This window comes from Mycobacterium sp. NPDC004974, from assembly GCF_053600815.1.
Map to the genome: position 1 here is coordinate 1 of NZ_JBSGAQ010000020.1, position 100,032 is coordinate 100,032.

The 100,032-nt window shown below is 65.3% G+C and carries 90 protein-coding genes; 57 read left to right on the forward strand and 33 right to left on the reverse strand.

Annotation, left to right across the window (positions count from 1 at the left end):
• From ACWEFV_RS30330 to ACWEFV_RS30355, 6 genes are all read left to right on the forward strand, one after another.
• The coding region (locus tag ACWEFV_RS30330; protein WP_450072973.1) for a hypothetical protein at positions 1-94 on the forward strand (94 nt) is incomplete at its 5' end.
• Between the two features lie 3 nt (positions 95-97).
• Complete coding sequence (gene hsaD / locus ACWEFV_RS30335; RefSeq protein ID WP_135458875.1) at positions 98-964, forward strand: 4,5:9,10-diseco-3-hydroxy-5,9,17-trioxoandrosta-1(10),2-diene-4-oate hydrolase; 867 nt, start codon at positions 98-100, stop codon at positions 962-964.
• Between the two features lie 3 nt (positions 965-967).
• Entirely contained in the window at positions 968-1,867 is a 900-nt protein-coding gene (gene hsaC, locus ACWEFV_RS30340; RefSeq protein WP_135458873.1) for an iron-dependent extradiol dioxygenase HsaC, read from the forward strand.
• Positions 1,867-2,436 carry a 3-hydroxy-9,10-secoandrosta-1,3,5(10)-triene-9,17-dione monooxygenase reductase subunit gene (gene hsaB, locus ACWEFV_RS30345; RefSeq protein ID WP_135458871.1) on the forward strand — a complete coding sequence of 190 codons (570 nt, stop codon included), beginning with the start codon at positions 1,867-1,869 and terminating at the stop codon, positions 2,434-2,436. The genes hsaC and hsaB overlap by 1 nt, the downstream gene beginning before the upstream one ends.
• 173 nt (positions 2,437-2,609) lie before the next feature.
• Positions 2,610-4,124 carry a hypothetical protein gene (locus ACWEFV_RS30350; RefSeq protein ID WP_450072914.1) on the forward strand — a complete coding sequence of 505 codons (1,515 nt, stop codon included), beginning with the start codon at positions 2,610-2,612 and terminating at the stop codon, positions 4,122-4,124.
• 151 nt (positions 4,125-4,275) lie between these two features.
• Positions 4,276-5,115, forward strand: coding sequence for a mycofactocin-coupled SDR family oxidoreductase (locus tag ACWEFV_RS30355; protein WP_450072915.1), 840 nt, complete (start codon positions 4,276-4,278; stop codon positions 5,113-5,115).
• Here ACWEFV_RS30355 and ACWEFV_RS30360 read toward each other — a convergent pair.
• Positions 5,108-5,701: a TetR/AcrR family transcriptional regulator gene (locus tag ACWEFV_RS30360; protein ID WP_135458865.1), complete on the reverse strand. Its 594-nt coding sequence runs from the start codon at positions 5,699-5,701 to the stop codon at positions 5,108-5,110. The genes ACWEFV_RS30355 and ACWEFV_RS30360 overlap by 8 nt on opposite strands.
• A 141-nt stretch (positions 5,702-5,842) precedes the next feature.
• Here ACWEFV_RS30360 and ACWEFV_RS30365 point away from each other — a divergent pair, with 141 nt between their 5' ends.
• Positions 5,843-6,079, forward strand: a complete 237-nt coding sequence (locus tag ACWEFV_RS30365) for a ferredoxin (RefSeq protein ID WP_450072916.1) — start codon at positions 5,843-5,845, stop codon at positions 6,077-6,079.
• A 3-nt stretch (positions 6,080-6,082) separates the two neighbouring features.
• The gene (locus ACWEFV_RS30370; RefSeq protein WP_450072917.1) at positions 6,083-7,366 is read left to right on the forward strand and encodes a cytochrome P450; all 1,284 of its coding nucleotides are present in this window, start codon (positions 6,083-6,085) and stop codon (positions 7,364-7,366) included.
• On the opposite strand, the gene ACWEFV_RS30375 is transcribed toward ACWEFV_RS30370, so the two are convergent.
• From ACWEFV_RS30375 to ACWEFV_RS30415, 9 genes are all read right to left on the reverse strand, one after another.
• Positions 7,347-8,585, reverse strand: coding sequence for an NAD(P)/FAD-dependent oxidoreductase (locus ACWEFV_RS30375; RefSeq protein ID WP_450072918.1), 1,239 nt, complete (start codon positions 8,583-8,585; stop codon positions 7,347-7,349). The genes ACWEFV_RS30370 and ACWEFV_RS30375 overlap by 20 nt on opposite strands.
• Positions 8,582-9,982 carry an FAD-dependent oxidoreductase gene (locus ACWEFV_RS30380; RefSeq protein ID WP_450072919.1) on the reverse strand — a complete coding sequence of 467 codons (1,401 nt, stop codon included), beginning with the start codon at positions 9,980-9,982 and terminating at the stop codon, positions 8,582-8,584. The genes ACWEFV_RS30375 and ACWEFV_RS30380 overlap by 4 nt, the downstream gene beginning before the upstream one ends.
• Positions 9,979-11,403 carry an FGGY family carbohydrate kinase gene (locus ACWEFV_RS30385; RefSeq protein WP_450072920.1) on the reverse strand — a complete coding sequence of 475 codons (1,425 nt, stop codon included), beginning with the start codon at positions 11,401-11,403 and terminating at the stop codon, positions 9,979-9,981. The genes ACWEFV_RS30380 and ACWEFV_RS30385 overlap by 4 nt, the downstream gene beginning before the upstream one ends.
• Entirely contained in the window at positions 11,400-12,923 is a 1,524-nt protein-coding gene (locus ACWEFV_RS30390; protein ID WP_450072921.1) for an amino acid permease, read from the reverse strand. The genes ACWEFV_RS30385 and ACWEFV_RS30390 overlap by 4 nt, the downstream gene beginning before the upstream one ends.
• Positions 12,924-13,009: 86 nt before the next feature.
• On the reverse strand, positions 13,010-13,789 hold the full coding sequence (locus ACWEFV_RS30395) for a DeoR/GlpR family DNA-binding transcription regulator (RefSeq protein ID WP_450072922.1): 780 nt from the start codon (positions 13,787-13,789) through the stop codon (positions 13,010-13,012).
• 84 nt (positions 13,790-13,873) lie between these two features.
• Positions 13,874-15,265 (reverse strand): aldehyde dehydrogenase family protein, encoded by a 1,392-nt coding sequence (locus tag ACWEFV_RS30400; RefSeq protein WP_450072923.1) that lies wholly within the window; start codon positions 15,263-15,265, stop codon positions 13,874-13,876.
• Positions 15,247-16,044, reverse strand: a complete 798-nt coding sequence (locus tag ACWEFV_RS30405) for a carboxymuconolactone decarboxylase family protein (RefSeq protein ID WP_450072924.1) — start codon at positions 16,042-16,044, stop codon at positions 15,247-15,249. Before ACWEFV_RS30405 ends, ACWEFV_RS30400 begins: the two co-directional genes overlap by 19 nt.
• Positions 16,041-16,841, reverse strand: a complete 801-nt coding sequence (locus ACWEFV_RS30410; protein ID WP_450072925.1) for a mycofactocin-coupled SDR family oxidoreductase — start codon at positions 16,839-16,841, stop codon at positions 16,041-16,043. The genes ACWEFV_RS30405 and ACWEFV_RS30410 overlap by 4 nt, the downstream gene beginning before the upstream one ends.
• Entirely contained in the window at positions 16,841-17,671 is an 831-nt protein-coding gene (locus tag ACWEFV_RS30415) for a mycofactocin-coupled SDR family oxidoreductase (protein ID WP_450072926.1), read from the reverse strand. The genes ACWEFV_RS30410 and ACWEFV_RS30415 overlap by 1 nt, the downstream gene beginning before the upstream one ends.
• An 85-nt stretch (positions 17,672-17,756) precedes the next feature.
• On the opposite strand from ACWEFV_RS30415, the gene ACWEFV_RS30420 reads away from it, so the two are divergent.
• Positions 17,757-18,317 (forward strand): TetR family transcriptional regulator, encoded by a 561-nt coding sequence (locus tag ACWEFV_RS30420; RefSeq protein WP_450072927.1) that lies wholly within the window; start codon positions 17,757-17,759, stop codon positions 18,315-18,317.
• On the opposite strand, the gene ACWEFV_RS30425 is transcribed toward ACWEFV_RS30420, so the two are convergent.
• Positions 18,314-19,084, reverse strand: a complete 771-nt coding sequence (locus ACWEFV_RS30425; RefSeq protein ID WP_450072974.1) for an alpha/beta fold hydrolase — start codon at positions 19,082-19,084, stop codon at positions 18,314-18,316. The two genes, ACWEFV_RS30420 and ACWEFV_RS30425, sit on opposite strands and share 4 nt — an antisense overlap.
• A 53-nt stretch (positions 19,085-19,137) precedes the next feature.
• The gene (locus ACWEFV_RS30430; protein WP_450072928.1) at positions 19,138-20,049 is read right to left on the reverse strand and encodes a LysR family transcriptional regulator; all 912 of its coding nucleotides are present in this window, start codon (positions 20,047-20,049) and stop codon (positions 19,138-19,140) included.
• A 116-nt stretch (positions 20,050-20,165) separates the two neighbouring features.
• Between ACWEFV_RS30430 and ACWEFV_RS30435 the strand changes: the two genes are divergently transcribed.
• The 5 genes from ACWEFV_RS30435 to ACWEFV_RS30455 all read left to right on the forward strand — a co-directional run bounded on the left by ACWEFV_RS30435 (position 20,166) and on the right by ACWEFV_RS30455 (position 27,185).
• A complete protein-coding gene (locus tag ACWEFV_RS30435; RefSeq protein ID WP_450072929.1) occupies positions 20,166-21,494 on the forward strand; it encodes an MFS transporter in 1,329 nt (442 codons plus the stop codon).
• Positions 21,491-22,237 carry a 3-hydroxybutyrate dehydrogenase gene (locus tag ACWEFV_RS30440; RefSeq protein WP_450072930.1) on the forward strand — a complete coding sequence of 249 codons (747 nt, stop codon included), beginning with the start codon at positions 21,491-21,493 and terminating at the stop codon, positions 22,235-22,237. The genes ACWEFV_RS30435 and ACWEFV_RS30440 overlap by 4 nt, the downstream gene beginning before the upstream one ends.
• Entirely contained in the window at positions 22,234-24,168 is a 1,935-nt protein-coding gene (locus ACWEFV_RS30445) for an acetoacetate--CoA ligase (RefSeq protein WP_450072931.1), read from the forward strand. The genes ACWEFV_RS30440 and ACWEFV_RS30445 overlap by 4 nt, the downstream gene beginning before the upstream one ends.
• Before the next feature lie 146 nt (positions 24,169-24,314).
• Positions 24,315-25,595, forward strand: coding sequence for an integrase core domain-containing protein (locus ACWEFV_RS30450; RefSeq protein WP_450072932.1), 1,281 nt, complete (start codon positions 24,315-24,317; stop codon positions 25,593-25,595).
• A gap of 96 nt (positions 25,596-25,691) precedes the next feature.
• Positions 25,692-27,185: an HNH endonuclease signature motif containing protein gene (locus tag ACWEFV_RS30455; protein ID WP_450072933.1), complete on the forward strand. Its 1,494-nt coding sequence runs from the start codon at positions 25,692-25,694 to the stop codon at positions 27,183-27,185.
• 10 nt (positions 27,186-27,195) lie between these two features.
• Here the strand turns inward: ACWEFV_RS30455 and ACWEFV_RS30460 are convergent, their stop codons facing one another.
• From ACWEFV_RS30460 to fadD3, 5 genes are read right to left on the reverse strand one after another with little or no spacing between them, the layout of a single operon-like run.
• The gene (locus tag ACWEFV_RS30460; RefSeq protein WP_450072934.1) at positions 27,196-28,353 is read right to left on the reverse strand and encodes a pyridoxal phosphate-dependent aminotransferase; all 1,158 of its coding nucleotides are present in this window, start codon (positions 28,351-28,353) and stop codon (positions 27,196-27,198) included.
• Positions 28,354-28,363: 10 nt separating this feature from the next.
• Positions 28,364-29,299, reverse strand: coding sequence for an acyl-CoA dehydrogenase IpdE2 (gene ipdE2 / locus ACWEFV_RS30465; RefSeq protein WP_450072935.1), 936 nt, complete (start codon positions 29,297-29,299; stop codon positions 28,364-28,366).
• Positions 29,296-30,252 carry an acyl-CoA dehydrogenase family protein gene (locus ACWEFV_RS30470; protein ID WP_135458808.1) on the reverse strand — a complete coding sequence of 319 codons (957 nt, stop codon included), beginning with the start codon at positions 30,250-30,252 and terminating at the stop codon, positions 29,296-29,298. Before ACWEFV_RS30470 ends, ipdE2 begins: the two co-directional genes overlap by 4 nt.
• The gene (locus ACWEFV_RS30475) at positions 30,249-31,379 is read right to left on the reverse strand and encodes an acyl-CoA dehydrogenase family protein (protein WP_450072936.1); all 1,131 of its coding nucleotides are present in this window, start codon (positions 31,377-31,379) and stop codon (positions 30,249-30,251) included. The genes ACWEFV_RS30470 and ACWEFV_RS30475 overlap by 4 nt, the downstream gene beginning before the upstream one ends.
• On the reverse strand, positions 31,370-32,923 hold the full coding sequence (gene fadD3, locus ACWEFV_RS30480) for a 3-((3aS,4S,7aS)-7a-methyl-1,5-dioxo-octahydro-1H-inden-4-yl)propanoate--CoA ligase FadD3 (RefSeq protein WP_135458803.1): 1,554 nt from the start codon (positions 32,921-32,923) through the stop codon (positions 31,370-31,372). Before fadD3 ends, ACWEFV_RS30475 begins: the two co-directional genes overlap by 10 nt.
• A 47-nt stretch (positions 32,924-32,970) precedes the next feature.
• Between fadD3 and ipdE1 the strand changes: the two genes are divergently transcribed.
• Both ipdE1 and ipdF read left to right on the forward strand, forming a co-directional pair.
• Complete coding sequence (gene ipdE1 / locus ACWEFV_RS30485; protein WP_450072937.1) at positions 32,971-34,119, forward strand: acyl-CoA dehydrogenase IpdE1; 1,149 nt, start codon at positions 32,971-32,973, stop codon at positions 34,117-34,119.
• A 2-nt stretch (positions 34,120-34,121) separates the two neighbouring features.
• Entirely contained in the window at positions 34,122-34,913 is a 792-nt protein-coding gene (gene ipdF, locus ACWEFV_RS30490) for a (5R,7aS)-5-hydroxy-7a-methyl-1-oxo-2,3,5,6,7,7a-hexahydro-1H-indene-carboxyl-CoA reductase (protein ID WP_135458799.1), read from the forward strand.
• Between the two features lie 38 nt (positions 34,914-34,951).
• Here ipdF and ACWEFV_RS30495 read toward each other — a convergent pair whose 3' ends face one another.
• Positions 34,952-35,803: a helix-turn-helix transcriptional regulator gene (locus ACWEFV_RS30495; RefSeq protein ID WP_450072975.1), complete on the reverse strand. Its 852-nt coding sequence runs from the start codon at positions 35,801-35,803 to the stop codon at positions 34,952-34,954.
• Between the two features lie 97 nt (positions 35,804-35,900).
• Between ACWEFV_RS30495 and ACWEFV_RS30500 the strand changes: the two genes are divergently transcribed.
• The 5 genes from ACWEFV_RS30500 to ACWEFV_RS30520 all read left to right on the forward strand — a co-directional run bounded on the left by ACWEFV_RS30500 (position 35,901) and on the right by ACWEFV_RS30520 (position 41,464).
• Positions 35,901-36,575 carry a DNA alkylation repair protein gene (locus tag ACWEFV_RS30500; protein ID WP_135458777.1) on the forward strand — a complete coding sequence of 225 codons (675 nt, stop codon included), beginning with the start codon at positions 35,901-35,903 and terminating at the stop codon, positions 36,573-36,575.
• A 38-nt stretch (positions 36,576-36,613) separates the two neighbouring features.
• Positions 36,614-37,216 (forward strand): TetR family transcriptional regulator KstR2, encoded by a 603-nt coding sequence (kstR2, locus tag ACWEFV_RS30505; protein ID WP_135458775.1) that lies wholly within the window; start codon positions 36,614-36,616, stop codon positions 37,214-37,216.
• Positions 37,217-37,233: 17 nt separating this feature from the next.
• Positions 37,234-38,382: a steroid 3-ketoacyl-CoA thiolase FadA6 gene (gene fadA6, locus ACWEFV_RS30510; RefSeq protein ID WP_135458773.1), complete on the forward strand. Its 1,149-nt coding sequence runs from the start codon at positions 37,234-37,236 to the stop codon at positions 38,380-38,382.
• 143 nt (positions 38,383-38,525) lie between these two features.
• On the forward strand, positions 38,526-40,829 hold the full coding sequence (locus ACWEFV_RS30515; protein WP_450072938.1) for an FdhF/YdeP family oxidoreductase: 2,304 nt from the start codon (positions 38,526-38,528) through the stop codon (positions 40,827-40,829).
• Entirely contained in the window at positions 40,829-41,464 is a 636-nt protein-coding gene (locus ACWEFV_RS30520) for a DUF1345 domain-containing protein (RefSeq protein ID WP_450072939.1), read from the forward strand. The genes ACWEFV_RS30515 and ACWEFV_RS30520 overlap by 1 nt, the downstream gene beginning before the upstream one ends.
• A gap of 17 nt (positions 41,465-41,481) precedes the next feature.
• Here the strand turns inward: ACWEFV_RS30520 and ACWEFV_RS30525 are convergent, their stop codons facing one another.
• The 5 genes from ACWEFV_RS30525 to echA20 form a co-directional block, all read right to left on the reverse strand.
• Positions 41,482-42,153 carry a class I SAM-dependent methyltransferase gene (locus tag ACWEFV_RS30525; protein ID WP_450072940.1) on the reverse strand — a complete coding sequence of 224 codons (672 nt, stop codon included), beginning with the start codon at positions 42,151-42,153 and terminating at the stop codon, positions 41,482-41,484.
• A 96-nt stretch (positions 42,154-42,249) separates the two neighbouring features.
• On the reverse strand, positions 42,250-43,320 hold the full coding sequence (ipdC, locus tag ACWEFV_RS30530) for a (3aS,4S,5R,7aS)-5-hydroxy-7a-methyl-1-oxo-octahydro-1H-indene-4-carboxyl-CoA dehydrogenase (RefSeq protein ID WP_135458766.1): 1,071 nt from the start codon (positions 43,318-43,320) through the stop codon (positions 42,250-42,252).
• A 3-nt stretch (positions 43,321-43,323) separates the two neighbouring features.
• Complete coding sequence (gene ipdB / locus ACWEFV_RS30535; RefSeq protein ID WP_450072941.1) at positions 43,324-44,073, reverse strand: cholesterol ring-cleaving hydrolase subunit IpdB; 750 nt, start codon at positions 44,071-44,073, stop codon at positions 43,324-43,326.
• Positions 44,070-44,957, reverse strand: a complete 888-nt coding sequence (gene ipdA, locus ACWEFV_RS30540; RefSeq protein ID WP_450072942.1) for a cholesterol ring-cleaving hydrolase subunit IpdA — start codon at positions 44,955-44,957, stop codon at positions 44,070-44,072. Before ipdA ends, ipdB begins: the two co-directional genes overlap by 4 nt.
• Positions 44,957-45,715 carry a (7aS)-7a-methyl-1,5-dioxo-2,3,5,6,7,7a-hexahydro-1H-indene-carboxyl-CoA hydrolase gene (gene echA20 / locus ACWEFV_RS30545; RefSeq protein WP_135458761.1) on the reverse strand — a complete coding sequence of 253 codons (759 nt, stop codon included), beginning with the start codon at positions 45,713-45,715 and terminating at the stop codon, positions 44,957-44,959. Before echA20 ends, ipdA begins: the two co-directional genes overlap by 1 nt.
• Positions 45,716-45,774: 59 nt before the next feature.
• Between echA20 and ACWEFV_RS30550 the strand changes: the two genes are divergently transcribed.
• Both ACWEFV_RS30550 and ACWEFV_RS30555 read left to right on the forward strand, forming a co-directional pair.
• The gene (locus tag ACWEFV_RS30550) at positions 45,775-46,554 is read left to right on the forward strand and encodes an SDR family oxidoreductase (protein WP_135458758.1); all 780 of its coding nucleotides are present in this window, start codon (positions 45,775-45,777) and stop codon (positions 46,552-46,554) included.
• Positions 46,555-46,566: 12 nt separating this feature from the next.
• Positions 46,567-47,472 carry an SDR family oxidoreductase gene (locus ACWEFV_RS30555; protein WP_029108221.1) on the forward strand — a complete coding sequence of 302 codons (906 nt, stop codon included), beginning with the start codon at positions 46,567-46,569 and terminating at the stop codon, positions 47,470-47,472.
• A gap of 150 nt (positions 47,473-47,622) precedes the next feature.
• Here the strand turns inward: ACWEFV_RS30555 and ACWEFV_RS30560 are convergent, their stop codons facing one another.
• The 5 genes from ACWEFV_RS30560 to ACWEFV_RS30580 all read right to left on the reverse strand — a co-directional run bounded on the left by ACWEFV_RS30560 (position 47,623) and on the right by ACWEFV_RS30580 (position 53,124).
• Positions 47,623-49,002 carry a histidine phosphatase family protein gene (locus ACWEFV_RS30560; RefSeq protein WP_450072943.1) on the reverse strand — a complete coding sequence of 460 codons (1,380 nt, stop codon included), beginning with the start codon at positions 49,000-49,002 and terminating at the stop codon, positions 47,623-47,625.
• Positions 49,003-49,480: 478 nt separating this feature from the next.
• Positions 49,481-50,908: a histidine phosphatase family protein gene (locus ACWEFV_RS30565; RefSeq protein WP_450072944.1), complete on the reverse strand. Its 1,428-nt coding sequence runs from the start codon at positions 50,906-50,908 to the stop codon at positions 49,481-49,483.
• 200 nt (positions 50,909-51,108) lie between these two features.
• Positions 51,109-51,588, reverse strand: a complete 480-nt coding sequence (locus ACWEFV_RS30570) for a nitroreductase family deazaflavin-dependent oxidoreductase (protein ID WP_450072945.1) — start codon at positions 51,586-51,588, stop codon at positions 51,109-51,111.
• 10 nt (positions 51,589-51,598) lie between these two features.
• A complete protein-coding gene (locus tag ACWEFV_RS30575) occupies positions 51,599-51,973 on the reverse strand; it encodes a hypothetical protein (RefSeq protein WP_450072946.1) in 375 nt (124 codons plus the stop codon).
• A complete protein-coding gene (locus ACWEFV_RS30580) occupies positions 51,973-53,124 on the reverse strand; it encodes a steroid 3-ketoacyl-CoA thiolase (protein WP_135458751.1) in 1,152 nt (383 codons plus the stop codon). The genes ACWEFV_RS30575 and ACWEFV_RS30580 overlap by 1 nt, the downstream gene beginning before the upstream one ends.
• Positions 53,125-53,291: 167 nt before the next feature.
• On the opposite strand from ACWEFV_RS30580, the gene ACWEFV_RS30585 reads away from it, so the two are divergent.
• The 9 genes from ACWEFV_RS30585 to ACWEFV_RS30625 all read left to right on the forward strand — a co-directional run bounded on the left by ACWEFV_RS30585 (position 53,292) and on the right by ACWEFV_RS30625 (position 62,762).
• Positions 53,292-54,542 carry a cytochrome P450 gene (locus ACWEFV_RS30585; RefSeq protein ID WP_135458749.1) on the forward strand — a complete coding sequence of 417 codons (1,251 nt, stop codon included), beginning with the start codon at positions 53,292-53,294 and terminating at the stop codon, positions 54,540-54,542.
• 35 nt (positions 54,543-54,577) lie between these two features.
• Positions 54,578-55,582 (forward strand): acyl-CoA dehydrogenase family protein, encoded by a 1,005-nt coding sequence (locus ACWEFV_RS30590; RefSeq protein ID WP_450072947.1) that lies wholly within the window; start codon positions 54,578-54,580, stop codon positions 55,580-55,582.
• Positions 55,582-56,745 (forward strand): acyl-CoA dehydrogenase FadE29, encoded by a 1,164-nt coding sequence (fadE29, locus tag ACWEFV_RS30595; RefSeq protein ID WP_135458745.1) that lies wholly within the window; start codon positions 55,582-55,584, stop codon positions 56,743-56,745. Before ACWEFV_RS30590 ends, fadE29 begins: the two co-directional genes overlap by 1 nt.
• Positions 56,746-56,760: 15 nt before the next feature.
• Positions 56,761-57,741, forward strand: a complete 981-nt coding sequence (locus ACWEFV_RS30600; protein WP_450072948.1) for a bifunctional MaoC family dehydratase N-terminal/OB-fold nucleic acid binding domain-containing protein — start codon at positions 56,761-56,763, stop codon at positions 57,739-57,741.
• On the forward strand, positions 57,738-58,145 hold the full coding sequence (locus ACWEFV_RS30605) for a MaoC family dehydratase (RefSeq protein ID WP_167858004.1): 408 nt from the start codon (positions 57,738-57,740) through the stop codon (positions 58,143-58,145). Before ACWEFV_RS30600 ends, ACWEFV_RS30605 begins: the two co-directional genes overlap by 4 nt.
• Positions 58,145-59,302 (forward strand): lipid-transfer protein, encoded by a 1,158-nt coding sequence (locus ACWEFV_RS30610; RefSeq protein ID WP_090518404.1) that lies wholly within the window; start codon positions 58,145-58,147, stop codon positions 59,300-59,302. Before ACWEFV_RS30605 ends, ACWEFV_RS30610 begins: the two co-directional genes overlap by 1 nt.
• Positions 59,303-59,385: 83 nt before the next feature.
• On the forward strand, positions 59,386-60,498 hold the full coding sequence (locus tag ACWEFV_RS30615) for a hypothetical protein (protein ID WP_135458739.1): 1,113 nt from the start codon (positions 59,386-59,388) through the stop codon (positions 60,496-60,498).
• 47 nt (positions 60,499-60,545) lie between these two features.
• Entirely contained in the window at positions 60,546-61,310 is a 765-nt protein-coding gene (locus ACWEFV_RS30620; protein WP_450072949.1) for a hypothetical protein, read from the forward strand.
• A gap of 603 nt (positions 61,311-61,913) precedes the next feature.
• Entirely contained in the window at positions 61,914-62,762 is an 849-nt protein-coding gene (locus ACWEFV_RS30625) for a LuxR C-terminal-related transcriptional regulator (RefSeq protein ID WP_450072950.1), read from the forward strand.
• Positions 62,763-62,798: 36 nt separating this feature from the next.
• Here the strand turns inward: ACWEFV_RS30625 and ACWEFV_RS30630 are convergent, their stop codons facing one another.
• Both ACWEFV_RS30630 and ACWEFV_RS30635 read right to left on the reverse strand, forming a co-directional pair.
• Entirely contained in the window at positions 62,799-63,536 is a 738-nt protein-coding gene (locus ACWEFV_RS30630; protein ID WP_450072951.1) for a GAF and ANTAR domain-containing protein, read from the reverse strand.
• A 57-nt stretch (positions 63,537-63,593) separates the two neighbouring features.
• Positions 63,594-64,238, reverse strand: a complete 645-nt coding sequence (locus ACWEFV_RS30635; protein ID WP_450072952.1) for an ANTAR domain-containing protein — start codon at positions 64,236-64,238, stop codon at positions 63,594-63,596.
• Between the two features lie 778 nt (positions 64,239-65,016).
• On the opposite strand from ACWEFV_RS30635, the gene ACWEFV_RS30640 reads away from it, so the two are divergent.
• From ACWEFV_RS30640 to ACWEFV_RS30730, 19 genes are all read left to right on the forward strand, one after another.
• Complete coding sequence (locus ACWEFV_RS30640) at positions 65,017-65,892, forward strand: LuxR C-terminal-related transcriptional regulator (RefSeq protein WP_450072953.1); 876 nt, start codon at positions 65,017-65,019, stop codon at positions 65,890-65,892.
• A 187-nt stretch (positions 65,893-66,079) separates the two neighbouring features.
• A complete protein-coding gene (glmS, locus tag ACWEFV_RS30645) occupies positions 66,080-67,816 on the forward strand; it encodes a glutamine--fructose-6-phosphate transaminase (isomerizing) (protein WP_450072954.1) in 1,737 nt (578 codons plus the stop codon).
• Positions 67,817-67,887: 71 nt separating this feature from the next.
• Positions 67,888-69,468: an AMP-binding protein gene (locus tag ACWEFV_RS30650; protein ID WP_450072955.1), complete on the forward strand. Its 1,581-nt coding sequence runs from the start codon at positions 67,888-67,890 to the stop codon at positions 69,466-69,468.
• On the forward strand, positions 69,465-69,686 hold the full coding sequence (locus ACWEFV_RS30655) for an acyl carrier protein (RefSeq protein ID WP_135458730.1): 222 nt from the start codon (positions 69,465-69,467) through the stop codon (positions 69,684-69,686). The genes ACWEFV_RS30650 and ACWEFV_RS30655 overlap by 4 nt, the downstream gene beginning before the upstream one ends.
• Positions 69,683-71,071 (forward strand): flavin monoamine oxidase family protein, encoded by a 1,389-nt coding sequence (locus tag ACWEFV_RS30660; protein ID WP_450072956.1) that lies wholly within the window; start codon positions 69,683-69,685, stop codon positions 71,069-71,071. The genes ACWEFV_RS30655 and ACWEFV_RS30660 overlap by 4 nt, the downstream gene beginning before the upstream one ends.
• Positions 71,068-72,513 carry a KamA family radical SAM protein gene (locus tag ACWEFV_RS30665; RefSeq protein ID WP_135458725.1) on the forward strand — a complete coding sequence of 482 codons (1,446 nt, stop codon included), beginning with the start codon at positions 71,068-71,070 and terminating at the stop codon, positions 72,511-72,513. The genes ACWEFV_RS30660 and ACWEFV_RS30665 overlap by 4 nt, the downstream gene beginning before the upstream one ends.
• Positions 72,514-72,675: 162 nt before the next feature.
• The gene (locus ACWEFV_RS30670) at positions 72,676-74,121 is read left to right on the forward strand and encodes a sugar transferase (RefSeq protein ID WP_167858192.1); all 1,446 of its coding nucleotides are present in this window, start codon (positions 72,676-72,678) and stop codon (positions 74,119-74,121) included.
• A gap of 8 nt (positions 74,122-74,129) precedes the next feature.
• On the forward strand, positions 74,130-75,416 hold the full coding sequence (locus ACWEFV_RS30675) for a glycosyltransferase (RefSeq protein ID WP_450072957.1): 1,287 nt from the start codon (positions 74,130-74,132) through the stop codon (positions 75,414-75,416).
• Positions 75,398-76,423, forward strand: coding sequence for a GDP-mannose 4,6-dehydratase (gene gmd / locus ACWEFV_RS30680; RefSeq protein WP_135458718.1), 1,026 nt, complete (start codon positions 75,398-75,400; stop codon positions 76,421-76,423). The genes ACWEFV_RS30675 and gmd overlap by 19 nt, the downstream gene beginning before the upstream one ends.
• A 16-nt stretch (positions 76,424-76,439) precedes the next feature.
• Positions 76,440-77,054: a putative colanic acid biosynthesis acetyltransferase gene (locus tag ACWEFV_RS30685; RefSeq protein ID WP_450072958.1), complete on the forward strand. Its 615-nt coding sequence runs from the start codon at positions 76,440-76,442 to the stop codon at positions 77,052-77,054.
• Positions 77,044-77,982, forward strand: a complete 939-nt coding sequence (locus tag ACWEFV_RS30690) for a GDP-L-fucose synthase family protein (RefSeq protein WP_135458713.1) — start codon at positions 77,044-77,046, stop codon at positions 77,980-77,982. Before ACWEFV_RS30685 ends, ACWEFV_RS30690 begins: the two co-directional genes overlap by 11 nt.
• A gap of 14 nt (positions 77,983-77,996) precedes the next feature.
• The gene (locus ACWEFV_RS30695; RefSeq protein ID WP_450072959.1) at positions 77,997-78,734 is read left to right on the forward strand and encodes an acyltransferase; all 738 of its coding nucleotides are present in this window, start codon (positions 77,997-77,999) and stop codon (positions 78,732-78,734) included.
• Complete coding sequence (locus ACWEFV_RS30700) at positions 78,731-79,870, forward strand: glycosyltransferase (protein ID WP_450072960.1); 1,140 nt, start codon at positions 78,731-78,733, stop codon at positions 79,868-79,870. The genes ACWEFV_RS30695 and ACWEFV_RS30700 overlap by 4 nt, the downstream gene beginning before the upstream one ends.
• A 1-nt stretch (position 79,871) precedes the next feature.
• Positions 79,872-80,645, forward strand: a complete 774-nt coding sequence (locus ACWEFV_RS30705) for a hypothetical protein (protein ID WP_450072961.1) — start codon at positions 79,872-79,874, stop codon at positions 80,643-80,645.
• Between the two features lie 5 nt (positions 80,646-80,650).
• Positions 80,651-83,500, forward strand: a complete 2,850-nt coding sequence (locus tag ACWEFV_RS30710; RefSeq protein WP_450072962.1) for a hypothetical protein — start codon at positions 80,651-80,653, stop codon at positions 83,498-83,500.
• A gap of 154 nt (positions 83,501-83,654) precedes the next feature.
• Positions 83,655-84,248, forward strand: coding sequence for an SGNH/GDSL hydrolase family protein (locus ACWEFV_RS30715; RefSeq protein ID WP_167858001.1), 594 nt, complete (start codon positions 83,655-83,657; stop codon positions 84,246-84,248).
• Positions 84,245-85,552, forward strand: coding sequence for a hypothetical protein (locus ACWEFV_RS30720; protein ID WP_450072963.1), 1,308 nt, complete (start codon positions 84,245-84,247; stop codon positions 85,550-85,552). Before ACWEFV_RS30715 ends, ACWEFV_RS30720 begins: the two co-directional genes overlap by 4 nt.
• A gap of 31 nt (positions 85,553-85,583) precedes the next feature.
• Positions 85,584-86,849, forward strand: coding sequence for a Wzz/FepE/Etk N-terminal domain-containing protein (locus ACWEFV_RS30725; RefSeq protein WP_450072964.1), 1,266 nt, complete (start codon positions 85,584-85,586; stop codon positions 86,847-86,849).
• A gap of 50 nt (positions 86,850-86,899) precedes the next feature.
• Positions 86,900-88,396, forward strand: coding sequence for an endo-1,3-alpha-glucanase family glycosylhydrolase (locus ACWEFV_RS30730; protein ID WP_450072965.1), 1,497 nt, complete (start codon positions 86,900-86,902; stop codon positions 88,394-88,396).
• A 22-nt stretch (positions 88,397-88,418) separates the two neighbouring features.
• On the opposite strand, the gene ACWEFV_RS30735 is transcribed toward ACWEFV_RS30730, so the two are convergent.
• On the reverse strand, positions 88,419-89,279 hold the full coding sequence (locus ACWEFV_RS30735) for a MaoC/PaaZ C-terminal domain-containing protein (protein ID WP_450072966.1): 861 nt from the start codon (positions 89,277-89,279) through the stop codon (positions 88,419-88,421).
• 1 nt (position 89,280) lies between these two features.
• Positions 89,281-90,966 (reverse strand): 3-oxosteroid 1-dehydrogenase, encoded by a 1,686-nt coding sequence (gene kstD, locus ACWEFV_RS30740; RefSeq protein ID WP_450072967.1) that lies wholly within the window; start codon positions 90,964-90,966, stop codon positions 89,281-89,283.
• 73 nt (positions 90,967-91,039) lie between these two features.
• Between kstD and ACWEFV_RS30745 the strand changes: the two genes are divergently transcribed.
• From ACWEFV_RS30745 to ACWEFV_RS30760, 4 genes are all read left to right on the forward strand, one after another.
• Complete coding sequence (locus ACWEFV_RS30745) at positions 91,040-91,825, forward strand: 2-keto-4-pentenoate hydratase (RefSeq protein ID WP_450072968.1); 786 nt, start codon at positions 91,040-91,042, stop codon at positions 91,823-91,825.
• A gap of 24 nt (positions 91,826-91,849) precedes the next feature.
• Positions 91,850-92,767, forward strand: coding sequence for an acetaldehyde dehydrogenase (acetylating) (locus ACWEFV_RS30750; RefSeq protein WP_450072969.1), 918 nt, complete (start codon positions 91,850-91,852; stop codon positions 92,765-92,767).
• Complete coding sequence (dmpG, locus tag ACWEFV_RS30755; RefSeq protein WP_450072970.1) at positions 92,764-93,816, forward strand: 4-hydroxy-2-oxovalerate aldolase; 1,053 nt, start codon at positions 92,764-92,766, stop codon at positions 93,814-93,816. Before ACWEFV_RS30750 ends, dmpG begins: the two co-directional genes overlap by 4 nt.
• A gap of 144 nt (positions 93,817-93,960) precedes the next feature.
• Positions 93,961-96,036, forward strand: coding sequence for a RecQ family ATP-dependent DNA helicase (locus ACWEFV_RS30760; protein WP_135458684.1), 2,076 nt, complete (start codon positions 93,961-93,963; stop codon positions 96,034-96,036).
• 439 nt (positions 96,037-96,475) lie between these two features.
• On the opposite strand, the gene ACWEFV_RS30765 is transcribed toward ACWEFV_RS30760, so the two are convergent.
• On the reverse strand, positions 96,476-96,979 hold the full coding sequence (locus ACWEFV_RS30765) for a DUF2505 domain-containing protein (protein WP_450072971.1): 504 nt from the start codon (positions 96,977-96,979) through the stop codon (positions 96,476-96,478).
• A gap of 202 nt (positions 96,980-97,181) precedes the next feature.
• On the opposite strand from ACWEFV_RS30765, the gene ACWEFV_RS30770 reads away from it, so the two are divergent.
• Positions 97,182-97,412: an MbtH family protein gene (locus ACWEFV_RS30770; RefSeq protein WP_135458681.1), complete on the forward strand. Its 231-nt coding sequence runs from the start codon at positions 97,182-97,184 to the stop codon at positions 97,410-97,412.
• Between the two features lie 47 nt (positions 97,413-97,459).
• Positions 97,460-100,032 (forward strand): non-ribosomal peptide synthetase (locus ACWEFV_RS30775; RefSeq protein ID WP_450072972.1); only part of this gene is annotated, 2,573 nt, incomplete at its 3' end.

The window sequence follows — 100,032 nt, forward strand, 5'->3', positions numbered from 1 at the left end:
CGGCCGGGTGCACGCCGCCAACGATCCCGAGCGTGCCTACCTGATCTTCGGCAACAACGAGTTCGGCCTGCCCCCGGCCGACACGATGGTCTGATACATGACCGCCACGCAGGAGATCACATTCGAATCCACCTCGCGGTACGCCCAGGTCAGAGATGACATGCGGCTGCACTACCACGAGGCCGGTGACCCGAACGCGCAGACGATCGTGCTGTTGCACGGCGGTGGTCCCGGCGCCTCGAGCTGGTCGAACTTCGGCCGCAACATCGCGGTGCTGGCCGAGCACTACCACGTGCTCGCGGTCGACCAGCCCGGCTACGGGCACTCCGACAAGCACACCGAGCACGAGCAGTACAACCGTTACAGCGCCAAGGCGCTGCTCGGGCTGTTCGACCACCTCGGTCTGCAGGGCCGGATCCCCCTGCTGGGCAACTCGCTCGGCGGCGGCACCGCGGTGCGGTTCGCGCTGGACTACCCGGACCGGGCGGGCAAGCTCATCCTGATGGGCCCCGGCGGGCTCAGCGTCAACCTGTTCGCGCCGGACCCGACCGAGGGCGTCAAGGCGCTCGCCAAGTTCAACTTCGAACCGACGCGCGAGAACCTCGAAACCTTCATCCGGATCATGGTGTTCGACCAGAAGCTGGTCACCCCTGAGCTGGTCGACGAGCGGTTCGCGATCGCCAGCACGCCGGAGTCGCTGGCCGCCACCCGGGCGATGGGTAAGTCGTTCGCCGGTGCGGACTTCGAGCTCGGCATGATGTGGCGCGAGGTGTACAAGCTGCGTCAGCCGGTGCTGCTGATCTGGGGCCGCGAGGACCGGGTCAATCCGCTCGACGGCGCACTGGTCGCGCTCAAGCAGATTCCGCGGGTACAGCTGCACGTCTTCGGGCAGTGTGGACACTGGGCTCAGGTCGAGAAGTTCGACGAGTTCAACAAACTCACCATCGATTTCCTTGGGGGTTAGCAGATGAGCATCAAGGCACTGGGCTACATGCGCATCGAGGCCACCGACGTGGCGGCATGGCGTCAGTTCGGCGTGAAAGTGCTCGGCATGGTTGAGGGCGAGGGGGCCATCCCCGACGCGCTCTACCTGCGGATGGACGACTTCGCGGCTCGCCTGGTGATCGTGCCCGGCGATCAGGACCGGCTGTTGATCTCCGGCTGGGAGGTCGCCGACGCACCCGCGCTGCAGAGTGTGCGGGAGAACCTGTCCAAGGCGGGAGTCGATTTCGTCGAGGGCACCAAGGATGAGATCCGCGAGCGCCGGGTCGAGGGCCTGATCCGGTTCTCCGACCCCGCCGGCAACGTGCTCGAGGCGTTCTACGGTGCGCAGTACCTGGGCCGCCGGTTCGTCAGTCCGTACGGCCACAAGTTCGTCACCGCTGAGCAGGGCCTCGGGCACGTGGTGCTGACCTGCAACGATGACGCGGCAGCACAGGCGTTCTACCAGGACGTGCTCGGCTTCAAGCTCCGCGACTCGATGCAGCTGCCCCCGCAGCTCGCGGGCCGCCCGGCCGACGGCGATCCGGTCTGGCTGCGCTTCTACGGCTGCAACCCGCGTCACCACGCGCTGGCCTTCATGCCGATGCCCAACCCGACGGGCATCGTGCACCTGATGGTCGAGGTGGAGAACTCCGACGACGTCGGCCTGTGCCTGGACCGCGCCAATCGCCGGAACGTGAAGATGTCGGCGACGCTGGGCCGGCACATCAACGACAAGATGCTGTCGTTCTACATGAAGACCCCGGGTGGGTTCGACATGGAATTCGGTTGTGAGGGACTGGAAGTCGAGGACGAGAGCTGGATCGCCCGCGAGAGCGTCGGCATCAGCCTCTGGGGCCACGACTTCTCCGTCGGATTCAAGTGATGACACAGGCTCAGCCGCTCGACCCACGCACGTTCCGAAATGTGCTCGGCCAGTTCTGCACTGGCGTCACGGTCATCACGACCCTGCACGACGACGTGCCGATCGGCTTTGCCTGCCAGTCGTTCGCCGCGTTGTCGCTGGACCCGCCGCTGGTGTTGTTCTGCCCCACCAAGCAGTCACGGGCGTGGCAGGCCATTGAAGCCAGCGGGAAGTTCTGCGTGAACATGCTGCACGAGAATCAGCAGCATGTGTCCGCGCAGTTCGGCTCCAAGGCTCCGGACAAGTTCGCCGGGATCGACTGGACGCCTTCGGAACTCGGTTCCCCGGTGATCGACGGGAGCCTCGCCCACATCGACTGCAACGTGCACTCCGTGCACGACGGCGGCGACCACTTCGTGGTGTTCGGTGCGGTGCACTCGTTGTCCGAGGTCCCCAAGCGCAAGCCTCGGCCGCTGCTGTTCTACCGCGGCGAGTACACCGGGATCGAGCCGGACAAGAACACCCCGGCGCAGTGGCGTGATGATCTGGAAGCGTTCCTCACGACCACCACGTCCGACACCTGGCTCTGACTTTTTGTCGTTGACACACTGGGCCCCCTCCTGACGGAGGGGGCCCAGTTTTGTGTTGCCGACCTATATTTACGCAGTGGGAAGTCAGGGTAGGCATACCTATTGATATTTAGGGAAACCTAAGCTAATTTTTGGTCGTTCCTCAGTCAACTATCAGCTTTCAGGGAGTTTTTGTGCCTCAACCTGCCCTCTCCTCCGGCGACACCGCAGCGGTGAGCCGGAAGGATCGGTTCCTTCTCGCCGGCGTCGCCATGGTGAGTGCCAGCGCTATCGCGGTGACCCCGGTTGCCCAGAACCCGACGATCATTCAGCAGGCCCAAACACTTGCCTACGATCTGACGGCGACGATGGACGCCACCGCGTCTCCGATCGATGTCTACGGGACCCTGTTCAGCAACACCTTCAGCAACCTCCAGCTGCTGGGATCCGCGGTCGCAGCCAATCCGGCACCGTTGCTGAATCAGGTGCTGGAGAACCAGCTGGGATACGCAGGGAAGTTCGGCGCGGCGTTCGAGGCCATCCCCACCAACCTGCAGAACTGGTACAACGGCCCCAACGGGCAGGAGCGGTTGGCGCAGGCGCAGGCCGCACTCGAGGCCGGAGACATCGGCGAGGCATACCGGTGGTTCAACCACTCCATGCTGTACGCGTTCCAGGGCGCCTTCGGTTCGCTGATCGCTCCCGGGTTCATCCTTTCGGGCATTCCGCGTGGCGAGACCGAGTACCTCGCCGGCATCCCGGAACAGATGGCGCAGAACTTCACGAATCTGATCGCCGCGACGCTCACCTCGAGTGTTGTCGTCAGCGCGGTGTTCCAGGGCGCCTTCGCGACGGTCAGCGGTCCGGTGTTCGAGCTCGCCCGCGTTGCCGAGGCGATCAGCACCAGCGTGGCCGCCGGAGATGTGCAGGGGGCCTTCAACGCCGTGGTCAACACGCCGGGGATCCTCGTCAACGCGGCGCTCAACGGATTCAAGTACTCCGACCCTGACCCCGAGACGGGTACCGGGGGTTACACCGAGTGGCCGGCGCTGCTCACGTTCGCCGACCCGGGCGAGCAGGGCGGCGCCCGGGTGGTCGCGGGCCTGCTGCAGAACCTGCTGGTGAACATCCCCAAGAGCCTCGCCGACGCGATCGACAACACCCCGGAGGTCGCCCCGACGTCGGCGCCGAAGGTCGCCGCGGCTCAGAAGGTCTCGGCGGAGCTGAGCGTTGTGCCCACGGAGGCATTGACCGAGTCGGCTGTCGATTCCGCGAAGGCCGAGGCCCCGGCACTCGAGTCCCCGAAGGCTGTGACCCCGAAGGTTGAGGCCCCGGCGCTCGAGTCCGCGAAGCCGGTGACCACGAAGGTCGAGTCCCCGGCGGTCGAGTCCGAGAAGGTTGAGGCGCCGGTCGCCAATGCCGTTCCGGCAGCGACGGATGCGGCTGCAGCCGAATCTGCCACCACGCCGGCGCCCGCCAAGTCGGTCAATGCCGACGACGCGGCCAAGCCCACGGGCAAGATCAAGGTCACGGACCGGATCAAGGCCAAGATCAGCGAGGCCAAGGAAGCCAAGGCGGCCAAGGCCAAGGAGGCCAAGGAAGCCAAGGCCAAGGCAAAGGAAGCCAAGGCCAAGGCAAAGGAAGCCAAGTCCGACAAGTCCAAGGGGTCCAGCGACTCCAGCGGAGGCTCGGGCTCCTCGTCCGAGTAGTCGGTGCAGTGTGTAGCTGGGCCCCACCTGTCAGGGTGGGGCCCAGTTTCGTATCTGCCCGATTCTGGGCAATTGATCAAAATTAGCATTGACAACCAGCTCGGTGAATGTCACGGTTTGATCGACTGATCAAATCACCGAGAGGATGGCCATGACAGGCAGAGTCGAGGGCAAGGTTGCCCTCGTTACCGGAGCGGCGCGCGGGCAGGGGCGCAGTCACGCGCTGCGATTGGCGCAAGAGGGTGCGGACATCATCGCTGTCGACGTGTGCCGGCCGGTAACCGACACCAGTGCGATCCCGGCATCAACTCCGGACGATCTGGCGGAGACGGCCGATCTGGTCAAGGGGCTCAACCGCCGCATCGTCACCGCTGAAGTCGATGTGCGCGATTTCGCGACGTTGTCGGCGGCTGTCGACAGCGGTGTCGAACAGCTGGGCCGGCTCGACATCGTGGTGGCCAACGCCGGTATCGGCAACGGTGGCGACACCCTGGACAAAACCAGGGAATCCGACTGGGACGACATGATCGGCGTCAACCTGTCCGGTGTCTGGAAGACCGTGAAAGCTGCTGTGCCGCATCTGCTTTCCGGCGGCCGGGGTGGTTCGGTCATTTTGACCAGCTCGGTCGGCGGGCTCAAGGCGTACCCGAACACCGGTCATTACATCGCGGCCAAGCACGGTGTGATCGGTCTGATGCGCAGCTTTGCGGTGGAGTTGGGCCAGCACTCGATCCGGGTGAATGCGGTGTGCCCGACGAATGTGAACACCCCGATGTTCATGAACGAGGGGACGATGAAGCTGTTCCGTCCTGACCTGGAGAACCCGGGTCCCGACGACATGGCCGTGGTGGCTCAGCTCATGCACGTGCTTCCGGTCGGCTGGGTGGAGCCCGTCGACATCAGCAATGCGGTGTTGTTCCTGGCCTCCGACGAGGCCCGCTACATCACCGGCCTGCCGGTCACGGTTGATGCGGGCAGCATGCTCAAGTAGTGGCCTGGTCGCTGCCGAACCGGCGCAGGAACCGCTCGACGAAGGCGCGGAACTCGGTGTGGCCCTCGGTCACGCCGACCGCCTCTTCGTTGCACAGGCTGCGGGCGGACTGGGTGAGCAACATCGACATCACCACGGGTGGGAACTCCTCCATGTCCACGCCGTGGGCACGCAGTACGCCGGCCATGGCGGCGGCCTCGATGTCGCGGACCCTCTCGGAGTAGGCCTTGAGTTCGACGCCGATCGCCTTGCGGTGATTGGCCAGCGCCATGAACTCGGTGTTGAGCCCGGTCACCCGCGAGTCGGAGTTGATCAGCCACAGTGCCCGCAGCGGATCGTCGGTGGTGATGGCCTCGCGTAGCCGGGCCAGGGCCGCGTCGGCGCCGCTGCGCAGCACCGCGATGTAGAGGTCGTCGAGGGTGTCGAAGTAGTAGTACACCAGCGCCGAACGCACGCCGGCGACGGCCGCGATCCGCCGGGTGGTGGCCGCTGCGTATCCCTCGTCGCGGATGACCTGGGCAGTTGCCTCGATCAGGCGCTTGCGGGTGCCGGCGTCCTTGTCCTTGGTCGATCGTGCCGCCGGCATCAGTGCCGCCTCCGAAAACCATTGCCCGACAACAGATGTTTGTGGTCGTGCGGGATCCTTGACCGCCGAAGGTCGGGGGTGGTAAGCATGAGCCATCCTAACGGTTTGATCGAGTGATCAAATTTGGAACTGAGGAAACGAATGTCCGAAGACATCAGCACGACCCGGGTCCGGGTGGACGCCGGACTGTGCGAGGGCCATGCGCTGTGCATCCAACTTGCCCCTGAGGTGTTCGACCTGTCTGACGACGAGGTGGCAGGCGCCGCCCCGGCGGACGGCCAGTGGGATCAAGTTACCTGGGACAACGTCAAATCCGCCGTCGACGCCTGCCCGCGCCAGGCGATCAGCCTGCTCAACACCAGCACGAAAGGCCAGTGAGCCATGACCGATCTCGCCTCCGTCGACTACTTCGCCGACCCGGCCGTGGCGCAGGATCCATACGAGTACTACGAGTACCTGCGCAGGAACGGGCCGGTGTTCGCCGAACCGCACCACGGTGTGGTCGCGGTGACCGGCTACCAAGAGGTCATGGCGGCCTTCAAGGACCATGCGTCGTTCTCGGCCGTGAACGCGATCGGCGGTCTGTTCCCGCCGCTGCCCTTCGAGCCCGACGGTGACGACATCAGCGAGCAGATCGAGGCGCACCGCCACCTGTTCCCGATCCACGAGCACATGGTCGTGATGGACCCGCCGCAGCACGAGCGGGCCCGCTCGCTGCTGAGCAGGCTGCTGACGCCGCGGCGGCTCAAGGAGAACGAGGACTACATGTGGCAGCTGGTCGACCGCCAGCTCGACCGGTTCATCGACAACCGAAAGTGCGAGTTCCTCTCCGAATACGCCAAACCCTTTGCCACCTCGGCGATCATCGACCTGCTGGGCGTTCCCGAGGAAGACCGCCCCGAATTCCTTGCCGCACTGGGCGCCGAGCGGCCGGAGGGCAACCGGGTCGGGGCGCTCGACGGTGAGCCCGTCGGACTCGACCCCCTGCAGTACCTGGACGACAAGTTCGCCGGCTATCTCGCCGAGCGCCGACGCGAGCCCCGTGGCGACGTGCTCTCCGGCATGGCCACCGCCACCTATCCCGACGGCTCGACCCCGGAGCTGCTGGAGGTGGTGAAGCCCGCCACGTTCCTGTTCGCCGCCGGCCAGGAGACCGTCACGAAGCTGCTCAGCGCCGCCGTGCAGACGTTGGGCGACCATCCGGAGTTTCAGCAGACCCTGCGCGAGAACCCGGACGGCATCCCGACTTTCATCGAGGAAGCGCTGCGGATGCACTCCCCGACGAAGGTCGACTTCCGGCTCGTCCGCAAGACCACCACCCTCGGTGGCGTACACCTGAAGGCCGGGACCATCGTGATGCTGTGCCTGGGCGCGGCCAACCGCGATCCCCGCAAGTTCGACGATCCGCACCAGTTCCGTCCGGATCGCAAAAATGTCCGTGAACACATCGCGTTCGGCCGGGGCATCCACACCTGCGCCGGGGCGCCGTTGGCCCGGGTCGAGGGCCAGATCACCGTCCGTCGCCTCCTGGACCGTATGCGGGACATCGGAATCGATGAATCCGCACACGGTCCGGCCGGACGACGGTCCTACACCTACGAGCCGACGTTCCTGCTGCGCGGCCTCACCGAACTCAACATCACCTTCACCCCAGCGAAAGGCTGACCGGTCCGCCGCGGTGATCAACCGCGTCGAGGATGCTCGACGGCACCCGGAACACCCGGCCCGGCGAGGCCGGCCAGGGCAGGGTCTTGCGTCCGATGACCTTTCCATCCTGGCGCGCAACCACTTTCGGGATGCGGACCAGGGTGTCCGTCCACAGCAGCAGCCGGTGCCGGGCGGGCGCGGGATCGCCGGGCCGCAGCAGGCCGGGCGCGACCCAGCGTAGCGGGGCTGCGGCCTCGATGCGGATCGCCTGCTCCGGGGTGGGCGCGCCGTCGAGGTAGCGACGCACCTGTGCGGCCACGTGACGGCCGTCGAGCGCGGCGATGTCGGCGGTATCCACCGGGTGCAGCAGATTGCCGATCGCGAACACCCCGTCGCGGCTGGTCCGTAACGCGGTGTCGACGACGGGCCCCAGGCTGCTCGGGTCCATGTCGAGCCCGGCGGACCGGGCCAGTTCGTGGTCGGGAATCCAGTCACCGGTGAAGACCACGGTGTCGCAGGCCACGATGCGTCGTTGCCCGGTCCGCGTGTTCTCGACCTCGATGCCCACGACGATGCCCTTGCCGATGATGCGGGCCACCCGGGTGGTGGTGGCCACCTCGACGCCCATCAGCGGGGTGCGGCCGGCGATGTTGAACATCGCGTAGGACTCGGGCGACGGGTATTCGGTTGTCATCAAGGCGGTTTCGCATCCCGCATGCTTGAGGGTGAGCACCGCCGAATAGCTGACCAGTTCGGCTCCGACGATGACGGCGCGCTTGCCCACGCTGCGGTGCTGCAGGTGCACGGTGTTCTGCAGCTGCCCGGTGGTGTAGATGCCGCCGGGCCGGTCACCGGGGATCATCCGGGCCGGGCGGGCCCGCTCGCGGGCGCCGGTGGCCAGGATGACCGCACGTGCGTCGAGGATTTCGCGGCCGGCGGGCGAGGTGAGCTCGAGCGACCTGTCGCCGGCCCAGCCGGTGACCATGGTGCTGGTACGGATCTCGGCCCCGGCTCCCACGGCCTCACGGACCAGGCGACGTGCGTAGGCCGGCCCGCCGATGAAGGTCTTCATGTCACGGATGCCGTAACCCGGATGGTCACTGTGTCGCGGAATGCCGCCGGCCTCGGATTCGCGTTCCAGCACAACCACCTTCAGACCCGATCCGCGGGCCAGCTCGGCGGCGGCGGTCAGGCCCGCGGGCCCACCGCCGATGATCGCGACGTCGTAGGTGCTCACTGGCTGTTCTCCTGAGATTCCCGTTCGAAGACCGACTGCACCTCGGCGCCGCAGAAGAATGCCTGGCAGCGGCCGTTCATCACGCGGGTGCGCCGTCGCAGGCCTTCCAGGGCCGCGGGTGGGATGACGGAATGGCAGGCATCGCGCAGCTCACCTTCGGTGACCCGTTCGCAGAAGCACACGATCCGGCCGTAGGCGGGGTCGGCGGCGATCTTCTCGGCCTGTTGATAGGGACGGGGGAATGCCTCGCCGAGGTTGGGCATCTGCGGCGGATCGGGCAGATCGTCGGTCGGGGTCAGCTCCAGGCCGGCCGAGACCAGTTGACCGCGAGCGTATTCCGCGATCGCCATGCCCGCGGTCAGGCCGGTGGACCGGATGCCGCCGACGAGAAGGTAGTGCTGCGCCGGATCGGCCTCGATCAGGTAGTCGCCGTGGTCGATCGCGGCCCGCAGCCCGGCGTAGGTCGCGGTGACCTCCTCGTCGAGCAACCGCGGCATCAGCGCGCGGCCCTTTTCCAGCAGGAACTCGAATCCGGTCTCCGAGGTCCCGGTCGCGGTGCGGTCGGTGAGGTCCTCCGAGGTGGGACCGAGCATCACGTTGCCGTAGATGGTGGGGCTGACCAGAACACCCTTGCCGCGTGATGTCGGCACCGGCAGCACGATCTTGTTGACCAACGGCCGGGCCAGCTTGTCGTAGACGATGAGTTCGCCGCGGCGTGGGGTGACGGTGAATCGTGAGAAGCCGAACAGGTTGTCGATGACGTCGGCGCCCAGCCCGGCCGCGTTGACCACCCATCGGGCACGCACGGTGCCGCCGGAGGTGTGCAGTGTGGTGCCCTCGGCGTCGGTTTCGACGCGCTCGACCCGGTGATTCGTCAGCAGGGTGGTGCCCCGGTTGACGGCATCGGTGGCCAGCGCCAGGTTGACCGTCCAGGTGCAGATGATCGACTCGTCGGGCACGGTGAGCCCGCCGAGTGCGCCCGGCCCCAGTTCGGGGACCGCGGCGTACACGGCCGCGGAATCGACCAGCTCGCACTGGTGATACCCGTTGGCCTCGGCCTTCTCCTTCAATCCCGGTAGGGCATCGAGCTGTTCGTCGTCCCAGGCCACCAGGATCGCCCCGGTGTGCTCGACGGGGATCCCGGTGTGCTTCGCGTAGTCGGACAGCAGTTGGTAGCCGCGGCTGACCATGGTGGATTCCAGCGTGCCGGGTTTGGCGTCGAATCCGGTGTGCAGGATCGCGGTGTTGGCCTTGCTGGTGCCGTCGCCGACGTCGTCGCGGGATTCGAGCAGGGCGACGGACAGTTGGTGTCCGGACAGCTCGCGCGCTATGGCCGAGCCGACGATGCCGGCTCCGATGACCACGACGTCGAAGCCGTCGGAGGTCGGGGTGTTCATGAATTCTCCTGGTGGTACGTGGTTTCGGCCAGCCGTCGCCAGGCCGAGCGGAATTCGGCGGCGCGCGCCGGGCTCCATCGGGGTTCATAGCTGGCCGACGGGGTCCAGTCGGTGACGACGTCAGACACCGACTTGTCGGGAGCCAGGCTGAGCCGGGCCAGCGCAGCGGCGCCCAACGCGGTGGCGTGCGCCGAGGGATACACATCGACGGGCACCTGCAGGATGTCGGCGCAGGCTTGCATCAGCACTCCTGACTGGGTGAGCCCGCCGTCGGCCCGCAGCCGGGTCAGAGGTGGTGCGTCGGCGTCGATCGCCGACACCAGCTCGGCGACCTGTGCGGCGATACCCTGCAGTACCGCCAGCACGATGTGCCCCCGTCCGGTGGACAGGGTCATGCCCGAGATCGTCGCGGTGGCTTGCGATTTCCACCATGGTGCGGCCAGACCGGCCAGGGCGGGCACGCACAGCACTCCGGCATTGTCGGCTTCGGCGATGTCGTCCATCTCCGCGGCCCCGCTGATCACGCCGAGCGAGGTGAGCCATTTGACGGCTGATGCCGCGGTGTAGACCTGGCCGTCGATGCAGAACGAGTCGATACCGCCGACCCGCCATGCCACCGAGGAGGTCAGGCCCGTGGTGGAACGCACCGGGATGGTCCCGGTGTTCGACAGCAGGAATGCACCGGTACCGAATGTGCACTTGGCCATGCCCGGTTCGAGGCACGCCTCGGCCAGCAGCGCGGCCTGCTGGTCCACCACGATGCCGCCGACCGGGATATCCGCGCCGAAAGCCGATGTGGTGCCGATGATCTCGTCGTTGGCGGCGATGCGGGGTAGACGTTCGCCGTCCAGGCCGAACAACGCGAGCAACTCGTGGCTCCAGTCCCGGGCGCCCAATTCCACGGCCGCCGAGCGGCTCGCTGTGGTGGCGTCGGTAACGAACTCGCCGGTGAGCTGGTGCAGCAGCCAGGTGTCGGACGTTGTTACGACGCCGGCGGTTTCGACGTTGCGGCGCAGCCAGGCCATCTTCGGCGCCGAGAAGTAGGGGTCGAGCACCAATCCGGTTCGGGCGGCGACCATGTCGGCATGCCCGCCGAGATCGGCACACAGGGCCTCGGCCCGGCGGTCCTGCCACACGATGGCCTGGGTCAGCGGCTTTCCGGTGCCGGGATCCCAGGCCAGTACGGTCTCGCCCTGGTTCGCCAGCGAAACCGCGTCGACAGGGCGGCCCGCCTGCTCGAGTGCGGCGCGTCCGGCGCCGAGCACGGACTCCAGCAGTTCTGCCGGGTCCTGCTCGACGCCGCCGCCGTCGAGGTAACGCGGGTGGACAGCGACCTCGGCAATGCCTACAACGCCATCTTGGGGATCGACAACGATCGCCTTGGTGCCCGAGGTGCCTTGGTCGATGGCCAGTACCGTCATTTCACGGCATCCTCGGTATCGCCTGCGACATGGTCCAGTTCGGCGTCGATCGAGGCCATCGCGGGCATCTTGAGCCCGTCCTTGCCGCGGGTGATCAGCAGGTAGCCGAGGTACACGGCACCGATGGCCACCATCACCAGCACGTACAGCCAGGGGTCCTTGAAGGACGCGTCGCGGAACAGGGAGAGGACGAACACCAGCCACACCACCGCGACAGCCAGGACCGGGATCTCCCAGCGGCCCAGTTTGAAGCCGGCGCTCGGGGGCAGCTTCTTGCGGGTAGCGATGTAGAGGGCGACGGTGATCGCGTAGATGGTGGCGGGGAGCAGCGTCGCGGCGGAGAACAGCTTGAACAGCGCGTCGGTGCTGGTGGAGAAGATTCCGAGGATCACGGCCGAGGTGGCTGCCATGAAGACGGTGGCGTTCGCCGGGGTGCGGAACCGCGGTGAAACCTTGTGCAGTACCTGCCATCCCGGGAAACGCTGATCCCGCGACATCGCCCAGACCAGACGCACACCGCTCATCAGGATCACCAGCCCGCAGGCGAAGATCGCGATTGCCACCAGCACGAGCAGCGCGGTGCCGACGAAGGAGCCCAGGATGTCGCGGATCACGTCGGCGATCGGAGTACCCGACTGGGCCAGCGTGGTCGGATCGTTGACAGCAGCGGTCACCACCAACAGGAACAGGAAGCCGAGCACGCCCGAGGCCAGCACGGCCTGCCACATTGCCCGGGGCACAACGATTTCGGGATTCTTGGTCTCTTCGGCGAGGTTGGCGGCCGACTCGAAACCGACGATGGTGAAGGCGCCGAGCAGGAAGCCGAGCATCCACGGGCCCACCGAGGTGGCAGTGCCGAAGCTCCAGTAACCCTCGGCCGGGATATCGCCGCGGGAGAACAGATTGCCGACCGAGAGCTTGTGCGCGATCACGCCGACGATGAACAGCAGGACCACCAGGGCGACCATCCCGATCAGCTCCGCGGTGACGGCGAAGTTGTTGACCCGCTCGGTCCACTTGGTCGACAGCCCGACCAGCAATGCCTGCAGCAGCAGCACTCCGGCGGTGATCAGGAATGAGGTCGCGGGGGTGCCGGTGAAATCGAACAGTGCGGGCACCACGGTGGCGGCGACGGTGTAGTCCACCGCGACCACCACGATCGCCAAGAAGGTGAAGGAGATCCAGCCGGTGATCCAGCCGAGGATGGGGTTGGCCAGCCGTGACACCCACTGGTAGGCGTAGCCGGTCACCGGGATGCGGGCGGCCAGCGAGCCGAGCAGCAGCGCCACCGCGACCTGTCCGACGATGACGAATGGCCACGTCCAGATGCCCATGGGGCCGGAGCTGTTGAGCACGCTGCCATAGGTGGTGAAGATTCCGGTGGCGATCGAGACGAACGCGAAGGCGACGGCGAACGAGGCGAACTTGCCGGTGCCACGTTCCAGGGTCTCGGTGTAGCCGTACGCCGAGACGTTTTCGGCGCCGCGTTTCGGGGTGGGCGGTGTGGAAGAATTGGGCATCGATCGGGCTTTCTGAGGGAATTTGACTGTTTCGCGAAAGTTGAGCTCGGTCCGCGGGCGACGCTGCAACGTCGCCCGCACCCGTTTCAGGCGCTTGCCGGACGCGCCGGCATGACCACACCTCCTGTCTCCGCGAAAGCCGCTGCAACGGCCGGGTCGGTGTTCTGGTCGGTGATCAGTCCGTTGACGGCGCTCAGATCGCACACCCGATAGGGCGCTACCTGTCCGAGCTTGGAGGAGTCGGCGAGGATGAAGCTGCGCGCGCTGTTGGCGATGATCGTGCGGCGCACGTCGATCTCGTCGAGATGAAAGTCGGTGAGCCCGGCCGCGGCGTCCACACCGCCGGAGCCGAGCAGGGCGATATCGGCGTAGACATCGTTGAAGAAGGACTTGGTGTGTGCGTTCGAGCAGGCCAGGTCACCGGCCCGGACCCGTCCGCCGGCCAGCAGCAGCTCGATTCCGGGGCGGTCGGCCAACTCCACCGCGACGGGCAGTGACGGGGTGATCACGGTGCCGGTGAACCCGCGGGGGATGGCATGGGCGACGGCGACGGCGGTGGTCCCGATGTCGATGATCACGGTCTGCCCGTTCTCGAGCAGGCCCGCCGCCACCCGGGCCAGCTGGGCTTTCGCCTGGTGGCGGATCATCGTGCGCTCGGAGTAGGAGGGCTCGATCGGGCGGTGATCGGCGACTGCAGCGGCGCCGCCGTGGACTCGGCGCAGGGCGCCGCGTTCTTCGAGAAAAGCCAGGTCGCGGCGGACGGTTTCGGCTGATACCCCGAGGCGGCGGACGAGTTCGTCCGTACTGATCGCCTGCTCTGTGCCTACCGCTTCGACGATCGCCTCATGACGCTCAACCGGCAGCACGGCTGACCGTCGATGTGGATTTCTGACCGTTCATGACGGTTATTGTGGAGTGTTGTCTGGCTCACGTCAACCGGAGCCGGGAAATCAGCGCACAGCGATCCGGATGTTCTTCACCTGCTGGAACTCGTGGAGGCCTTCGATACCGCCAGTACGGCCCGAGCCACTCTGCTTGTAGCCGCCGTACGGTCCCTGCGGCGAGATCTGGCTGAACTGGTTGATCCACACCGAACCGGACTCGAGTCGACGGGCCACTCGGTGCGCGCGGTTGAGATCCGTCGTCTGAACAAATGCGTTCAGGCCGTACGGGGTGTCGTTGGCGATCTGCACGGCCTCGTCCTCGTCGCGGAATCTCATCACCGAGACCACCGGCCCGAAGGTCTCCAGCTGCGCGAGTTCCGAGGCGTTGTCGACGCCGCCGAACACGGTCGGCTCGACGTAGTAGCCGTCGCCATCGATCCGCTTGCCGCCCAACAACAATTCGCCCGCCCCGCTGGACACGGCGGTATCGACGGCGGCCAGGATCCGCTCGGCGGCCGCCTGGCTGATCACCGGCCCGAACGTGGTCGCGGGATCCATCGGGTCACCGATGCGGGCCGCGCCGACGATGCCGAGGAACTTCTCGAGAAATTCGTCGTAGACCGCATCATGGACGAGTATCCGGCTCGCGCACGCGCAGCTCTGGCCTGATTGCATGAGCGGGCCCTGATGTGCCGACAGCGATGCGGCCAGGTCCAGGTCGGCATCGGCGAAGATGATGTTGGCTGATTTGCCGCCCAGCTCGGTCACCACCGGCGTCAGATTCGTTGCGGCAGCTTGCAGCACCTTGCGTGCGGTCACCCCACCGCCGGTGAAGGCGATCTTGCCGATACCTCGATGACGCACCAGGGCGTCGCCACCCTCGGCATCGGCTGGGACGACGGCCACCAGGCCCTCGGGCAATCCCGCCTCGACGCACAGCTCGCCGAAACGCAGCGCCGCGAACGGGGCGAGTTCCGAGGGTTTGAGGACGACGGCATTGCCGGCTGCCAGAGCCGGGGCGACACACGATCCGGTGACGACCAGGGCACCGTTCCACGGCGTGATGACGCCGACGACGCCGTACGGCTCGCGTTCGACGAGGTTGATGTCGAACGACCCGCTGACTGGAGTCGTCACCCCGTGCGGTTTGTCGGCGTAGCCCGCGAAATGTCGCAGGAAGCGTTCGAGGAGGACTGCGGTGCCCGCGAACGAGATCGGCACCGCGTAGTCGGCCACGTTGAGTTTCGCGAGCTCGTCGAGGTGCTCGTGCACGACGTCGGCCAGGTCGATCAGCAGGTCCCGGCGTCGGTCGGCGGTGAGCGAGACCCATTGCCGCTGCGCTTTGGTCGCCGCTTGCACCGCGTTGTCGATCTCGCTGGCACCGGCCAGCACTACGGTTCCGTTCGGTTGGCCGGTGGCCGGGTAGATGTGCTCGAAGATCACGCCTCGGCTTCCCATTCCTGCAACACCCGCTGCTTCTGTTCGCCGATCACCTGGTTGAGGTTGGCCGCCTTGGGCCATCCGTAGTAGGCCGCGAAATGCAGTGCCAGCTCATCCATTTCCTCGAACGAGACGTCGCGGCTCTTGAGCGCGGCATAGACGTGGCTCAGGATCGGCAGCGGCGCGTCCTGGAACGCCACGCATGCCACCGTCACCAGGCGGCGTTCCTTCATGCCCAGTCCGGGACGCAGCCACATCTCCCCGAACACGAAGTTGAGGATGCCTGCCCCGGAGTACGGGTTGTCGCGGGTCGGGGCGAACGGGATGCAGTTGATGTCCCGGAAAGACTGCTCCCCGCAGACCAGCCGCTCCTCCGGATCGCTCGGTGTGGTCAGCGGCAGGAGCGGATTCGGCTCGGGTGGTGTCAGCCCACGTTCGCGGTGGATTCGGTCCCACTGTTCGTCGACCATGATGTTGAACCGTGAGGCCTTGGGCCACCCGGCGTACACCGCGAAATGCAGGACGGTTTCCCGCATTTCGACGATGGAGACATCGCCGCTGTTGAGTGCGGCGTACACGTGGTCGCGCAACGGCCCGTCGGCATCGGCCGCAGCGACGCACGGCAGCGTGACGAATCGCCGATCCCGGCGGCTCAAGGCGGCCCGCGGCCATACCTCGGCGAACACGAAGTCGATGAGGTTGGCGGTCGCAGGAGAATCGTCCTCGGGGGCCGTGAACGTCATCACCTCGGCGAATTCGCGCCTGCCGCGCTCGGCCCGGGTGTCGGATGCGGTCATCGGATCGTCACCCCGGCGTCGATCTTGAACTCCAGGCCGGTGACGTGCCGGGCTTCGTCGGAGATCAGGAAAAGCACCGCATTGCTGATGTCCAGCGCCTCGGTCATCTGGATCGGCAGCGCATTCTGGAAGATCGGACCCAGGTCTTGACGAGTCTCGTGGAGCAGGGTGTGCAGGCTGTCCGGCCGCAACCCGGTGGCGACTCCGGTGGGATGCACGGTGTTGACCCGAACGTTCACCGCGGCAAGCTCATTGGCCAGGGCGCGGCTGAGGCCGACCACACCGTGTTTGGATGCCGTGTAGGGCGTGTGCAGCGGTGAGCCCTTGAGCCCCGCCACCGAACTGACATTGATCAGGCTGCCGCCGCGTTCCACCAGATGCGGCAGTGCGGCTGCGCAGGTGTTCCAGGTGCCGATCAGGTTCACGTCCACGACGGTGCGCCACTGCTCCGCGGTGGTGGTGTCCCAGGTGCCCGCGGTCAGAACCCCGGCGTTGGCAACCGAGGCCTCCAGACCGCCGAGCACTGCCACTCCCTCGGCGACCGCGGCGCTCAATGCCGCACCGTCGCGCACGTCGACCACATAGGTCAGTGCCTGACGGCCGAGTTCCCTGACCAGGCTGGCGGTTTCGTCGAGATCGTCGCGGGTGGCCAGGGGGTATTCCACCTCCGGCAGCGACTCGCAGATGTCGATGAGGATAAGGTCGGCGCCTTCCTCGGCGAGGCGTACGGCATGGCTTCGGCCCATGCCACGTGCTGCGCCGGTGATCAGCACGCGCTTGCCGGTGACCCGCCCCATCAGAGTTTGTTCGTGAAGCCGGCGTCGACGGGGAGGGTGACTCCGGTGACGTAGCGGGCAGCGTCGGACACCAGGTAGCTGATGGTCGCGCTGATGTCCTGCGGCTCCAGCAATGACACCGGCATCGGGTTCTGCAGATGTGGACCGCCGTCGGGGTAGTTCTCCAGGAACGCCGTCATCGCCGGGTTGACCGCCATCATGGTGTTGACCGCGGTGGGATGCACCGAGTTGACCCTGATGCTGTGTGGGGCAAGGGCATTGGACAGGGTGCGCATCAGCCCGACGATGCCGTGCTTGGATGCCGCGTAGCCTAGGCCTCCGCCCTGGAGCCCACCGAAGCCGCGCAGTCCGGCGGTCGAACTGGTGAAGACGATCGATCCACCGCGCCCGCCCTCGATCAAGTGGGGGATCGCGGCCTTGGCGGTGTGAAACGAGCCGACGAGGTTGACGTCGATCACGTCGTTCCACATATCGAGGTCTTCTTCGATGGTCAGCTCGCGGAAGGCCATCGTGGCGATACCCGCGTTGGCGAGCACGATGTCCAGGCGCCCGAACTGCTCGACGCCCGCGTCGAGTGCGGCTTTGAGCGCATGGAAATCGCGGACGTCGGCGACCGTGGCGACCATCTTGCCGCCGGCGGCCTCGACCAGGGCGACCGTCTCGTCGAGCTCCTGGCGGCTGGCCATCGGATAGCCGTTGGATGGGATATTGGCGCAGATGTCCACACCGATGATTGCCGCGCCTTCGCCGGCGAGTGTCACCGCATGGCTGCGGCCCTGGCCCCGGGCTACCCCGGTGATGAAGGCGACTTTTCCGTCCAGATTTCCCATTGATCCTCGCTTCGCCGAATGGCTGTAACCGTGTTACAGCGGTACGGTAACGTGGTTACTCTCCGGCGGCAAGGGTGTTCTCAAAGTGGCAGCTGAACGTGATCGGATCCTCGACATCGTCGTGGACCTCCTTGAGACCGAGGGCTATGAAGGGGTGCAACTGCGTGAGGTGGCACGCCGGGCCAAGACCTCACTGGCCACGATCTACAAGCGTTACGCGACGCGCGACGAGTTGATCCTGGCCGCGCTGGATTCCTGGATGGCCGAGAACCGGTACTCGGGAGTGGCCGGGCAGGTGCGTGAGTCGGAGGAGTCCCTCTACGAGGCGCTGATGCGGATGTTCCGCACCATCTTCGAGCCGTGGGAGAAGCACCCCGACATGCTCAGGGCATACTCGCGGGCCAGGGCGGCGCCGGGCGGGGACCGCCTGGTGCGCCGGGGCCTCGATATCGTCGTACCCACGGGTCGGTCCATCCTGACCGGGGTGGACGAGGCATTCGTCCACGATCTCGACACCATCGTGACCAGCCTGGTGTTCGGTCTGGTCGGCCGCTTCACCGCGGGCGAGATCGCCATCACCGAGATCCTGCCCAGCCTCGATCGGACCATCTACTGGCTCACGGCGGGGTATGAGGCTGCGCGCTAGCCGATGTGAGCGCCGATGAACTCCACGATGTCCGCGGCGACCTCGCGGTGGACGGACTCGTTGAGGATGTCGTGGCGACCACCGGCAAATTCCTTGAACTGCAGGGGTTCTATCTGTTCTGCGTATGCCTCGACCGCGCCGGCCGGGGCGATGACGTCGGCCGAACCGTGCAGGGCCAGGGTTGGCACCGTGAGTTTGGGCAGCTCGGAGCCGAACCGGTCCCAGGCCCGGTCCAGCTCGCGGGTGAGCGCGGCCCCGTCGGCGTCGACGAAGGCCAGCGGATCGTTCTCCAGGGCATCCAGGTAGAACGGATCGGACGACAGCCAGTTCGGGTCGAGGTCCAAATCGGTGTCCGCATCGAGCATTTCGGGGATCGGAACCAACGGGGCACCGGAGATGATGCCCGCCAGGTACCGGTCGGGTTGGCCGAGTAGCCGGAACAGGGTCACCACCGAGCCGAACGAATGCCCTTGTGCCACCAGCGGTATGCCGGGTGTCTCCTGCTCGGCGAGGGCGGTCAGTGCCTCGGCGAGTCCTGAGCTGTCCTCGATGCTGCCGAAGTCGCCCCGGGTGCCCGGGGTCAGGCCGTGCCCGAACTGGTCGACCGCCCACAGGTCGATGCCCGCGGCGTTGAGCGCGAAGCCGTACCGGTGGTAGACCCCGGTGTGTTCACCGAACCCGTGCAGGAAGACGACGGCTGCGCGGGGTTCGGATGCGGCCCAGTGCCGGTAGTAGGCCTGCCCGCGATCGTGCTCGATGAATGGCATACCGCTCACTGCAGCAATATCGGGGCCGGACCGCAAGGATTCTTCTCATCGGGTCAGCGAATGCCGAGCAGCACCTCGTGTTGGTCGGTCATCCGATCCTGGATCGCCTCGACCACGGCGGCCACCACCGGGCGGCGCAGCGTTTCAGCCCGGGCCACCAGCCAATAGCTCAACCGAACCGTCAGTTCTGCGGGCAGCACCCGCACCAGATCCTCGTGCCGGTCGGCCATGAAACACGGCAGCAGGCCCAGTCCGGCCGCGGCGCGGGTGGCCTCGACGTGGACGAACACGTTGGTGGACGTCACCGACTCGTGCATGGCCGGCGCAAAGCTGCTGGCCATGTCGAGATCGTCGACCTGCAGCATCGAATCGATGAAGTAGACCAACGGAAACCGGGCCAGACCGGCGATGTCGGAAGGGGTGCCGTGTTCGGCGAGATAGGAACGCGCACCGTACAGGCCCAGGCAGTAGTCACCGAGGCGGATCGCCTCGGCACGCCGGACCTGGGGTGCGCCCACGACGATCTCGAGGTCGAGGCTCGACCGCTGTTGGGAGGCGCGGCGGGTGGCGGTCACGATTTCGACGGTCAGGCGAGGGTGCCGACGTTGCACCTGGGCCGCCGCGGGCGCGGCGATGTAGGCGCTGAAGCCGTCGGTCGCCGAGATCCGGACCACGCCCTCGAGTTGCCGGGCGCCGGTGGTGCTCAACGTGGATACCGCGGACTCGACGGCCTCGGCGGCGGCGAGCGCCTCGCGGCCGAGGTCGGTGAGTTCCCATCCGCCACCGGCTCGGGTCAGTACCCGGCCCCCGATGGCCTGCTCGAGCGCGGCGATGCGCCGCGAGATCGTGGTGTGGTTGATGCCCAGCTCATCGGCCGCGGCGGTGTAGCGACCGGAGCGGCCGACGGCCAGCAGGACGAGTAGATCGTCCGCGCTGGGGCGGCCAGGCCTTTGCGCACCGTCCATCTCTGCATTTTTGCAGACTGACGGTGCGGTTTTACCCATTGCGGAGGGTTCGGCGTGCATGAATACTCACGAAAGCTGTCAGTCACATCACAGTCACGTCATGAGGAGAACCGCAGATGAGCGCGCCCAATGCGACCGGTCTGCGCCGCGTCGTCGCCGCCTCGATGGCTGGCACGGTGGTCGAGTGGTACGAGTTCTTCCTGTACGGAACCGCCGCCACGCTGGTGTTCAACAAGTTGTTCTTCCCGCAGGGTGGCAACGACCTTGACGCCATCATGGCGGCCTTCGCTACGTATGCCATCGGCTTCCTGGCCCGTCCGCTCGGCGGCATCGTGTTCGGCCACTACGGCGACAAGTTCGGCCGCAAGAAGCTGCTTCAGTTCAGCCTGATACTTGTCGGCCTGGCCACGTTCCTGATGGGCTGCCTGCCGACCTACGCGCAGATCGGCTACCTGGCGCCGATCCTGCTGGTGGTCCTGCGGTTCCTGCAGGGCTTCGCAGTGGGCGGCGAGTGGGGTGGTGCCGTGCTGCTCGTGGCCGAGCACAGCCCGAACCAGTCCCGCGGATTCTGGGCCAGCTGGCCGCAGGCCGGCGTGCCGGTGGGCAACATGCTGGCCACCGTGGTGCTGCTGCTACTCAACGGACTGCTCAGTGCCGACGCGTTCCTGTCCTGGGGTTGGCGCGTGGCGTTCTGGCTGTCGGCTGTGGTGGTGCTGATCGGCTACTACATCCGCACCAAGGTGACCGACGCTCCGATTTTCGTTGCGGCCCAACAGGAAGCCGAACAGATCAAGGCCAGCTCGTTCAGCGCGATCGAGGTGGTCAAGCGCTATCCGCGCGGGGTGTTCACCGCGATGGGTCTGCGCTTCGGCGAGAACATCATGTACTACCTGGTGGTCACGTTCTCGATCACCTATCTCAAGGAGCACGTGCATTCCGACACCAGCGACATCCTGTGGTGGCTGCTCATCGCCCACACGGTGCACCTCGCGGCCATCCCGACCGTCGGGGCCCTGTCGGACCGTTACGGGCGGAAGCCGGTGTACTTCCTCGGTGCCGTCGGCGCGGCCTGCTGGGGCTTCTTCGCCTACCCGATGATGGACAGCGGCCAGTATCTGCCGGTGATCGCGGCCATCACTCTGGGTCTGGTGATCCATGCTCTGATGTATGCGCCGCAGCCCGCGCTGATGTCCGAGATGTTCCCCACCCGGATGCGGTATTCCGGTGTCTCCCTCGGGTATCAGGTCACCTCGATCGCCGCCGGGTCGCTGGCGCCGATCATCGCGGTCTGGTTGTTGAAGACCTACGCCTCCTCGGTTCCGATCGCGGTGTACCTCGCGCTGGCCGCATTGGTGACGCTGATCGCGTTGGCGTTCACCCGCGAGACCAAGGGTGTCGACCTGGCCGACATCGATGCTGCTGACTTGGAACGGGCCGCGGCATGAGTGAGCTGGCCGGCCGTAGCGCCCTGGTCACCGGTGCTGCCAGCGGGATCGGTGCGGCCTGTGCGCGTGAGCTCGCGTCCCGCGGGGCCGTGGTCACGGTGGCCGACGTCGACGCGGTGGGAGCCGAGGCCGTCGCCGCTGAGATCGGCGGAAAGCCCTGGGCGGTGGACCTTCTCGATGTGTCGGCGCTGGAAACGCTGCAGCTGGACTGCGACATCCTGGTGAACAACGCCGGGGTGCAGAGCATCCATCCGATCCAGGATTTCCCGCCCGAGAAATTCCGGATGCTGCTGGCGTTGATGGTCGAGGTGCCGTTCCTGCTGATCCGCGCCGCCCTGCCGCACATGTACGCGCAGGGGTTCGGCCGCGTCGTGAACATCTCCTCGGTGCACGGTCTGCGCGCCTCGGAGTTCAAGTCCGGCTACGTCACCGCCAAGCATGCGCTGGAGGGGTTGTCGAAGGTGACCGCCCTGGAGGGCGGGCCGCACGGGGTGACCAGCAACTGCGTCAACCCCGGCTATGTGCGCACTCCGCTGGTCACCAAACAGATCGCCGATCAGGCCCGCATCCACGGCATTCCCGAGCCGGACGTGCTGGCCGAGGTGCTGCTCAAGGAGAGCGCGGTCAAGCAATTGGTCGAGCCGGAAGAGGTAGGCGCGTTGGTAGGTTGGCTGGCGTCGCCGAACGCCCGGATGGTGACCGGGGCGTCGTACACGATGGATGGTGGGTGGAGCGCAAGATGACCACAACGGAAGCTCAATGGGAACCGTCGCCGGAAGGCGTCGCGGCCGCTCGGGTCACGGACTTCGCCCGGTTCGTGGAATCCCGCGCCGGAATCAGCGCGCCTGACTACCAGAGCCTGTGGCAGTGGTCCGTCGATGATCCGACGGCGTTCTGGGGCGCGCTGTGGGATTACTTCGACCTCGGCGAGCGGCCGGAGCAGGTGCTCGTCGGCGATGCGATGCCGGGCGTGCGCTGGTTCCCCGGTGCCCGGCTCAACTACGTCGACCAGGTGGCCCGCCAGGCCCGGACCGATCGTCCGGCCATCCTCACCGTCGCCGAAGGCGGTGCAGTCACCGAGCTGTCCTGGGCTGAATTGTTGCGTCGTACCGCAGCTTTCGCGCACACCCTGCGGTCACTCGGTGTGCAGCCGGGGGACCGCGTGGTCGGCTACCTACCGAACATCGCCGAGGCCATCATCGCGTTCCTGGCGACCGCGAGCATCGGTGCGATCTGGAGTGCCTGCGGCCAGGACTACACCGCCAAGGCGGCCCTGGACCGGCTCGGCCAGTTGGAGCCGACCGTGCTGCTGACCGCCGACGGCTATCAATTCGGGGGCAAGTCGCACGACAAGAGCGCCGACATCGCCGCCGTGCGCGAGGGCCTGCCCACGTTGAAGGCCTCGGTGCTGGTGTCACGACTGGGTGCGGCCCGTGACGATTGGCTGGACTGGGAGTCCGCGACTGCCGGTAGGGCCGAATTGGTCACGACACCGGTCGATTTCGATCACCCGCTGTGGGTCCTGTACTCGTCGGGTACCACCGGGCTGCCCAAGGGGATCATGCACGGCCACGGCGGCGTGCTGCTCGAACACCTCAAAGCGGTGTCGCTGCAGTCCGACATCGGTCGTGACGACACCTTCTTCTGGTACACCAGCCCGAGCTGGATGATGTGGAACTTCCAGGTGGCCGGCCTGCTGGTCGGGGCCACCATCGTCTGTTACGAGGGCAGCCCTACCTACCCGACGGCCGACGCACTGTGGCACATCGCGGCCACCGTCCGTGCGACGGTCCTGGGCACCAGCCCCGGTTACGTGCTGGCCTGCGCGAAGGCCGGTGCGGTACCCCGTGAAGAGCACGACCTGTCGGCGCTGAGGACCGTGGGCATCACCGGATCGTCGCTGCCGCCATCGTCGGCGTTGTGGCTGCGCGACAACGTCGGCGAGCGGGTGCAGGTCGCCTCGATCAGCGGCGGCACCGACGTGGTGTCGGCGTTCATCGGCGGTGTGCCGACAGTGCCGGTGTGGCCGGGTGAGTTGTCGGCCCGCTACCTCGGGGCGGCAGTGGACGCCTGGGATGAATCCGGTAATCCCGTGCGCGGCGAGGTCGGTGAGCTGGTGATCACCAAGCCGCTGCCCTCGATGCCGATCGCGTTCTGGAACGACGCTGACGGATCCCGTTACCGCGACGCCTATTTCGAGATGTTCCCCGGAGTGTGGCGCCATGGTGACTGGATCACCATCACCGACCACGACAGCGTCGTCGTGCACGGCCGGTCGGACTCCACGCTGAACCGCAACGGCATCCGCATGGGCAGCGCCGACATCTACCAGTCGGTGGAGCGGTTGCCCGAGATCGCCGAGGCGCTGGTGATCGGGGCCGAACAGCCTGACGGCGGCTATTGGATGCCGTTGTTCGTGGTGCTGGCCGAGGGCGTCGAGCTCAATGATGCGGTGCGGGACAAGATTATTCAGACCATTCGTACCGAGGTGTCGCCACGGCATGTGCCCGACGACATCCTCGTCGCCCCGGGCATTCCGCACACCCGCACGGGCAAGAAGCTCGAGGTTCCGATCAAGAAGCTGTTCCAGGGTGCGGACGCGGCCAAGGTGGTCGAGCGCAGCGCGGTGGACAACCCGGATCTGCTGGATTGGTACGCGGCCGTCAAGCGGTAGGTGGTGTGGTCCGGTACCGGCACGTTCGATCTGTCCAAAGTTGTCGGTGTGTTATCTATCAGGACATCGGTGACAGTTCTACATCAGGACATCGGTGACGGTTCCGGTGGTCTTGGTGGTGACACTTCTGGCCCCAGGCTTTGGCGGTGGCCGTTAATGAACCCATCGATCCGCGTGTTCGCCTAGCCATCTCGCAGTGGCCTGATGATGCACCTCGCGGGGCGGTGTCGACGTTCTGCGCCGAGCACGGCATCTCTCGAAAGTCGTTCTACGCGTTGCGACACCGCGCCAAGACCGACGGACCGGCCGCGGTGCTCGAACCCAGGACCCGACGACCGAAGACGAGCCCATCGAAGCTGACCGACGACGTCAGGCAACAGGCGGTGGCGGTGCGTGCCGCCCTGGAGACCTCCGGCCTAGATCACGGGCCGATCAGCGTGCACGAGAAGATGCACGCGATGGACCTGCCACTGGTCCCGTCCACGGCGTCGCTGGCACGCATCTTCCGTGAGGCTGGCGTGGCTCGTCTTGAGCCGAAGAAAAAGCCCCGCTCGGCGTGGCGGCGGTTTGTGTATCCGACCCCGAATGCGTGTTGGCAACTGGATGCCACCGAGTACGTGCTCAGCGGCGGCCGTAAGTGCGTGATCTTTCAGCTCATCGATGACCACTCCCGCTACGCGGTCGCCTCCCACGTCGCCGCCGGCGAGACTGTCACGGCCGCGATCACGGTGGTGGACAAGGCTATTGCCGCCCACGGGGTACCTCAACGACTGCTGACAGACAACGGGCTCGCACTGAACCCGTCCCGGCGCGGAGTGGTCGGCCAACTCGTCGCCCACGTTGGCGCTCTGGGTGTGGAGGCGATCACCGGCAAGCCCTACAAGCCCACCACTCAGGGCAAGAATGAACGCTTCCACCAGACCCTGTTTCGCTACCTCGACAAACAGCCCCTCGCCGAGACACTCGACGAACTGCAAGCCCAGGTCGACGCGTTCGACCACATCTACAACACCGAGCGCCCCCACCAAGGGCTGCCGGGGCGCATCACACCCCTGATCGCATGGGAAGCGACGCCCAAGGCTGATCCACCCCGACCCAAACCTGACCGGCCCGTCTACGCGCGCGTCCCCAGCCGATACCAACGCCCTCGACCACAGCCACCCGCCGACCTGCCCGCCAACACGTGTGTGAGAACCGTGACCACCTCCGGCACCATCGGCCTGGACCGCGTGCACTACAAGGTCGACGTAGACCTTGCATTCCAGCAGGTCCTCGTTGTCAACACCGGCGACACCATCATCATCACCGACCTACACGGTGAGGTCCTCACCGAGCACACCCGACCCGCACCCGGCATCCGATACGTCGGCAACGGCCGACCTCCAGGAACCCGCCCAAGCAACCCACAACCGTCACCGAAGTCCTGATACACCAACCGTCACCCATGTCCTGATGCAGAACCGTCACCGATGTCCTGAGACATCACACCAAAGTTGTCGGTGGGTGGTGGCATACTCGAACGTATGTTCGATATCGATTCCGATGCGGAGCTGATCGACAGGATCAGTGCCGGTGCGCGGGCGGAGTCGGGGGCGATCGCGGGCCGGTTGGCCGCGATCGGGGCGTTGGACACTCTGCGGGAACGGGAGCTGGCCGAGTCCATTTTGTGGCGGACTGATCCGTTCGAGGAGGTCGCCGCGGAGGTGTCGGCGGCGTTGCGGATCAGTCGGGGTCGGGCCGGGACTCAGGTTCATCATGCTCGGGTGTTGCGGGACAAGCTGCCCCAGGTGGCGGCACGGTTCGCGGTTGGGGATATCGACTATCGGGTGGTGTGCACGATCATTGCCCGCACCGGCATCGTGGATCCTGCAGTGTGGGCCGGGTTGGATGCCGAACTGGCGGCGCGGGCACATCGGTGGATGCGGTTCTCGCAGCGGCAGTTGCGGGACCGGGTGGATCAGTGGATCGCCAAGCTGGATCCGAATGGGGTGCGGGTGCCCCCGGATGTGGCTGAGGAACGGTTCGTGCAGGTCGAGGCGGGCAGCCCCGGGATGGCATCGGTGTGGGCCAACCTGGATGCCGTCGACGGGGCAGCGTTGGATCAGCGTCTGGACGCGCTGGCGGCGACGGTGTGTGAGCATGATCCGCGGACCCGTGAGCAGCGTCGCGCGGATGCGGTGGGGCCGTTGGCTCGGTTGGAAGCCCAACTGCCGTGCCGGTGTGGTCGTGACGAGTGCCCGGCCGCGCAGAAGCGGGCGGCGGCCGATGCGGCGGTGGTTCATGTGCTGGCCGATCGGGCTACCGTCGATGGCACTTCGGATGATCCGGGATATCTACCGGGGCACGGGATCTTGCCCGCCGAGTCGGTGCGCGACCTCGCGGCCACCGCGAAACTCAAGCCACTGCACGTGCCCACCGGGCAGGCCAAGGCGGGAAAACCGGACGAGCCCGCCGAAGCCACCGAACAAACTCAACCCACCGACTCCGATGGGTCTGAGCCCGGGTATCGCCCGTCGGTGGCGCTCTCGGAGTTCATCCGCTGGCGCGATCTGACGTGCCGGTTCCCTGGCTGTGACGCCCCGGTCGAGCGCTGCGACATCGACCACACGATGCCCTACCCGCTGGGTCCGACGCATCCGTCGAACGCCAAGCTCTACTGCCGCGCCCACCACTTGGTCAAGACGTTCTGCGCGGGCTGGTCGGACCGTCAATTGCCCGATGGCACTGTCGAATTCACCGGGCCCACCGGGCACACCTACACCACTGAACCGCACGGCGCGGGGATGTTCCCGACGCTGGCGCAGCCGACCGGGGAGCTGAACCTCCCCGAACCGCCGGCCCACCACCCGAACCGGGGCGCGAGGATGCCGACCCGCCGCCAAACCCGCGAGCAGGACCGCCGAGACCGGATCAACGCCGAACGACGGCTACGCGCAGAACTCAACAACGACCTCGAAATCGAACGCCAATATCAGGCCTGGCTCGCCGAAGAATACGGACCACCCCCACCCTTCTGAGGGACGGGCGTCAGCCCAACCACGCACCGATCCGGCGCAGCGCCTCTTCGATATCGCTGGTCGGCCCGGCGAAGGACAGCCGGACATAGGAGCCGCCGCGCACGGTGTCGAAGTCGATCCCGGGCGCGATGGCGACTCCGGTGTCGGTCAAGAGCTTCGAGCACCAGGCCAAGGAGTCGTCGGTGTACTGGCTGACATCGGCGTACACATAGAAGGCGCCGTCGGTCGGGGCAAGCCGGTCGATGCCGATGCCGCGCAGCCCGTCCAGCAGCAGCGTGCGGTTGTCGCCGTAGTGCGAGAGCAGGCCGTCGGCCTCGGCCAGTGACTCCGGGGTGAACGCGGCGACCGCGGCATGCTGGGCCAGCGCGGGCGGGCAGATGGTGAAGTTGCCGGTGAGCCGGTCGACCGCGCGCTGCAGTCCGGTGGGCACCAGCAGCCAGCCCAGCCGCCACCCGGTCATCGCGAAGTACTTCGAGAAGCTGTTGACCACAACGGCATTGCGCGAGGTCTCCCACGCGCAGCTGGTCTCGGGCGCGCCGGGGTAGACCAGGCCGTGGTAGACCTCGTCGCTGATCAACCGCACACCGGAGTTGTCACACCACGTCGCGATGGCGGCCAACTCGGCGGGCGGAATGACGGTGCCGGTCGGGTTGGCCGGGCTGGCGACGATCACACCGGCCACCGGGGGATCGAGCGCCTCGAGCATCGCGACCGTCGGCTGGAACCGGGTCTCGGGGCCGCACGGGATCTCGACCACCTCACAGCCCAGCGCAGTGAGGATGTTCCGGTAACAGGGGTAGCCCGGGCTGGCGATCGCCACCCGATCGCCGGCGTCGAAACATGCCAGGAAGGTCAGCAGGAATCCGCCCGACGATCCGGTGGTGAGCACCACCTCGTCGACGCCGACCTCGACGCCGTACTTGCGGTACGACGCGGCGATCTCGGCGCGCAGCTCGGGGAGACCGAGCGCGACGGTGTAACCGAGCGAGCCCTGGTTCAGCGCGGCGACGGCGGCGTCGCGCACCGCCGTCGGTGCCCCGGCACTGGGCTGCCCGGCGGACAGGTTGACCAGGTCGCCGTGCGTGCGCTGGCGTTCGTCCGCGGCCAGCCACACATCCATGACGTGGAACGGCGGAATCCCGGCTCGCAGTGCGACGTGATCAGTCATGTCCTGGAGGCTAGAACACTTCGGCTTCGAGCCGGCGCAGCTGCTCGCGCGGCGGCCCCAGCAGCTGGGCGCTGCCGTGCGCCCGCTTGAAGTACAGCTGGATGTCGCTCTCCCAGGTGATGGCGATACCGCCGTGCAGCTGGACCGCCTCGGCGGCCACCGCCGACAGCGCCTCACTGGCGAAGTAGCGGGCCAGGGAAGCCGTGGTGGGCGACGGAGCGGCGATGGCGTCGTTGACGACGGCGCGCGCCGAGGACACCTTGACGTACAGGTCAGCCATCCGGTGCTTGAGGGCTTGGAAGCTGCCGATCGCACGTCCGAACTGCACCCGGTCCTTGGTGTAGGCGACCGTGAGGTCCAGGCAGCGTGACGCGGCACCGATCTGCTCGGCGGCCATCAGCAGGGCGGCGGTGTCGGCCAGGCCGGGATCGGCGCCGAGGACGACGGTGTCACCCGGGATCACCGCGGACAGCCGGCGGGTCAGATCCATGGTGGATTTCGGGGTGGCCGTGAACGTGGTCCAGCGGGTCAGGTTCTCCCCGTCGGCGGCGATGACGACATCGGCCACATCACCGTTGATGACGTAGTCGGCGTCGAACGCCACGGTGCCGATGGACGCGCCTTCGGCCAGCCCTTCGAGCGGCTCGTGATCGTCGACGGCCAGCAGGGCGATTTCAGCAAGCGTGGTGCCGAGCAACGGGGTCGGCACCAGGGCCTTGCCGAGCTCTTCGAGAACCACTGCGGCATCGGCGAGTTCGCCTCCGGCGCCGCCCAGTTCCTCCGGGACCACCAGAGCGGCAGCGCCGACCTGCTCACACAGCAGGCTCCACAGCTTCTCGTCGTAGCCGCGTTCGGATTCCATCGCCGCACGCACGGCCTCGGGGGAGGCGTGCTTGTCCACCAACGCGGCGACGGTTTCGCGCAGCAGTTGCCGTTCTTCACTCACGAGAGGACCTCCAGCAGTCGACGACGGTGCAGAGTGGGATCGCCCCAGGCGCTGCGCAATGCCTGTACGCGCAGCAGTGACAGGGACAGGTCGTGTTCCTGGGTGAACCCGATGGCCCCGTGGGTCTGCAGCGCAGAGCGGGCGGCCAGCAGCGCGGCGTCGGCGGCGGCCACCTTGGCGGCGCTGATGTCACGTGCGGTGTCGGGTGACCCCTCGGCCAGCGACAGTGCCGCGCCGTAGACCAGCGGCCGGGCCAGTTCGACGGCGATGAGCACGTCGGCCAGCTTGTGCTTGATGGCCTGGTACGAGCCGATGATTCGGCCGAACTGGGTGCGCTGCTTGGCGTATTCGACGGACTGGTCGAGCATGGCCTGCCCGGCGCCGACCAGTTGGGCGGCGGTCGCCAGGACACCGAACTCGTAGGCCCGCGCGGTGTCGGCGGACTGGGTGTCACCAGATGCCGTGACGTCGAACAGCTTTCGGGACGGGTCGACGGAATCGTGTGCAGCGCCGACGGTGGCGTCACCCACCTGACCGTCGGTGGCCAGCAGGGTCAGGCCTGCGACGTCGGCGTTGACGGCACGCGGCACCTGCGGAGGCATGGCGACGGTGGCGATCAGCTCGCCGGAGGCCAGTGCTCCCGCCCGCTCGTCATCGGCGAGCAGAATCGGTGCGACGGCGATGGATTCGGTCACCGGACCGGGTACGGCCCAGTAGCCCAATCGCTCCAGGGCGACGACGAGGTCGACCGGGTGGGCCTCGATGCCGTCGTACTTCTCGGGCACCAGCAGTGCGGTCACCCCGAGGTCGGTCAGCTGTGCCCACACCTTGCGGCCGGGTGCGGTGTCCCCGTCACCCCAGGCGCGCACGGCGGCCGGGACATCAGCGGCGCCGAGCGCCGCGTCGATGCTGGCCGCGAAGTCTCGCTGCTGTTCGTCAATCTCGAAGTTCACTTCGGCTCCCGGGGCAGGCCAAGAAGGCGCTCGGCAATGATGTTGCGCTGGATCTCGTTGGTGCCGGCGTAGATCGGGCCGCCCAGCGCGAACAGCAGACCTTCGGTCCAGTGATCAACCAACTCGGCGTCGGGACCCTGCAGGTCCAGTGCGGTCTGGTGCAGGGCGACGTCCAGGTCGGACCAGAACACCTTGGTCACCGAGGACTCGGCGCCCAGCTCACCGCCGTTGGCCAGCCGGGTGACGGTGCCGAAGGTGTGCAGCCGGTAGGCCTGGGCTTTGATCCAGGCGTCCGCGACGCGGTCGGTGAACACCGGATCGGGGTTCGACTTCCACTGCGCGACAAGCCGTTCGGCGGGGGCCATGAAGCGGGCCGGGCTGCGCAGCGACATGCCGCGCTCGTTGCTCGACGTGCTCATCGCCGCGCGCCAGCCCTCGTGCACGCCGCCGATCACATCGTTGTCCGGCACGAACACGTCGTCGAGGAAGATCTCGCCGAAACCGGTGTCTCCACCCAACTGGGCGATCGGGCGCACGGTGATCCCGGGCGCCGTGAGGTCGAACATGAAGTAGGTCAGGCCCTTGTGGCGCTGTGCCTCTGGGTCGGAGCGGAACAGGCCGAAGCCGCGCTCGCCGAACGGTGCGCGTGAGCTCCAGATCTTCTGTCCGTTGAGCTTCCAGCCGCCGTCGACCTTGGTGGCCGTCGAGCGCAGCGAGGCCAGGTCGCTGCCCGACTCGGGCTCGGACCAGGCCTGAGCCCAGATCTCCTCGCCACTGGCCATCTTCGGCAGCACGCGCTGGAGTTGCTCGTCGGTGCCGTGCGCGAACAGTGTCGGCGCCAGCATCGCGGTGCCGTTGGCGCTGGCCCGGCCGGGCGCGCCGGCGTGGAAGTACTCCTCCTCGAACACCACCCACTGCAGCAGGGTGGCGTCGCGGCCGCCGTACTCCTTGGGCCAGGCGATCACCGACAGTCCGGCGTCGAAGAGCACCTTGTCCCAGCGGCGGTGCTGTTCGAACCCCTCAAGGGTGTCGTACGACTTCGTCGGGAAGGACTCCCGGTTGGCCGTCAGGAAGTCGCGGACCTCGGCCCGGAAGGCCTCGGTCTCGTCGTCGAATGTCAGGTCCATTGCACCCCTTCTCGGGTCCCTCTGCTGCGCAGCACCGGTTTGATCACCTTGCCGCCCGGATTTCGCGGCAGCACATCCAAAAACTCAACTGATCGCGGCGCTTTGAAGTTCGCCAGATGCTCACGCGCGTAAGCGATCACGGCGGCCTCGTCGAGCGTCGTGCCGGGCTTGAGCACAACGTAGGCCTTGCCGACCTCACCGAGCCGTTCGTCGGGCACGCCGATCACCGCGGACTCGGCCACCCCGTCCAACCGGGCCAGAACCTGCTCGATCTCGGCCGGGTACACATTGAACCCGCCGCTGATGTACATGTCCTTGAGGCGGTCGGTGATGGTCAGGTTGCCGCGCGCGTCGAGCGTGCCGATATCGCCGGTGTGCAGCCAGCCGTCGGCGTCGATGGTCGCTGCGGTGGCCTCCGGGTCGTCGAGGTAGCCGAGCATGACGTTGGGTCCGCGCAGCAGCACCTCGCCCGAATCATCCAGGCGCAGTTCGAAATCGGCGATGGGACGGCCGCAGGTGGTGGCCACGGTGACGGCGTCGTCTTGCGCGCGGCACATGGTGCCGAATCCGGCCGCCTCGGTCAGCCCGTAGGCGGTCAGCACGATGTCGATGTCGAGTTCGGACTGCATCCGCTCGATCAGGACCACCGGGACGACGGCGGCGCCGGTCACCGAGAAGCGCAGCGAGGACAGGTCGTAGTCGGCGCGCGTGGGATGGTCCAGCAGGGTCTGGAAGATGGTCGGCGGGCCGGGCAGCACGGTAATACGCTGTTCGGCAATGGTTTTCAGCACCTGCTCGGGCTTGAATGTGAGCACCGGGTACAGCGTCGCGCCGGTCTGAAGGCAGGCTAGGATGCCGGCCTTGTAGCCGAAGTTGTGGAAGAACGGGTTGATGCACAGGTAGCGGTCGGAGCTGGTGACCTGCCCGCACTCGGCCCAGGCCGCCGATCCGTCGAGGGACTGCCGGTGCGCGCACCGCACACCCTTGCTGCGTCCTGTGGTGCCGGAGGTGAACAGGATGTCGGAGACGTCGTCGGGCTGCACCGCGGCGGCGCGTGCATCGACTCGATCCATGGCGGCAACGCCGCCCCCGCGGGCGACGAACTCGTCCCACGTTCCGTCCTGCTTCTCGATCGGCACCCGCACGATGTGGCGCAACGCGGGCAGCGCGTCGCGATCCAGTTCGGCGGCGCGGTCGGAGCCGAGGAACTCGCCCGAGGCGATCAACAGTGGAGCCTCGGTGCGGGCCAGGATGTCGGTGGCCTCGCTGGCGGTGTAGCGGGTGTTCAGCGGCACCATCTGCGCGCCGGCGTAGTGCGTGGCCAGGCAGGCCACCACCCAGTGCCAGGTGTTGGGCGACCAGATCGCCACCCGGTCGCCGGGTTCGACGCCGAGGTCGATCATGGCCGCGGCGGCCTGGCGTACGTGCGCGCGCAGTTCCGAATAGGTGAGGCGCTGATCGTCACTGACCAGGGCTTCATGGTCGGAAAACTGCACGGCAACCCGGTCCAGCACCGCTGGAACGGTGCGGCGATCGCTCGTCATCGATGCTCCCTTAACAAAGCAAGTGCTTGGTAGGTTAGCCTACAGGGGTGATAGAGGTCCAGGAGTTCCGGGCCGAGGTCCGGCAGTGGCTCGCAGACAATCTTGTAGGCGAATTCGCAGCGCTCAAGGGCCTGGGTGGACCGGGGCGTGAACACGAAGCCTTCGAAGAACGTCGGGCGTGGAATCAGCATCTGGCCGCGGCGGGATTGACCTGCCTCGGCTGGCCGGTGGAGCACGGCGGCCGTGGGCTGTCGGTCGCGCATCGCGTCGCCTTCTACGAGGAGTACGCCCGCGCGAACGCTCCCGACAAGGTCAACCACCTGGGCGAGGAACTGCTCGGGCCGACGCTCATCGAGTACGGCACCCCCGAACAGCAGCAGCGGTTCCTACCCAAGATCCTCGACGTCACCGAGCTGTGGAGCCAGGGCTACTCCGAGCCCAACGCCGGCAGTGACCTGGCCAACGTCGCGACGACGGCCGAGCTGGTCGGCGATGAGTGGGTCATCAACGGCCAGAAGGTGTGGACGTCGCTGGCCCACTGGGCGCAGTGGTGCTTCGTGGTGGCGCGCACGGAGAAGGGCTCCAAGCGGCACGCCGGACTGTCCTATCTGCTGGTGCCGCTGGATCAGCCGGGCGTCGAGATCCGCCCGATCATCCAGCTGACCGGAGACTCCGAGTTCAACGAGGTGTTCTTCGACGACGCCCGCACCGATGCCTCGCTCGTGGTCGGTCAGCCCGGCGACGGCTGGCGTGTGGCGATGGGCACGCTGACCTTCGAGCGCGGCGTGTCCACGCTCGGCCAGCAGATCCGCTACGCCCGTGAGCACTCCAACCTGGTCGAGCTGGCCAAGCGCACCGGCGCGGCCGACGACCCGCTGATCCGTCAGCGGCTGACCGAGTCGTGGACCGGCCTGCAGGCCATGCGTTCCTACGCGCTGGCGACCATGGATGTCGAACAGCCCGGCCAGGACAACGTGTCGAAGCTGTTGTGGGCCAACTGGCATCGCGATCTCGGCGAGATCGCCATGGACGTGCAGGGGATGGCCGGACTGACGCTGCCTGATGGCGAGTTCGACGAGTGGCAGCGGCTCTATCTGTTCTCGCGTTCGGACACCATCTACGGCGGGTCCAACGAAATTCAGCGCAACATCATCGCCGAGCGGGTGCTCGGTCTACCCCGAGAGGCCAAGGGCTGAGCATGAGTGATCTGTCCGTAGCTCCCAAAGAGGTTGAGGGCCACGGCCTGCTGAAGGGCAAGGTCGTCCTGGTGACCGCCGCCGCCGGTACCGGCATCGGCTCGTCCACCGCGCGCCGAGCGCTGCTGGAGGGCGCCGACGTCGTGGTGTCCGACTACCACGAGCGGCGACTGAACGAGACCCGCGACCAGCTGGCCGAGCTCGGCCTGGGCCGGGTCGAGGCCGTGGTCTGCGACGTCACCTCCACCGAGGCGGTCGACGCCCTCATCGCCCGGTCGGTCGAAAAGATGGGCCGCCTGGACGTTTTGGTGAACAACGCCGGCCTCGGCGGCGAAACCCCGCTGATCGACATGACCGACGACGAGTGGGACCGGGTCCTGAACGTCACGCTGAACTCGGTCATGCGAGCCACCCGCGCCGCCCTGCGCTACTTCCGGGACGTCGAGCACGGCGGCGTGATCGTCAACAACGCCAGCGTTCTCGGCTGGCGCGCGCAGCACTCGCAGTCGCACTACGCCGCCGCCAAGGCCGGCGTCATGGCGCTGACCCGTTGCAGCGCAATCGAAGCCGTCGAATTCGGAGTGCGGATCAACGCGGTCTCGCCGAGCATCGCGCGGCACAAGTTCCTGGAGCGCTCGGCCGATGCGGCCCTGCTGGACCGGCTGTCCTCGGACGAGGCGTTCGGCCGCGCCGCCGAGCCGTGGGAGATCGCGACCACTATCGCCTACCTGGCCAGCGACTACTCGAGCTACCTGACCGGCGAGGTCATCTCGGTTTCCAGCCAGCGGGCCTGACCTGGTTCCTACCTGGTGGTGATCCTGCCGCCGCAAACTCAACGACCGAGGCGGTACCGGCGTGGCGTGACGCCGACCCTGCGGCCGAACGCGGCGGCAAAGTGACTCGGGTTCGAGAACCCCACCGCTGTGCCGATTTCTGTGATCGACAGCGAGGTCGTCAGCAGGAGAGTCTTGGCCTGCTCGATCCGGCGATCCAGCAGGAACTGGTACGGGGTGGTGTGGAACGCCCGCCGGAAAGCGTTGACGAACACTCCGGCCGGCATCCCGGCCACTTGCGCCAGTGAATCCAGGTTGATGTCGGCATCCAGGCTGTCGTTGAGGTACTCGACGATCGCAGTTTGGGTGGCGGTGTCCAGCGTGTGTCGTTCGTGCCGATGCCGAGGCGGCGTCACCATGTGGGCGTCGATGGTCAGCAGCCGCAGTGTTTCTGCCACTGACTCCTTGAGCAACTGCGCAACGGTGTCCTCACGACCGGCGACGCTGCAGATCTCTTCGACCAGGTAGTGGACCAGAGGGTTCCGGTACTTGACCCGAGGGATCAGCGCCGGATCGCCGATCGCGTGACCGGGAATGGCGATCTCGCAGTATCCCGCCGTGTCGCCTTGCATCAGTACGGATGACGCGACGCCCGCGGGCTTCCACCAGATGTCGCCCGGGCTGGGAGGGGTTCGACCGGACGGCCCCCAGTCGAGCAGCGACTCCATCGAGTGAATCGCACCGTGTCGATACACGTACAACCAATGGTGGTCGCTCTCGGCGCTGCACCAATCAGTGGGTGCGGAAATGCGCTCGGTGACGAACGTGAAGGCGAGTCCGCGAGCAGCAACCTTCTTCTGCTCAACGAACGTGCGCTGGGTCTGGGGCCGATCCCCATTCCACGGCTTCATAGCCACGGGCGGGAGTGTAGCCACGTGGACCGGCGGGCAATGGGAAAATGAATGCATCAGTCGTCCGGCCGGTGCAGCTGAGGAACGGGAGGCGGATGTGGCCGAGATCGAGCTCGCCGACGTCGTGGCCGAGTTGGCCGGGCTCGAAGACCCGAAGATGCGCGAGGTCAACGAGAGACATGGCGATGACCATGGCGTGAACCTCGGCAAGCTGCGCGCACTCGCGAAGCGACTGAAGACGCAGCCGGAACTCGCACAACAGCTCTGGGCGACGGGCGACACCGCGGCGAGACTCCTGGCGCTGCTCATCTGTCGACCGAAGGCGTTCGGGCGTGACGAGCTGGACAGCATGATGCGCGAAGCCCGCGCGCCCAAGGTTCAAGACTGGCTCGTGAATTACGTGGTGAAGAAGAACCCGAACGCCGAAGACCTGCGCGTGGCCTGGTCCGTCGACCCGGATCCCGTGGTCTCCGGCGCCGGCTGGTCCTTGACCGCCGATCGGGTGGCGAAGAAACCCGACGGTCTCGATCTCGAGGCGTTACTCGATGTCATCGAGGCGGAGATGAAAGAGGCCCCGGATCGCCTGCAGTGGGCGATGAACAACTGCCTGGCTCAGATCGGGATCGAGCACGCCGGGCATCGCGCGCGTGCGATCGATATCGGGGAGCGTCTGGCGGTGCTCAAGGACTACCCGACGTCACCGGGATGCACATCTCCGTACGCACCCACCTGGATCGCCGAGATGGTGCGTCGGAAGTCGGAATCCGCCTGAATGTGACCTAGCAAGCGCTTGGTTGCTATGCTGTGACGATGGCGCCGGATACGCCCAGCCAACCGGCAAGCAGACGCGACGAGCTTCTGGACCTTGCCGCGACGATGTTTGCCGAACGCGGCCTGAAGGCGACGACAGTCCGCGATATCGCTGACTCCGCAGGAATCCTGTCGGGCAGCCTGTATCACCACTTCAAGTCCAAAGAGCAGATGGTCGAGGAAGTGCTCAAGGACTTCCTCGACTGGCTGTTCTCGCGGTACCAGGAGATCCTCGACCAGGAGGCCAGCCCGCTGGGCCGGCTCACCGGCCTGTTCATGGCGTCCTTCGAAGCCATCGAGCACCGGCATGCGCAGGTGGTGATCTACCAGGACGAGGCCAAGCGGCTCTCGTCGATCCCGCAGTTCGACTTCGTTGACGAGCGCAACCGCGAACAGCGCAAGATGTGGATCGACATCCTGCAGCAGGGCATCTCCGACGGCTCGTTCCGTCAGGACATTGACGTCGACCTGGTGTACCGGTTCATCCGCGACACCACCTGGGTTTCGGTCCGCTGGTACCAGCCGGGCGGACCGCTTTCGGCCGAAGAGGTCGGCCGGCAATACCTCGCCATCGTCCTCGGCGGAATCACCGCCGCCCGTTAGGTCAAAGGAGACAAACAATGCCTGAGGCATACATCGTCGACGCGGTGCGTACGCCGGTCGGAAAGAAGAACGGCTCGCTGGCCGAGGTTCATCCGATCGATCTCGGCGTGCACGCGTTCCGTGCCATCTTCGACCGCGTCGACGTCGACCCGGGTGCCGTTGACGACGTCATCGTCGGCTGCGTCGACGCCATCGGCGGGCAGGCCGGCAACATCGGCCGGTTGACCTGGCTGGCCGCCGGCTACCCCGAGGCCGTCCCCGGCGTCACCGTCGACCGGCAGTGCGGTTCCAGCCAGCAGGCCATCTCGTTCGGCGCCCAGGCCATCATGTCCGGCACGGCCGACCTGATCCTCGCCGGCGGCATGCAGAACATGAGCTGGATCCCGATCTCCTCGGCCATGGTGGTCGGCAAGGAGTTCGGATTCACCTCGCCCACAAACGAATCCAAGAGCTGGCTGCACCGCTACGGCGATCAGGAGATCTCGCAGTTCCGCGGTTCGGAAATGATCGCCGAGAAGTGGGACATCTCCCGCGAGGAGATGGAGGAGTTCGCCTACAACAGCCACCAGCGGGCGTTCGCCGCGATTCGGGCCGGGCATTTCGACAACGAGATCGTCCCGGTCGGCGACTTCGGCATCGACGAGGGACCGCGTGAATCGACGCTCGAGAAGCTGGCCTCGCTCAAGCCCCTGGTCGAAGGCGGCCGACTGACTGCCGCGCTGGCGAGCCAGATCTCCGACGGTGCGGCGGCGGTGCTGCTGGCCTCTGAAGAAGCGGTCAACAAGTACAACCTCAAGCCCCGCGCCCGTATCCACCACATCAGCGCGCGTGGCGACGATCCGGTGATGATGCTGACCGGCCCGATCCCGGCCACCCAGTACGCGCTGGAGAAGACCGGCCTGTCCATCGACGACATCGATACCGTCGAGATCAACGAGGCCTTCGCGCCGGTCGTGCTGGCCTGGCTCAAGGAGACCAAGGCCGATCCGGCCAAGGTCAACCCGAGTGGTGGCGCCATCGCCCTGGGCCACCCGCTCGGCGCCACCGGTGCCAAGCTGTTCACCACCATGCTCAACACCCTCGAGCGCACCGGCGGCCGCTACGGCCTGCAGACCATGTGCGAGGGCGGCGGCACAGCCAACGTCACGATCATCGAGCGCCTCTGATCTGACGGAGTCTCTGCGCGAGCAGACGCAAAGTGCCCTGAAACACCAGTTTCGGGGCACTTTTGCGTCTGTTCGTCAGGCCTTCGAAACTCTGCGCAAACATTCCTTGGACGCGGCTGTTCGTCCGCGCGCAGACTTGACTCATGACAGACCGGGGCACCGAGCAGCGCACCGACGCCGAGGGGCATGACCAACCGGAATTCCACCCCTACCATCACCCCGCGGCCGGATGGGGCGCGGCGAAGAGCGTCACCAGATTGCTGATCCGCGAGCGCGAGCCCATCGACGGCCCCCGCGCGATCATGAAGATGAACCACGAGAACGTCGGCTTCGACTGTCCGGGCTGCGCTTGGCCCGACGACATGAAGGGCCTCAAACTCGACATCTGCGAGAACGGCATCAAACACGTCACGTGGGAGATGACGCACAAGCGCTGTGGTCCGGAGTTCTTCGCCCAGCACACCGTCTCCGAGCTGGCGACCTGGAGCGATTTCGCCCTCGAAGACCAGGGGCGCCTCACCGAGCCGATGGTCTACAACTCCGAGACCGATCACTACGAACCGATCGGCTGGCGTGATGCGTTCGATCTGGTGGGCAAGGCCCTGGCGGATCTGGACGACCCGGACCAGGCGTCGTTCTACACGTCGGGCCGGCTGGGCAACGAGGCGACCTTCCTGTACCAGCTGATGGCCCGCGAACTCGGCACCAACAATCTGCCGGACTGCTCCAATATGTGCCACGAGGCGAGCGGTCGCGCCCTGACGGCCTCGCTGGGTACCGGTAAGGGCACGGTCGACCTCGAAGACTGGGAGACCGCGGACGCGCTGTTCATCATCGGTGTCAACGCGGCCTCCAACGCGCCGCGCATGCTCACCGCACTCGCCGAGGCCTACCGCCGCGGCGCGCAGGTCGTGCACATCAACCCACTGGTCGAGGCCGGTGCCACCAAGACGATCATCCCGCACGACTTTCTGCGGATGGCCACCTTCAAGTCCACCAAGACCAGCACGTTGAACCTGCAGCCCCGGATCGGCGGGGATATGGCGCTCATCCGTGGCATCGCCAAAGCCGTTCTGGAACAAGCGGAAACCGACCCCAAGGCGCTGGACGCCGAGTTCATCGCCCGCTACACCGCGGGATTCGAGAACTACCGTGCGGTCTGTGAGGCCACCTCATGGGACGAGATCGAGTACAAGTCCGGTGTGCGCCAAGCCGATATCCGCAAGGCGGCCAAGGTCTACTGCGATGCCGACCGCAGCATCATCAGCTGGTGTCTCGGCGTCACCCAGCACGAACACGGCGTGGACAGCGTGCGGGAGATCGTCAATCTGCTTCTGCTGCGCGGCAATCTGGGCCGTGAAGGCGCCGGGCCGTCGCCCGTCCGGGGACACAGCAATGTGCAGGGCAACCGCACCTGCGGTATCGATCACCGGCCGGCCGGGGCCTTCCTCGACCGGCTTGCCGAGGTGTGCGGGATCGACCCGCCGCGCGAGCACGGAATGGACACCGTGCACACCATCGAGGCCATGCACCGCGACGAGATAAAGGTGTTCGTCGGGATGGGCGGCAATTTCGCCAGTGCCGCCCCGGACACCACGTACACCTTCGCGGGACTACAGAAATGTGATCTCACCGTTCAGGTGAGCACCAAGCTCAACCGCAGTCACGTGATCCACGGTCGTCGCGCCCTGATCCTGCCGTGCCTGGGCCGTACCGAGAAGGACCATCAGAAGGCCGGGGTTCAGTCCACCTCGGTCGAGGACTCGATGAGCATGGTGCACCTCTCGGTCGGGATGAAGAAGCCCGCCTCGCCGCACCTGAAGTCGGAACCGGCGATCATCGCCGGGATCGCGCAGGCCGCGCTGCCCGCCAGCGGCACCCCGTGGAGCTGGTACGTCGAGGACTACGACCGGATCCGAGACACGATGGCCAAGGTGCTCAACGGTTTCGAGGATTTCAATCGGCGGGTCCGGCTTCCGCTGGGATTCCGCATCAAGCAGCCCGCGCGGGAACTGATCTTCCTGACCCCGTCCGGTCGGGCCGAGTTCTCGGCGGTCGACCTACCCGACGGCAGCACCGAGTCGGGCACACTGATCCTGGCTACGCTGCGCTCACACGATCAGTGGAACACCACCATCTACTCCGACAATGACCGCTATCGGGGCGTAAAGAACCTGCGCACACTGATTTTCATGAATGCGCAGGACATGGCCGAGCGCGGGATCAGAGAATTCGACGACGTCGACATCGTCGCCACCGCGCGGGACGGCAGCACGCGGTCGCTGCAGCGCTACAAGGCCATCCCGTACGGCATTCCGCACGGCTGCGCCGCGGGGTACATGCCCGAGATGAACGTGCTGTGCGCCATCGGCGATTACAGCACCCAGAGCGACCAGCCCATCATGAAGAACGTCAAGGTGCGTGTGACGCTGTCGGCGCCCGCCTGATGGCAGCACCGTGGTTGCTCTCTCCGGTCACTCGGCTCGGGGGCTCGGTGATCGTCGGTGTGCTCGCGGGCCAGATAACCGGATCGCTGACCGACGCGTCTCTCGGGGTTCTGGTCGGGATCGCCTGCACTGGAGCAGTTTTCGTCGCGGGTGGATGGCTGCTGCTGTGGCCCATGGATGCCGGGGCCACCCGAGACCATGCGCGCCAGGAAGCCTTCAACCCGGTGGTCGAGGAGCTGGTGATCGTGGCGGCCGCGCTCGGTGCGTTGGTCAGCATCGTCGTCATGCTGGTTCGCGGCGGTTCGCACAGCGATCCGAGTGCGGCCACCGCGGCGCTGGCCGGGGTCTTCATGGCGTGGGCCGGTATGCACCTGATGTACGCCGCCCGCTACGCGTATCTCTACTACACACCGAAAGCCGGTGGCATCGACTTCAATTCCGACGAGCTGCCGGCGTTCCGGGATTTCTTCTACTTCAGCTACAACCTCGGCATGACCTATCAGGTGTCGGACACCGGCGTCACCGATTCGACGATCCGCGCGGTGGCGCTGCGACACTGTCTGCTGTCGTACCTGTTCGGCACCGTGATCCTGGCGACCACGATCAACCTGGTCGTCGGCATCGTGTCCAGCTGAAACCCCGTCCGGGCAGTTCAGCCGGGTTTCGTCCAGCAGATGGTGTGCCGGAACGCCAGCCGACGGCGCATCGCGGCGCCCGGCATGACTTGATGGGCAACAGCTTGAAGCTCATCGAAGCTGAGCTGAGGATCGCGGACCGGGAACGGCGGGGGTACCGGATCACCGGGCACCGGGCGCGGATGTTTGATCAGGCCGATGATCGGGTTGGTCACCGCGGACGCCAGATCCCATGCGGTGTCACTGATCGAGGCGGGCGCGGCCAGTCCGACGGCCAGAAACCGTCCGCCCGGGCTCAGCAGCCGTCGGACCTCGATCAGCGCTTGCTCGACGTCGAGGTGGTGCAGCACTGCCACCATGGTGATGACATCGACCGGTCCGTCGAGGTGGGCGAGTTGGCTGTCGTCGATGGTGACGTTGGCCAGGCCGGCGCAGCGCTGGGCCGCTTCGGCGCGCATGCCCGCATCAAGATCCGTACCGCGGACATGTGTGAACCGAGCGGCCAGTTGAGCCACCAAAGCGCCCTGGCCGCATCCGATGTCGATCGCGCTGCCGCGGTGTGCGGGCAGGTTCGCCAGGATCCAACGGTGGAAATGGTCGTTGTGACTCCACGGGTGCCTGCTGTTGAAGTTGTGCAGCCCCTCGGCGGCTCGCCTGACCACTGGGTGTTCGACGCGACGGATGTCCATGCCTCCACTGTGCCCGGCGTTCTCCCGTGAGCAGACAAAAAACTGCCCCTCTTCACGTGAAAAGGGGCAGTTTTACGTCTGCTCGCGCAGGGAAGGTTACTGAATGTAGGACGACGCGGACTGCAGGTGTGCGACGGCGTCGTCGACGATCTTCTCGACCAGCTCAGCACACGACGGCAGGTCGTTGATGATGCCCGCCACCTGTCCCGAGGCCAGCACGCCGGCGTCGGTATTGCCCTCCACCAGGCCGGCTTTGAGCAACATCGGGGTGTTGGCCGCCATCACGACCTGCGACCAGGTGAGCTCCTTGCCGTGCCGCATCGCGAGGCCGTCCTTGACCATCGACAGCCACGTCATGCCCGAGAGCTTCTTGAACTTCTGGGCGTTGCCGATCGCGGCGGCGAAACCGCGTGCCCGCGAACCGCTCTCCAGCTTCTCGACCAGACCGGTGCGCAGCACCCGGTGCGGCATGCCGTCGACGCGGGTGGACACCACGGTGCCGTCCAGCGCGGACTGCAGGTACCGCTCCTTGACCGCGTCGGGCACGGTGGAATCCGAGGTCAGCAGGAACCGGGTTCCCATGGCAACCCCAGCGGCACCGTAGGACAGTGCGGCAGCCAGGCCGCGGCCGTCGAAGAAACCGCCGGCGGCGATCACCGGCATGCCGGTGTCCTTGACGGCATCGAGCACCGAGGGCAGCAGGAGCGTGGTGGCGACGGGACCGGTGTGGCCACCGCCCTCCCCACCCTGCACGATCACCGCGTCAGCGCCCCAGCCGGCCACCTTCTTGGCGTGCTTGGCCGCACCGACCGACGGGATCACCACGACACCGGCATCTTTCAGCTTGGCGATCAACTCGGGCTTGGGAGCTAGAGCGAAGGAGGCGACTTTGACTCCTTCGCGGATCAGGAGGTCGACACGCGCACCGGCATCGCCCGCGTCGGCACGCATGTTGATGCCGAAGGGTTTGTCGGTGGCGGCCTTGACCTTGGTTACGGCGGTCTGCAGTTCCTCGAGCGTCATCGTCGCTGACGCCAGGATGCCGAGCCCGCCGGCATTGGAGGTTGCGGCGACCAGTCGTGCACCGGCCACCCAGCCCATTCCCGTCTGCACGACGGGATGCTCGATACCGACCAGTTCGGTCAGCGGAGTCTTGAGCTTGCCCATTCTTTAGACCTTGACCTCTTTGTCGCGCAGCGACTTCGGATCGATGACCTCGCGCAGGAGCCTGAGCTCCTCATCGGTGGCCAACCGGGTGGTCTCGGCCTCCTCTAGGCCGTGCACCTCGAAGGAGGTGTTGTCGGCGACCTGATCGGCCTCGACGCCGGGGTGCAGCGAGACCGCCCGCATCTGGTGGTCGGGGCCGTTGAAGTCGAACACGCCCAGGTTGGACACCACGCGGTAGATGTTCGCGAAGCGGTAGGCCGGATTCTCCGGATCGACCTTGTCCCAGCCGATTCCGGACACGATGTCCACCGAGTCGCAGAACACGCGCTTGGAGTGGTTGCCCACGAAGTAGCTCGTGGCGTGGTTGATGCTGTTGCCGGGCGCGCCGCGGACTCCGAACATCTGCCGGGTCGGCTGCTGGATCGGACCGAACGCCGACAGGTTCTGGTTGCCGTAGCGGTCGATCTGGTTGGCGCCCATCACCACATGGCGCTTGCCCCAGGCCAGGGTCTCGAAGACCCGGTTGAACGGCATCCAGCCCTCGACGGTGAAGGGGGCGCCGATGGCCGGGGTGTCGGCCAGGATCCGGGCCTCACCGTCGGTCAGCACAATGTCGGGGGAGAAGGTCAGCCGGGCCAGCCGGGCACCGATCTGGACGACGGTGGTCATCGGGCTGGCCATGATCTCGCCGGCGTCGCGGAACAGTTCGGCGCAGGCGACGGCGCACACCTCAGCACGGGTCACGGCAATCACTTGCTGGCCTCCTGATCTTCCTTGAACTTCCGCACGGCCGCCTGGTAGTCGGCTTCGCTGCCGGACAGATACGTCTTGACGAACTCGGCCCAGGTCTCGTCGGAGCCGGCGGCCTCTGCGTAGTGGCGCTGGAACTTCTCGTCGCGCCGGTAATCGGGCTCGTTGGTGGTGAAGTGGGCGCCGTTGGGGGCTTCCACCACGGAATCGACCATCATCCGGTTGATCAGCAGGGCCTGCGTCGGGACGGCCTTGACCAGTTCCTCGGTGGTCACCACGCGCTCGACCGAGAGGAAGCGGCGCTGCGCCGACATCAGGAACAGGTCATCGAAGTACGGGTCGATACCGGTGTAGGCCGCATTGCCCTGGGCATCACCGAGATTCATGTGCACAAACGCCGCGTCGAGGTTCAGCGCGGGCATCGCGATCAGTTCCTCGTAGGCACCGTCGGTCGGGTACGGGGACTTCACGGTCTTGAGCTCGTCGCCCCAGAACGTCCGGACATCGCTACCGAGGCCGGCGCGGATCGGCAGGAACGGCAGCCGCTGGGCGGCAGCCTGCAGGCCGCAGCGCAGCATGCCCTCGTCCATCTCGCGGGCCTCGATGGCACCGGTGGTGCGGGCCTTGGCGAACCACGGGTCGTAGAACGGCGGCGAGTCCAGGGACACGAAGCCGTAGTAGACGCGCTTGACCTTGCCGGCCGAGCACAGCAGGCCCAGATCGGGACCGCCGTAGGTGACCACGGTCAGGTCTTTGACGTCGGTGCGCAGCAGGGCGCGGACGAAGGCCATCGGCTTGCGCCGCGAGCCCCAGCCGCCGAGGCCGATCGTCATGCCGCTCTCGATCGAGGCGACCGCCTCGTCGAGAGTTGTTCGCTTGTCTGCCATTACTTCGTGTCTCCCTTTGAGGTTCCGGCGAAGGCGTCGCGGTGCTCGTCGGACACACCGGACAGGTTGAGTTCGAAGGTGAAGCCCTGCTCCATGCGGTAGCGCGCGTTGACTGGCTGCACGTCGATGAAGTTCAGCGCCTCTTTGGCCGCCCGGATCACCCGGGTGTCCTTGCTGGCGATGTCGCGGGCGACGCGCAGGGCGGCCTCGTCGAGATCCTCACGCGGGACCACCTCGTGCACCGAACCGAAGTGGTGCAGCGTTTCGGCGGGAACGGTGGCGGCGGTGAAGAACAGCCGGCGCATCAGGTGCTGGGGGACCAGCCGGGACAGATGGGTGGCGGCTCCGAGCGCGCCGCGCTCCACCTCCGGGAGTCCGAACTTGGCGTCATCGGAGGCGACGATCACGTCGGCGTTGCCGACCAGGCCGATTCCGCCGCCGACGCAGAAGCCGTTGACCGCCGCGACGACAGGGACCTCGCACTCGTACACGGACTTGAACGCGTGGTAGCAGCCGCGGTTGGCGTCGATCAGCGCGCCGAAGCCCTCGGTGTTCTGCATTTCCTTGATGTCCACACCGGCGTTGAAGCCACGGCCCTCGGCTCGCAGGATCACGACGTGCGTGCTGCGGTCGCGGCCTGCCGCGGTGATCGCATCGCCGAGTTCGAACCAGCCGGCCGACGGGATGGCGTTGACGGGCGGGTAGTTGACGGTGACCGAGACGATGCCCGGCTCGACTGTCTTGGTGGTGATCGTCATCAATCCACTTCCTGAAGGGGTCGCTACCTAAGCAAGCACTTGCTTGGTACGCTAGCACAGTGACCGATACGCCAGAAGCCGGTGCCATCAATTTGGGTTTGACCGGCAAGGTGGTCCTGGTGACCGGCGGAGTGCGAGGGGTTGGCGCTGGAATCAGCGCGGTTTTTGCTGGTCAGGGCGCCACTGTGGTGACCTGCGCACGCCGTCCGGTCGAGGGGCTGCCCTACGAATTCCACAGCTGCGACGTCCGTGATGACGACTCGGTGGCCGCGCTCATCGAGGCCATCGTGGCCAAGCACGGCCGGTTGGATGCCGTGGTGAACAACGCCGGCGGATCGCCGTACGTGGCCGCCGCAGATGCGTCGGCCAAGTTCAGCACCAAGATCATCGAGCTCAACCTGCTCGGGCCGCTCTCGGTCTCCCAGCACGCCAACGCCGTGATGCAGAAGCAGGAGACGGGCGGGGTGATCGTCAACATCTCCAGCGTCAGTGCGCACCGGCCCACCCCGGGTACCGCCGCCTACGGCGCGGCCAAGGCCGGTATCGACAACCTGACCACCACGCTGGCCGTGGAATGGGCGCCCAAGGTGCGGGTGAACTCCGTGGTGGTCGGCATGGTCGAGACCGAGCAGTCCGAACTGTTCTACGGCGACGCCGAGTCGGTGGCCGCGGTGGCCGCCACCGTCCCGCTGGGCCGGCTGGCCAAGCCCACCGATATCGGCTGGGCCGCAGCGTTTTTGACCTCTGACGCGGCGTCCTACATCAGTGGGGCGGCGCTGCAGGTGCACGGCGGTGGTGAACCGCCGACCTACCTCGACGCCTCAAACGCCAATAAATAAGGAGATACAGGTATGGGATTGCTCGACGGCCGCGTGGTCATCGTGACGGGTGCCGGTGGCGGTATCGGGCGTGAGCACGCGCTCGCGTTCGCTGCCGAAGGCGCCCGCGTCGTGGTCAACGACATCGGGGTCGGCCTGGACGGTTCGCCCGCCGGCGGCGGCAGCGCCGCGCAGAATGTGGTCGACGAGATCGTCGCTGCCGGAGGCGAAGCCGTCACCAGTGGCGCCAACGTCGCCGACTGGGCGCAAGCCGAGGGCCTGATCCAGACCGCCGTGGATGCCTTCGGCACCCTGGACGTGCTGGTGAACAACGCCGGCATCGTGCGCGACCGGATGTTCGCCAACGCCACCGAAGAGGAGTTCGACGCCGTCACCGCCGTGCACCTCAAGGGGCACTTCGCCACCATGAAGCACGCCGCCGCGTACTGGCGGGCCAAGTCCAAGGCCGGCGAAACCGTTGACGCGCGCATCATCAACACCAGCTCCGGCGCCGGCCTGCAGGGCAGCGTCGGCCAGGCCACCTACAGCGCCTCGAAGGCCGGCATTGCCGCGCTGACGCTGGTGGCCGCGGCCGAGATGGGTCGCTACGGCGTCACCGTCAACGGCATTGCGCCCTCGGCCCGGACCCGGATGACCGAGACCGTCTTCGCCGACATGATGGCCACCCAGGACCAGTCCTTCGATGCCATGGCCGCGGAGAACATCTCCCCGCTGGTGGTGTGGTTGGGCAGCGTCGAGTCCAAGGACGTCACCGGCAAGATGTTCGAGATCGAGGGCGGCAAGATCCGCATCGCCGAGGGCTGGGCCCACGGTCCGCAGATCGACAAGGGCGCGAAATGGGATCCCGCCGAGCTGGGCCCGGTCGTCAACGACCTGCTGGCCAAGGCTCGCCCCGCGGTCCCGGTTTACGGCGCGTAATTTCTTCTTGTTTCGTCGAGACTGCGCTCAGATCGTGAAATCCGCCGGATTCGCGATCTGAGTGCAGACTCGTTGTCCTAGAAGCAGACTCGAATACAAAAGGTGCCCCAGACCAATTGGTCTGGGGCACCCCTTGAAAATGCCGACTGGTCAGGCGGCGTCCTTCTTGCCAGCGGTGTCGCTGCCGGCACCGTCGTTGTCACCGGCCGACTTGCTCGGCTGGCCGGTGGCCTTCTTGACGGCGTCGCTGAGCTTCTTGATCGACGACGACACCTGGTCCTGGGTTTCCTTGACGGCGGTCCGGACCTGCTCGCTGCTACGGTTCAGCGACTTCGTGACGCCCGGCAGAGCCTTGTTCCCATCGGACAGATCGGTCGCGCCACGGGGCTTGACGATGCCGTCGACAGCGGCCTTGAGCTTCGACTTCGCCCCCGCGAGGGATGCGGAATCAGCCGGTTTCGTTGTGTCCGAGGCGGTCTCCGTCTCCGGAGCGGACTGAACCTTCTGCTCGATGCTGTCCTTGGTCACGTTCAGCGTGCTCTTGACGTCCTCGACCCCGGTGGACACCTTGTCCTGCAGATCGTTGGTCTTGCTCGGGAATGCATCGCTGACGCGCTTGATGATCTCCGCGTTGACAGCACGGTTGAACTTGGTGACCGAGAAGGTTGCGTCGGCGACACTGTGGTTGATGGCCGTCGCGATGGTCACGAGGTCACCCGTCTTGAAGGCCTCCTTGACCTGATCCGCAGCGGCGGTCAGCTGGCGGGTCAGCGTCCGGAGCTGGAGTTTCACTTCGTATCCGAAGGTCCGTTCCGGGCTGAACTGCTGGCCGTTCCAGTTCACCAGGGTCCAGCCGTCCTCGTTGTTGCCCTCGATGACGACGTAATCGGTGTTGTTCAACTGGGCTGTCTGCAGCAGCTGGAGCTTCTGCATCACGGTGATGTTCTCAACGTTCATCAAGGTCCAGAACATGATGGTGCCGCCGTGCGAGAACACCACGGCGTTGCGGTCGCCGTTGTCGTACATGGTCTGCAGCGCGCCCCGGACCCGTTCGTCGAACACGTATCCGTTGACGTTGGTACCCGGCATGTACGTGCCCTTGTTGAACGGGATCTGCGGGATCACGCCCGGGAGCGCCCATGCGATCGGATACAGGCCGTACCCGCTGGAAGCGTTCGCTTCCGGGGTGCCCTCGAAGACACCGGCCTCGATCTCCTGCAGGCCGGGAAGCACCTGGATCGGCAGGCCGAGGCGCTGCGACATCGGTGCGGCGGTGAGCTGCGTGCGCACCATCTGGGACGCGTAGATGGCGTCGTAGTTGTTGTCGCCCAGCTTGTCGGCTACGGCCTGGGCCTGCTGCTGGCCCAGGGGGGTCAGCACCGGACCCGGGGTCTTGGTGTCGATCAGGCCGGAGGCGTTGCCCTCCGATTGCGCGTGACGTATGAACGTCACACGCATGACCTCGGCGGCATGGGCGACGGGCATCGCCAGGAAGAAGGCGAGGAATGCCAGGGCGACGCCCCCGAGCATTGTTCGTTTTCGTGGCGCAGGTGCGCCGCGTCTGAGGTGAATCATGTACTTTCGCCCTTTCGTTTGGTGTTCAACGGTTTTGTCTTGACTCATGGAAAAAGGGATGTTCGAGTGACCTCCTCTTCGAGAGGAAGCGGACCGACTCAGGCCCGCGGTTAGGCTTCTGGCACTGGCGATTTCACGCGGCGGGGCTCAGCAAGGATCAATGTCCTTGCCGCCGAACTTCTTTGCTGCGCCGCGAATGCTGCCCGTCATCCTGGCCCCCCGGTTCTCAGTGGATTATCAGCGATATTCGCTTGACAGTCAGATGCATTCTGCGGTTGGGGGTAGACGTCGATGCGTAGCTATCCCACTGTGTGGGAGGGTATTTGACAGATTTGAGGTGCTGCTCTAACCGGGTGCAGACACGACTCAGTCCCCCTCCCGATGCGAGGAGGGGGACCGACCCGGTTGGTATTACCTTGCGCTACACGCTATTTCACGCGGCATCTTTCGATGCGGTCTTCGGTTTGCTGGTGCTGCTGGCCTTGTCGGCCTTGTCGGCGCCGGTGAGCTTCTTGACGTTGTCACTCGCCTGCTTGACCGAGGACTCAACTCCGCTGCGCACGTCGTCTGCAGCCTGCTTGACCCGGTCGCGAACCGCCGACACAGCCTTACCCGGTTCTGCCTTGTTGCCGTCGGTCAGCTTGGTTGCGCCGTTGGCGGTACGGGCGGCGGTGATCTTGGCCTGCACCGGCTCGGTCACCTTCTCGACGGTGGAGCCGGCGTCCTCGGTGGCGTTCTCGACGGCAGTCTTGACGACGGCGAGATCCTTGACCGACGGGGTGTCGCCGACGGCGGTCTTCTCCGTGCTGAGCTTGGAAACCTGGTTCGTCGGCTGCCCCAGCGAGCCCGGGATGCCGGTGATCGCGTTCACGGTGTCGGTGATCGAGTCCTTGACGAACTTCACGCCGGCGTTGGCGACGTCCTGCACGCCCTGCGCCCCGGTGGTGACGATGCCCTGGGCGTCCAGCGACAGGACCGGGATGCGCATGTTGTAGACGGCCTTCTGCGGCGCGACGATCAGATCCCGGAAGTTGACGAACATCTGGGTCGGGTAATTGGCCGCGCCGACCTCTTGGCCGGCCCATTCCTTGAGGGTCCAGCTGCCGTCGGCGTTCTTCTCCACGACCACCGTGTCGGTGTTGTTCAACGGATGCTGCACGATCAACAACAGGTTCGGGTTGTCGACGTTCATCATCGTCCACATCATGATGGTGGCGCCGTGCGAGAACACCGCGGCGTCGACCTTGCCGTCGCCGTTGGTGTCGGAGGTGCCGGACTCCACGTCGGCAAGTGCATTCGTCACGCGCTCGTTGAACTCCAGGCCGCTCTCGCCGCCGGGAACCGAGATGAACTGCAGGCCCAACGTCCAGGCCAGCGGCGCGAGGATGTAACCGATGCGGCCGATGCCCTCACTCTCGGGCAGGCCCTCGAAGATGCCGGCACTGATTTCCTGCACACCGGAGTTCCGCTGCGGGTTGGCCGGGTCGAACTGACCGAGGATCGTGACCGGCAGCCCGCGCTTGGCGGCGAACGGCGCCGCGGTCTCCTGGGTGCGAATCATGGTCGAGGCATAGAGCGCGTCGTACTTGGTGCACGAGGCGGTGGGGCACTGAGTGTTGGCCCAGTTCTGCGCCTGCTGCTCGCCGGTCTCGCCACCGTTCTGGTTGATCTGGTCATTGGTCAGGTGCGGCCCCGGGGTGCTGGTGTCGATGTACCCCGAGGCGTTGCCCTGCGACTCGGCGTGCCGGATGAACGTCACGGTCATCGCCGCGGCGGGCAGCGTCGCTGCCGCGAACAGAGAGCACGCCGTCAGGGTTGTTGCGGCGGCACCGGCAACCCGGCGTCGGTTGGGTCGTTGCATAGGGTCTCCATCGGTTCACGAAATCGTGGGCTGCCGCTCACTTGCCGTTCAACTGTGTGCGTGCTCACAGAACATAATCAAAATTCTGTTCACCCGTCAATTCTGCTACCGAGAGTTGCGTAATTGGCCGGCTCCAGGACACCTGGCAACGCAAAACGCCCCCGACCTCAAGGTCAGGGGCGTTTCGGGTGAAGGTCAGGTCATGCCGGGTCGCAGATCACGATCGGGATCTTGCGGTCGGTGTAGGACCGGTAGTTCACGAAGTCGGCATACATGGCGTCCAGCTTGGGCCAGTACACGTCGCGCTCGGCGTCGGTGGCGTCGCGCGCGGTGAGCTCCAGGGTCTCGCGCTTGGTCTGGAACCTCACCCGGGGATTGGCCACCAGGTTCAGGTACCACATCGGGTTGGTGGCCCGGCCGCCCTGCGAGGCGACCAGCACGATGCGCTTGCCTTCCTGCAGGAACAGCAGCGGGCTGTCGCGCTCCTCGCCCGACTTGCGCCCGATCGTGGTCAGGATGCCCACTTCCGCGCCGCGCAGGAACTTGTCGCCGAAGCGCCCGCCCGTCTTCTTGAAGATCCAGGTCTGGGCGCGCGACATCCACTTGATGGCGGTGCCGGTCGATTTCGCGTTGAGCCGTTCGACCTGTTTGGGGTTCAGCGGGCGCGGGGTGTTGGCCATGCGGTGGACCTTAGCGGCTGATGAACGGGGTCAGGGAGGCGCGGATGTGGTGGATCTTTCCGTCGGATGCCGGGATCAGGAACGTCTCGTCGACGTGCGAGCACACCCGCCACCCGAACAGGCGCGGCTTGGTGAGCACGTCGAACCGAGCGCGGACCTGATCGCCGTCGACGGTGAATTCCGGCGTCGTCGTCTTCTCGATCAACTTGAACTGCGGGCCGCTGTTCAGGCTGCGCCGCAGATGATCTCCGGAACGGCCGGTCTTCAGCCCCATCTCGATGCGGATGCAGTCCGGTGTGAACGGGACTGCATCCGCCTGATGGCTCACCAGCGCATCGATGTAGGCCTGTGCGGCCGCGATGCGCTCGGCGTCGCTGAAGGTCACTAGATGCGCTCGATGATCGTGCCGGTAGACAGCGCGCCGCCGGCGCACATGGTGATCAGCGCCGTGCTCTTGTCGGTGCGCTCCAGCTCGTGCAGGGCCGTGGTGATCAGGCGGGCGCCCGTCGATCCGACCGGGTGGCCCAGCGCGATGGCGCCGCCGTTGACGTTGACCTTGTCCATGTCGGCGCCGTGCACCTGAGCCCAGGACAGCACGACAGAGGCGAAGGCCTCATTGATCTCGACGAGGTCGATGTCGCCCATCTTCATGCCGGCCTTCTCGAGGACCTTGGCGGTGGACTGCACCGGGCCGTCGAGGTGGTAGTAGGTCTCGGCGCCGACGTTGGCCTGGCTGATGATGCGGGCGCGCGGCTTCAGGCCGAGGGCCTTCGCCTTGTCCTCGTCCATCCACAGCACCGCCGCGGCGCCGTCGGAGATCTGCGAGGACGTACCGGCAGTGTGGATGCCACCTTCGATCACCGGCTTCAGCCCGGCCAGGCCCTCAGCGGTGGTGTCGCGCAGACCCTGGTCGCGGCTGACCGTGTTCCATTCGGCGGTCGGCTGCTTGTTCTCGTCGATGACCGGTGCCTCGATCGGGGAGATCTCGCGGTCGAAACGACCCTCGGCCCAGGCCTGTTTGGCCTTCAGCTGCGACGCCAGGCCCAGCGCATCCACATCGGCGCGGGTGATGCCGCGGCGCTTGGCGATCCGCTCGGCGGCCTCGAACTGGTTGGGCAGGTCGATGTCCCAGGACGCGGCGCGGGCGCCGCCGCCGTTGGCGCCGAGCCCGACCCGGCTCATCGCCTCGATGCCACAGGCGATGCCGATGTCGATGGCGCCGGTGGCGATCAGGCCGGCGACCAGATGGTTGGCCTGCTGGGCGCTGCCGCACTGGCAGTCGACGGTGGTGGCGCCGACGTGCTCGGGCAGCCCGGCGACCAGCCAGGACTGCCGGGTGACATTGTTGCCCTGCTCGCCGAACTGCGTGACGCAGCCACCGATGAGCTGCTCGACGCTGCCGGGGTCGATTCCGGCCTTCTCGATGAGGGCCTTCTGGACGGCTCCGAGAAGCTCGGTGGCGTGCAGGCCGGACAACCAGCCGTTGCGCTTGCCGATGGGGCTGCGGGTGGCTTCGACGATGACAGGGTTACCCATGAAGCCAGGCTAGAACACGTTTCATTACTCTGACAAGCGCGGATGTATCACTGCCTTTGATCTGCGGTCAAGCCGTGTTTCAATGGTCACAATTGGTACTAGACCACGTTGTTTCAAGCATCGCTGGCTACCCGCACGGCTTGCTGCAGACACTAGGAGTTAGACACATGGGCTGCCCCAACATCCCCAAGGAATTCGACTTCCTCGATTCCGAGCTGAACCTCAAGGGCCTGCCGGTCGAGGAACTCGCCGAGCTCCGTAAGGCCGAGCCGGTCCGCTGGGTCGACGTCCCGGGCGGCACCGGTGGCTTCGGAGACAAGGGCTACTGGTTGGTCACCCGGCACGAGGACGTCAAGGACGTCTCGCTGCGCAGCGACGTGTTCTCCAGCTCGATGAACGGCGCGATCCCGGTCTGGCCGCAGGAGATGACCCGCGAAGCGGTCGACCTCCAGCGCGCCGTCCTGCTCAACATGGACGCACCGCACCACACCCGTCTGCGCAAGATCATCTCCCGTGGCTTCACCCCGCGTGCGCTCTCGCGGCTCGAGGACGAGCTGAACAACCGCGCGCAGCAGATCGCCAAGAACGCCGCCGCGTCCAACACCGGCGATTTCGTCGAGCAGGTCTCCTGCGAGTTGCCGCTGCAGGCCATCGCCGAACTGCTCGGTGTCCCGCAGGACGACCGCGACAAGCTGTTCCGCTGGTCCAACGAGATGACCGCCGGCGACGATCCCGAGTACGCCGACGTCGATCCGGCCATGTCCTCCTTCGAGCTCATCTCCTACGCCATGAAGATGGCCGAGGAGCGCGGCAAGAACCCCACCGACGACATCGTCACCAAGCTGATCGAAGCCGACATCGACGGCGAGAAGCTCAGCGACGACGAGTTCGGCTTCTTCGTCATCATGCTTGCGGTCGCGGGCAACGAGACCAGCCGTAACTCCATCACGCACGGCATGATCGCGTTCTCGCAGAATCCCGATCAGTGGGAGCTTTTCAAGCGGGAGCGGCCGAAGACCGCCGTCGACGAGATCATCCGTTGGGCCACGCCGGTTTCGGCCTTCCAGCGCACCGCCAGCGAGGACACCGAGATCGCCGGTGTCAAGATCAAGGCCGGTGAGCGCGTGGTGATGTCCTACCGTTCGGCGAACTTCGACGACGCGGTGTTCGAGGACCCGTTCACGTTCAACATCCTTCGCGATCCCAACCCGCACGTCGGCTTTGGCGGCACCGGGGCGCACTACTGCATCGGCGCCAACCTGGCCCGCCTGACGATCAACCTGATCTTCAACGCCGTCGCTGATCACATGCCCGACCTCCAGCCGACCGGCGATCCCGAGCGGCTAAAGTCCGGATGGCTCAACGGCATCAAGCACTGGCCGGTCGATTACACCGGGCAGTGCCCGGTCGCGCACTGAGCTACTGACCGCCTAACGGATCAAGGAGGATTCGGGTGGATTTCACACCGAACCCAGAGCAGCAGGCTGTTGCCGATGTGGTGACCTCTGTTCTGGAACGCGACAACACTTGGGATGCACTGGTTTCCGGTGGTGTCGCGGCGCTGGGAGTACCGGAACGACTCGGCGGTGACGGTCTGGGTCTGCCCGAGCTGTCGACCGCGTTGACCGAGATCGGTCGGCACGGCACCATCGGCCCGGCGCTGGCCACCGTGGGCCTCGGTCTGGTGTCGTTGCTCGACCTCGCCTCCGACGCGCAGCAGGACCGGTACCTCGCCGATGTCGCGACGGGTGCGGTGCTCTCGGCGGCGCTCAACGAGCCCGGACAGTCGCTGCCGGAGCGTCCCGCGACCAACTTCGCCGAAGGCAAGCTCAACGGCACCAAAGTCGGTGTGCCCTATGCCGAGACGGCCAAGTGGCTGGTGGTGACCGCCGACAGCGCAGTGGTGGTGGTCTCGCCCGCGGCCGACGGTGTGACGGTCACCAAGACCCCGACCTCCAACGGTTCCGACGAGTACGCGGTCACCTTCGCCGACGTCGCGGTCGACGCGGCCGACGTGCTCGACGGCGCGAGTGCTCACCGGGTCAACCAGTTGGCGCTCGCTGCCACCGGGGCGTTCGCCGCCGGTCTGGTTGCCGGCGCGCTCCGGTTGACCGCCGACTATGTGGCCACCCGTGAGCAGTTCGGCCGTCCGCTCTCGACCTTCCAGACGGTGGCCGCACAGCTGTCCGAGGTCTACATCGCCTCGCGGACCATCTCGTTGCTGTCCACCTCGGCGCTGTGGCGGCTGTCCGAAGGCCTTGACGCCGACGAGGATCTGAACATCCTGGGCTACTGGCTCAGCTCGCAGGCCGCTCCGGCCATGCGGCTGTGTCATCACCTGCACGGCGGTATGGGTATGGACATCACCTACCCGATGGACCGCTACTACTCCTCGATCAAGGACCTGACCCGCCTGTTGGGTGGTCCGTCGCATCGCCTCGATTTGGTGGGAGCGTAATGTTCATCGACCTGACGCCCGAGCAGCGCGCGCTGCAAGCCGAGCTGCGAGAATACTTCTCGACTCTCATCACGCCCGAAGAGGCCGCGGCGATGGAGTCCGACCGGCACAACGAGGCCTACCGTGCGGTGATCAAGCGCATGGGCAGCGACGGCAAGCTCGGCGTCGGTTGGCCCAAGGAGTACGGCGGCCTGGGCTTCGGCCCGGTCGAGCAGCAGATCTTCATCAACGAGGCCAACCGGGCCGACATCCCGCTGCCGATGGTCACGTTGCAGACGGTGGGCCCCACCCTGCAGGCGCTCGGCACCGAGGAGCAGAAGAAGAAGTTCCTGCCCGGAATTCTCGCCGGTGAAGTGCATTTCGCCATCGGGTACTCCGAGCCCGACGCCGGAACCGACCTGGCGTCCCTGCGTACCACCGCGGTCCGTCACGGTGACGAATACATCGTCAACGGACAGAAGATGTGGACCACCGGCGCGCACGACGCCGACTACATCTGGCTGGCCTGCCGTACGGACCCCACCGCGGCCAAGCACAAGGGCATCTCGATCCTGATCGTCGACACCAAGGATCCCGGCTATTCCTGGACCCCGATCATCCTTTCGGACGGGGCGCACCACACCAACGCCACGTACTACAACGATGTGCACGTGCCCGCCGACATGCTCGTCGGTGAGGAGAACGGCGGCTGGAAGCTCATCACCACCCAGCTCAACCACGAACGGGTCGGCCTCGGGCCCGCCGGCCGTATCGCCGGCATCTACGACCAGGTGCACACCTGGGCATCGAAGCCCGGTTCGGACGGTGTCCCACCGATCGAGCAGAACGAGGTGAAACACCTTCTGGGGCAGATCAAGTCGATCTGGCGGATCAACGAACTGCTCAACTGGCAGGTCGCGGCCTCCGGCGAGACCATCGCCGTGGCCGATGCCGCCGCGACCAAGGTGTTCTCCACCGAACGGCTGCAAGAGGTTGGCCGGTTGGCCGAAGAGATTGTCGGCGGTTACGGCAACCCGGCGGACTCGGAGACCGCCGAACTATTGGTCTGGCTGGACAAGATGACCAAGCGCAACCTGGTCATCACCTTCGGCGGTGGCGTCAACGAGGTCATGCGCGAGATGATCGCGGCGTCGGGCCTGCGGGTGCCGAGGGTGACCCGGTAACAGCGAGGGATTGAGATGAGCGTGAATCTGCAGGCCGGTATCGACCAGATCATCGCGTCCGGGACGAGCAAACCGACGGTGGCTCGGGACCCGGTGAATCAGCCCATGATTCACCACTGGGTCGACGCGATCGGTGACAAGAACCCGATCTACGTCGACGCGGAAGCCGCTAGAGCTGCGGGTCATCCCGGCATCGTGGCGCCGCCGGCGATGATCCAGGTCTGGACCATGATGGGGCTGGGACGCACCCGGTCCGACGATGATCCGCTGGGTAGGGCGATGAAGTTGTTCGACGATGCCGGGTATGTCGGTGTCGTCGCCACCAACTGCGACCAGACCTACCACCGCTACATCCAGCCTGGCGAACAGGTGGTGATGAGCGCCGAGATCGTCGGCATCGTCGGTCCCAAGCAGACCGCACTGGGCGAGGGCTACTTCATCAATCAGAAGATCCGCTGGCATGTCGGTGACGAGGAAGTCGCCGACATGGACTGGCGCATCATGAAGTTCCTCCCCGCCGGTAAGCAGGCAGCCGCGGAAGACTCTGAAACCAACGAGATCCCAGAAGATCTCGACCCGGACAAGCTGATGCGGCCGTCCTCGTCGCGGGATACCAAGTTCTTCTGGGACGGTATCAATGCCCACGAGCTGCGGATCCAACGCCGCCCCGATGGCACCTTGCAGCACCCGCCGGTGCCCGCGGTGTGGGCCGACCACAACAAGGAAGTTGCACCTTCCGATTATCTCGTGGCCTCCGGCAAGGGCACGGTGTTCAGCTACGTCGTGCACCATGCGCCCAAGGTGCCCGGACGCAGTCTGCCGTTCGTGATCGCCCTCGTTGAACTTGAGGAGGGGGTCCGGATGCTCGGCGAGCTGCGCGGGATCGCTGCCGACCAGGTGAAGATCGGAATGCCGGTCACCGCAACCTATATCGACTTCCCGGACAGTGAGATCAGCCCGGCCTGGACGTTGTACGCATGGGAGCCACAAGCATGAGCCTGACTGTCTCCGACGTTCGGGTCGGCACCAAGTTGCCCGAACTCAAGATCTACGGCGACCCGACGTTCATCGTCTCCACCGCCATCGCGACGCGCGACTACCAGGATGTGCACCACGACCGGGACTTGGCGCAGGCCAAGGGGTCCAAGGACATCTTCGTCAACATCCTCACCGACACCGGGCTGGTCGGTCGGTACGTGACCGACTGGGCCGGTCCGAACGCGTTCGTCAAGTCGATCAAGCTGCGCCTCGGGGTGCCCTGGTACGCCTACGACACCATCACCTTCACCGGGGAGGTCACGGAGATCGAGGGCGACCTGGTGACACTGAAAGTGGTGGGCAGCAACAGCCTTGGCAACCACGTCATCGCCACGTCCACACTTACTTTGGGGGACAACTGATGCTCTCCGGCAAGGCAGCCATCGCCGGTATCGGCGCCACCGACTTCTCCAAGAACTCCGGTCGCAGTGAACTGCGTCTGGCCGCCGAGGCGGTGCTCGACGCACTCGACGACGCCGGCCTCAAGCCGTCCGACGTAGACGGTCTGGTGACGTTCACGATGGACTCCAATCTGGAGACCGCCGTGGCCCGCTCCACCGGGATCGGAGATCTCAAGTTCTTCAGCCAGATCGGTTACGGCGGCGGTGCCGCGGCCGCGACCGTCCAGCAGGCGGCTCTGGCCGTCGCGACCGGTGTGGCGGAAGTCGTTGTGGCCTACCGGGCGTTCAACGAGCGCTCCGAGTTCCGGTTCGGCCAGGTGATGACCGGCCTGACCGTCAACGCCGATTCGCGCGGCGTGGAGTACAGCTGGTCCTACCCGCACGGGCTGAGCACCCCGGCCGCCTCGGTGGCGATGATCGCGCAGCGTTACATGCATGAATACGGCGCCACGAGCGCGGATTTCGGCGCGGTGTCGGTGGCAGACCGCAAGCATGCCGCGACCAACCCGAAGGCGTTCTTCTACGGCAAGCCGATCACCATCGAGGATCACCAGAACTCGCGGTGGATCGCCGAACCGCTGCGGCTGCTGGACTGCTGCCAGGAGAGCGACGGCGGCGTGGCCATCGTCGTCACCACCCCCGAGCGGGCCAAGGACCTCAAGCACCGGCCGGCGATCATCGAGGCCGCCGCCCAAGGTGCCGGCACCGACCAGTTCACCATGTACTCGTACTACCGCGACGAGCTCGGGCTTCCCGAGATGGGTCTGGTCGGCCGTCAGCTCTGGCAGCAGAGTGGCCTGTCGCCCGACGACATCCAGACCGCGATCCTCTACGACCACTTCACCCCGTACACGTTGATCCAGCTCGAGGAGCTCGGTTTCTGCGGTAAGGGTGAGGCCAAGGACTTCATTGCCGGGGGCGCCATCGAGCTCGGCGGACGGCTGCCGATCAACACCCACGGCGGTCAGCTCGGCGAGGCCTACATCCACGGCATGAACGGCATTGCCGAGGGCGTGCGCCAGTTGCGGGGGACCTCGGTCAACCAGGTCGAGGGCGTCGAGCATGTACTGGTCACCGCTGGAACCGGTGTGCCGACATCCGGATTGATCCTCGGATAAAAGGTGCATCGCCACCCCTGATTGGCACGGTAATGTTTGCTCCGGATGTGCATCATCACGGGTAGATAGGGGGGGGCCGCGGCATGGCGATAGAGCGCGACAGTAGCCCGTACGGGTCGCAGACCTTGCTCGGGCCGGGTTGGCCGAGCGTCGACGAGGAACAGCTGACCGCGGCGGCGGCGTCGTATCAGAAGATCGCCGCCAAGATCAGTGGCACAGTCGTCCCGCAACAGACCAGCCAGCTCTCGAAGCTGCAGGGTTCGTGGGAAGGCGGCGCGGCGTTGGCCGCCTCGGGTGAGGCGACCACGATGATCGGCGGACACGAGGCCAATGGTCTACAGGCGCAGGCCATTTCCACCGCGTTGATGAAAATGGCAGCGACCGTGGCGGAGACCAAGACGATCGTGAATGCGGCCGCGGAAGAGGTCCAGCAGGAGGTCATGGGCATTTTGGCCCTGGGGCCGCTTGCCGGCCCCAATGCGCAGGCGCTGATCGAGAGCCGGGTCAAGGCAGGTTTGGCGCAGAACACCGCGACCGTCTCGGCCGCCTCCGCGGAAATGGCGGACAGCCTCAGCACGGTGGCCAACCTCCCGCAGGTCGGCACCCCGCCGACGGCGCAAGCTCAGCAGGCGGCCCAGAAGGGCGCCGATTCGATGATGCAGCTGATCAGCCAGCTGCCGCAGATTCTGGGCCAGTTGCCGCAGATGGCCGGCCAGATTCCGCAGCAGCTCTCCCAACCGCTGCAGCAGTTGTCGCAGCCCCTGCAGCAGCTGACGTCGATGTTGGGTTCGGGTGGCAAGGGCACCGGCGGTGGGCCCAGCCCCTTCTCGGCGTTCTCTAACCATCCGGCGGCCGGCGGCTCCGGTCCCAGCAGTGGTGCGGGCATGGTCAAGGCCGCGGGTCTGCCCGGGGGCTCCGGTGGCGGCAGCCCGCAGACGCCCTTGCTGGCGAAGATGGTGGGCGGTGGCAGCACCGCACCGGTCTCGGTCGACCCCGGTGCCAGCGCCGCTGTGGTCGGCGGTGTCGCCCCGGTGGCAGCGGCCAATGCGACGGGCGGCGGCATGGGCGGCGGCATGGGCATGATGGGCGGCGGCCAGCGTGCCGGTGGCGGTGGGGGCACCGCGACCGGACTGGCGGTCCCGGCTCCTTTGGAACACGACACGGGGGATGGTGGCGATGACTATGACGATTGGTGATCGGTCTCGACGGGAAGGGGACAACCGTGAGTAGCCCGGGAAGCCCGATGTCAATGAAAGGTCCGCTCAGCTGGGACGCCGCGTCGTTGAACCTGCCTGACATGCCGCCGATTCAGCCCGGTGAGGATGCGATGAGCATGACCATCGCCGGCATCGTGCCGACCCTGGCGGCCTCGCTGACCACGAATGTGACGGCGTTGTCGGCCAAGGAAAACATGTTCAACGCCAAGCTGTCGGATGCCCAGGGGGCCTACGAGAAGGCCGACGACTCCGGCGGTCAGGGCGTGGGTCAGCTCAGCCAGATGATGGGGCAGCTGGGACAGATGGGCCAGATGGCCAGTGCGCCGTCGCAAGCTATGGGCCAGATGGGCGGGCAGTTCGGCTCATTGATGGAGCCGCTGATGAAGGCCATGGAAGGCGCCAAGGGCGGCGGCTCGGAGAACGGCGGCGCACCGGGTGCCGGCCAGCCCGGCGGCCCGGGTGGTCAAGGTGGCCCGAATCCGCAACAGCAGCAGGAAGAGCGCGAGGCCAAGCTCAACGATCGGGACAAGCAGCAGGACGATCGCGAGACGGCGCAGAACGACCGCGACGTTGCGCAGGACCGACGCGAAGCCGGCCTGGATGCGCGGGAGACGCAGATGAACGCCCCGTCCGGTGGGGCGGCGTCGGCGGCTCCGCACTCGGCGCCCCCGGTCACGCATTCGGCTCCACCCGCTGCGTCGGCACCGCCTGCCGCCGCGCCCAGCCCGGTTCCGGTGGCACCCGAGGCCCCCCGTCATTCCGGCGGGGACGATCTCTGGAAGCGGATGTAGGCGGCTCCCCGCACCGCGCCTTGATGTGTCAGCAAATTTTGGTTTGTTGACTCGGCATATTCAAGATCATTGCCAGTTTTGCATCTCGCGGAGATTCTTCAACAGTCGTGATGTGCTGAACGGTGTCCTGTGAAGCGCGTTCGCAGCGTATTCCCAGACTGGCAGCGTTCGGGGCCGGGTCGGAAAACCGACTTTGGGTACGAAAATACGGGTTCAATTCGACTGAACGTTTGCTGAACTCGCGCTAGCAGGGTCGATGCCTTCAGGGGTTTCCCATGGCCTGCTATTCCTACCCAATGTGCTCTTTTGATCGCAATCTTTGCCGTCGACCGCCGTCCAGAACGGTTGACCGTGAACCTAGCAAATGCATACCATCGGCCAAACTCTGGGACACAAGTGCTAGACGCGCAACCTGTCCGGAGGAAGGGCTGGACACTATGCGATTGATTGGGCGTGCGACAGGACCGGCCTCGGGATCTACGGGGACGGTGCGCCCCTCCGTAGCGTGCGATTGAACAGATCACCGTCATGGATGAGATTTCAGTTCGTCAATCAATTTCGTCATCTCGGAGCGCGGTGGCGTTGACGGATGATGGAGAGCCCGTGGTGACGGTCGTCGCCGACCGGGGCAACTCGGTCTACGGTCCGGGGAGGGGCAACGGCAACGGTCACCACTCGGGAAGAACCCCGACATTTCCGATGCAGCTCGACGAATTGCATGAGTGGGAACGTTCGTTTGCCGTTGGCGGACGACTCGACCCATATAGCGCTATGGTCGATGGACGCGGTTTGCTCCGGGATGCGGAAGTTCTCATCGTCGATGACTGCACGTTGTACCGCGACTATCTCGTCGCAGTCCTGCTGTCGCATGGCGCGGTGTCCCCCGGGGTTGCCTGGGATGTTCCCTCCCTGATCGCAGCGTTCGAGGCGAGGCTGCCTCGAGTTGTAGTGCTGAACATGGGGACTCGCGACAGTGCGATTCTGCTAAGGCGCGCGTTGAGCTTGGGGCCGCAGGTCCGAGTGGTGGTTCTGGGCGTCTCCGAGGACGACGAATCCGAGATTGTTGCGTGTGCTGAGGCCGGAGTGGCCGGATACCATCTGCGCACCGAAACGCTTCAGGATCTGATCACATTGCTGCACAGGGTCGCTGCGGGGGAATCGCTGTGTTCGCCGCGGGTTTCGGCGATCCTGTTGAGGCGACTATCGGCGCTCGCGTCCCAGCGCCCGTCGGCCGCAAGGGAATTGGTCCTCACAGCCCGGGAGGTGCAGGTCCTCAGGATGCTGGAACTTGGGCTTGCGAACAGGGATATCGCCGACGAGCTGTGCATTGCGGTCCATACCGTCAAGAATCACGTGCACAGCCTGCTGACCAAGCTCGGTGTCAGCACTCGCGCACAGGCAGCGGTGGTGGCCCGGACCATCGTGGCCGCTGAAGACAGGCCAGGGGCCTAGTCCGGGATTCTGGGCCATCGTTGGTCGCGAATCGGGCTATTGCTCGGACCGAGGTCGGATGTTGAGAATCTCGGAGGTGTCCGCTCCCGCGACCACGGCGCGAGCCAGGTCGGCCAGTCGCTGATTGGTCTTCCTGGCGTACGTGCGCAGGAGGTTGAACGACTCGTCCATCCCCATCCCCCCGCGCTCTGCAAGCACCCCTTTGGCCTGCTCGATGATCGTCCTGGTGTTGAGGGCGCCCTGTAGCTGCTGATTGATGATCTCGGCACGGGTGATGATGCGCTGGTGAAGTATCCCCACGGCAGCTACATCGGACAGCCCTTGTCCCACTGCGATATCGCTGTCTGACATTTGACCAAGTTCAGTTCTCAGTAGATTCACTGCGCCGATTCGTTCGTCGCGCAGCCGAAGCGGCAACGCGAACGCCGAACTGAACCCGTACTCCGCGGCGCGTTGGGCGAACGCGGGCCAGCGCTCCTGCTCTCGCTGGATATCCGGCACCAGCACGGTCTCCCGGGTGAGGTAGGCCTCCAGACACGGCCCGGAGTTGGCTTCGATCTGGAGCAGTTCGAGTAGCCGGGTGTGCTCGCTGCTGGACGCGAACACGTGCAGGCGTCCGTGCGCGTCTCCGAGCATGATTCCGGCCGCGGTGACCGGCAGCAACGTCGTCAGGTCGCCAACGAGGCGTTGCGCGAACTCAACGACGTCGTAGTCGGCGACGAGCGTGTCCGCCAGCCCGACGAATGCATTCGCGAGTTGTTCATAGCGGTTCATCATGTCCCCCTTGCATAATGAAGTCTTCCCTCGATGTTTGCGTTGGTCAACGTTCGCTCACGACGTCACCGAGGAACCCGGGGTCGCGCCCTCGCCTGGGTCTGCGTTGGGTTCCGGCGCGAACCTGAGTCGCCGGTGTACGACGTCGTGGGCGACTTCACTGAGCAGACGTCCATTGGCATAGGCGTATGCCTGAAGGCGGACATAAGCTTCGCGGGCGCCGACCCCGAGTTGTGCAACGACCATCCCGGTCGCCTGATGCACTTCGCGACTACCTAGGGCCTGGTCCCATAGTGAATTGAGCGACTCGACGGGCACATCGCCCAGTCCTGCGCTGAGCAACATCGACGTGATCATCTCGGCGATGGCGATGGCATCGGCGAAGTCGAGTGCCGTCAGTTCGGGGGGTGCATCGCGATACAGATCGAGGACACCTACCTGGATGGCACCAACTTGCAGCGGAAATGCGTACATCGCGGATACGCCGGAGGTGACCGCCTCGCTGGCGAACATCGGCCACTGCTCGTCGGCCTCGGACAGTTGCGCGACCATCACCGGCGTGCCGGCCGAGATCGCATCCACGCCGGGCCCCTCTCCGAGGGTGGCCTGGGTCCATTCCAGTCGTTCGGCGATGTTGTCGCTGGAAGCGAGAACATCGATGCCTATGCCCTCCACGTTCACTGAGATGCCTGCGCGTGTCACCGGGAGAACCGATACGCACGCCTTACACAGGCGTGCTGCGTCATCCGGGTCTGCGGCGCTCGTGCGGACTGCCTCGAGAAACCTGGTCCGCACACTCCGCGGATCAGACTCGTTCACGGGACGCTCCACTCTGTGCATCGAGTCGGATTTATGCACAACCACTGCTTGGGCGCTGCCGGGGCTGATGTGGTGCGAGGTCTCGATGATCGGTGGATTGTGCCCGTGACAGGAGACTACCGCGAGCATGGCGCGGGTGAGGCAGCACGCGCGTGATTGACGCGTGGGAAATATATTTCCTGAGCAAGGATTGTGTTTGCCAAGACTGCTGCCAGATACGAATATTTCAGCGTGGTCAACAGGTGTCACGGCATGCGCCAAGGTGTCTGACGGCAAACATGTCACGCCGCGTGAGGCGTGCAATCGGCGGGGTGTCCCCTGATCGGATATCGCGGTTCTCGCCTGCTTACTGCGGAAACTGTGGCCGGAATGGCCTGGATGGCCCCCTCGACTGCTAGCTACTTGCGGAGGGGAGGGCTTTGCTCAAACTTGGCGTGACCTTTGCTTCGGGGTGGTCGCTCCTTGGAAGTCCCTGAATTTTACGCGCGCGATGGCAAACTTCATTAAGTGTGCTAGTTTCGCGTCCACGGCCCTTCGTGACCTATGGCAGCTGAGAAGGGGATGTTCGTCGCCAGGACCCCGCGACAGGTGAAGTGCGGCGGTTTGAGCGAGCGGAGTCGGGGGGCATGGTCGTGGTAGCTGATTTGCTCAGGTGGACGTGTTGACCGCCGACCCGGCCGTTTCCTCCGACGGCGTGATTGAGCCGGATCTGTCAGTCGATGCGGATGCCGATCTGGCTGCCGTGGATCGCCGCCATACGGTCGGGTCCGGACGCCGCCTGTCGAACTCCCGGTCGTTTTCGGCTCTACCGGGCGGACTGGCTGACTGGCGCACGCCGTCGACGAGCGCCGGTGATTCGGGACTGCTCCGGGATACGCGGATCCTGATTGTCGATGACAGCACGCTCTGTCGCGAGTTCCTGGCGGGGGTGGTCACCGCCCACGGCGTGCTGGCACCGGGCCTCGCCTGGGATGTGCCTTCGCTGACCGCGGCCCTCGAGAGCACGTTGCCGCGTGTTGTCCTGCTGAATATGGCGACTCGCAACAAGGCGGTGTTACTGCGTCATGCCCTGGAATTCAGTCCGTCGGCGCGGGTAGTCGTTCTGGGCGTATCCGAGACCGACGAATCCGAGATTGTCGCGTGCGCGGAGGCCGGTGTGGCCGGCTACCACCTGCGTAACGAATCGCTCGATGACCTACTCATATTGATACACAACGTTGCTGCGGGGGAGTCGCTTTGTTCGCCGAGAATTTCCGCAATCCTGCTGCGCCGATTGTCGGCGCTGGCTTCCCAGCGGCAACCGGCGGTAAGAGAACTAGTCCTTACGTCCCGTGAGGCCCAGATCCTCAGGATGCTGGAATCAGGCCTTTCGAACCGGGACATTGCAGCAGAGCTGTGTATCGCTGTCCACACTGTCAAGAACCACGTGCACAGTCTGTTGAACAAACTCGGTGTCAGCTCGCGTGCGCAGGCTGCCGCACTCGCCCGCACCATCCTGCACGCCGATAGCGCTCCCGGGGACCAGTCGGGGATCTAGTCCGCGATCCAGACCGCGGTCTAATCCAAAAATCGATCTATCGGTCCATGTACCAACGGCTTTCGGCCATCGATAGTGATTGCATGTTTACGGGGGTTAGCTCAAGGCCAGGCGAAGGCATCGCTGGCGATCGAGTTTGCGGGTCCGGTTCGACGGCAATCGCTGTCGCTGCTTCGGGAATGGTCTGATGTGCGGCATCATCGCCTGCCGGACAGATCGCCCCGCAGTCGACTACCTGCGAGTGGGACTACGCCGGCTCGAGTACCGCGGGTACGACTCGGTCGGAGTCGCCCTGCAGACCACAACCGGCCCCGTCGTCCGTCTGCGGACGACGGGGCGTGTGGCGGCCCTCGAAGGGCTGCTGGACCAGTGGCCCGGCCCGCAGTTCAACGGGGTGGGAATCGGCCACACACGCTGGGCGACCCGCGGTTCGGTGACCGAGGGCAACGCCCACCCGCACATCGACTGTCGAGGGCAGATCAGCCTGGTGCACAACGGAACGATCGAGAATGAGGCCGGGCTGCGGACGGAGCTGGCCAGTACCGGGCACGAGTTCGCGACGACGGTCGACAGCGAGGTGTTGTGCCACCTGATCGAGGATGAGCGGTATCGCTGCGGGGATCTGGTTCTGGCTGTGCGGAATGCCCTCGCCAGGGTTGAGGGATGCTGGGCTCTTGCCGCGCTGGAGCAGGGCACGGGCCGAATCGTCGTCGCTGCCAAGGGGTCCCCACTGCTCGTTGCGCACACCGCACACGGCGACTTTGCGGCAAGTGACATCGCGGCGATCGCCGACTGGGTCGACGAGTTCCGGATACTCGACGACGGCGACGTCGTCGAGCTGACGAATGCCGGTCGGTGGCGCGGCCGCGAGGTGGAACTGAATGGCTACACCGACGACATGGCCAAGGAGATCGACGAACAGCCGCAAGCGGCCGCTCGGATCTTCGATGACCTGGTGGACGGAATCGCGACCGGGCGGGTCTGGAACCAACTCGGGCTGCCTCCGTTCGAACGTCTGAAGGTGATCGGCTGCGGAACATCGCTGAACGCAGGCAAGGCGATCGGCAACCTGGCGCGAGAACTCGGCGGAATACCGACAACTGCCATCGCCGGGAGCGAAGCTGCTGCCGAGGTCCCTGATGAGTGCCAGCTGTGCATCGCCGTCAGCCGGTCAGGTGAGACCACCGATGTGCTGCGCGCGGTCGAGGGTCCCGCCATGGGTGACTCGCCATTGCTCGCACTCACCAGCAACTCGCATTCCACACTGGCCCGGCTGGCAGATGCCGTCATCGGCTTTTCGGCCGGGTCTGAGACCGGTGCCGCAGCCACCAAGACATTCGTGTGTGAGGTGGTTGCCGGTGTGGCTCTGATGATCTCGGCGCTTGTAGCTATGAAGCGCCTGCCCACCGCTGCGGCAACTGGACTCGTCGACGATCTTCGCCGACTGCCGGATCAATTGGCCGCGGCCGGTGCGATCGCCAAGTGCGTCATACCGCCGATCGCAGACGAATTCGTATCCAGGGGCGGGTTCATCTTCATCGCACGCGGATCGGGGCTACCGTACGCCGCCGAAGGTGCCCGCGAGGTAACGGAACTCACCCATCTGTGGGCCGGGCATTACCCGGCCGGCGAGTTGAAGCATGGACCACTCGCGTTGGTGCGCGACGGAACCCCGGTCGTGGTCGTCGGCCATGGAGACCATGAGCTCGTCAGGGATGTCGGGGACGTGCGGGCCCGCGGCGGTCGGGTCATCTCGATCGGGCCGGCGGGTAGCGATGTGCCGGTAATCGGCAACCTGAATGCGCCGTGGGGCCCGATCGAGGCAATTGCCCCGATGCAGATTCTGGCCCGCACCCTGGCCAAGGAGCTGGGACGCGATGTCGACAAGCCAGAACATGACCTGAAGGCGGTGATGGTCGAGTAAACCCGGGGGACTCGTCGCCCACGCAAAACAGATCAAGGACCCAACCGGTCCTGCTCACCACATAGGAAATTATGGCTCAGACTGCTTTTCCCAACGCCGATATCTGGCCGCGTGAGGCCGATATCGACCCCGGCGGTGACGTGGTTGCGGACTTCGCCGCGGTCGTCCGAGCTTGGCCACACCGCGCAGCCATCATGCACAACGGGACTGTCATCACCTATCGTGACCTCGCCGACCGGGTCCGTCGTACTGCATTGCACTACAGGGCAACTCGATTCGGTGACGATGAAGACTCCCGTCTGATCGGTGCGGTGGTTGCACACGTACCCGCTGTGGTTGATCTTCTGCTCGGAAGTCTGCAGGCTCGGGCGGCCTATTGCCCGATCGACGCTGCGCTTCCGGCGGCCCGCAAGCAGGCGCTCGCTGCGGCACTCGGCGTGGATCGACTGTTTGCGGTAGCCCGGGACCCGGACGACTCGACGGACCTTCGGATCGAAACGCTCGACGAGGACCCGGTTCTTGTGGACACGGATCTGCCTGAGCCGAGATGTCGCCCCAGTGATCCGGCGTATGTGCTGTGCACCTCGGGTTCCACGGGGAAGCCGAAGCCGGTGGTGGTTTCGCGACGTGCCCTCGCGGCCACGGTGAGGGCACTACGTCACCTTTTCGGGATCACGCCCGACGACCGAGTGCTTCAATTTGCGTCGCTCGGCTGGGATACCTGTTTGGAGGAGATCCTCCCTGCGTTAACAGCCGGCGCGACATTGGTTTTCGACGATGCCGCCCATTCTGTTGCGTTGCCCCGCTTTGTCCGCATGTTGGCAGAACGAGAAATCACCGTACTCGACCTGCCGACGGCGTTCTGGCACGAGCTGGTGCTGTTTCTCCACGAGGAGCAGGCGTCATTGCCGGCCTGTGTCCGGCTGGTGGTGATCGGCGGCGAACGGGTTGATCCAACCCGACTACGGCAGTGGCGCGATGTCGATGCTGGGGACGTCAGGTTGCTCAATACCTACGGATGCACCGAGACGACGATGGTGACTCACGCGGTGGACCTGTGCGGACCTGACACCGAACCGGAAGTGGCGAGGTGCGACGGCGAGATTCCGATCGGGCGTGCATTGCCCCATGTGCGCGATCACGTCACCGACGAAGGGGAACTGCTGGTGTCGGGACCGGGCCTCGCCACTTGCTACCTCGGGTTGCCGGAGCTCACCGAGTCCGGATTCCCCGTCGCCGACCACGGCTCCGGTCCGACCCGGTGGTTCCACACCGGAGATCTGGTTGCCCGCGGTGAACGGGGGCTCCTGTACTCGCGCGGCCGCACTGACGAACAGGTGAAAGTCCTTGGAGTGCGGGTGCATCCGGCGGAGGTGGAGGCTCAGCTGAACACCCACCCCGCAGTCGGGGGTGCCGTCGTGACAGGTGAACGGCTACTCGGCCGCACCGCACTGACGGCGTACGTAGTCCCGGTCGGGACGATTACCCAGGTTGAGCTGAAGCGTTACCTGGGCCAGCGCTTACCCGCCCAATTCGTACCCAGTCGAGTGAGATTCGTTGACTCACTGAGCTATACGTCCAGCGGAAAAATTGATCGGGCGGCAACACGTCGCGCCGCAAGAGACCACGACGGCAAAGGAGCGGGTCAATGAGTGCCGGCCACATCGTCCAGATCTTTCGTAGGGTCCTCAACACTCCTGAGGTGAAGACGGACTCCGACTTCTTCGAACTCGGCGGCGATTCGCTGTTGGCGACCAGGGTGCTCAGTGCGATCGCCCGGGACTTCGGGACGGAATTGTCGTGGGAGGACTTCATCGAAAGACCTTCGGCAGAGGGCCTGTTCGCAAAAGTCTGTGCTGTCGTGCCATGAGCAGGGAAAACATGCGTGTCGTCGTCGTCGGGGCCGGCCTGGCCGGGCTGACGGCTGCTCTCGACCTGAAGGCCGCGGGTGCGGACGTCACCGTGCTCGAGGCGCGTGATCGGGTAGGTGGACGGATGCACGGCGTCCCGATATCCGGGTCCGTGGTCGCCGACGGGGGTGCTGCCTATCTGGGCGTGCGGCACACCGAGCTACGTGCATTGCTACGGGAGCACGGACTCGATGTGGCTTCCACGGGGATGGCCGGCGACAGCACGTTCATGCTCTCGAACCGCCGGACGACAACTTCGAGTCGGGTCCCTCCGTTGGATGTGGTGGCACTTGGCGACTTGTTCGACCGGCTGGAGGAACTCGTCGCGCGGATACGGCCGGATGCGCCATGGCTGAGCCCGCAAGCCGGCGACCTCGACCGACTGACTGCCGCGCGCTGGCTTGCCGATGAGGTCAAGCATCCGGACGCGCAGACATTCTTCCCGCTCTTCATCGGCGAGATGATGGCGGCCGATCCCGAAGCGGTTTCGGTACTGCACATGGCTTTCTACCTGCGTTCTGGCGGCGGCATCCGCTATCTCAACGCCTTCGAGGGTGGAGCCCAGCAATGGCGGATCGATGGCGGCGCCCATCTGCTGTCCGAGGCGCTCGCTGTACAACTTGGGACGCGGGTGCGGTTGGGTCATCCGGTATGCGCGATCGATCAGAGCGCCGACGAAGTGGTGGTGCAATGCATTCCGCACAGCGATGGCATGCTGTCCGAGTATCGAGCCGATCGGGTGGTTGTCGCGATACCGCCAATACTCGCGCAGCGGATCGAGTTTCGGCCGGCGCTGAGCGCGCCGCGCGCGACTGCGGCCACCGGCCGGGGTTGCGCGGTCAAGGTACACCTGGGATATCCGACTCCGCTGTGGCGCGAGTACGGCCTGTCCGGTTGGTCGGTGAGTTCCAACGGGCCGTTGCTGTCGACGGTCGACGATTCTCCGCCGGATGAATCAGCAGGTGTGCTCACCGGATTCGTCACAGGCGCCGAGGCAGCGACGTTCTCGGCGATGTCGGCGGCTGAGCAGTACGAGGCGGCGCTGAACCATGTCGGACAGCTCTTTCCTCAGCTGCCCCCGCCGACTCAGTACACCGTCACCGACTGGTTGACCGAGAAGTACAGCAAGGGATGCTATTCCGCGCTGTTCGGCCCCGGCGACTGGTTGCGGCTCGGACCGACACTGACCGAGCCTCATGGCCGCGTTCATTGGGCGGGCACCGAAACCAGCTTGGAATTCTTCGGGTTGATGGAGGGGGCGATCAGGTCCGGCCGACGGGTCGCGGACGAATTGATCCACGCCGATGAACCGGCAACCGCCTCGCGAAAGGTGCTGTCACGATGACAACGCTCAGTGAACGCAGCCAGGCCAGATCCACTGTGGTCGATGACCAGCCGTATACCTACGTGCGCACAGAGTTGACCGAGCCGGATTGGCGGCGCTACCCAGGATGGGCGACGGTCACGGCATCCGATTGGCGAGATCCGCAATGGCAGCGCGCGCACTCCGTCAAGAACATCGCGCAACTGCGTGCTGTGGTGGGGGACCTTCTCGACGAACGATTCTATGCCGACCTGCTCGCCGACCAGCAGCGGGAGGCGACCATGTCGATGTTGATGCCGCCGCAGATGCTGAACACCATTGCCCCCCACTGCACATCGGGCCGCCGCAGCCTCACGGAGGCGTTTTATGCCGATCCGATTCGGCGTTACATGCTGCCGGTGTTCACCGATCGTGACCGCAGATGGCGCTCACACCCTTACGCCGAGCGAGATTCGCTGCACGAAAGCGACATGTGGGTGGTCGAGGGGTTGACTCATCGGTACCCGACCAAGGTCCTTGCCGAAATGCTCTCGACCTGCCCGCAGTACTGCGGGCACTGCACCCGGATGGATCTGATCGGCAATTCGACGCCCGCGGTGAGCAAGGCCAAGCTGACCCTGCGGCCGGCGGACCGGCAGGAGCGCATCCTCGAGTACTTGCGCGCCACACCGACCGTAAGGGACGTCGTGGTTTCCGGTGGCGACGTGGCCAACATCCCGTGGCCACGGCTGGAGTCCTTTGTCATGAAGCTGCTCGAGATCGACACCATCCGGGATATCCGCTTGGCCACAAAGGCACTGGCGGCGTTGCCGCAGCACTGGCTGCAGCCGAAGGTGGTCGAAGGCGTCAATCGCGTGGCACAGGCCGCCTCCGCCCTCGGAGTCAACCTGGCGATGCATACCCACATCAACCACGTGCAGTCGGTGACACCGCTGGTCGCGGAGGCGGGGCGAGCCCTGCTCGCCGCCGGGCTGCGGGATGTTCGCAATCAAGGTGTGCTGATGCGCGGCGTGAATGCGACGACTGAAGACCTTCTCGATCTGTGCTTTGCGCTTCAGGGCGAAGCCAACATTCTCCCGTACTACTTCTATATGTGCGACATGATCCCCAACGCCGAACATTGGCGCACCCCACTGTGGCAAGCCCAAGAGTTGCAGTTGGCGATCATGGGGTACCTGCCCGGGTTCGCGACTCCGCGCATCGTCTGCGACGTCCCCTTTGTCGGAAAGCGTTGGGTCCATCAGGTAGTCCGGTACGACCGCGAATTGGGCATCTCCTACTGGAGCAAGAACTATCGCACCGTACTCGACAAGGCGGATCGTGACGCGTTGAACCGTGTCTACCCGTTCTACGACCCGATTGACACCCTGCCGAGGTCCGGGCAGCGATGGTGGCTCGCGACACGCGAATATCCAAGTACTGCAAAAGTTTCAGTGCAGGTGTCCCAGTACGTGGACCCGTGAGTTGGGGGTAACGCCATGCAACAAGACGAGATCCAGACCGTCACCCGTCGTTCCCATCCGAACAATGGGAGCGGGTGGCTGACCGCGGTCGGCGACACCGCCGCAGGTCCGCCGAAACCTGAGACAACCAGCGGTCGGGTTGCATTTGCCGCACAGAATCTGATGCCGAGCGAGGTGTTCGAGCGCACCACCTGGCAACGGCGTTACGCGGCGAAGATACGGCTGACGGACACCATGGTCGTCTGCTTCGCTGTGGGCCTGGCGCAGTACATCCGATTCGGAACCAACCACTCCGCAGACGCGCAATTCAAGTATTTCGTCCCGGGTTTCTCGGTCGCGTTCATCGTCGTGTGGCTCACCGCGCTGGCTGGATCGCACACTCGGTCGCCGCGAATCATCGGTTCCGGCATCGACGAGTACCGGCGGGTGATCGCGGCATCCTTCTGGACTTTCGGAGCGATCGCGATCATCACGTTGCTCCTCAAGATCGACGTGGTGCGAGGGTATCTGGCGGTCGCGCTCCCCACCGGGATCATCTGTCTGGTTCTGGGCAGGTCGTATTGGCGTGGAAAATTGGCGCATTGCCGTGCGTCGGGCAGGAACCAAACCGCCGTCCTGGCCATCGGAGAGCCCGGCGCGGTGCAAAGCCTGGGGAACGAGCTGACCCGAAATGAGTCGGACGGCTATCGCGTAGTGGGCGTCGGCGTTCCGGGCTATGGCCCTCCGCGGGGCGAGCAGATCACCATCAACGGTAGGGAAATTCCGATCATCGGCGGGGAGACACAGGTTCTGGAGGCCATCCGGACGTGTGGCGCGGACACCGTCGCCATTGCCGGTACGGAACACTTCGGCGTCCGAGGCATCCGGCGACTCCTGTGGGATCTCGAGCCGCTCGGAGTCGACCTCGTTGTCTCCACCGGGGTGATGGACGTCGCGCTTTCTCGTCTCGTGATGCGTCCCATCGCCGGACTTCCATTGCTGCACATAGAGAAACCGCAGTATCTCGGCGCCAAGCGATTTCAGAAACGGGCGTTTGACGCATGTTTCGCATCGGCAGCGCTCATCGCGACGCTGCCCATCTTGATCGCCACCGCCATTGCGATCAAAGTCGGAAGTCGGGGACCGGTCTTCTATCTGTCCGAACGGATCGGTATCGACGGCAAGCCGTTCTCGATGGTGAAGTTCCGCACCATGGTGAAGGACGCCGACAAACAGCTGGCAGGGCTGTTGAGCGCCAACGAAGGCGGCGGCTTGTTGTTCAAGATTCATGACGATCCGCGCATTACCCGTGTCGGTCAGGTGTTGCGGCGCTTCAGCATCGACGAACTTCCACAGTTCCTCAACGTGTTGCGGGGGGAGATGAGCGTCGTCGGCCCGCGGCCACCGTTGCGCCGTGAGGTGGAGGCATACGACTGCGACGTGTTGCGCCGGCTGCTGGTGAAGCCGGGCGTGACAGGCCTGTGGCAGGTGAGCGGACGATCCGATCTCTCCTGGGAGCAATCCGTTCGCCTGGATCTCTCGTACGTCGACAACTGGTCGATGATCGAAGACGTCCTGATCATCATCAAGACCTTGCGAGCGGTTTTCCGACGCACCGGGGCCTACTGAGGTTTGCCATGAGCGATCAGACAGCGGTCACGGTTCTCGGGATCAACTACTCTCCGGAACCCTTTGGCATCGCGCCATATACGGCAGGACTGTGTCGCGGACTCGTCAGCAGAGGCTACCGGGTCAACGTGGTCACCGGAATGCCCCATTATCCCGAGTGGAGGCTGCCCGAGGAATACCGCTGGAAGTGGACGTCGAGTGAAGCGATCGACGGTGTGTCCGTGAAGCGGGTACGACATTCGATTCCGGCAAGGTCGTCGAACGTTCGCCGCCTTCTCATGGAGGTGACCTTCGGTATCCGGGCCGCAGCATCGCGGTGGAACCGACCAGACGTCGTTATCTGCACAACTCCGGCACTGATCTCGACCGCGGTTCAATGCCTGCGACTTCGCGGATCGATCGGGCACAGGCCGGCACTGGGTGTCTGGGTTCAGGATCTCTACTCGGTCGGCCTGAGCGAAACTCAGAACCCGGCCGCCAACGCTGCCGGACTTGCCCGCCGACTGGAAAGCTGGGTCATGCGGGAAGCTGATGGCGTCGTGGTGGCGCACAATCGATTCCGATCCCAACTTGTCCGGAGCATGCAGGTTGACCCCGCCAAGATCACGACGATCGGGAACTGGACTCACGTTCAGTCCGCCGGCGCGAGTGACCGTATTGCGAGTCGCAGATGTCTCGGTTGGTCAGACAACGAGACCGTGGTCCTGCATGCCGGAAGCATGGGTGTCAAGCAGGGGCTCGAGAACGTCGTGCGCGCTGCGCAGATCGCCGACAAACAGAATCTGAACCTGCGTTTCGTTCTCATGGGCGATGGGAATCAACGAAGTGCGCTCGAGGCGATGGCGCGTGAAACCACTCGCCTGGAGATCCGTGACCCGCTTCCGCAGCAGGATTTCGTCGCGGCGTTGAGGGCTGCCGACATCCTGCTGGTCAACGAACGGCTCGGGGTGGCTGAGATGTCGATACCGAGCAAGCTCACCTCGTACTTCCAGAGTGGCACTGCAGTGTTGGCCTCGACGAGCCCTGAAAGTACTGCAGCGCAGGAGATCAGAAAGTCAAAGGCCGGAGTTCTGGTCGCCGGAGGAGATCCGGGAGGGCTTGTCGAGGCCGCCGCGGCGCTCGGTAGGGACGCAGATCTGCGGATGAGGTTGGGAGCGAGCGGAATCAGGTACGCCGCCGCTGAACTCAGTGAAAAGGCATCGATAGACAAGTTCGACAGTTGGATCCAGCACATGTTGGCAACGCAAGGCGTTGAGGAATCGGCAAGGGGGCGGCGATGCGCAAGCTGGCACTGATTACCGGGATCACCGGGCAGGACGGCTCATATCTGGCGGAGTTGCTGTTGGCCAAGGGATATGAGGTTCACGGCCTCATCAGACGGGCCTCGACATTCAACACGGTCCGTGTCGAGCATCTCTACCAGGACCCGCACCTCCCCGACGCCAGGTTGTTCCTCCACTACGGCGACATGTCCGACGGTGCCAGGCTGTCGATGTTGTTGAGCAAGATCAATCCTGACGAGGTCTACAACCTCGCAGCGCAGTCACATGTGCGGGTGTCGTTCGATGAGCCGGAGCACACCGGCAGCGTCACGGGTGTGGGCTCTGTCCGCCTGCTCGAAGCGGTGCGGCAAGCCGGACTGTCGTGCCGGTACTACCAGGCGTCGAGCTCTGAGATGTTCGGTGCCTCCCCACCCCCGCAAAGCGAAAGCACACCGTTCTATCCACGGTCTCCTTACGGGGCTGCGAAGGTGTATTCGTACTGGGTCACAAAGAACTACCGCGAAGCCTACGGAATGTTCGCGGTCAACGGGATCTTGTTCAACCATGAGTCACCTCGACGCGGCGAGACGTTTGTGACCCGGAAGATCACGCGCGCCGTGGCCCGGATCAAGGCCGGCATACAAGACGAGCTGTTCCTGGGCAATCTTGATGCCGTGCGGGACTGGGGGTACGCGCCGGAGTTCGTGGAGGGAATGTGGCGGATGCTCCAGGCACCTGAGCCGGACGACTTCGTACTGGCGACCGGACAGGGATGTACCGTGCGTGACTTCGTCCGAATCGCGTTCGATCGAGTGGGGTTGAACTGGCGCGACCACGTGAGGTTCGACCCGAATTACGTGCGCCCCACCGAGGTTGATGCACTCATCGGAGATTCATCAAAGGCCGCCCGACTGCTCGATTGGAAAGCGCAGGTGTGCGCCCCCGAACTCTCGGCCATCATGGTGGACGCCGACATCGCTGCGCTCCGGTGTGAAGGAAAGCCGTGGGTGGACAAGCCGGCCCTGGCCGGCTGGGAATAGCCGAGAGGCCACAACCATGACCGTCGCAGAGCCTTCCGGAGACATCCGATCTGTGGATGCCGGCAATCGCTTCCGTCTCAGTGCTTTTTCGGGGCACGGATACCGTCGCGGCCGTCCGGTGCCGATCCAGGTGCTGTGGCTGATGTCGCGCGGCCTGTTGATGCAATGGTGGTGTCCGAACGGGGTCCGCATCGGGGTATTGCGGCTGTTCGGAGCGAGAATCGCTGCGGGAGTGATCGTTCGACACGGAGTCAAGATCCACTGGCCCTGGAAACTGGTGATCGGAGACAACTCCTGGATCGGCGAGGAGGCCTGGATCCTGAACCTCGAACAGGTGCGGATCGGATCGAACACGTGCATCTCGCAGGGAGCGTTCCTGTGCACCGGGAGTCACGACAGGAGAAGCGCGACATTCGAATTCGACAACGGCCCGATTGTCGTCGGCGATTCGGTGTGGGTTGCGGCACAGGCGACGGTGCTGCGCGGTGTCTGCATCGGAGACGGCGCGACCGTCGGGGCAACGGCGATCGTGACTGACGACGTTCCCGCGGGGGCGACGGTGCTGGCGGCTCGCCCCCAGGTGCAATGGCCCCGAGAACCCCACCCAAACGGAGACTTTCATGGAGACTGATTCCCTCATCTACGTCGCCGGTCACCGCGGCATGGTCGGTTCCGCAATCACGCGTCGCCTGCATGACACCGGTTACCGGAATGTTCTGACTCGCACCCACGGTGAGCTTCCGCTCGACGACTGTGGGGCGGTGGAAGAGTTCTTTGCCTCGCAGCGTCCTGAGTACGTGGTGCTCGCCGCGGCGAAAGTCGGTGGAATCATGGCCAACTCGACCGAAGGCGCCGACTTCATCCGGGAGAATCTCAAGATCCAGACCAACGTGATCGATGCCGCATACCGCCACGGCACACGTAAGTTCCTGTTCCTGGGGTCGAGCTGCATCTATCCCAAATTCGCTGAACAGCCGATCGTGGAGGAGGCGCTTCTCTCCGGCCCGCTGGAAGAAACGAATCTGCCGTACGCAATCGCGAAGATCGCCGGAATCACGATGTGCGAAGCGTATGCACGGCAATACGGCTTCAACACATTCGCGGTGATGCCCTCGAATGTGTACGGGGTGGGTGACAACTTCCATCCGGAGCATTCTCATGTGATCGCAGGTTTGATGCGCCGATTCCACGAAGCCAAGCTGTCGAACCTGCCCGAGGTGGTGGTGTGGGGGACAGGTTCGCCGCTGCGGGAGCTGATCGACGCCGACGACCTCGCCGACGCCTGCGTCTTCCTGCTACGGCACTACGACGCCGGGGGAATCATCAATGTCGGTTCCGGACAGGAGATCTCGATCCACGACCTGGCGCTGATGATGAAATCGGTCGTGGGTTTCGAGGGTGAGGTGACGTTCGACTCGACCCGGCCGGACGGTACTCCGCGCAAGATCATGGACAACAGCAAACTGCGGGCAATGGGATGGCAGCCCACCCTCACCATCGAAGCAGGACTGAAGAAGATGTACGCCTGGTTCGTCGGGTCGCAGGCCGACGAGCATTGAGTAGGGGGACCACCATGAGGTTGATCGAGACGTTGGTGTGGCTTCTGCCCGGCAGGGCGGTGAAGAACTCCTTGCTGCGGATGTTCGGCCACCGCATCTCGCGGTCCGCGCGGATCGGTCCGGTAGTGGCATTGAATGTGGGCCGCGCCGTCATCGGAGAAGGCGTAACGATCGGGGCTCTGAACCTCTTCCGGTCTCTTCGGCTACTGGAGATGGGCGATGGCGCGACGATCGGTTCACTCAACTCGATCTCGGCGCACCCGGCCTATCAGGCGTTGCACGCGGATGTCGGAGCTCTTGTGATGGGCGAGGGTGCTGCGATCACCAGTCGACACAACGTCGACTGTTCCGGGGTGGTCCGGATCGGCGACATGTCCGCCATCGCCGGCCAGCGGACAACGATTCTGAGCCACGAGATCGACATAACGCTCAACATCCAGTCGGCGGGGCAGGTCATCATCGGTGAACGCTCGGCAGTTCTGACCAACTGCCTGGTCTTGAAGGGTGCCGTCCTCCCAGCCCACTCACTGCTCACGGCGAACTCGATGTTGATCCGGAGCAGGCAGCTCAATCCCGCCCCGGGTATCTACGGAGGTTCTCCCGCCACGTTCGTCAGGTCCAATCCTCCCGAGGATGGGAGTTGGTTCGAACGGCAGAAGTGCGCCACCACCCAATTGCGGATCGATCTGCCTCGTTGCCGAAGTGCCCGAGGAGACGGTGCCTCGGACCATGTGGAGGCGATCCTCCTATGAGGGTCTTGCAGGTGCTGACACTGGTGTCGCCGGACGGTGCGTATGGCGGTCCGGCCCGGGTGGCACTGAATCAATGTGCCGCTCTGGCGAAGGCCGGTCATGAGCCGATCTTGCTGGCCGGGGCGCGCGGCTATTCGGTACCGCCGCAACTGATCGACGGCGTCCCGGTCCGACTCCTTCCGGTTCGGCGAGTACTGCCGTGGGTGGGCTACGCCTCGACGTGGTCACCTGCCATGGTCGGTTGGCTCAAGCGCCACGCATCCGCGTTCGATGTGGTGCACGTTCACCTGGCGCGTGACCTGGTGACCATTCCGGCGGCGCGGGCTGCGCTGCAAGTCGGGCTACCCGTCGTCGTGCAGACGCACGGGATGATCATCACTGGTACGCACCCACTTTCGCCGCCGGTCGATGCACTGTGGACGAAGAAGCTGCTGCGGGCGGCCGGCGCGGTCTTCTACCTGGATGATGCCGAACGTGCTGAACTCGGTGCCATCGGTGGCCCTGGCCTGCGGCTGGTTCCATTGACAAACGGTGTCCCGGTGCCTGCGGAAGCCCACGCGGACACCCGTTCCACCCCTCCGGAAGTCCTGTTTCTCGCGCGTCTACACGAGCGGAAGCGGCCGGAGGTTTTCGCCGCGGCGGCACTTGAACTGCTGCGCAAGGGTATCGACGCGCAGTTTACCCTCGTGGGTCCGTCGGAAGGGGCCGAGGCAGCGGTCGACCGGGTCATCGCGGAGGCGCGGGCGGACGGCTTCGGCAAGTCACGCCTGCGCCGTGAACCTGCGGTATCTCCCGGGCAGGTGGCCGAGCGGATGAGTGCGGCCTCCGTGTACGTGCTGCCTGCCGTGCGTGAACCTTTCGGGATGTCCATCATCGAGGCCCTCGCCGAGTCTGTGCCGGTAGTGATCAACGCCGACGGTGGTCTCGCCGGCTTCGTGGAACAGAGCGGTTGCGGTGCGGTTGTGGCGGGTGGCCCGCACGACTACGCGGGCGCCATCGCGCGCCTGCTCGCTGATCCGGTGGCCGCCCGAACTCAGGGCCAGGCAGGCCGAGTGGCGGTGCGCGAAATGTACGGCATGGCGCGAGTGTGCCGGCGACTTGAAGACGTCTACGAATCGATCATGGTGCGAGGGTGAGATGAGCAAACGAATTACCCGCGGTTCTCTTCGGCTGGGTCTACAGGTTGTCTGGGCGGTGCTGCTCGCCGTCGTGGTGACAGGCGCACTGTGGTGGGGGTTCGTTCGTGGACGCGTTTCCGTTGCCGCACAGGGGATCAGCGTCGAAGCCACCTTTGCGGGCCAGCCCAATGGGCCCGCGCCGGGCAGGTTCGACGGTGGTCAGCCGGCCCTGGTCACGGGCACCCCGGGAGACCCGGGCGCCCGTCCCCGGCTGGTCGATGGGCGACTCACCTATCAGCCCACCGAGCCGGACAGTGCGGCAGGATTCTTCAGTACGCCGGACCTGGGTGCACCCCTGCGGTCGATGGGGGCACGGTTCGTATTCCGGCCGGGTAACGGCACCAAGGGAGCTATGGCGTTCGTCGTGTCCCGCGGCGTCGACTCCAGCTTCCCGCCGATGGTCCGTCCGCTGCCGGTGCATTTCGTGTTGACCCCGGTGAACTGGAACGTCAGTGTGTCGCATTCTGCCGGAGACCCTTTGGATGTCATTGCGGCGGGCGAATTCCCGGCGCCGTTGGCTGAAGATGGGGCCACGCCCTACGAGGCGCGGCTCACACTCAATGGTTCCGATCTGACCCTGGATCTACCGGGGGACGTGCATCGGACCATCTCAGATCCCCGGATCTCGGAATGGCGAGGCAGTTTTGGAAATTTCGAACTGTTCGCCAATCACGGCTTGACGGATTCACTGCCCGCCTTGGAGAAGGTGTGGGCGTCGGCGGCTGAGGGGTAGCGGACATGGAGCGGCCGTCGGCATTCAGCAAGACGCGGGCAATGGCCGGCGGGATGGATCAGGTGTTCTCCAGCCTGAGCAACGGCCTGATCATCTATGCGATCGCCGTTGTGACGTCAGTCGCGGACTTCGGGCGGATCGGCCTGGTGATGACGCTGCTGGCGGCAGCTATCGGCGTGTTGCGCGGGGCGCTGGGCACGCCGCTCCTGCTCAGGTCAGCGAAGTCCGCCGGCGATATCCGTCAGGAAGGTGGATATGCCGTAACCACGGCGTTGCTCATCGCACCCGTCGTCGGAATCGCGATGGTTGCCGTCGGCGGTTCGGCGGTCCGTACCGAGGCAGTTCTGCTGCTGTTGGCCGTGCCCGTAGTGCTCGTGCAGGATGTGTTGCGCTACATCGCTATTGCTGAGGGCCGCTCGCAGATCGCGGCCATCTGGGACGGTGTGTGGTTTGCCGGCTCGGCACTGCTGCTGGCGGGCGCCTGGCTCAAGCTGCCCTACATCACGGCCACACTGCTGGTGTGCGCCTGGGGTCTGCTGGCGCTCGTCGCCCTGGTCGGCCTGGCCGTCAACGTCCGGGTGGGCCCGCGGCTCACGAGCTATCGCGAATGGATGTCCGACGGTTGGCAACACCGCGTCCGATACGGCACTGAGGCAGGACTGGAGCAGGCCACGGTTTTTGCGGTGTTGTTGTTCGTCACGCTGGTGCTCGGTCCGGCAGTCACGGCCGCAATTCGGGGGGCGACGGCGGTTTTGGCTCCCGTGGCCATCCTGGCCGGCGCGGTGCCGCTGATCGTGATATCCGAGGGCGCGCGCGCGACGATGCGGCCGATCCAGGTGTGGCGCAACTTGGTCCGCATCATGTCGGTGATGTCGCTGGCCGCCGCCACATTGGGTATCGCCTTGTTTTTTCTGCCGCTGAAGTGGGGGGAATTTCTTCTCGGTGCGACGTTCGGCGCGACGCAACAGATCGTGCCGATCATTGCGTTTGAGTACGCCCTCGGCGGCTGGGCGACCGCAGTTGCCATCTACCTCCGCACCTTCAACCGCAGTCGTGAAGCGCTCGGATTGAAGGTCGGCTATGTGGCAGTGGTACTCCTGACTTCACTCGGAGCGGCAGTGTGGACTCGCACGGCATCCGGGGTGTCACTCGGCATGGCCGCCGCATCGACTTTTGCGGCGGCGATGGCTCTGCTGTGGTTCCGCCCGTGGGCCGAGGACGTCGCCGTGAATCCCCGAATGCCGCAGCTGCGTTCGCCGGCTGACCCGAAACGACGGGTGTTGCGCCTTACCGTTGATCCGGTTGCTCGACGCCCGCTGCCGAACACGGTCGCCGTGCGCCTGGCGTCGCGCGTTCAGACCTCCAGCGGGCTCCTGACGTTGTGGGTCGGCGCAATACTCGTGGTCTTCGGCCCGGTGGCGATCATCCGATACACGGGAGCTCCGGACAACCGACTCTGGATGTGGTCGCTGCCGGTGATCGTCGTGGCAGGCCTCAGATTCGCATGGTTGATCGGAACCGGTGAGCGTCGACTCTTCGAAATGATGTACTGGGCCTTCGCTTACGCGTTCTTGGGGCTCGCCCCGATGGCCCAGCTTCGGCTGGACGCCTTCCCTTCCACAGTTCCCCGAATGGATCACAGCTTGGTCGGAGTGGGGGCGCTCATCGCGATCGTCGGCTGCGGCACCTTTTTGCTCGGCGCCCTCGCGGATAACGCACTTCTGTTGCGTGGCAAGGCAGAAACGGTCGGGCAGGCGGGGCGGGTTTCTCGCGTGTTCACCATCGATCACCCGCGCCTGTTGTTGTTGGTGGCGTTCGCGGTCGTGTTCAACGCCTACTATCTGTCCAAGGTCGGGTGGATCCAGTTCACCCGAAGCCGTGACGAATCTTTCGCTGCGTATAACGCGATATGGCAACCCGGCACGTTGGGGTCCATGGTTCGTGGCTGCTCCTACATGGCGCTGCTCGTGGCTTTTGTTGCGCTCGTTCGGTTTCGTCGAGAGTTGAAGCAGTTTGCCGGGTTGGGATTCCCAGCCTCCGGCAGTGTGCTCAGGCTGAATCTCGCGCTCATCTTGCTGACCGGCGTGTTACTGGCCAACAGCATGAACCCCATATCGAATGCCCGGTATCTCTCTGGCACGGCCATCCTGGGCGCAGCGACTGCGTTGGGATTGGCTTCGACCAGAACCAGATTCCGAATAATGGCGGCGTCTTTCCTGGCGGGTCTCCTCGTCGTGTTTCCGCTGGCCGACGCATTCCGATACGGCCGCCAGGCCGATTTCAAGGCGGCAAATCCGATCGAGGCATTGATATCCCCCGATTATGATTCGTTCGCGCAGTTGGCAAATGGATATCTCGTGGCCGAGCGCGACGGAATAGTTCCCGGCAGGCAGATGCTCGGTGTTTTCCTGTTCGCCGTTCCCCGGAGCTTTTGGACCGACAAGCCCGTTGATTCGGGGATTCTCATCGCAAACGTACGCGGCTACCCCTTCACGAACCTCTCGGCGCCGCTCTGGATCGAGTTCTACCTGAACGGCGGTTGGGTCCTGCTGATACTCGGGATGTTCGGTCTCGGGTGGTGGTTGCACCGCGTCGATACGGGAATCGAACGACAGTTCAACACAGTGGGTATGCCGACTCTGCTCAGTTGCGTTCTGCCGTTCTACATGATGATCCTGTTGCGCGGCTCGCTCCTCCAGGCGGCTTCGTACCTGTTCTTCATCCTGGTGTTTGCGACCTTCTTGCGGACATCCTCGGCACGGAAAGAACCGATCGGTGGTATCGACCGAAGACCGGACGATACCGATGACCTTGAAGTGCCCCCTCGGCCGAGGGGGAACCATGTTCGGGTTTAGCGGGAAGTCGGCCGGCGCGGCGCGTGCGTCAGCGGGGCTGTTCTGTGTGGCCCTCCTGGCCTGTATTGGAGGTGCCGGATACGTGCAATGGCTGCGAAACGATGTGTCTACCCATAGGCAGGCATCTGGTTCCACTGTGTCCTCGATCGGGTCGATGTTCGACTACAAGCCGACGCTGCTGGTTGTCGGCGATTCCTTCGCCGGTGGTACCGGCGATCCGACGTTCCGCACGTACCCGTATCTGCTCGGCGATCGGCTCGGCTGGAGTCTCACCGTGGATGCGCAGGGGGGTACCGGATTCATCAACGTGGCGGGGGGTCCGGAGACGCACCGTGTCCCCTTCATCGATCGTCTCGCCAGGGATGAACAGGAATACAACGCGGACTACGTTCTGATCGACGGCGGTCGTAACGATCTCGGACTGCAACCCGCCGACGTCGTCGTCGCTGCCGACGAATACATAAAGAAAGTGCGTGCCACGTGGCCGAATGCCAAGATCATCGTGGTCCTGCCGTCTTATGTTTCGGCACAGGAGGCGTCGAACTTTCCCGCAGTTTCCAGTGGCATGAGGCGCAGTGCCGAAGAGGTGGGTGCGTACGTCATCGATCCCGTAGCGGAAGGCTGGTATCGCGGGAAAGACCTCGCGCCCTTCCTCTGGAAGGATGGCGTTCACCTCAATGGCGAAGGTAATGCGTATTACGCCGATCGGATCATCGGCAGCCTGAGGGCGATGGGGTTGGCGAAATGAAGAGTATCGGCACCCTGCTCGCGATTGCCCGGCGTAATTTTCTGGCGATGCTGTGCTGGGCACTGCTCGGCGGTGCCGCCGCCGGCGCCTTTACCTTCACTCTGCCGGTGGAATATCAGGCGACTGCCCGCGTGATGATCGTGGCGCCGTACTGGAACGATTCGACGGCCATCGCCGACCCCAATATCAGCGGTGCCGTGCTGGCTTATGGCGACGAGTTCACTCAGCAGAGGCTGGCGAGCTACGCACGCCTGGTCGAAACCCCGTTCATCACCGGGCCGGTGAGTGAACGTCTGGGTCTGGGGATCTCGGCGGGGGACCTGAGCCGCAAGGTGACCACGCACGTGATACCGGATACCGTCATCGTCGAGGTAGAAGCGATCGACGGGTCTCCGACGAGGGCAGCACTGATCGCCGACGAGACAGCCGAGCAATTGGTCGGCGCGGTCAAAGAAGTCGAGCGACCGCCCTTCACGCGGGTGTCACCGGTCCAGCCGTTGTTGGTGGAATCGGCCTCGGTTCCCGACCGGCCGGTGTCACCTCGGACAATCCTCATTATCGGATCGGGATTGCTGCTGGGGTTCCTGATCGGATTGACCTATGTCGCGATGCGGGAAGGCCGGGCAATTGCGGAGCTCGTGGGCTCTGCGGGCGACGCCGACGACGTACTCGGGATTCTGTCGGCGGATGAATCGGGTACCGACGTCGTCGACAGGGACGCGGGGCTGGTCGGTCTCCAGATCGAACGCTTGCGCGGTGATGCGTCGGCGCCTTTGGTTTTCGCTGCGCCCCGGGGTACGCCGGCCGTCACGTTGGCTGCCCGGCAGCTCGCCGCGGCCATGTCGGCCGACCGGGATCGGCACCCGATCGTCGTCGTTGCCGATCCGTCGGTGGTTGCCGGAGCAGCGGGGCGGCCGGGCCTCCTGGACGTGGCTGCGAATCGGTCGGCGCTCGATGACGCGATCATGTTCGACGACGTCGGGGGATTCGACTGGCTGCCGTTCGGAGGCTCGAGCGAGCCGGAGGTGCGTCCGCCTTGCGACGTACTGAACGGTGTGATCAATCTGCTGGCCGCCACGCGCGAGGTGATCGTCATTGCGCCGGCGGTGCTGGAATCGGTTGACGCGGTCGATCTCACGGGCTCCGGCACTGTGAACGTGCTGGTGACCGAGGCACCGGGAACGTCGAATTCCGATGTGCAAGAGGCTGAACGGCTGCTGCGATTGGGCCGGGGACGTTACCTGGGGCGCGTCATCGTGGCCGCGCCTGCATTGGCGCACAACGCCCTTGCCGACAGGTTGTAGGCGGCACTACGAAACGAAGTCCGGGGAGATCATGGAACTGTTGAAGCGCTGGTGGATCGTATTACGTCGACGTTGGCTGGTCGTTGCCATCTGTTCGGTAATGGCGTTGGTGGGGATGAGTGCCTATAACGTCACGGCCCACAGGCAGTACACGGCCTCTACTGAACTGTTCCTGCGGGCGCCCGACGTCAAGACTTCGGCTGGTGCATACCAGGGTGACCTCTTCTCGCGGCAGCGTGTGCAGACGTACGCGAAGATGTTCAAGAGTGACGACCTCGCCCAACGTGTCATCGACCGGCTGAAGTTGACATTGTCCCCTCAGGAGCTGGTCAGTCAGGTATCCGCCTCGACGGTGAAAGATACTGTCCTGATGGTGGTTTCGGTGACCGATGCGAGTCCTGAGCGGGCAGCCAATATCGCCAACGGTTACGGAGACGTGCTCGATTCCTACGTGGCAAAGATCGAGTACATCGACAACAACCCCGATATACCACCGTTGGTTCAGGTGGTGGCTCGGGCGAATCCGGCGACGGCGGTTGCGACCGGGTTTCCGTTGTGGCTGGTAGGCGCTGCTGCGCTTACTTTCGGCTTGAGCGTGGCGCTGGCGTTGATTCAGCTCCTGGAACGCTTCGACACGAAGGTGCGGTCTCGTCGCGCTGTCGAGGACATCACCGGTAGCGAGGTGATCGGCCAATTCGCGCGCGACAAGGTACTCGCCCAGAGTGGCGATGTGGAGGCTGTTTTCGACACCGACGAGGGTTTCCGGCAGGCCGCGTTGCGCCTCAGCGTCAACGTCGAATCGGTTCTGCACCGTCTTCCCGACCTGAGCAAGCCACCGGTGTTGGCGGTAGTAGCCCCGCGTAGTGGGGATGGTGCGACCTTCGTGTCGAGAACGCTCGGTCGAGCGTTCACCGAACGCGGAAGATCCGTTGCGGGGGTTCAGTTCGGGTTGGAAGATGCGGTGTTCCAGCCGCAGCATTCGGATGGCGGTTCCACGACTACGACGACGGTCAGCTCCACGTCCTTGCTCGCCGCTGAAAGCTTCGACTTCCGCATGGACGCCGCGAAGGAAGGTGCTGACATCGTCATCGTCGATTGCCCGGCATTCACGGATTCCGTTGAGGCACAGGTGTTGGTCGGGGCGGCGGATGTCGTCGTCCTGGTGGTCGATGCCGGTGCGACGAAGCGTTCCTTGACCGAGACTGTGGCCGGCGTAAGGGTCATCGGTACCCCCGTCGTCGGAGTGGTTGTCAACTTCGCTCAAGGATCCACGACGGTGGACGGCCGCTATATGTGAGGGCGAGGTCGACTGGAAGCCGTGCAGAGACGACGCGAGCGATGGGCGCCATGACTAAAAGCAGGATCGCGGTGCAGGTCACCCTGGTCCTCGCGTTCGTGCCGGTGCTCGTGGCCACGAGCCTCGTTTTCACGCATCCGAATCCTCAACAGTCGCAGTCGCAGTCGCAGTCGCATCCCGAACGCGCTGTCACCGCGTACCTGCCGTTCGAATTGCCCAGCCGCCCGACGCCTCGCAAGGTATTCGCCCACTACGTACCGAACTTCCCTATTTCCATCGACAACAGGGACGGCGACAGTGACTACTACCAGCTCCAATATCTCTCCCCGGACGGCGAGGGGGGAATTCACGCTGACTACGGCGGACTGCTCCGAGACCGGCCTCTGCCTCGCAAACATATCGATCAACCAGATTGGCAGACAGAGGATTTCACCACAGAGATAGGTCAAGCCAAGTCGGTGGGCATCGATGGATTCGCGATAGATGTCATCAAGCCGCGGGCGGAGTCCGACATCGTGGACAAGCTGCTGGCGGCTGCTGCCCTGAATGCCGGCTTCGACATCCTCGTCACCGCCGATATGTCCGGTCCCCTGTTGGATCTTTCCGTCGACGAGCTCGTCGCAGATCTCTCGACGTATCTCGCTGCGCCTGCGGCATATCGGCTCGCGGATGGTCGTCCTGTGCTCAGCGCGTTCGCCGCCGAGCGCCGTCCGCCCCAGTGGTGGGCAGCAGTCTTGGCAGCCCTGAGCGCGAGATTGCATTCCGAGATTGCGTTCGTCCCCGTCTTCGTCGACGTCTCGAACATCGCGGCATACGATTCGATCTCCTACGGGTTGTCCGCCTGGGGCGGGAGGAACCCCCGCGGAATGGCCCCGACGGATCATGTCGATGGATCGCCTGGTGACCTGATCAAGCAAGCGCATCTTCGCGGGAAGATCTGGATGCAATCCGTCCCGTTCCAGGACAGCCGGCCACGGAACGGCATCTTCGAGGAGTCGTTGAACGGAACGACCAATCGAATGGCGTGGCAGCTTGCGATCGAGAAAGGGGCCGAATGGGTTCAGCTGATCACATGGAACGACTACGCCGAATCAACAGCAATGGCTCCATCGATTGCCCACGGATGGCGAATGCTCGATCTCAACGCGTATGACATCACCGTGTTCAAGTGGGGCGAGATTCCCAGAATCGTCCGTGACGCGATTGTTGTCTCGTACCGTACGCAGCCCGTCGCAGCTCTTCCGACATATCCCGAAACGCTCCTGATGCGTCCGGTGCCCCACACCACCGAACCGCGTGACGCCGTCGAGGTGGTCAGTTTTGCCGCCGCACCCAGCCGAGTCGAGATCGCTGCCGGCGATCAGAAGACGTCGTGTTTCGCCGGCACCGGCCGCGGGGTATGCGTGGCGCCGCTGCGCCCCGGATCTTTCACGGTGACGATGTCACGCGATGGCGTCGTGGTGGCGTCAGCGGACGCGGATGTCCCGGTGGTCGAGCAACCGTTCATTCAGGACCTGCAATACCGACTGGTGGGAGGCTTACGCTAGCGGCAGCGCCCGTCCAGACGGCCTAGGCCGGGACGAACTCCACTCCGGACAGCACGACGGCGTTGTCCCGCGACGGTGCCGTGAGCACGCCGATGAACTTGCCGTCTTCCTTCCAGATGTTGGCCTGCAGCGTCTCGCCGGGGATCACCACGCCGGCGAACCGGGCACCGTAGGAAGCCACCTGGGAGACGTCGCCGTCGAGCAGGTTGTCGACGATGGCCTTGCAGCCGATGCCGTAGGTGCACAGCCCGTGCAGGATCGGCCGTTCGAAGCCCGCCGCCGCGGCGAAGGCCGGGTCGGAGTGCAGGGGGTTGCGGTCGCCGCACAGCCGGTACAGCAGCGCCTGCTGCGGCAGCGTCGGCAACGAGATCTCGATATCCGGTGCGCGATCGGGCAATTCGGCGGACGTCGCGGGTCCGCGCTCACCGCCGAATCCACCCTCGCCGCGGGCGAAGATCGACCGCTTGGTGGTCCACAGAACCTTGCCGGATTCATCGGTCACCGTGGATTCGCTGACGATGACGGCGGCCTTGCCCTTGTCCCAGATCTCGGTGAAGCGCTGCACCGACTTCGCGGTTCCGCTGGTCGGGATCGGGCCGGGCACGCTGACGGCCTCGCTGGCGTGCAGCACCTTCGACAGCTCGATGTCGATGCCGGGGAACTGAACCTTGGGCGGCTCGGTCATGTGGAAGCTGACCGCGACATTGCCGAACGTCGGCAGCACCTGTGGGGTGTCGTCGACGAGGTAGCGCAGCTCGCGGGCGTCCATCGGGTCGGCGCCGGCGCCGAGGCCCAGGTGGTACAGCTGGATGTCGCTGCTGGTCCAGGAGAACTCGATGGGTTCCAGCTCGGCGCCCAGCGCCTTGTCGAGATCGATCGGCATGTCAGGCCTTTCCAGCCGCGGCGATGTCGAGTGCCGCGAGGTATCCGAAGGTCATGGCGGGGCCGATGGTCCCGCCCGGGCCGGGGTAGGTGTGACCCATCACCGGTGAGCTGACGTTACCTGCGGCGTAGAGGCCCTCGATCGCGGAGTCGTCGTCGCGTAGCACCCGGCCGACGAGGTCGGTGCGGACACCGCCCTTGGTGCCCAGGTCGCCCGGCACCATCTTGGCCGCGTAGTACGGGCCGTGCTTGATCTCGCCGAGGTTGGGGTTGGGTTTGTTCGTCGGATCGCCGTAGTAGCGGTCGTAGGCGCTCTCGCCGCGGTGGAAGTCCTCGTCCACCCCGGAGCGGGCGAAGCCGTTGAACCGGTCGATGGTCGCGGCGAACCCGTCGGCGGGCAGACCGGTCTTGGCGGCCAGCTCCTCGAGCGTGTCGGCCTTGACGATGACGCCAGATTCCAGCCACTTCTTCGGAATACGTTGTCCGGGTTGCAGACCCGCGAAGATGAAGCGGTCGCGATATTGCTGGTCGAAGATGAGCCAGGCCGGGATGTTCTCGCCGGGGCCCGCGCCCTGGCCGTACTCGCCGCCGTACATGTGGTGGCAGGCCTCGACGTACGGCATCGATTCGTTCATGAACCGCTTGCCGGCCATGTTGACGATGATCGAGCCGGGGGAGTTGCGCTCGGACAGGGCGAACCACGGCGAGTCGGCCAGCGGGACCGTCGGGCCCCACCACGAGTCCTCCATGAATTCCAGTGCAGCACCCTGCTTTTCGGCGGCCAGGATGCCGTCGCCGGTGTTGGCGACCGCGCCCACGGTCCACTCGGTGGTGATGGGGGCGCGCTGGTACTTCACCCGCATCTGCTCGTTGTGCTCGAATCCGCCCGAGCCGAGGATCACTGCGCGGCGTGCGCGGATCAGTTGCGGCTCGGCGGAAGCGTCGCGGGGATCGACAACGTAGACGCCGCGGACGGCGCCGTCCTCGACATAGAGATCGGTCAGTGCGGTGTTCAGCTGGACCGGGACTCCGGCCTGCTGCAGGCCGATGCGCAGCGGCGCGATCAGCGCTCGGCCCATGCCGACCAGGTTCTTGCCGGTGGCGTTGGCCCACACGGAGCGGACTCCCACCTTGATGCTGCGCAGAACGCCGCGGGGATGACGCTTGAGCTGGTTGAGCCGGACGTAGTCCTGCTGCATCACCACCATGTTCATCGGGACCTTGCCGTACGGCGGCTCCAGGCCCTTCTCGTCAACCCCGAGCTTCTTGGCGTTGAACGGCTTGGGCTCGACCGAGCGGCCGGTGGGCTTGCCGCCGGGAGTCTCGGGGTAATAGTCGGAGTATCCGGGCACCCAGCACAGCTTGAGCGGGGAGTTCTTCAGGACGAACGACAGCATCTCCGGCGAGCGGTCGAGGTAGGTGTCGATCTTCTCCGCCGGCACCACGTCACCGATGATTTTGTGCAGGTAGGTGCGGGCGGCCTCGGGGGTGTCTTTCACGCCGTCGCGTTTGAGAATCTCGTTGTTCGGGATCCACACCCCACCACCTGACCGCGCAGTGGAACCTCCATAGTGCGGCGCTTTCTCTACGACTACTGTCGAGAGGCCCTGATGGGCTGCGGTGAGGGCGGCGACCATGCCGGCAGCGCCGCTGCCGACCACGACAACGTCGTACTCCTGTCCAGTCATGTAGAACACGTTATAGAATTGACCGGCAATCCAACAACCGCCCCGGTCAAAGAAGTGAGGGGAATTCACCAGAATGCTTAGCGACGAGGTACGCGCCCAGTTGGCGGCCGACCTGGCCCAAGCCGAGCGCAGCCGGGTCCCGATGACTCCGTTGACCGACGGCCACCCCGACATCGATGTGGTTGATGCCTACGAGGTCCAGCTGATCAACATCCGTCAGCGGGTCGCCGAGGGCGCCCGGATCGTGGGTCACAAGGTCGGACTGTCCAGCAAGGCGATGCAGGACATGATGGGTGTCGACGAGCCCGACTACGGCCACCTTCTCGACGAGATGCAGCTTTTCGAAGACAAGCCGGTCAAGTCGTCTGAGTACCTCTACCCGCGAGTTGAAGTCGAGCTCGCATTCATTCTGGCCGACGACCTGCCGGGGGCGGGCTGCACCGAGGAGGACGTGCTCGCCGCCACCGCCGCGTTCGCCCCTGCGATCGAGCTGATCGACACCCGCATCACCAACTGGCAGATCAAGTTGTGCGACACGATCGCCGACAACGCCTCGAGCGCCGGTTGGGTGCTCGGGGAAACGCGCGTCTCGCCCAAGGACATCGACGTCAGCAATATCGACGCAGTGTTGACCAACCGGGGTGAGTTCGTGGCCCAGGGGAACAGTGAGGCGGTGCTGGGCAATCCGGTCACCGCGGTGGCCTGGCTGGCCCGCAAGGTGGAGAGCTTCGGGGTGCGCTTGCAGGCCGGTGACGTCGTGTTGCCGGGGGCGTTCATGCGTGCGATAGATGCACCTCCGGGCAGCGATTTCGTCGCCGAGTTCACCGGGTTAGGTTCTGTACATCTTTCCTTCGAATGATGTTTCGAGTAATAGGGAGCCAATATGGCTGATAAGGCATCTGTCGCGATTGTCGGGTCGGGCAACATCAGCACCGACCTGCTGTACAAGCTGTTGCGTTCGGAGTGGCTGGAGCCGCGCTGGATGATCGGCATCGATCCGCAGTCTGAGGGGTTGGCCCGGGCTCGCAAGCTGGGCCTGGAAACCAGCCACGAGGGTGTGGACTGGCTGCTGGCCCAGGACGAGAAGCCGGACCTGGTGTTCGAGGCCACCAGTGCCTATGTGCACCGGGACGCGGCCCCGCGGTACGCCGAGGCCGGCATCCGGGCCATCGACCTGACCCCCGCTGCCGTCGGGCCCGGCGTGATCCCGCCGGCGAACCTGCGCGCGCACCTCGACGCCCCCAACGTCAACATGGTCACCTGTGGTGGCCAGGCCACGATCCCGATGGTGTACGCGGTGAGCCGAGTGGTGGACGTTCCTTACGCCGAGATCGTCGCCTCGGTGTCGTCGGCCTCGGCCGGTCCGGGCACCCGGGCCAACATCGACGAGTTCACCAAGACCACCAGCGCGGGTGTGCGCGACATCGGTGGGGCCCGCAACGGCAAGGCGATCATCATCCTCAACCCGGCCGAGCCGCCGATGATCATGCGCGACACCATCTTCTGCGCGATCCCCGAGGACGCCGACCACGCCGCGATCACCCAGTCGATCAAGGACGTGGTGGCCGAGGTGCAGACCTATGTGCCGGGCTACCGCCTGCTCAACGAACCGCAGTTCGACGAACCGTCGGTGGTCAACGGTGGAAGTCACCTGGTCACCGTGTTCGTGGAAGTGGAGGGTGCCGGTGACTACCTGCCGCCCTACGCTGGAAACCTGGACATCATGACCGCGGCGGCGACCAAGGTCGGCGAGGAGATCGCCAAGGAGTCGCTGGCGGTATCGGGAGGTGCACAAGCATGAGTGACGTTTTCTTCAATTCCGCATGGGACGTCCGGATGACCGACACGTCGTTGCGTGACGGGTCCCATCACAAGCGGCACCAGTTCACCAAGGATGAGGTCGGCGCGATCGTCGCGGCCCTGGATGCCGCCGGTGTGCCGGTCATCGAGGTGACCCACGGCGACGGCCTGGGCGGGTCGAGCTTCAACTACGGGTTCTCCAAGACCCCGGAGCAGGAGCTGATCAAGCTGGCCGCCGAGACGGCCAAGGAAGCCAAGATCGCCTTCCTGATGCTGCCCGGTGTGGGCACCAAGGAAGACATCAAGGAAGCCCAGGGCAATGGTGGCTCGATCTGCCGTATCGCCACCCACTGCACCGAGGCCGACGTGTCGATCCAGCACTTCGGGTTGGCCCGCGAGCTGGGCCTGGAGACCGTCGGGTTCCTGATGATGAGCCACACCATCTCTCCGGAGAAGCTGGCCAAGCAGGCCCGCATCATGGCCGACGCCGGCTGCCAGTGCGTCTATGTCGTGGACTCCGCGGGAGCCCTGGTGCTCGAAGGTGTCGCAGACCGGGTGTCGGCGCTGGTCGCCGAACTCGGCAACGATGCGCAGGTCGGTTTTCATGGCCACGAGAACCTCGGCCTGGGCGTGGCCAACTCGGTCGAGGCCGTGCGCGCGGGTGCCAAGCAGATCGACGGCTCATGCCGCCGGTTCGGCGCGGGTGCGGGCAACGCACCGGTCGAGGCGCTGGTCGGGGTGTTCGACAAGATCGGCGTCAAGACCGGCATCGACTTCTTCGACATCGCCGATGCCGCCGAAGAGGTCGTCGCCCCGGCGATGCCGGCCGAGTGCCTGCTGGACCGCAACGCGCTCGTAATGGGCTACGCGGGGGTGTACTCCAGCTTCCTCAAGCACGCGGTGCGCCAGGGTGAACGCTACGGCGTGCCCGCCCACGAGCTGTTGCTCCGCGTCGGCCAGCGCAAGCTGATCGGCGGTCAGGAAGACCAGCTGATCGACATCGCACTCGAGATCAAGCGCGAACAGGAAGCGGAAGCCGCCAAGGCCTAGCCTTCGGGTCGTTCGAAAAGCATTGCCACGCTGGGCCTTCCGGGATCGGAGGGCCCAGCGTGCATTCTGTGTCGGTGTGGTGGCCGGCGGGCGATCCGGTATGGGGTGATCACCCTGTCGGCGCAGACCGGCACGATAGGACGTATGGCAACCCGCGAGCAGGCCCAGTCGATCCTCGAACAACTGGCGGGGTCCACCGCGGTACTGCGCGATGACCAGTGGGCTGCCATCGAGGCCCTCGTGGTCCAGCGGCGCCGCGCGCTTGTGGTGCAGCGGACCGGGTGGGGCAAGTCCGCGGTCTACTTCATCGCGGCCAAGCTGCTGCGCGCCTCCGGTCGCGGGCCCACGGTCATCGTGTCGCCGCTGCTGGCGCTGATGCGCAACCAGGTATCCGCGGCGGAGCGGGCCGGGGTGCGGGCCGCCACCATCAACTCCGGCAATGTCACCGAGTGGGACGCGATCCATCAGCAGGTTGCCGAAGGCGAACTCGACGTACTGCTCGTCAGCCCCGAACGGCTCAACAATCCCGACTTCCGTGACAACGTCCTACCGGCACTGGCCGCCGATGCGGGGCTGGTGGTGGTCGACGAGGCGCACTGCGTTTCGGACTGGGGACACGACTTCCGGCCGGACTACCGCCGGATCCGTACCCTGGTCGCCGAATTGGGTTCTCAGGTACCGGTTCTCGCCACCACTGCGACCGCCAACGACCGGGTGGTCGGTGACGTCGCGGCCCAGTTGGGGGTGGGCGGGTCGGATACCTTGGTGCTGCGCGGCGGCCTGGACCGCGAGTCGTTACGGCTGTCCGTGGTACAGGCTGGCACCCCCGCGCAACGCGCCGCCTGGATCGCCGCGCAACTGGATGCCCTGCCCGGCTCCGGCATCATCTACACCCTGACCGTGGCCCAGGCGCACGACGTGGCGGCGCTTCTGTCCGAGCGCGGCCACAAGGTGGCCGCCTACACAGGGTCCACCGACACCACCGAACGCGAACAACTGGAATCCGACCTGCTCGACAATCGGGTCAAGGCGCTGGTGGCGACGTCAGCGTTGGGGATGGGCTTCGACAAACCCGATCTGGGGTTCGTCGTGCATCTGGGGGCGCCGTCGTCTCCGATCGCCTACTACCAGCAGGTGGGGCGCGCAGGGCGCGCGACCGACAGCGCCGAGGTGATCCTGCTTCCCGGCACCGAGGATCAGGACGTCTGGAGGTACTTCGCGTCGGTGGCGTTCCCGTCGGAATCAATGGTGCGCCACGTCATCGGTGCACTGGAGACCGACCGTGCACAGTCCACCCAGGCGCTGGAACCGCTGGTCGACCTCAACCGGTCGCGCCTCGAGATGGTGCTCAAGGTGCTCGACGTGGACGGTGCGGTCCGCAGGGTGAAGGGCGGCTGGATCGGTACCGGAGAGCCCTGGAGTTATGACGAGCCCCGCTACCGTGCGCTCGACGAGGCACGCCGCCGGGAGCAGCAGGCGATGCTCGACTATCAGGCTACGGACGGCTGCCGGATGGTGTTCCTGCGTGGCCAGCTCGACGATCCCGAGCTGGTGCCTGACACACGCTGTGGCCGATGTGACAACTGCACCGGCCGGCGCTACGAGGCCGCGGTGGCGCAGGACATTCTCACCGATACCGCGCAACGGTTGTCCCGGCCGGGCGTCCTGGTTGCCCCGCGCAAGCAGTGGCCCTCCGGACTGGCTGCGCTGGGTGTGCCGTTGTCCGGCCGGATCGCCGACGGTGCCGCGCCGGGCCGGGCGATCGGCCGACTCACCGATCTGGGCTGGGGAGCGCGGCTACGGCGCCTGCTGGCCGAACCCGACGGCGAGGTACCCGACGACGTGATCGGGGCGGCCATCGAGGTGCTCAAGGCATGGGATTGGGATCAGCGGCCGGCTGCGGTCATGGGGCTGGACTCTCAGGCACATCCGGCGTTGATCTCTTCGACGGTGGCGCGGCTGGCGCAGATCGGACGGCTGACAAACCTGGGCGTCCTGTCCTACACCCCGCACCATCGGCCCGTCACCGCCGCGAATTCGGCCTATCGGGTGGCAGCGTTGGATGGCGCGTGGGCACAGCCACGACTCGATTCGAAGGGTCCGGTGTTGTTGGTCGACGACATGACCGACACCGGATGGACCTTGACGATGGCCACCCGCGTGCTGCGCGACGCAGGTGCGAGCGAGGTCTTGCCGTTCGTGCTGGCAAGCGTCAGTTGAGGGTTGCAGACCGATTCTGGAAACCTCAATCAAGATCTGAATAATTGCGCGACGAATTCCGTACATGGCCATTTATTTCACTTGTCAACAATTAATGATCGACGCACGGCGAATGTTTGATATTGATTGTGATCTTCCTGGCAGCGGTCTGTTAGCCAGGGTGGCCCGTGTTTGCAATCGCAAATTTTGCGACTGGTGATCTTGGCCTGCATTATTCGAGACAATGCGGCGCCATCATGGCTAACTCAATGTCCGCCGCCAGCGGCTGCAGAACCCGCAGACTAGCAGTATTGCAGCCCATGGCCATGGTTTGCTGATTAGTTGCGCGGTTATGCATCTGCGACTCGCTACCGGGCTTCGGCAGGTTCATCTGGCCAGGGGACAACGCGCCCCGTTTCGCTGGATTGAACTACACGGATGTCGTGCAGGGTGGGTTCGGTCAGACGTGGCTCGTGATCCATTCGGCCGTGAAGCGCTGCACGACGGAGATGTTCTGCACCAACATGCGGCCCATCAGGCCCTCGATCTTCCCGCCGACCAGCGGGACCTTGAACTCCGCGGTCGCTGCACACTTCAGCTGCGACCCGTCCGACCTGGGTGTTATGAGTGCCGTACCGACCCAGGACCCGGGCGCCCCGTGCGGCACGACACTGACCTCGCCGCGTACCCGCCCACCGCCGATCGCACGCCACTTCTCGTTCTGGACTATCTGCCACTCGCTGGGGAAGAACTTCGTGAAAGGTGCTGGTAGGCCATCTGGGCGCAGGTTGTGCACGATTACGGCGGTGATGGAGCCATCGGTATCCACGCTCAACGTGTCGAGCCGGCCGAGGCTGCCGAACTTCGTCAGCCGTGCAAGCCAGTAGTCCCGTTCGCCGAATGCAAAATGGATTTGCTCAACTGTGGCTGATGAGTCGACCGTGAAGTCGAATGACCGCGACACAGCAACAGGATATGCCCGGATCTTCGATTTCTACACCCCCGTGAAGAGAAGCCGATATGCTGGCGCCCTGCAACTAGGTACGGCATAGCTGGAGTGGGCCAAAGAAACAAAAACAACGCGGGCGTAGGTGTGGGGTAATGCAGTCCTGCCTCCGGAACGTTGCGACGCTTTTCCTGGTCCACTAGACGGTGGGGAGGACCAGATGAGCATCAACCCTTTTGACGATGACAACGGTCGTTTTCTCGTCCTGATCAACGACGAGGAGCAACACAGCCTGTGGCCGACCTTCGCCGACGTTCCAGCCGGCTGGAAGGTGGCCTTCGGCGAAGCGGATCGCGCCGCGTGTCTGGACTACATCGAACAGAACTGGCCGGACATCCGGCCGAAGACGCTGCGCGACAGGCTGGCGCAAGGTCAGGCCTCTGATACGTAGACGGGCCCGGGGGGGACTCGCATGACATCTCGCGGTGGGAGATTCCGATGCAGCAGGATCAACAATCGCTGCCGGTAACGCGCGCACAGCTCGACATCTGGCTGGCGCAAGACATGGCTCGCTCCGGTACGGAGTGGCAACTCGGACTGTTCGTGAGAATCGCAGGCACGGTAGAGCGCGACGTCCTTGAGTGGGCGATCTGTCGGGTGATCCGTGAGGCCGAACCCGTACGGGCCACGTTCTTCGAAGTCGACGGTCAGGTTTTCCAGAGAGCGGTCGACTATTCGAATGTCGCGCTGGACTTCTATGACGTCCGGAACGCGGACGACCCCGTTCAGGAAGCCCGCGACCTGGCGGCGGCAATCCAGCGCACACCAATGCCGTTGACCGGGCCGCTGTTCAGGTTCGCACTCTTCCAGACCCGTATCGATGAACACTTCCTGATCGCGTGCTTCCACCACATCGCGGTGGATGGCACCGGGCTCGCGCTGATCGGCCATCGCGTTGCGTCCGTCTACTCCGCAACTGTCACCGGCGCTCCCATCTCATCCGACTTGTTCGGCTCGTTGTCCGATCTGGTCGACTCTGAATCGGACTACGAGGCCTCAGGGGACTACCTCGACGATGAGGCCTACTGGGCCGGAAACCTTCCCCCTGACGACGAGCAGCAGTATCCACTGCCTGTGGCCACGGACGAGCACGACCCGTACTGGTCTTCTGCGCCGGTGCAATTGGATCCCTCGGTTCTGCGCCGTGTTGAGCAGTCCGCCCAACTGAAGAGTCTCCCGCGATCGTCGGTCCTCACCGCGGCCTTGGCGCTGTTGGTCCGCGGTTGGCGTGCGCAAGGCGCGACCGTGGTTCTGGATTTTCCGGTCAGCCGGCGAGTGAGCCCTGAAGCGCGAACCATTCCCGGGATGGTGGCGGGGGTTGTGCCACTGGTACTGGATGCGTCGCCGCAAACGTCGATCACCGATTTCTGCGAACAAGCTGACAGCCGGATTCGGGAAGCGTTGCAGCATCAGCGTTTCCCGGTGCACGGGCTTGAGCGCAAGGTCAACTCGCGCGGGTCGGGCCAGTTGGCGAACCGGGTCAGCGTCAACTTCCTTCCGTCGACGTTCACCCTGGACTTCGGCGGTGCGGAGGCATCCGCGACCTTGACCAACGCCGGTGTTGTGGGTGGCTTCGGGTTGATCTTCTCGGGCGCCGGCGACCAGCTCTTCCTCAGCGCCATGGGTTCTGGGCAGCCGTTCTCGAACTTCGAGATCGCTGAACTGGCCGTCCGGTTGGAGCGGGTGCTGGTGGCGATGACGGCCGATCCGTCGCGCGCGTTGTCAACGGTGGATGTGTTGGATCGCGATGAGTGTTCGCGCCTCGGAACGGTCGGCCATTGGGCGGTCTTGCGGCAGCCAGTGGACGAAGAGTCGATTCCGGGATTGTTCGCGGCGCGGGTGGCGCAGGCCCCAGACGCGGTGGCGATCAGCTTCGACGGTCGTTCAATGTCCTATCGGGAGTTGGATGAGGCCTCGAATCGGTTGGCGCACCTGTTGGTCGACCAGGGTGCGGGCCCGGGTACCTGCGTGGGTTTGCTTGCCGAGCGCTCGGCTGATGCGGTCGTTGCCATCTTGGGTGTATTGAAGTCGGGAGCGGCGTATCTGCCGATTGATCCGGCGGTGCCGGACGCCCGGATCGAGTTCATGGTGGCAGATGCCGCACCGGTGGCGGTGCTGACCACGGCGGCGTTGGTCGAGCGGCTGGACGGTCGTGCCGTGGCGGTCATCGATATGGCTGATCCGCGGATCGCCGCGCAGCCGGCGACGGCCCTCGCGGTCCCGTCTGCTGACGACGTGGCACACATCATCTACACATCGGGGACGACGGGAACGCCGAAAGGCGTTGCAGTCACGCATCAGAACGTGACCCGGCTCTTCGATGGTATGGACGTCGGTGTCGAGATGGGTCCGGGCCAGGTGTGGGCTGCGTGTTCGTCGTTGGCGTTCGATTATTCGGTGTGGGAGATCTGGGGGGCGTTGCTGCACGGCGGGCGACTGGTTGTGGTGCCCGAGCAGACCGCCCGGTCGCCCGAGATGCTGCAAGCGCTCCTGGTCGGGGAGCGGGTGACGGTTCTGAGCCAGACTCCCTCTGCTGTAGGTGTTTTGGATCCCGCGCAGTTGGATTCAGTGGCGGCGCTGATGGTGGCTGCCGAGGCGTGTCCGGTGGATGTGGTGGATCGGTGGGCGCCGGGCCGGGTGATGATCAACGGCTACGGGCCGACCGAGACCACGGTATATGCCACGATCAGCGCTCCGCTGGTGCCCGGTTCGGATTCCGTCCCGATTGGTGTGCCGGTGCCGGGCGCTGCGCTGTTTGTTCTCGATCAGTGGCTACGCCCGGTGACTCCGGGTGTGGTGGGTGAGTTGTACGTGGCCGGCCGGGGTGTGGGTGTGGGTTATGTGCGCCGTCCGGGGTTGACTGCGTCGCGGTTCGTCCCGTGCCCGTTCGGTGGTGACGGATCGCGGATGTATCGCACCGGGGATCTGGTGTCGTGGGGTCCTGATGGGCAGTTGCGGTATGCCGGGCGGGCTGATGAGCAGGTCAAGATTCGTGGGTATCGGATCGAGTT

Coding starts and splice junctions, on each gene's coding strand:
- hsaD (WP_135458875.1), top strand. CDS start 98: ATGACCGCCACGCAGGAGATCACATTCGAATCCACCTCGCGGTACGCC.
- hsaC (WP_135458873.1), top strand. CDS start 968: ATGAGCATCAAGGCACTGGGCTACATGCGCATCGAGGCCACCGACGTG.
- hsaB (WP_135458871.1), top strand. CDS start 1,867: ATGACACAGGCTCAGCCGCTCGACCCACGCACGTTCCGAAATGTGCTC.
- ACWEFV_RS30355 (WP_450072915.1), top strand. CDS start 4,276: ATGACAGGCAGAGTCGAGGGCAAGGTTGCCCTCGTTACCGGAGCGGCG.
- ACWEFV_RS30360 (WP_135458865.1), bottom strand. CDS start 5,701: ATGCCGGCGGCACGATCGACCAAGGACAAGGACGCCGGCACCCGCAAG.
- ACWEFV_RS30365 (WP_450072916.1), top strand. CDS start 5,843: ATGTCCGAAGACATCAGCACGACCCGGGTCCGGGTGGACGCCGGACTG.
- ACWEFV_RS30370 (WP_450072917.1), top strand. CDS start 6,083: ATGACCGATCTCGCCTCCGTCGACTACTTCGCCGACCCGGCCGTGGCG.
- ACWEFV_RS30380 (WP_450072919.1), bottom strand. CDS start 9,982: ATGAACACCCCGACCTCCGACGGCTTCGACGTCGTGGTCATCGGAGCC.
- ACWEFV_RS30385 (WP_450072920.1), bottom strand. CDS start 11,403: ATGACGGTACTGGCCATCGACCAAGGCACCTCGGGCACCAAGGCGATC.
- ACWEFV_RS30390 (WP_450072921.1), bottom strand. CDS start 12,923: ATGCCCAATTCTTCCACACCGCCCACCCCGAAACGCGGCGCCGAAAAC.
- ACWEFV_RS30400 (WP_450072923.1), bottom strand. CDS start 15,265: ATGGGAAGCCGAGGCGTGATCTTCGAGCACATCTACCCGGCCACCGGC.
- ACWEFV_RS30405 (WP_450072924.1), bottom strand. CDS start 16,044: ATGACCGCATCCGACACCCGGGCCGAGCGCGGCAGGCGCGAATTCGCC.
- ACWEFV_RS30410 (WP_450072925.1), bottom strand. CDS start 16,841: ATGGGGCGGGTCACCGGCAAGCGCGTGCTGATCACCGGCGCAGCACGT.
- ACWEFV_RS30415 (WP_450072926.1), bottom strand. CDS start 17,671: ATGGGAAATCTGGACGGAAAAGTCGCCTTCATCACCGGGGTAGCCCGG.
- ACWEFV_RS30425 (WP_450072974.1), bottom strand. CDS start 19,084: ATGCCATTCATCGAGCACGATCGCGGGCAGGCCTACTACCGGCACTGG.
- ACWEFV_RS30430 (WP_450072928.1), bottom strand. CDS start 20,049: ATGGACGGTGCGCAAAGGCCTGGCCGCCCCAGCGCGGACGATCTACTC.
- ACWEFV_RS30435 (WP_450072929.1), top strand. CDS start 20,166: ATGAGCGCGCCCAATGCGACCGGTCTGCGCCGCGTCGTCGCCGCCTCG.
- ACWEFV_RS30440 (WP_450072930.1), top strand. CDS start 21,491: ATGAGTGAGCTGGCCGGCCGTAGCGCCCTGGTCACCGGTGCTGCCAGC.
- ACWEFV_RS30445 (WP_450072931.1), top strand. CDS start 22,234: ATGACCACAACGGAAGCTCAATGGGAACCGTCGCCGGAAGGCGTCGCG.
- ACWEFV_RS30455 (WP_450072933.1), top strand. CDS start 25,692: ATGTTCGATATCGATTCCGATGCGGAGCTGATCGACAGGATCAGTGCC.
- ACWEFV_RS30460 (WP_450072934.1), bottom strand. CDS start 28,353: ATGACTGATCACGTCGCACTGCGAGCCGGGATTCCGCCGTTCCACGTC.
- ACWEFV_RS30475 (WP_450072936.1), bottom strand. CDS start 31,379: ATGGACCTGACATTCGACGACGAGACCGAGGCCTTCCGGGCCGAGGTC.
- fadD3 (WP_135458803.1), bottom strand. CDS start 32,923: ATGACGAGCGATCGCCGCACCGTTCCAGCGGTGCTGGACCGGGTTGCC.
- ipdF (WP_135458799.1), top strand. CDS start 34,122: ATGAGTGATCTGTCCGTAGCTCCCAAAGAGGTTGAGGGCCACGGCCTG.
- ACWEFV_RS30495 (WP_450072975.1), bottom strand. CDS start 35,803: ATGAAGCCGTGGAATGGGGATCGGCCCCAGACCCAGCGCACGTTCGTT.
- kstR2 (WP_135458775.1), top strand. CDS start 36,614: ATGGCGCCGGATACGCCCAGCCAACCGGCAAGCAGACGCGACGAGCTT.
- fadA6 (WP_135458773.1), top strand. CDS start 37,234: ATGCCTGAGGCATACATCGTCGACGCGGTGCGTACGCCGGTCGGAAAG.
- ACWEFV_RS30515 (WP_450072938.1), top strand. CDS start 38,526: ATGACAGACCGGGGCACCGAGCAGCGCACCGACGCCGAGGGGCATGAC.
- ACWEFV_RS30520 (WP_450072939.1), top strand. CDS start 40,829: ATGGCAGCACCGTGGTTGCTCTCTCCGGTCACTCGGCTCGGGGGCTCG.
- ACWEFV_RS30525 (WP_450072940.1), bottom strand. CDS start 42,153: ATGGACATCCGTCGCGTCGAACACCCAGTGGTCAGGCGAGCCGCCGAG.
- ipdC (WP_135458766.1), bottom strand. CDS start 43,320: ATGGGCAAGCTCAAGACTCCGCTGACCGAACTGGTCGGTATCGAGCAT.
- ipdA (WP_450072942.1), bottom strand. CDS start 44,957: ATGGCAGACAAGCGAACAACTCTCGACGAGGCGGTCGCCTCGATCGAG.
- echA20 (WP_135458761.1), bottom strand. CDS start 45,715: ATGACGATCACCACCAAGACAGTCGAGCCGGGCATCGTCTCGGTCACC.
- ACWEFV_RS30555 (WP_029108221.1), top strand. CDS start 46,567: ATGGGATTGCTCGACGGCCGCGTGGTCATCGTGACGGGTGCCGGTGGC.
- ACWEFV_RS30560 (WP_450072943.1), bottom strand. CDS start 49,002: ATGCTCGGGGGCGTCGCCCTGGCATTCCTCGCCTTCTTCCTGGCGATG.
- ACWEFV_RS30565 (WP_450072944.1), bottom strand. CDS start 50,908: ATGCAACGACCCAACCGACGCCGGGTTGCCGGTGCCGCCGCAACAACC.
- ACWEFV_RS30570 (WP_450072945.1), bottom strand. CDS start 51,588: ATGGCCAACACCCCGCGCCCGCTGAACCCCAAACAGGTCGAACGGCTC.
- ACWEFV_RS30580 (WP_135458751.1), bottom strand. CDS start 53,124: ATGGGTAACCCTGTCATCGTCGAAGCCACCCGCAGCCCCATCGGCAAG.
- ACWEFV_RS30585 (WP_135458749.1), top strand. CDS start 53,292: ATGGGCTGCCCCAACATCCCCAAGGAATTCGACTTCCTCGATTCCGAG.
- fadE29 (WP_135458745.1), top strand. CDS start 55,582: ATGTTCATCGACCTGACGCCCGAGCAGCGCGCGCTGCAAGCCGAGCTG.
- ACWEFV_RS30600 (WP_450072948.1), top strand. CDS start 56,761: ATGAGCGTGAATCTGCAGGCCGGTATCGACCAGATCATCGCGTCCGGG.
- ACWEFV_RS30605 (WP_167858004.1), top strand. CDS start 57,738: ATGAGCCTGACTGTCTCCGACGTTCGGGTCGGCACCAAGTTGCCCGAA.
- ACWEFV_RS30610 (WP_090518404.1), top strand. CDS start 58,145: ATGCTCTCCGGCAAGGCAGCCATCGCCGGTATCGGCGCCACCGACTTC.
- ACWEFV_RS30615 (WP_135458739.1), top strand. CDS start 59,386: ATGGCGATAGAGCGCGACAGTAGCCCGTACGGGTCGCAGACCTTGCTC.
- ACWEFV_RS30620 (WP_450072949.1), top strand. CDS start 60,546: ATGTCAATGAAAGGTCCGCTCAGCTGGGACGCCGCGTCGTTGAACCTG.
- ACWEFV_RS30630 (WP_450072951.1), bottom strand. CDS start 63,536: ATGAACCGCTATGAACAACTCGCGAATGCATTCGTCGGGCTGGCGGAC.
- glmS (WP_450072954.1), top strand. CDS start 66,080: ATGTGCGGCATCATCGCCTGCCGGACAGATCGCCCCGCAGTCGACTAC.
- ACWEFV_RS30650 (WP_450072955.1), top strand. CDS start 67,888: ATGGCTCAGACTGCTTTTCCCAACGCCGATATCTGGCCGCGTGAGGCC.
- ACWEFV_RS30655 (WP_135458730.1), top strand. CDS start 69,465: ATGAGTGCCGGCCACATCGTCCAGATCTTTCGTAGGGTCCTCAACACT.
- ACWEFV_RS30660 (WP_450072956.1), top strand. CDS start 69,683: ATGAGCAGGGAAAACATGCGTGTCGTCGTCGTCGGGGCCGGCCTGGCC.
- ACWEFV_RS30665 (WP_135458725.1), top strand. CDS start 71,068: ATGACAACGCTCAGTGAACGCAGCCAGGCCAGATCCACTGTGGTCGAT.
- ACWEFV_RS30670 (WP_167858192.1), top strand. CDS start 72,676: ATGCCGAGCGAGGTGTTCGAGCGCACCACCTGGCAACGGCGTTACGCG.
- ACWEFV_RS30675 (WP_450072957.1), top strand. CDS start 74,130: ATGAGCGATCAGACAGCGGTCACGGTTCTCGGGATCAACTACTCTCCG.
- gmd (WP_135458718.1), top strand. CDS start 75,398: ATGCGCAAGCTGGCACTGATTACCGGGATCACCGGGCAGGACGGCTCA.
- ACWEFV_RS30685 (WP_450072958.1), top strand. CDS start 76,440: ATGACCGTCGCAGAGCCTTCCGGAGACATCCGATCTGTGGATGCCGGC.
- ACWEFV_RS30690 (WP_135458713.1), top strand. CDS start 77,044: ATGGAGACTGATTCCCTCATCTACGTCGCCGGTCACCGCGGCATGGTC.
- ACWEFV_RS30695 (WP_450072959.1), top strand. CDS start 77,997: ATGAGGTTGATCGAGACGTTGGTGTGGCTTCTGCCCGGCAGGGCGGTG.
- ACWEFV_RS30700 (WP_450072960.1), top strand. CDS start 78,731: ATGAGGGTCTTGCAGGTGCTGACACTGGTGTCGCCGGACGGTGCGTAT.
- ACWEFV_RS30705 (WP_450072961.1), top strand. CDS start 79,872: ATGAGCAAACGAATTACCCGCGGTTCTCTTCGGCTGGGTCTACAGGTT.
- ACWEFV_RS30710 (WP_450072962.1), top strand. CDS start 80,651: ATGGAGCGGCCGTCGGCATTCAGCAAGACGCGGGCAATGGCCGGCGGG.
- ACWEFV_RS30715 (WP_167858001.1), top strand. CDS start 83,655: ATGTTCGACTACAAGCCGACGCTGCTGGTTGTCGGCGATTCCTTCGCC.
- ACWEFV_RS30720 (WP_450072963.1), top strand. CDS start 84,245: ATGAAGAGTATCGGCACCCTGCTCGCGATTGCCCGGCGTAATTTTCTG.
- ACWEFV_RS30725 (WP_450072964.1), top strand. CDS start 85,584: ATGGAACTGTTGAAGCGCTGGTGGATCGTATTACGTCGACGTTGGCTG.
- ACWEFV_RS30730 (WP_450072965.1), top strand. CDS start 86,900: ATGACTAAAAGCAGGATCGCGGTGCAGGTCACCCTGGTCCTCGCGTTC.
- ACWEFV_RS30735 (WP_450072966.1), bottom strand. CDS start 89,279: ATGCCGATCGATCTCGACAAGGCGCTGGGCGCCGAGCTGGAACCCATC.
- kstD (WP_450072967.1), bottom strand. CDS start 90,966: ATGACTGGACAGGAGTACGACGTTGTCGTGGTCGGCAGCGGCGCTGCC.
- ACWEFV_RS30745 (WP_450072968.1), top strand. CDS start 91,040: ATGCTTAGCGACGAGGTACGCGCCCAGTTGGCGGCCGACCTGGCCCAA.
- ACWEFV_RS30750 (WP_450072969.1), top strand. CDS start 91,850: ATGGCTGATAAGGCATCTGTCGCGATTGTCGGGTCGGGCAACATCAGC.
- dmpG (WP_450072970.1), top strand. CDS start 92,764: ATGAGTGACGTTTTCTTCAATTCCGCATGGGACGTCCGGATGACCGAC.
- ACWEFV_RS30760 (WP_135458684.1), top strand. CDS start 93,961: ATGGCAACCCGCGAGCAGGCCCAGTCGATCCTCGAACAACTGGCGGGG.
- ACWEFV_RS30770 (WP_135458681.1), top strand. CDS start 97,182: ATGAGCATCAACCCTTTTGACGATGACAACGGTCGTTTTCTCGTCCTG.